Annotated in this window: 107 protein-coding genes, 1 tRNA gene, 2 rRNA genes, 2 other RNA genes and 2 pseudogenes (1 of these 114 only partly in view); 43 read left to right on the forward strand and 71 right to left on the reverse strand. The window is 44.7% G+C overall.

Translation table 11 applies throughout. The features are described from left to right. The 10 genes from P8X24_RS06615 to P8X24_RS06660 all read right to left on the reverse strand — a co-directional run. Positions 1–1,883, reverse strand: partial view of a V-type ATP synthase subunit A gene (locus P8X24_RS06615; RefSeq protein ID WP_372914719.1) — the 5' portion only. 1,171 nt of this gene lie to the left of the window's left edge; 1,883 of the gene's 3,054 nt are visible here — the first part of the coding sequence; its start codon is at positions 1,881–1,883; the stop codon falls past the left edge of the window. Between the two features lie 5 nt (positions 1,884–1,888). Beyond that, complete coding sequence (locus P8X24_RS06620) at positions 1,889–2,200, reverse strand: V-type ATP synthase subunit F (RefSeq protein ID WP_372914721.1); 312 nt, start codon at positions 2,198–2,200, stop codon at positions 1,889–1,891. After that, complete coding sequence (locus P8X24_RS06625) at positions 2,197–3,309, reverse strand: V-type ATP synthase subunit C (RefSeq protein WP_372914723.1); 1,113 nt, start codon at positions 3,307–3,309, stop codon at positions 2,197–2,199. The genes P8X24_RS06620 and P8X24_RS06625 overlap by 4 nt, the downstream gene beginning before the upstream one ends. 5 nt (positions 3,310–3,314) lie before the next feature. Next, positions 3,315–3,911, reverse strand: coding sequence for a V-type ATP synthase subunit E (locus P8X24_RS06630; protein ID WP_372914724.1), 597 nt, complete (start codon positions 3,909–3,911; stop codon positions 3,315–3,317). A gap of 28 nt (positions 3,912–3,939) precedes the next feature. Next, positions 3,940–4,419: an ATP synthase subunit K gene (locus P8X24_RS06635; protein ID WP_068320075.1), complete on the reverse strand. Its 480-nt coding sequence runs from the start codon at positions 4,417–4,419 to the stop codon at positions 3,940–3,942. Position 4,420: 1 nt separating this feature from the next. Next, entirely contained in the window at positions 4,421–6,409 is a 1,989-nt protein-coding gene (locus tag P8X24_RS06640) for a V-type ATP synthase subunit I (RefSeq protein ID WP_372914726.1), read from the reverse strand. Between the two features lie 2 nt (positions 6,410–6,411). Then, positions 6,412–6,723, reverse strand: a complete 312-nt coding sequence (locus tag P8X24_RS06645; RefSeq protein WP_372915315.1) for a V-type ATP synthase subunit H — start codon at positions 6,721–6,723, stop codon at positions 6,412–6,414. A 126-nt stretch (positions 6,724–6,849) separates the two neighbouring features. Continuing rightward, positions 6,850–7,536 carry a potassium channel family protein gene (locus P8X24_RS06650; RefSeq protein WP_372914727.1) on the reverse strand — a complete coding sequence of 229 codons (687 nt, stop codon included), beginning with the start codon at positions 7,534–7,536 and terminating at the stop codon, positions 6,850–6,852. Between the two features lie 4 nt (positions 7,537–7,540). Then, a complete protein-coding gene (locus P8X24_RS06655) occupies positions 7,541–9,064 on the reverse strand; it encodes a preprotein translocase subunit SecD (RefSeq protein ID WP_372914729.1) in 1,524 nt (507 codons plus the stop codon). Continuing rightward, positions 9,061–9,936 carry a protein translocase subunit SecF gene (locus P8X24_RS06660; protein WP_372914731.1) on the reverse strand — a complete coding sequence of 292 codons (876 nt, stop codon included), beginning with the start codon at positions 9,934–9,936 and terminating at the stop codon, positions 9,061–9,063. The genes P8X24_RS06655 and P8X24_RS06660 overlap by 4 nt, the downstream gene beginning before the upstream one ends. 102 nt (positions 9,937–10,038) lie before the next feature. Between P8X24_RS06660 and P8X24_RS06665 the strand changes: the two genes are divergently transcribed. Both P8X24_RS06665 and P8X24_RS06670 read left to right on the forward strand, forming a co-directional pair. Next, positions 10,039–11,013 (forward strand): bifunctional N(6)-L-threonylcarbamoyladenine synthase/serine/threonine protein kinase, encoded by a 975-nt coding sequence (locus tag P8X24_RS06665; protein WP_372915317.1) that lies wholly within the window; start codon positions 10,039–10,041, stop codon positions 11,011–11,013. Then, positions 11,007–11,744 carry a DUF835 domain-containing protein gene (locus P8X24_RS06670; protein ID WP_372914733.1) on the forward strand — a complete coding sequence of 246 codons (738 nt, stop codon included), beginning with the start codon at positions 11,007–11,009 and terminating at the stop codon, positions 11,742–11,744. Before P8X24_RS06665 ends, P8X24_RS06670 begins: the two co-directional genes overlap by 7 nt. On the opposite strand, the gene P8X24_RS06675 is transcribed toward P8X24_RS06670, so the two are convergent. From P8X24_RS06675 to P8X24_RS06685, 3 genes are read right to left on the reverse strand one after another with little or no spacing between them, the layout of a single operon-like run. After that, a complete protein-coding gene (locus P8X24_RS06675) occupies positions 11,697–12,719 on the reverse strand; it encodes a lysylphosphatidylglycerol synthase transmembrane domain-containing protein (RefSeq protein WP_372914735.1) in 1,023 nt (340 codons plus the stop codon). The two genes, P8X24_RS06670 and P8X24_RS06675, sit on opposite strands and share 48 nt — an antisense overlap. Next, positions 12,719–13,876, reverse strand: a complete 1,158-nt coding sequence (locus tag P8X24_RS06680; RefSeq protein WP_372914737.1) for an NOL1/NOP2/sun family putative RNA methylase — start codon at positions 13,874–13,876, stop codon at positions 12,719–12,721. Before P8X24_RS06680 ends, P8X24_RS06675 begins: the two co-directional genes overlap by 1 nt. Beyond that, on the reverse strand, positions 13,873–14,376 hold the full coding sequence (locus tag P8X24_RS06685) for a DUF3201 domain-containing protein (protein WP_372914739.1): 504 nt from the start codon (positions 14,374–14,376) through the stop codon (positions 13,873–13,875). The genes P8X24_RS06680 and P8X24_RS06685 overlap by 4 nt, the downstream gene beginning before the upstream one ends. Positions 14,377–14,445: 69 nt before the next feature. Between P8X24_RS06685 and P8X24_RS06690 the strand changes: the two genes are divergently transcribed. The 3 genes from P8X24_RS06690 to P8X24_RS06700 are packed head-to-tail and all read left to right on the forward strand — an operon-like array spanning position 14,446 to position 16,770. Beyond that, positions 14,446–15,570 carry a site-2 protease family protein gene (locus P8X24_RS06690; RefSeq protein ID WP_372915319.1) on the forward strand — a complete coding sequence of 375 codons (1,125 nt, stop codon included), beginning with the start codon at positions 14,446–14,448 and terminating at the stop codon, positions 15,568–15,570. Continuing rightward, positions 15,567–16,094 (forward strand): TIGR00725 family protein, encoded by a 528-nt coding sequence (locus P8X24_RS06695; protein WP_068320058.1) that lies wholly within the window; start codon positions 15,567–15,569, stop codon positions 16,092–16,094. Before P8X24_RS06690 ends, P8X24_RS06695 begins: the two co-directional genes overlap by 4 nt. Beyond that, positions 16,075–16,770, forward strand: a complete 696-nt coding sequence (locus P8X24_RS06700) for an HAD family hydrolase (RefSeq protein WP_372914741.1) — start codon at positions 16,075–16,077, stop codon at positions 16,768–16,770. Before P8X24_RS06695 ends, P8X24_RS06700 begins: the two co-directional genes overlap by 20 nt. Here the strand turns inward: P8X24_RS06700 and P8X24_RS06705 are convergent. After that, positions 16,756–17,958, reverse strand: a complete 1,203-nt coding sequence (locus P8X24_RS06705) for a cysteine desulfurase (protein WP_372914743.1) — start codon at positions 17,956–17,958, stop codon at positions 16,756–16,758. The two genes, P8X24_RS06700 and P8X24_RS06705, sit on opposite strands and share 15 nt — an antisense overlap. 129 nt (positions 17,959–18,087) lie before the next feature. On the opposite strand from P8X24_RS06705, the gene P8X24_RS06710 reads away from it, so the two are divergent. Beyond that, a complete protein-coding gene (locus P8X24_RS06710) occupies positions 18,088–18,660 on the forward strand; it encodes an ECF transporter S component (protein WP_372914745.1) in 573 nt (190 codons plus the stop codon). Here the strand turns inward: P8X24_RS06710 and P8X24_RS06715 are convergent. From P8X24_RS06715 to P8X24_RS06725, 3 genes are all read right to left on the reverse strand, one after another. After that, entirely contained in the window at positions 18,646–19,260 is a 615-nt protein-coding gene (locus tag P8X24_RS06715; RefSeq protein WP_372914747.1) for a DUF257 family protein, read from the reverse strand. The two genes, P8X24_RS06710 and P8X24_RS06715, sit on opposite strands and share 15 nt — an antisense overlap. 74 nt (positions 19,261–19,334) lie before the next feature. Next, positions 19,335–20,600 carry a TldD/PmbA family protein gene (locus P8X24_RS06720; protein ID WP_372914749.1) on the reverse strand — a complete coding sequence of 422 codons (1,266 nt, stop codon included), beginning with the start codon at positions 20,598–20,600 and terminating at the stop codon, positions 19,335–19,337. Then, positions 20,597–21,964 carry a TldD/PmbA family protein gene (locus tag P8X24_RS06725; RefSeq protein ID WP_372914751.1) on the reverse strand — a complete coding sequence of 456 codons (1,368 nt, stop codon included), beginning with the start codon at positions 21,962–21,964 and terminating at the stop codon, positions 20,597–20,599. Before P8X24_RS06725 ends, P8X24_RS06720 begins: the two co-directional genes overlap by 4 nt. Before the next feature lie 74 nt (positions 21,965–22,038). Between P8X24_RS06725 and psmB the strand changes: the two genes are divergently transcribed. From psmB to P8X24_RS06750, 5 genes and pseudogenes are all read left to right on the forward strand, one after another. Beyond that, positions 22,039–22,629, forward strand: a complete 591-nt coding sequence (gene psmB, locus P8X24_RS06730) for an archaeal proteasome endopeptidase complex subunit beta (protein ID WP_372914753.1) — start codon at positions 22,039–22,041, stop codon at positions 22,627–22,629. 230 nt (positions 22,630–22,859) lie between these two features. Continuing rightward, positions 22,860–23,693: a hypothetical protein gene (locus tag P8X24_RS06735; protein ID WP_372914755.1), complete on the forward strand. Its 834-nt coding sequence runs from the start codon at positions 22,860–22,862 to the stop codon at positions 23,691–23,693. Positions 23,694–23,762: 69 nt separating this feature from the next. Continuing rightward, positions 23,763–25,559: a glutamine--fructose-6-phosphate transaminase (isomerizing) gene (gene glmS / locus P8X24_RS06740; protein WP_372914757.1), complete on the forward strand. Its 1,797-nt coding sequence runs from the start codon at positions 23,763–23,765 to the stop codon at positions 25,557–25,559. A gap of 12 nt (positions 25,560–25,571) precedes the next feature. Continuing rightward, positions 25,572–27,605 (forward strand): annotated as a pseudogene (locus tag P8X24_RS06745) (STT3 domain-containing protein); the annotation flags it as partial. A 132-nt stretch (positions 27,606–27,737) separates the two neighbouring features. Beyond that, positions 27,738–28,415: pseudogene (locus P8X24_RS06750) on the forward strand (peptide transporter); the annotation flags it as partial. 37 nt (positions 28,416–28,452) lie between these two features. On the opposite strand, the gene P8X24_RS06755 reads toward P8X24_RS06750, so the two are convergent. Together P8X24_RS06755 and P8X24_RS06760 are read right to left on the reverse strand one after the other, a co-directional pair. Continuing rightward, positions 28,453–28,510, reverse strand: an RNA gene (locus tag P8X24_RS06755) — C/D box small nucleolar RNA. A gap of 47 nt (positions 28,511–28,557) precedes the next feature. After that, positions 28,558–29,556 carry a hypothetical protein gene (locus P8X24_RS06760; protein WP_372914759.1) on the reverse strand — a complete coding sequence of 333 codons (999 nt, stop codon included), beginning with the start codon at positions 29,554–29,556 and terminating at the stop codon, positions 28,558–28,560. Between the two features lie 316 nt (positions 29,557–29,872). Here P8X24_RS06760 and asnS point away from each other — a divergent pair, with 316 nt between their 5' ends. Continuing rightward, complete coding sequence (gene asnS, locus P8X24_RS06770) at positions 29,873–31,177, forward strand: asparagine--tRNA ligase (RefSeq protein ID WP_372914761.1); 1,305 nt, start codon at positions 29,873–29,875, stop codon at positions 31,175–31,177. Here the strand turns inward: asnS and P8X24_RS06775 are convergent. The 5 genes from P8X24_RS06775 to purF all read right to left on the reverse strand — a co-directional run bounded on the left by P8X24_RS06775 (position 31,161) and on the right by purF (position 33,988). After that, the gene (locus tag P8X24_RS06775; protein ID WP_372914763.1) at positions 31,161–31,526 is read right to left on the reverse strand and encodes a hypothetical protein; all 366 of its coding nucleotides are present in this window, start codon (positions 31,524–31,526) and stop codon (positions 31,161–31,163) included. The genes asnS and P8X24_RS06775 overlap by 17 nt on opposite strands. A 35-nt stretch (positions 31,527–31,561) precedes the next feature. Beyond that, positions 31,562–31,801, reverse strand: coding sequence for a hypothetical protein (locus tag P8X24_RS06780; RefSeq protein WP_372914765.1), 240 nt, complete (start codon positions 31,799–31,801; stop codon positions 31,562–31,564). 176 nt (positions 31,802–31,977) lie between these two features. After that, positions 31,978–32,283, reverse strand: a complete 306-nt coding sequence (locus P8X24_RS06785) for a hypothetical protein (protein ID WP_372914767.1) — start codon at positions 32,281–32,283, stop codon at positions 31,978–31,980. Between the two features lie 64 nt (positions 32,284–32,347). Then, a complete protein-coding gene (locus tag P8X24_RS06790; protein WP_372914769.1) occupies positions 32,348–32,626 on the reverse strand; it encodes a hypothetical protein in 279 nt (92 codons plus the stop codon). 33 nt (positions 32,627–32,659) lie between these two features. Beyond that, positions 32,660–33,988, reverse strand: a complete 1,329-nt coding sequence (gene purF / locus P8X24_RS06795) for an amidophosphoribosyltransferase (RefSeq protein WP_372914771.1) — start codon at positions 33,986–33,988, stop codon at positions 32,660–32,662. A gap of 85 nt (positions 33,989–34,073) precedes the next feature. On the opposite strand from purF, the gene purC reads away from it, so the two are divergent. Together purC and P8X24_RS06805 are read left to right on the forward strand one after the other, a co-directional pair. Continuing rightward, a complete protein-coding gene (gene purC / locus P8X24_RS06800) occupies positions 34,074–34,781 on the forward strand; it encodes a phosphoribosylaminoimidazolesuccinocarboxamide synthase (protein WP_372915322.1) in 708 nt (235 codons plus the stop codon). A 42-nt stretch (positions 34,782–34,823) separates the two neighbouring features. Further along, positions 34,824–35,480, forward strand: a complete 657-nt coding sequence (locus tag P8X24_RS06805) for a TIGR00266 family protein (protein ID WP_372914773.1) — start codon at positions 34,824–34,826, stop codon at positions 35,478–35,480. Here P8X24_RS06805 and P8X24_RS06810 read toward each other — a convergent pair whose 3' ends face one another. Both P8X24_RS06810 and P8X24_RS06815 read right to left on the reverse strand, forming a co-directional pair. Then, positions 35,481–36,281 carry a hypothetical protein gene (locus P8X24_RS06810; protein WP_372914775.1) on the reverse strand — a complete coding sequence of 267 codons (801 nt, stop codon included), beginning with the start codon at positions 36,279–36,281 and terminating at the stop codon, positions 35,481–35,483. Next, a complete protein-coding gene (locus tag P8X24_RS06815; protein WP_372914777.1) occupies positions 36,271–36,882 on the reverse strand; it encodes a hypothetical protein in 612 nt (203 codons plus the stop codon). The genes P8X24_RS06810 and P8X24_RS06815 overlap by 11 nt, the downstream gene beginning before the upstream one ends. Positions 36,883–36,943: 61 nt before the next feature. Between P8X24_RS06815 and P8X24_RS06820 the strand changes: the two genes are divergently transcribed. Genes P8X24_RS06820 through P8X24_RS06830 form a run of 3 tightly spaced genes read left to right on the forward strand, consistent with a single transcriptional unit; the run spans position 36,944 to position 38,979 of the window. Then, entirely contained in the window at positions 36,944–37,735 is a 792-nt protein-coding gene (locus P8X24_RS06820; protein ID WP_372914779.1) for an SDR family oxidoreductase, read from the forward strand. A gap of 52 nt (positions 37,736–37,787) precedes the next feature. Then, positions 37,788–38,414 carry a potassium channel family protein gene (locus tag P8X24_RS06825; RefSeq protein WP_372914781.1) on the forward strand — a complete coding sequence of 209 codons (627 nt, stop codon included), beginning with the start codon at positions 37,788–37,790 and terminating at the stop codon, positions 38,412–38,414. Further along, positions 38,392–38,979 (forward strand): potassium channel family protein, encoded by a 588-nt coding sequence (locus P8X24_RS06830; protein WP_372914783.1) that lies wholly within the window; start codon positions 38,392–38,394, stop codon positions 38,977–38,979. The genes P8X24_RS06825 and P8X24_RS06830 overlap by 23 nt, the downstream gene beginning before the upstream one ends. A gap of 13 nt (positions 38,980–38,992) precedes the next feature. Here the strand turns inward: P8X24_RS06830 and P8X24_RS06835 are convergent, their stop codons facing one another. Genes P8X24_RS06835 through P8X24_RS06850 form a run of 4 tightly spaced genes read right to left on the reverse strand, consistent with a single transcriptional unit; the run spans position 38,993 to position 42,994 of the window. Beyond that, on the reverse strand, positions 38,993–39,943 hold the full coding sequence (locus tag P8X24_RS06835) for a radical SAM protein (RefSeq protein ID WP_372914785.1): 951 nt from the start codon (positions 39,941–39,943) through the stop codon (positions 38,993–38,995). Next, a complete protein-coding gene (locus P8X24_RS06840; protein ID WP_372914787.1) occupies positions 39,933–41,105 on the reverse strand; it encodes an MFS transporter in 1,173 nt (390 codons plus the stop codon). The genes P8X24_RS06835 and P8X24_RS06840 overlap by 11 nt, the downstream gene beginning before the upstream one ends. Before the next feature lie 5 nt (positions 41,106–41,110). Then, a complete protein-coding gene (locus P8X24_RS06845) occupies positions 41,111–42,028 on the reverse strand; it encodes an isoaspartyl peptidase/L-asparaginase family protein (RefSeq protein WP_372914789.1) in 918 nt (305 codons plus the stop codon). A gap of 51 nt (positions 42,029–42,079) precedes the next feature. Further along, positions 42,080–42,994, reverse strand: coding sequence for a PhoU domain-containing protein (locus P8X24_RS06850; protein WP_372914791.1), 915 nt, complete (start codon positions 42,992–42,994; stop codon positions 42,080–42,082). 86 nt (positions 42,995–43,080) lie between these two features. Here P8X24_RS06850 and P8X24_RS06855 point away from each other — a divergent pair, with 86 nt between their 5' ends. Further along, positions 43,081–44,238, forward strand: coding sequence for an MFS transporter (locus P8X24_RS06855; protein WP_372915324.1), 1,158 nt, complete (start codon positions 43,081–43,083; stop codon positions 44,236–44,238). Here the strand turns inward: P8X24_RS06855 and P8X24_RS06860 are convergent. Next, complete coding sequence (locus P8X24_RS06860) at positions 44,219–44,809, reverse strand: indolepyruvate oxidoreductase subunit beta (RefSeq protein WP_372914793.1); 591 nt, start codon at positions 44,807–44,809, stop codon at positions 44,219–44,221. The genes P8X24_RS06855 and P8X24_RS06860 overlap by 20 nt on opposite strands. 148 nt (positions 44,810–44,957) lie before the next feature. Between P8X24_RS06860 and P8X24_RS06865 the strand changes: the two genes are divergently transcribed. Next, positions 44,958–45,641, forward strand: coding sequence for a class I SAM-dependent methyltransferase (locus P8X24_RS06865; RefSeq protein WP_372914795.1), 684 nt, complete (start codon positions 44,958–44,960; stop codon positions 45,639–45,641). Here the strand turns inward: P8X24_RS06865 and P8X24_RS06870 are convergent. Both P8X24_RS06870 and lysS read right to left on the reverse strand, forming a co-directional pair. Next, positions 45,612–46,514, reverse strand: a complete 903-nt coding sequence (locus P8X24_RS06870; protein WP_372914797.1) for a hypothetical protein — start codon at positions 46,512–46,514, stop codon at positions 45,612–45,614. The genes P8X24_RS06865 and P8X24_RS06870 overlap by 30 nt on opposite strands. 31 nt (positions 46,515–46,545) lie before the next feature. Continuing rightward, positions 46,546–48,117, reverse strand: a complete 1,572-nt coding sequence (lysS, locus tag P8X24_RS06875) for a lysine--tRNA ligase (protein ID WP_372914799.1) — start codon at positions 48,115–48,117, stop codon at positions 46,546–46,548. A gap of 60 nt (positions 48,118–48,177) precedes the next feature. Between lysS and P8X24_RS06880 the strand changes: the two genes are divergently transcribed. Beyond that, positions 48,178–48,780 carry a hypothetical protein gene (locus P8X24_RS06880; RefSeq protein ID WP_372914801.1) on the forward strand — a complete coding sequence of 201 codons (603 nt, stop codon included), beginning with the start codon at positions 48,178–48,180 and terminating at the stop codon, positions 48,778–48,780. Between the two features lie 14 nt (positions 48,781–48,794). Here P8X24_RS06880 and P8X24_RS06885 read toward each other — a convergent pair whose 3' ends face one another. From P8X24_RS06885 to P8X24_RS06910, 6 genes are all read right to left on the reverse strand, one after another. Next, positions 48,795–49,358: a DUF366 family protein gene (locus tag P8X24_RS06885; protein WP_372914802.1), complete on the reverse strand. Its 564-nt coding sequence runs from the start codon at positions 49,356–49,358 to the stop codon at positions 48,795–48,797. Positions 49,359–49,362: 4 nt separating this feature from the next. Continuing rightward, positions 49,363–50,835 carry a DUF2139 domain-containing protein gene (locus P8X24_RS06890; RefSeq protein WP_372914804.1) on the reverse strand — a complete coding sequence of 491 codons (1,473 nt, stop codon included), beginning with the start codon at positions 50,833–50,835 and terminating at the stop codon, positions 49,363–49,365. Between the two features lie 91 nt (positions 50,836–50,926). After that, positions 50,927–53,975, reverse strand: a 23S ribosomal RNA gene (locus tag P8X24_RS06895). 123 nt (positions 53,976–54,098) lie between these two features. Further along, a tRNA-Ala gene (locus tag P8X24_RS06900) sits at positions 54,099–54,176 on the reverse strand. Positions 54,177–54,233: 57 nt separating this feature from the next. Further along, positions 54,234–55,730: ribosomal RNA gene (locus P8X24_RS06905) — 16S ribosomal RNA — on the reverse strand. The 16S and 23S rRNA genes sit together here with 1 tRNA gene alongside, the layout of an rRNA operon. A 351-nt stretch (positions 55,731–56,081) precedes the next feature. Then, on the reverse strand, positions 56,082–56,975 hold the full coding sequence (locus P8X24_RS06910; RefSeq protein ID WP_372914806.1) for an LEA type 2 family protein: 894 nt from the start codon (positions 56,973–56,975) through the stop codon (positions 56,082–56,084). Positions 56,976–57,037: 62 nt separating this feature from the next. Here P8X24_RS06910 and P8X24_RS06915 point away from each other — a divergent pair, with 62 nt between their 5' ends. Then, entirely contained in the window at positions 57,038–57,646 is a 609-nt protein-coding gene (locus P8X24_RS06915) for a MarC family protein (RefSeq protein WP_372914808.1), read from the forward strand. Here P8X24_RS06915 and P8X24_RS06920 read toward each other — a convergent pair. Further along, positions 57,633–58,148 (reverse strand): metal-dependent hydrolase, encoded by a 516-nt coding sequence (locus P8X24_RS06920; RefSeq protein ID WP_372914810.1) that lies wholly within the window; start codon positions 58,146–58,148, stop codon positions 57,633–57,635. The genes P8X24_RS06915 and P8X24_RS06920 overlap by 14 nt on opposite strands. After that, positions 58,145–59,332 (reverse strand): AAA family ATPase, encoded by a 1,188-nt coding sequence (locus P8X24_RS06925; protein ID WP_372914812.1) that lies wholly within the window; start codon positions 59,330–59,332, stop codon positions 58,145–58,147. Before P8X24_RS06925 ends, P8X24_RS06920 begins: the two co-directional genes overlap by 4 nt. A gap of 71 nt (positions 59,333–59,403) precedes the next feature. Here P8X24_RS06925 and speE point away from each other — a divergent pair, with 71 nt between their 5' ends. Further along, complete coding sequence (gene speE / locus P8X24_RS06930) at positions 59,404–60,246, forward strand: polyamine aminopropyltransferase (RefSeq protein ID WP_372914814.1); 843 nt, start codon at positions 59,404–59,406, stop codon at positions 60,244–60,246. On the opposite strand, the gene P8X24_RS06935 is transcribed toward speE, so the two are convergent. Then, on the reverse strand, positions 60,234–61,568 hold the full coding sequence (locus tag P8X24_RS06935) for a DEAD/DEAH box helicase (protein WP_372914816.1): 1,335 nt from the start codon (positions 61,566–61,568) through the stop codon (positions 60,234–60,236). The two genes, speE and P8X24_RS06935, sit on opposite strands and share 13 nt — an antisense overlap. A 112-nt stretch (positions 61,569–61,680) precedes the next feature. Here P8X24_RS06935 and P8X24_RS06940 point away from each other — a divergent pair, with 112 nt between their 5' ends. Continuing rightward, complete coding sequence (locus P8X24_RS06940; RefSeq protein WP_372914818.1) at positions 61,681–61,896, forward strand: PRC-barrel domain-containing protein; 216 nt, start codon at positions 61,681–61,683, stop codon at positions 61,894–61,896. Here the strand turns inward: P8X24_RS06940 and trmBL1 are convergent. After that, complete coding sequence (gene trmBL1 / locus P8X24_RS06945) at positions 61,893–62,918, reverse strand: HTH-type sugar sensing transcriptional regulator TrmBL1 (RefSeq protein ID WP_372914820.1); 1,026 nt, start codon at positions 62,916–62,918, stop codon at positions 61,893–61,895. The genes P8X24_RS06940 and trmBL1 overlap by 4 nt on opposite strands. 118 nt (positions 62,919–63,036) lie before the next feature. On the opposite strand from trmBL1, the gene P8X24_RS06950 reads away from it, so the two are divergent. The 10 genes from P8X24_RS06950 (at position 63,037) to engB (ending at position 73,456) form a co-directional block, all read left to right on the forward strand. Then, a complete protein-coding gene (locus P8X24_RS06950) occupies positions 63,037–63,414 on the forward strand; it encodes a hypothetical protein (RefSeq protein ID WP_372914822.1) in 378 nt (125 codons plus the stop codon). A gap of 23 nt (positions 63,415–63,437) precedes the next feature. Beyond that, positions 63,438–63,833, forward strand: a complete 396-nt coding sequence (locus P8X24_RS06955) for a UPF0146 family protein (RefSeq protein ID WP_372914824.1) — start codon at positions 63,438–63,440, stop codon at positions 63,831–63,833. Next, positions 63,830–64,795, forward strand: coding sequence for a ribose 1,5-bisphosphate isomerase (locus P8X24_RS06960; RefSeq protein WP_372914826.1), 966 nt, complete (start codon positions 63,830–63,832; stop codon positions 64,793–64,795). Before P8X24_RS06955 ends, P8X24_RS06960 begins: the two co-directional genes overlap by 4 nt. A gap of 300 nt (positions 64,796–65,095) precedes the next feature. Continuing rightward, positions 65,096–66,337: an aminotransferase-like domain-containing protein gene (locus tag P8X24_RS06965; RefSeq protein WP_372914828.1), complete on the forward strand. Its 1,242-nt coding sequence runs from the start codon at positions 65,096–65,098 to the stop codon at positions 66,335–66,337. Positions 66,338–66,462: 125 nt separating this feature from the next. Beyond that, entirely contained in the window at positions 66,463–68,085 is a 1,623-nt protein-coding gene (locus P8X24_RS06970) for an extracellular solute-binding protein (RefSeq protein ID WP_372914830.1), read from the forward strand. Between the two features lie 4 nt (positions 68,086–68,089). Continuing rightward, the gene (locus P8X24_RS06975) at positions 68,090–69,028 is read left to right on the forward strand and encodes a carbohydrate ABC transporter permease (protein ID WP_372914832.1); all 939 of its coding nucleotides are present in this window, start codon (positions 68,090–68,092) and stop codon (positions 69,026–69,028) included. Continuing rightward, complete coding sequence (locus tag P8X24_RS06980; protein WP_372914833.1) at positions 69,028–69,897, forward strand: carbohydrate ABC transporter permease; 870 nt, start codon at positions 69,028–69,030, stop codon at positions 69,895–69,897. Before P8X24_RS06975 ends, P8X24_RS06980 begins: the two co-directional genes overlap by 1 nt. Positions 69,898–69,950: 53 nt before the next feature. Next, positions 69,951–71,039 carry an ABC transporter ATP-binding protein gene (locus tag P8X24_RS06985; RefSeq protein ID WP_372914835.1) on the forward strand — a complete coding sequence of 363 codons (1,089 nt, stop codon included), beginning with the start codon at positions 69,951–69,953 and terminating at the stop codon, positions 71,037–71,039. Positions 71,040–71,130: 91 nt separating this feature from the next. Beyond that, positions 71,131–72,321, forward strand: a complete 1,191-nt coding sequence (locus P8X24_RS06990) for a proteasome-activating nucleotidase (RefSeq protein ID WP_372914837.1) — start codon at positions 71,131–71,133, stop codon at positions 72,319–72,321. Between the two features lie 559 nt (positions 72,322–72,880). Next, entirely contained in the window at positions 72,881–73,456 is a 576-nt protein-coding gene (engB, locus tag P8X24_RS06995) for a GTP-binding protein EngB (RefSeq protein ID WP_372915326.1), read from the forward strand. On the opposite strand, the gene P8X24_RS07000 is transcribed toward engB, so the two are convergent. Beyond that, a complete protein-coding gene (locus P8X24_RS07000; protein ID WP_372914839.1) occupies positions 73,428–73,895 on the reverse strand; it encodes an Lrp/AsnC family transcriptional regulator in 468 nt (155 codons plus the stop codon). The two genes, engB and P8X24_RS07000, sit on opposite strands and share 29 nt — an antisense overlap. A 63-nt stretch (positions 73,896–73,958) precedes the next feature. Beyond that, positions 73,959–75,017 (reverse strand): Clp1/GlmU family protein, encoded by a 1,059-nt coding sequence (locus P8X24_RS07005; RefSeq protein WP_372914841.1) that lies wholly within the window; start codon positions 75,015–75,017, stop codon positions 73,959–73,961. Positions 75,018–75,063: 46 nt separating this feature from the next. On the opposite strand from P8X24_RS07005, the gene priL reads away from it, so the two are divergent. Then, positions 75,064–76,233 (forward strand): DNA primase large subunit PriL, encoded by a 1,170-nt coding sequence (gene priL / locus P8X24_RS07010; protein WP_372914843.1) that lies wholly within the window; start codon positions 75,064–75,066, stop codon positions 76,231–76,233. After that, positions 76,196–77,248, forward strand: coding sequence for a DNA primase catalytic subunit PriS (priS, locus tag P8X24_RS07015; RefSeq protein ID WP_372914845.1), 1,053 nt, complete (start codon positions 76,196–76,198; stop codon positions 77,246–77,248). Before priL ends, priS begins: the two co-directional genes overlap by 38 nt. Here the strand turns inward: priS and rnpB are convergent. From rnpB to P8X24_RS07060, 9 genes are all read right to left on the reverse strand, one after another. Continuing rightward, an RNA gene (gene rnpB, locus P8X24_RS07020) (RNase P RNA component) lies at positions 77,234–77,557 on the reverse strand. The genes priS and rnpB overlap by 15 nt on opposite strands. A gap of 10 nt (positions 77,558–77,567) precedes the next feature. After that, complete coding sequence (locus P8X24_RS07025) at positions 77,568–78,131, reverse strand: aldolase (protein WP_372914847.1); 564 nt, start codon at positions 78,129–78,131, stop codon at positions 77,568–77,570. Further along, complete coding sequence (locus P8X24_RS07030; protein ID WP_372914849.1) at positions 78,118–78,702, reverse strand: hypothetical protein; 585 nt, start codon at positions 78,700–78,702, stop codon at positions 78,118–78,120. The genes P8X24_RS07025 and P8X24_RS07030 overlap by 14 nt, the downstream gene beginning before the upstream one ends. Positions 78,703–78,734: 32 nt before the next feature. Next, complete coding sequence (locus P8X24_RS07035) at positions 78,735–79,859, reverse strand: tripartite tricarboxylate transporter permease (protein ID WP_372914851.1); 1,125 nt, start codon at positions 79,857–79,859, stop codon at positions 78,735–78,737. Continuing rightward, positions 79,835–80,986, reverse strand: coding sequence for a DNA-binding protein (locus tag P8X24_RS07040; protein WP_372914852.1), 1,152 nt, complete (start codon positions 80,984–80,986; stop codon positions 79,835–79,837). Before P8X24_RS07040 ends, P8X24_RS07035 begins: the two co-directional genes overlap by 25 nt. 33 nt (positions 80,987–81,019) lie before the next feature. Further along, entirely contained in the window at positions 81,020–81,778 is a 759-nt protein-coding gene (locus P8X24_RS07045) for an RAD55 family ATPase (RefSeq protein WP_372914854.1), read from the reverse strand. Positions 81,779–81,791: 13 nt separating this feature from the next. Further along, complete coding sequence (locus P8X24_RS07050; RefSeq protein ID WP_372915328.1) at positions 81,792–82,538, reverse strand: ATPase domain-containing protein; 747 nt, start codon at positions 82,536–82,538, stop codon at positions 81,792–81,794. Between the two features lie 125 nt (positions 82,539–82,663). Then, positions 82,664–83,575: an SPASM domain-containing protein gene (locus P8X24_RS07055; protein WP_372914856.1), complete on the reverse strand. Its 912-nt coding sequence runs from the start codon at positions 83,573–83,575 to the stop codon at positions 82,664–82,666. Between the two features lie 95 nt (positions 83,576–83,670). Continuing rightward, entirely contained in the window at positions 83,671–84,123 is a 453-nt protein-coding gene (locus tag P8X24_RS07060; protein WP_372914858.1) for a molybdenum cofactor biosynthesis protein MoaE, read from the reverse strand. A 52-nt stretch (positions 84,124–84,175) separates the two neighbouring features. Between P8X24_RS07060 and P8X24_RS07065 the strand changes: the two genes are divergently transcribed. Next, a complete protein-coding gene (locus P8X24_RS07065) occupies positions 84,176–85,126 on the forward strand; it encodes a tetratricopeptide repeat protein (RefSeq protein WP_372914860.1) in 951 nt (316 codons plus the stop codon). After that, positions 85,123–85,896, forward strand: a complete 774-nt coding sequence (locus P8X24_RS07070) for an NAD+ synthase (protein ID WP_372914862.1) — start codon at positions 85,123–85,125, stop codon at positions 85,894–85,896. The genes P8X24_RS07065 and P8X24_RS07070 overlap by 4 nt, the downstream gene beginning before the upstream one ends. Here the strand turns inward: P8X24_RS07070 and P8X24_RS07075 are convergent. Genes P8X24_RS07075 through surR form a run of 3 tightly spaced genes read right to left on the reverse strand, consistent with a single transcriptional unit; the run spans position 85,880 to position 87,937 of the window. After that, positions 85,880–87,061, reverse strand: a complete 1,182-nt coding sequence (locus P8X24_RS07075) for a geranylgeranyl reductase family protein (RefSeq protein ID WP_372914864.1) — start codon at positions 87,059–87,061, stop codon at positions 85,880–85,882. The two genes, P8X24_RS07070 and P8X24_RS07075, sit on opposite strands and share 17 nt — an antisense overlap. Next, a complete protein-coding gene (locus P8X24_RS07080) occupies positions 87,058–87,252 on the reverse strand; it encodes a DUF362 domain-containing protein (RefSeq protein WP_372914866.1) in 195 nt (64 codons plus the stop codon). The genes P8X24_RS07075 and P8X24_RS07080 overlap by 4 nt, the downstream gene beginning before the upstream one ends. Further along, complete coding sequence (gene surR, locus P8X24_RS07085; protein WP_372914868.1) at positions 87,221–87,937, reverse strand: sulfur metabolism transcriptional regulator SurR; 717 nt, start codon at positions 87,935–87,937, stop codon at positions 87,221–87,223. Before surR ends, P8X24_RS07080 begins: the two co-directional genes overlap by 32 nt. Before the next feature lie 132 nt (positions 87,938–88,069). On the opposite strand from surR, the gene pdo reads away from it, so the two are divergent. Further along, positions 88,070–88,750: a protein disulfide oxidoreductase gene (gene pdo, locus P8X24_RS07090; RefSeq protein ID WP_372914870.1), complete on the forward strand. Its 681-nt coding sequence runs from the start codon at positions 88,070–88,072 to the stop codon at positions 88,748–88,750. On the opposite strand, the gene P8X24_RS07095 is transcribed toward pdo, so the two are convergent. Beyond that, complete coding sequence (locus P8X24_RS07095; RefSeq protein WP_372914872.1) at positions 88,743–89,198, reverse strand: metal-dependent hydrolase; 456 nt, start codon at positions 89,196–89,198, stop codon at positions 88,743–88,745. The genes pdo and P8X24_RS07095 overlap by 8 nt on opposite strands. Positions 89,199–89,337: 139 nt before the next feature. On the opposite strand from P8X24_RS07095, the gene P8X24_RS07105 reads away from it, so the two are divergent. Both P8X24_RS07105 and P8X24_RS07110 read left to right on the forward strand, forming a co-directional pair. Next, positions 89,338–92,655 carry a replication factor C small subunit gene (locus P8X24_RS07105; protein WP_444851863.1) on the forward strand — a complete coding sequence of 1,106 codons (3,318 nt, stop codon included), beginning with the start codon at positions 89,338–89,340 and terminating at the stop codon, positions 92,653–92,655. Between the two features lie 6 nt (positions 92,656–92,661). Then, positions 92,662–94,104, forward strand: a complete 1,443-nt coding sequence (locus tag P8X24_RS07110; RefSeq protein ID WP_372914873.1) for a replication factor C large subunit — start codon at positions 92,662–92,664, stop codon at positions 94,102–94,104. 93 nt (positions 94,105–94,197) lie between these two features. Here the strand turns inward: P8X24_RS07110 and moaA are convergent, their stop codons facing one another. Genes moaA through P8X24_RS07125 form a run of 3 tightly spaced genes read right to left on the reverse strand, consistent with a single transcriptional unit; the run spans position 94,198 to position 96,942 of the window. Continuing rightward, positions 94,198–95,118, reverse strand: a complete 921-nt coding sequence (gene moaA / locus P8X24_RS07115) for a GTP 3',8-cyclase MoaA (RefSeq protein WP_372915332.1) — start codon at positions 95,116–95,118, stop codon at positions 94,198–94,200. A gap of 47 nt (positions 95,119–95,165) precedes the next feature. Further along, positions 95,166–96,173 carry a tRNA (guanine(37)-N1)/4-demethylwyosine(37)-methyltransferase Taw22 gene (gene taw22, locus P8X24_RS07120; protein ID WP_372914875.1) on the reverse strand — a complete coding sequence of 336 codons (1,008 nt, stop codon included), beginning with the start codon at positions 96,171–96,173 and terminating at the stop codon, positions 95,166–95,168. Continuing rightward, on the reverse strand, positions 96,079–96,942 hold the full coding sequence (locus P8X24_RS07125) for a DUF835 domain-containing protein (protein ID WP_372914877.1): 864 nt from the start codon (positions 96,940–96,942) through the stop codon (positions 96,079–96,081). The genes taw22 and P8X24_RS07125 overlap by 95 nt, the downstream gene beginning before the upstream one ends. Positions 96,943–97,031: 89 nt before the next feature. Here P8X24_RS07125 and P8X24_RS07130 point away from each other — a divergent pair, with 89 nt between their 5' ends. From P8X24_RS07130 to P8X24_RS07140, 3 genes are read left to right on the forward strand one after another with little or no spacing between them, the layout of a single operon-like run. Further along, complete coding sequence (locus P8X24_RS07130; protein ID WP_372914879.1) at positions 97,032–97,718, forward strand: hypothetical protein; 687 nt, start codon at positions 97,032–97,034, stop codon at positions 97,716–97,718. Then, positions 97,684–99,093, forward strand: a complete 1,410-nt coding sequence (locus P8X24_RS07135; RefSeq protein ID WP_372914881.1) for a DUF402 domain-containing protein — start codon at positions 97,684–97,686, stop codon at positions 99,091–99,093. Before P8X24_RS07130 ends, P8X24_RS07135 begins: the two co-directional genes overlap by 35 nt. Positions 99,094–99,148: 55 nt before the next feature. Further along, positions 99,149–100,543, forward strand: coding sequence for an ATP-binding protein (locus P8X24_RS07140; protein ID WP_372914883.1), 1,395 nt, complete (start codon positions 99,149–99,151; stop codon positions 100,541–100,543). Here P8X24_RS07140 and radB read toward each other — a convergent pair. The 10 genes from radB to P8X24_RS07190 form a co-directional block, all read right to left on the reverse strand. After that, positions 100,533–101,189, reverse strand: coding sequence for a DNA repair and recombination protein RadB (gene radB, locus P8X24_RS07145; protein WP_372914885.1), 657 nt, complete (start codon positions 101,187–101,189; stop codon positions 100,533–100,535). The two genes, P8X24_RS07140 and radB, sit on opposite strands and share 11 nt — an antisense overlap. A gap of 10 nt (positions 101,190–101,199) precedes the next feature. Beyond that, on the reverse strand, positions 101,200–101,832 hold the full coding sequence (locus tag P8X24_RS07150) for an MBL fold metallo-hydrolase (protein ID WP_372914887.1): 633 nt from the start codon (positions 101,830–101,832) through the stop codon (positions 101,200–101,202). Positions 101,833–101,883: 51 nt separating this feature from the next. Then, on the reverse strand, positions 101,884–106,191 hold the full coding sequence (locus tag P8X24_RS07155; protein ID WP_372914889.1) for a DNA-directed DNA polymerase II large subunit: 4,308 nt from the start codon (positions 106,189–106,191) through the stop codon (positions 101,884–101,886). After that, positions 106,191–108,182 carry a DNA-directed DNA polymerase II small subunit gene (locus tag P8X24_RS07160; protein WP_372914891.1) on the reverse strand — a complete coding sequence of 664 codons (1,992 nt, stop codon included), beginning with the start codon at positions 108,180–108,182 and terminating at the stop codon, positions 106,191–106,193. Before P8X24_RS07160 ends, P8X24_RS07155 begins: the two co-directional genes overlap by 1 nt. Next, a complete protein-coding gene (locus P8X24_RS07165) occupies positions 108,182–109,441 on the reverse strand; it encodes an ORC1-type DNA replication protein (protein ID WP_372914893.1) in 1,260 nt (419 codons plus the stop codon). Before P8X24_RS07165 ends, P8X24_RS07160 begins: the two co-directional genes overlap by 1 nt. A gap of 810 nt (positions 109,442–110,251) precedes the next feature. Further along, complete coding sequence (locus P8X24_RS07170) at positions 110,252–111,025, reverse strand: S-methyl-5'-thioadenosine phosphorylase (protein ID WP_372915334.1); 774 nt, start codon at positions 111,023–111,025, stop codon at positions 110,252–110,254. A 154-nt stretch (positions 111,026–111,179) separates the two neighbouring features. Continuing rightward, positions 111,180–112,268, reverse strand: a complete 1,089-nt coding sequence (locus tag P8X24_RS07175) for an AAA family ATPase (RefSeq protein ID WP_372914895.1) — start codon at positions 112,266–112,268, stop codon at positions 111,180–111,182. Between the two features lie 161 nt (positions 112,269–112,429). Further along, the gene (locus P8X24_RS07180; protein ID WP_372914897.1) at positions 112,430–112,906 is read right to left on the reverse strand and encodes a putative toxin-antitoxin system toxin component, PIN family; all 477 of its coding nucleotides are present in this window, start codon (positions 112,904–112,906) and stop codon (positions 112,430–112,432) included. Beyond that, positions 112,907–113,257, reverse strand: coding sequence for a hypothetical protein (locus P8X24_RS07185; RefSeq protein WP_372838904.1), 351 nt, complete (start codon positions 113,255–113,257; stop codon positions 112,907–112,909). 767 nt (positions 113,258–114,024) lie between these two features. Further along, positions 114,025–114,882, reverse strand: coding sequence for a hypothetical protein (locus tag P8X24_RS07190; protein ID WP_372914899.1), 858 nt, complete (start codon positions 114,880–114,882; stop codon positions 114,025–114,027). Between the last annotated feature and the right edge of the window lie 461 nt (positions 114,883–115,343).

Raw genomic sequence — 115,343 nt, forward strand, 5'->3', positions numbered from 1 at the left:
AGGTGGTTCTCGGCTATTTCCTCCATGCCAATGAACTTCGCAAACTTTCTGAAGGTCTCATAGCTCATGTTTTCTCCTGAAAGGTAGTTGTGTATCTCTATCCCAGCTTTCTTGAGCCTGGCGTACGGCCTTCCAATGACCTCGTAGAGATCCTCAACGTCCACTGGAACAACGTCAATGCTTGTGTATCCCCTGCCTTCCCTCTCAACTCCAAGCTTCTCAAGGTTTGCTTTACCGCTTATAATTACCCTATAGTACTTCCTGCCACTCACTTCTTTCTCCCTTATTATAGCATATATACCGAGCTTGGCAAGTAGATAGCTTAGGCCGTAAGCGGCTTCCTCTGAGGCAGTTGCTATCTCTATCTCACCCTTCTTCTCGTTGTAGTGGCCGTCACAAGCTATGTAGGCCTTAATGAATGCCTCCACAACGCTTGGCTTGCTCATGAGAAGCTCCTTAGGAACTTTCCAGTTCCTCGCTTTCTTAGCCCCAGGAACTCCCAAAGCCTTGAAGAATTCCACTAAGGCCTTGCTGTGTATCAGGAGTGCCTTTACAGTTCTATCCTGCACTATCTTCCCTTCAACACCAAAGAGCTCCCTAGCGAGATCATTGGCCCTCTTAAGGAGAGCCTCATCGTTGTTGTATATAGCGACTGTCCTAAGCTTAAGGGTTCCGTCGGCAAGTAGATAGCCCAGGAACTCTGCTAGTTTCTCATCGAGAACTTCCGGTATTCTAACTTTCTTCGGAGATCTAACGTTGACCTCGACATTGAGCCTAACGTCTTCTCCGCCATCTATCTTCTTTGCAACCAAAATTCTGTCTCCCTTCTTTAGGTGCATTGCCATTACTTCCTCTATAACTAGCCCATCTTTTGTTACCCTGCCAGTGAATAGCTTGTGTATCGGGGTGACCTTTATCTTTCTACCTGTCCTGGTCTTTATCTCAACCATTCCCTGGGAGTAGCCCTTGTACACGTGCGTTGCCTTTATCTCAACGATCTTTCCATCCTTGTATCCATAGAGCGTTATTGGTTCATCTAGCTCAGTCCACTCCTCTCCTTCCTTGACTGTCTTCTTGCCCTTATCCTCAAGCTTCTCATAGAGCTCCCTGATCTTTATTAGACCGAACTCCTTCGTTAAGACTAGCGTATCGCCATCCACACACTTTCCGCTTCCGAAGGGTCCTGGAATAGCTGCAGTTCCTCCCTTGGCCTGTGGGAAGAACGTATCAATAACTCTCTGCCCTGTAATGAGCGGAATTTCTGGTGGGAGCTTCTCCTTATATGGTCTCTTCACTCTGACTGGCCACCTCTGATACATCTTTAATTCCTTGATCTCTCCGCTTGGAGTCTTAACCTTTGCAATGACATCTTCAATAGTATATTCTCCTTCATCGGCGATCTCAACTATCTCTCCTTCTATCCCTGGGGGCACCATTATCTTGTGAACAATAATGCTGGTCTCGGGCACTTCACCGATAATATCTCCTCCAACGACCTTGTCTCCAACTTTAACCTTTGGAGTGAAGTGCCACTTCTTGTCCCTGGGGAGGGCAGGAGCTGTAATACCTCTAGCTATGAAGTCGCCACTCTTCTCCCTAAGGATTTCAAGAGGCCTTTGAATACCATCGTATATTGAGGTTAAAAGCCCAGGACCGAGTTCAACACTTAACGATGCTCCAGTTCCAACGACGGGCTCGCCAGGTCTAACTCCAGCCGTTTCCTCGTAAACCTGAATCACCGCCTTGTCTCCCTCAAGTCTAATGATTTCTCCTATGAGACCAAGCTCACCGACTCTAACGACCTCATACATCTTTGCTCCTTTCATCCCATCGGCAACTACGAGAGGACCTGTAACCCTAATTATCCTCCCTTTGGCTGGCATTTCCTTCACCTCTTTATCTCAACCCCTATCGCCCTTCTAACTATCTCCTTTAACAGTTCTTCCCCATAAATGGAACCAAACTTATCTGGGATTTGAAGTATGATTGGAAGGTTAACTTCAGGCAATTCACCTATCTTTTCAGCGAGTCTTTCAGTGATGAGTATAACCCCAATATCATCCCTCTCGACGAGTTCCTTCAGCTTATTTCTAGCTCTCTCAATCGATAAGTCCGAGAGGTCAAACTCATAAGCTTCATGAACCCCCGCAAGCTTGAATCCCACTACGGTGTCTTCATCTCCCATTACTACTATCTTCATGCTACCTCACCAACGAGTTCCTTGATCTTTTCGGGCTTTACGCCATCAACAATGAGCTTTGCAATTGCCCTTAGCTTCCTAACTTCCATTTCCCTCTCCAGGAGATACGTTAGAGCAACGCCAACACTCAGCGGATAGAACTGAGATAACTCTCTCATTCTGGTCAGCCTGTACCTCCTCATGGCCCTCTCAATTGCTTCGATATTGCCACTCTCAAGTTCCTCTCTGACATCTCTCATAACCTGGCCATATTTAGTTCCTTCGAGTTCTCCTATGGCCATTATGTGATCCTCAGCGTTTACCATGGCATCGAGGGTTGCCCTTGAGAGGCTCCCACCTTCAATTATCAGCCTCTTTAGGTTCTCTGGATGCATTCCAGCCATTTTTGCCCTGAGTATCGTTGATATGTTCCTTTCATCTATGAGCATCTTAACGAACTCAAGCAGTATCTCCTTCTCTTCACCTTTTCTTGAGTTTGCATATTTAAACAGCTTCGTATAATAGTTCCTATACAGTTCAAGCTCAAACTCTTGAATACTTATCTCCTTAAGAAGAAGCCTCCTAAGAGGTTCTTCATACTCAGTCCCCTCTAGTATTACTAGTATTTCCTCCATAGTTTTTGCCTCGATTATCGCCTTCACCTTTGGAAGCATCTTGCCCGCAGGTATTATATAATCTTGGGCAGGTAAGCCATGGAGCTTCGCCTTTACGACGTTAGAGATGTTCCTAATATCAACTCCCTCTTCAAGTAGCTCAAAGAATCCTCTCACTCTCTTAGGCATTATTTTTACTATTAACTCTAGTAAATCCACAAGCGAAAGTTCTAGTGCCATCTCAACGTTCCTCAAATTCACGTTCTCAAGGCTCGTCAGCCTTGGTCCATAGTCAGAATCTTCAAGGTTAACCACGAAATTCTGCAGGGTCCTACTTTCTGAAAGCTCAAGTATCCTTTGGTCTGAGAGCAGTCTAGCTTCCATTGCTTTTATCCTGGCATTTGGGTACGAGTAGGGAGTATACTTCCAGATAATCTGGCCGGTTTTATAGGCTACCCATGTAAGGACTACCGCTAATGTCGTGTCGAGTATCGCGGTTATCGTTGATACTTCCATTTGATTCACCCGAAGAGGACTTTTGCTATTTTAGATCTGATCTCACTTTCCATTCTCTCCATTCTCGCCTCGAAGGTGTTGTCTATCCTTATGTCTCCTGCTTCATTTTCAACTACAATCCCTCCAATGGTCTCTATTGCCTCCCCTATTTCTATTGAGACATCCCCAAGCCCAGCTTTCAGTTCATCAATCCGCGAAGCTATTAGGGAGAGTGTCGCCTCATTTGAGTACACCCTAATCTTCTTTTCTCCAAGCTCCTGGACTGCCGACTTCAGTAAGACTTTTATCGTTTCAAAGTACTCCTCCTGAGGGAGCTCCCTCAGCCTTTTCTTAACCTCTTCAATGACCTCCTGAATTAATTTCTCCTGCACGGCTAGTTTTTTTCTCCTTACTTCAAGTCTTGCATTTGCTATTATCCTCTGCTTTTCTAATTCGGCCTGAGTTTTTGCTTTCCTAAGTATCCACTCAGCCCTAGCCTCGGCCTTCCTCTTCGCCTCCTCTTTTATCTTCTTAGCCTCCTTCTGTGCCTCTTCTAGGATGTACTTTATCTTCTGCTCTGCTTCCCTATTGATCTCCTGTATTATTAGCTCAGCTCCAGACATTTTTGTGTCCTCCTAAAAGGATAAAGGATCAGAGGCTCATAATCAGTATTATTGCTCCAACGAGACCAAATATTGCCATCGTCTCTGCCATAGCAGCAAAGATAAGGTTCTGGGTAAATGTCTTGGGGTTCTTGCTGACTGCACCAACGCCAGCACTTGCAATGATACCCTGTGGGATTGCTGAAAGCCCCGTAAGACCAACTAAAAGACCTGCACCGAACAAGATTGCGCTCTTAATGAGATTCTGAGTAGTTGGTTCGGCGAACTTGAAGCCCCCTCCACCGATTATCCCCGCCGTCATTCCTATCAGGAACAGGGTAATGAGACCGTAGATACTCTGGGTCATTGGAAGACCCTCAAGAATCAATGCATTCCTGAAGTTCTTCTCATCTTCTGCCACTGCTCCTGCGGCAGCGGCACCAGCTATCCCAACTCCAAACGAAGATGCAGCTCCTGCTATTCCTGCTCCAAGCGCCATACCCAGGGCAACGTAAACTATTGGATCCATATCATTCACCTCCTATTTCTATCTCTAACTTAGATACCTCCCTCTTAGCCGCAAATGGCTCAAACCTTCTACCTTCACCCGAATAAAACGTTCCAAAGAATTCAACATAATGGAGACGGAGAGCGTGAACAAAGGCACCTAAAGCATTTATCGCCGTTGAGAAGATGTGCCCACCTATAAAAACTATAATTCCTATGAGTATACCGAGAGGAACGGGGCCAATTTTAACTCCCCATATCATCTGAACCATGATATTAATTACGAGTGCAATTCCAGAAGTCGCCAGTGCAAGAGCCATTAGTCTAGCGTAGCTGAGCCAATTACCTACAAACCCAAAGAAATCCGAAATTATCAGCAACAGTGCCATGGCCCCATTGCTCATTACCTCACCTATAGCGAAGAGGACCAAGCCAAGACCAAATACTCCCTTAAACGCGATTTCAGGAATTTCAAGCTTTGAGGAAAGAGCGTACAGAGTAATGCCTATTATTATCAGGAGCCAAGGTAACTGTTCAAACACTGCACCTTTCTTGTCACCATTCTTCCACCTAACTATGAAGCCCAGAAGGTATCCGGTGAATAAGTGTGCAAGACCTATAGCGAGGGCTACCATGAGAACGTCCATTGCCTGCTTCATAGAGTCCATAAGCCTAGGAACGTGGATTCCTATCATGTCAAGGGCATTGCCAAAGTAGCTACCGAAGGCTATTCCAAGAATCATTGTGAAAGCGGATGCCCAGAGCATTATCTTGGCGAATTTCCAAGTTCCATCCCTAAGCTTTGAATGGCCTTTTACAAGCAGAGCAGATATCACTCCAAGGAGAAGACCATACATGAAATCCGTGAGCATGAAACCGAAGAAGAATGAGTACGTGAATGCCATGATCGGTGTTGGATCTATCTCATTATACTTAGGAACTCCATACATTTCCGTCAGCATTTCAAACTGACTTATGAAATCAGGATTCCTAAGTTTAACGGGAACGTTTTCAATCTCTTTCTCTGTGGGCTCTCGTACGTTAATGTAAACTTTTCCTTGGGTTATCTTTTTTATTCCTTCAATTATTTCGTCAAGTTTTGATTTTGGAACCCAACCCAAAAGTCCAAATGTCATCTCAGTCTTAACAAGATACTGAAGGTAGTTTGCTTTGTCCCTCTCGTTATCCATTAGCTCTTTATAAAACAATACTTCTTCATAATATTTCTCTGCTATTTCTCTACCCCTAGCTCTAACCCGCTCTAATTCATCCTCTTTTTCTCTTAGTTTGTTCATATACTCAGGGATGAGATCTCTCGGCAATCCTTTACCCTCTGGTATTTCAACTTTCTCAAATCCATACTTTGCAAGTATTGAAGCAATTTTACCGGCATCTTCTTTAAGTGTCACAACTACAAGAAGAGAAATTGCCCCGAGATCTTTCCTAAGAACATGTACTTTACCAGAAGTAGCTTCAACCATTTCTTTTATTGCTTTTTCAACCTTTTCCCTCTCTAGGGTTCCAACCTCAATGTTTAAGAAACTTCCAGGCCTAAGATATTCTACCTCAATATTCAAGGCTGATAGGAGCTCCAAAACCTTAATAGAAGACTTTATATTCGATATCTCATTTGAAATCCTGGTAGCTTCACTTTCGATTTCCCTAATCTTAGGTTCTACCTGAGAGAGGAAAGATTCAACGTCCTTAATTAAAGCCTCTATTCCACGATATCTATAACTTCTTTTCTTCTTTTCTTTGGGGAAGATGAATTCCTTAATCCCGCCAGATTTAGGCGGAAGATATGACCTAAGGGTGTCCACTAACCTTGAAATTGTAATGCTATACGAGGTAGCCTTCCTATAATATTCATTAGGTGTCTCTCTCTGGATATCTTCAATAGGTATCTCCTCAATGTGAACGGTTCCTCTCTCGTGAAGGAAAGTCAGGAGTACGTCACGAAACCTAGTTAGTGTAACGACCTCTAATTTTACCATCTCTTCAGGCTTAAACATGCCTACATCCCTCTTATAAGTTTTAAACACTCAGAAACAGCCTGCTCAAATCGTTCTTGTGCCTTTGCTTTGAGTTCTTCAATTTCTTTTTCCCCCTCGGAAAGAATCTTCTTGGCTTCATCCTCACCCTCTTTTTTCTTTCCTTCAATAATTCTTGTTGCTTCTTTCTGGGCGTTATTTATTATCTCTTCCTCAATTTTCCTGGCATCAATTTTTGCATTTTTCACGATTTCCTTGGCTTGAATCTTAGCCTTTTCAATTCTCTCCTCGGCGAGCCTTTCGGCTTTAACGATCTCTCTGAGGATGTCCTCCATGAGCATCATCCCCTTTTTATAAATGTGAAAACACACGAGCAAAATATGGGGACGAATTTATAAATATTTTCGAAAAATGATTGAAAAAATGCAATGGAAGCATACAATGGATGAAATCTGTTCACTCTATCCTCCTTTCTTTTTTGCCTCCATAATTTTCTTCACATCCTGAAGCGCAGAACTTTTTGCAAAAATGACAACTTGCCCCTTATTTGGCAAGACTGTGTCCCCTGAGGGTATTACGAGATTCCCCTTTTCATCGTAAATTGCTATTATCAGAGAATCTTTTGGAAGGCCCAAATCTTTAACAGATTTACCTGCAACTTCATTCTCCTCCGTTATTTGAAATTGAACTATCTCAGCCCCTTCTCTGGGTAATAGGACTCTGTTAAACCCTGGGGTCACAAGAGTCCTAAAGATGTAATTTGCGGCTATGTCTTCAGGGGATACAACAATATCAAAATATGTCTTTAACTCTTTAACTTCTTCAAAAACTTGCTTCTTAGTTGGATCCGTAATTCTTAAAATTGTCATAATATTTGGGTTTATATGCTTCACCAAGATACATGCCAAAATATTTGCATCATCCCTCCCAGTTAAAGCAGCGAAAGCATCTGCTTTTTTTACATTAGCCTCCTCCAAAACCTTTTGGTCGGTGGCATCCCCTTCAATCACGAGTCCAGTTATGTGTTCCGAAATTTCTTTGGCCCTCTCCTTATTCATCTCGATTATCGCAACATCATGGCCAGCGTTTTCAAGCATCTTAGCGACTAGGGTTCCTATTCTTCCAGCCCCCATGATTATGATGTACATTGAATCACCTCCTCTCTCCGATTAGTACCTTAGCTATCTCTCCATATGCTGGCCTAGTTATGAGGATCCCCACTAGGACTCCTAAGATAGTTGTGAATGCAAATCCTCTCAGACCCCCAACAAAGAACTTGAAGAGAAAACTCATTGCAACTATTGTTGTTGTTGCTGATGCCAGGATTATGAAAAAGGCTCTTCCCATTCTTTTTAGAACTCCACTCCTTTTTATCAACCGTCTCTTCCCCCCACCCACTTCACCAAGGAGCTCATCCGTAATCACTATTTGTTGATCAACACCAGTCCCAATTGCGGCTATTATTCCAGCTATGCTAGGTAGATCAAGATTCCATCTGATCATCGAGGCAATACCAAGGATTATTAGAACCTCACTGAAACTCGTAAACATAACAGGAATAGCTATTTTAAATCTCCTGTAGTGTAGGTATACAATCGCTCCAACGACCAAGAGAGCCGCAATGCCTGCAATTAAAACTTGTTGTTTGAAGTTTTCACCAAGTTTTGGAGATATGTAGTCTATCCTTTCAATTGAAAGTTTTACTGGAAGGGAACCACTTCTAAGGACAACAGCCACAATCTGTGCATCATTCCTTGCTCGGATGTCATTCTGAGATCCTCCAATTGATATCATGACCTCAGTCTGGGGCTGTCCAGTAGCAAGTCCCGAGCCAACCTTATATGGACCATAAAGTCTGAGTACCCTCCTAACGAACTCGTCCATTTCCTCTCCCTTTTCCTTAGTCCAAATCTCAACATTTAACCCCAGAGCCTTAAGTTCTTTTGTAAGATTATTATCCACATCGACTAATATTATCCTCTCTGAGTTTTTTGTAACCTCGGCTATTTCCTCTGGTGTCTGATTATTGTATACTATGATCTTTATATTAAAGGCCTTCTCAATTCTCTCAGCTAACGTCATATCTCCCGACATTATGAATTCAGGAGATATCAATGCATTGTAGAATTCTTTTGAAACTACAAGGGTTGAATTGACGGGAGGATCTAAGAACATGTCAACAGGATATCCGGCCTTTCCTCTTGCCAATTCTGCAAACTTTTCTGCTGCTTCCTTTGAAAGCCTAAAGGGTACGACCCATGCACTTTGCCTTGGATCATAACCAACGCTACCCACATTAAGAATGTCTTTTCCAGTAGCAAATATAACCCCCTCAAATTCTGCATAGAATACACCCTGCCTCTCTATCGTTTTAACTAATTGGTCAGCTTCCTCTTCGCTTACCCTTGCAACTTTAATTATTACAAATTGGTTACCCCAGGGCTCTATTGTAATATCTTTAACACCTAAGGCATTAAGCCTCTGGTCCAGGGCTATTCTTACCTGTTCCATTGTTTGGGGATCAACAGGCTTCTCAAGCTTTACAGTTATGGAAATTCCACCGCTTATATCGAGGCCAAATGTTAGTCCTCTTGTTGCCAGGGAAATTATGGAAATCATCAAAAAGAATATGAGTAGGATAACCCTGCCATTTAACAGTATCTTCTTCCATTTCATTTTTTACCCTCCCTCTTGGTTATATACAATCTTAGAACCCCCGCATTTAATATCCAAGTATTCATGAAATCTGCAAGTAAACCGAATATCAGTACTGAGGCTATATCATCTATAACCTGGGCAGTCGAGAAGAGCCACAAAGATGCCAGTGCTCCTAATGTAGTGGTGCTCATCGTGAATCCAGTCTTAAGAGATGAATAATATGCCTCTTCAACCGTAAACTCCTTCCGTTTTAAAAGTCTCGTTGTTAGGAGGATATTACTGTCTACGGAATAACCTATAAGCATGAGTAAAGCTGCAATAGTTGCCTGACTAAGCTCTATCCCAAAAATGTCCATTAATGCAATGGCGATCACCATATCTGAAAACGCTGAGAACACAACTGTAAGCGATGGAACTGGAACCCTAAAGAATAAGAAGACCACAATGGCCATACCTATAAATGCATAGGTTATGGCCTTTATTCCCTGTTCCTTCACCATTCTACCGAAGGTAGGTCCTATCACAGTTGTCTGTGGTTCAACATTTGGAAACAGCTGTTTTAGTGCCTCCTTAACCTTATCAACATTTTCTCCAGCCGGGATATAAACCCTAATCCCTCCTCCACCTGTTACACTTGTGAACTTCTCTACATTTACACTTATTCCTGTTTCTTCCCTTATTTTCTCGGCAATAGTATCAGGATCTGCAGTCACACCTTGAAGAGTTATTACCGAGCCCCCCTGGAGTTCTATACCCTCTTTAACTATGCTTCCTGTGGTAATATAGTTAGCCAATATTATTATCAACGCAATACCAAAAACTATGAGGGGATACATGATCATTTTCCTGGGTTCCATTTCAACTAAAATCTTCAACTTCTCTTTGATCACGTTATCACCTCTGAACACCGAATTCAACTCCTGAAATAAATCACTTTTGGTTCAAATTAAGGTAAGACTTAAAAGTCAAAGATAAACCAGGATGTGAGGATTATGATAGCACTTGGGATAGAAGGGACAGCTCACACACTTGGCATTGGAATCGTTACAGAAAATGAAGTACTAGCTAACGTTTTTGATACTTTAACAACTGAAAAAGGGGGGATACACCCGAAAGAAGCCGCAGAGCATCATGCTAGGCTTCTAAGGCCCTTATTGAGGAAAGCCCTTAATGAAGCAAAAATAACTCTTGAAGACGTTGACGTCATAGCTTTCTCTCAGGGCCCAGGATTGGGGCCCGCCCTACGAGTTGTAGCTACAGCAGCGCGTGCACTTGCCATAAAGTACAACAAGCCCATCGTCGGAGTAAATCATTGCATTGCCCACGTAGAAATAACAAAGATGTTTGGGGTAAAGGACCCAGTAGGACTTTACGTTAGTGGCGGAAATACTCAAGTTCTTGCCCTGGAAGGGGGAAGATACAGAGTTTTTGGTGAGACTTTAGACATTGGGATAGGAAATGCAATCGATGTATTCGCTAGGGAATTGGGGTTAGGATTCCCAGGGGGGCCAAAGCTTGAGAAGCTAGCCCAGAAAGGTGAAAAATATATAGAGTTACCATATGCCGTTAAAGGCATGGATTTGAGCTTTTCTGGGTTACTAACGGAAGCTATTAGAAAATACAAAAGCGGTAAATACAGAGCGGAAGATCTCGCGTACTCATTTCAGGAGACAGCATTTGCCGCTTTAGTGGAGGTAACTGAGAGAGCCATTGCACACACGGAAAAAGATGAGGTCGTCCTTGTAGGAGGCGTTGCGGCAAACAATAGGCTTAGGGAGATGCTCAGAATTATGGCCGAAGACCGAGGAATAAAATTCTTTGTGCCCCCTTACGAATTATGTCGAGATAATGGAGCAATGATAGCTTACACCGGATTAAGAATGTACAGAGCAGGGATAAAGTTCAAGCTTGAGGAAACTATAGTAAAGCAGAAGTTTAGAACTGACGAGGTTGAGATAACATGGTAGATTTTTTACCCTTTGCATATAGAGTCTCACTATTCCTAATATTCCTGGTTCTTATGGTTTACAGTATCCGCCAATATATAGAAAGCCCCCCAGAATTTAAGTCGCTCTTTAGAAACAGCTCCATCCTGTTTGGAGTTGCCTCACTAGTTAGGTTCATTGATGTCCTATACCTATACATTTCTATCCCATATTATCATGATATCCATGTTCTTGGACATGTTGTGGTATTGGTTAGCATTTCATGGATATACATCAGCTTCACCAGAAGGTTAACGAGCTTTTTCTATCCAAAAGAACCAAAAATTAAAGGTGTTCATGCATACTTAGTGACATCACTTATAGAGGTAGAAAGCTTGCTAAGAGGGTCAAAAGTACTTGCCATAACAAGGAATCCCGAGATTTACAGGAAGTACAATGCAAAAGTAGTCTGGGTGACAACGACAAAGGAAAAACATGGTGTATCTCCAACGGCACTTCATGTTATCCTTGACTTGGCCATTAGGTTTGCCCAGGAAAATAATGGTGGGGTGGTGGTTTTAGATTGTGTAGAGTTCCTAACCTTATATAACGGCTTTAAATCAACGTATAAGTTTCTTACAAATTTGAAAGATCACCTTCTGACAAAGGGGGCAAAGCTTATCATAATAACAAATCCTCAAGCCCTAGACAAGAAAGAATGGAACTTACTTAGGAGAGAGTTTATCCAACCGGAGAACGTCCTTTCTCTTTAATACAAGAACCCCTCCTATAAATGTAGGAGCCCAAAATGAGATTATCCTATCGAGAACCGTGGCAGAAACTGCCACCGTTTTTTCCACACCAACAGCTAGGAATAAGGCAGATTGGATAGTTTCACTAATTCCTATCCCTCCTGGGATAACACTAATCATGGCTAAGGCCATTGACGCCATTTTAACAAGCAAAACCTGAAGCAGGGACACCCTATTCCCCAAGCTTAAGAAAATAAAATACGTTCTTAAAACGTCAGAGAGCCATAACACAAATGACCAGAGTGTACTAAATACAACGTCTCTCTTCCTTTTTGATATACCAATAAGTGTTGATTTAAATTCTCTAATTCCTCCCTTTATCTTACTTTCCATTTTTTCTTCGTAGTTTGAAAGTCTACTCGGGAAAATCCTTCTAAAAATCCTAAATATCCCCATTATCAATGACATTGCATAATTTTCCTTAACAGAGAACACAACCGTAATTATGACAACAAGCATTAAAAGAATCAAGGACAGCAAAAGAACCCATACTATGACTTTTATTCCGTGGACAACTGAATATATAAGAGCTATTAGCATTAGCATGGCAACGGGTATAATGTCGAGGATTCTATCAGCCATGACAGTCGCAAAAACCTTTGGATATGTACCGTTTGAAGATTTTGCAATATATAATGCCTTAACAGCCTCACCGCCCGTCCTGGCACCTGGTGTCAAGTTGTTAAGGAATATACCAACAAACACACCTTCAATTACCTTAATAAATGAGGTTCTAATATTCGCCCCTCTTAGGAACACACCCCATCTAATAGACCACGAGAGAATAGCTATGCAATACATAAGAACAGCCAAAGCTAGATACTTTAGATTAGCTTGAAGCATTAAACCTATGGTATCCCTAATACCCGCCCACCACAACAGGACTATGATTATTCCAATCCCAACGATAATTGTTAAGTACTTCTTGGCATTCATTAATCCCTCACCTTTCTGAGCTTAGCTATAAAGAAGCCCTGAGTTAAGTGTTTGTGAGGATAAAACCTTTGAACCTTTTCAAGTCCGATTCCTGGGGAACCTATAAAGAGCGACTGCTCCTCAAGCTTCATTCCCTTTTTTATCATGAACCTAACGTTTTCCTCATTCTCCTCATAACTCAGCGTGCACGTAGAGTAAACTAAGACACCTCCCCTCCTCAAACTCTTAATTGCAGCCCATATGAAGGCCCTTTGGTACCTTGCAGTGGCTTCAATATGCCTTGGCGTCCTCTCCTCCCATAACTTTGGCCTAACTCCTAGGGCAGTACATGGAGCATCAAGAAGTATCTTGTCCGCTTTTATTCCTAAATCGGGTAAGCTCCTTGCGTCCATCTGAATTAATTTCACGTTCTTAACGCCAAGCCTCTTAAGGTTCTCCTCCATTTTTTTAAGCCTATTTTTTGATTTGTCTATGGCAATTATTTCACCTCTATTTTGGAGGAGTTGAGCTATGTGAGTAGTCTTACCGCCAGGAGCAGCAGCCATATCGATTATTACATCCTCCTCTTGAGGTTCCAGAACCCTAGCAGTGACCATTGAGGGGAGACTTTGAGGATAGAAGTAACCCTTCTCAAAGGCCTTAAGCTCGCTTAAACTCGGAAGCTTAAATTTAGGCAATGTAACTTCAACAGCTAGTCCTCTTGTAGCTTCTATCATTTCCTTGTAATCCATCCTTGCAATCCCAACACCAACAAGGAGTCCCCTAGAATCTCTAATTTGAACCTCATCTCCCTCTCTTATACCTTTATCTGCCTTTAAAACCCCTGGGGCATAAAGCATTGCTCCCTGATAAACACTTTCAGCGGCAAATTTGTTAACGACAACTGTTGGAAGCTTTGGATTATAATCGTCAGGAAAGTTTGGACCCTCCCTGACGAAGTACAAACCTTCCGGGAGATATGGGCTTCGTTTTGGCCTCAGCCCTTCTTTCCTAAGTTCCTCAATTAACTTATCTCGACTTATTTTAAGGGTGTTAACCCTTATATAGTAATGTTCTACGGGCTCCCTAAGCCTTCTCATTATCTCCTCAGCTTCCTTACCGAATAATCTCCTATAATATTCCTGGAGTTCTGGAGGAAATGCCTCTAAGTAACTCATAGGAGATTAAACCTCCTAGCAAGTTCAATAAAATCAAAAAGGTCTTTTTTAAGTTTCTCCTTGTCAAAAGGAAAGTCTACTTCGAAGTTTATCATTTCTTCACTACTCTTAACGATGCTTTCCCAAACCTCCTTAGGATCCCTCGGATGTTCATAATTGTAGAAATCATCAAGAAAGTTTTCCATCCCATAAATGAACGATCTTTGGAATTTACTTATGAATTCCCGCACAAACTCCTCGGTAAGCTCATCCTTTGGAAATGCAAAGACAAAGTAGAAGCCCTGAGGCGTTGCACCAATCTCTCCAGCAGGTTTAACGGTAAATGCCGGATGAGGATATTTCATCTCCTCCCACTTGCCATCTATATAGAGATAGGCGTTAAACACCTCGCTAACGTCCTCAACCTCAAAACCCTCAAGCTCTTCCCTAAGCTCTTCCCTAAGTTCAAAAATTCCTTCCCACATCTTATTTAATAACTCATGGACTTCCCGAATCATCACCCCGGTTTTCAAGTTTACCCCTTAAAACTTTTTAATAGCCCCCATCAATCATAAGCCCGGTGAGTGGTATTGAGTTTAATAACTATCATCTTAGCCATCTTGGCATTCTGGGCTTTGATAATGGTACTGAGCGTAACTAAATTTAAAAATAGCGAAAGCGTTGAGATAGCACCTTTTCAGCTTATATGGAGGACTAAGAAATTTCTAAACTTTATATATAAAATCGGAAGGGAAAAAAAGAATTTTTGGAAAATTTATGGAGATGTGGGGATAGTAGTCGGATTCGCTGGCATGGGTGTTGTCCTATATTACCTTGCTCGTCAAGCATATAAGATACTACACCCCCAGGGCCCAGTAGCCCCTGGAGCCCAACTTGTTATTCCCGGGGTCACGATCCCCCTAACTTATGGATTAATAGCTCTCGCAATTTTGTTAGTTGTTCACGAATTGAGTCATGGATTTGTAGCTGTGGCAGAGGAAATACCCCTAAAATCCGTAGGATTAGTTCTACTATTCATAATCCCCGGGGCGTTCGTGGAACCTGATGAAGATGCCTTTAAGAAAGCTTCATTAAGGAGCAGGTTAAGGGTTCTTGGAGCTGGAAGTTTTGCAAATATAATAGTGGCCTTAATTGCTCTTTTAATAATTAATGGAATAGGACTCGCTTTTGAGCCTGCTGGAGTGGAGATTCAAGGAGTTATAGAAGGAAGCCCAGCAGAAGGAATCCTCCATCCAGGAGATATAATAATTGGAATTAATGGGGAGAATTTCACAACGATCGAAGAGTTCATTAAGATAATGAATGAGACAAGGCCAAACCAAACAATAACCCTAACGGTGCTCAGGGATGGAAAAATTGAAACCCTCAAAATAACTCTAGCAAAACATCCCGAGAAACCAGGAAAAGGATTCATAGGAATTTACCCAACCCAGCATTTAACTTCAAAAATCGGATTTACGAAGGGATTAATGGTCTTATTCTTCACGTTCTACTGGATATATGTTCTTAACATAGGGATCGGACTAATGAACCTACTGCCTCTCTATCCACTGGATGGCGGAAGGATGCTCATGGACACACTCACCGAAAAGTTCCCGAGGCTCGGGAAGCCTATAGGATACTCGATCGTCGCATTGTCCCTTGTACTGCTTATAATAAACATATTGCCATCAATTAGGGGGCTGACAGGATGATTCAAGTGGCAATAGCTGGATCAAGTGACCCAAAGCCACTTGGAACTGCAATTAGAAAGGCGAAGGAATTCGCAAGAGCCCTTCCTCTTAACGTCATCCTTCTTACAGGGGGCAGAGGTGGAATAATGGAAATTGTTACGGAAGAGTTCACTAAGAGAGGTGGAATTGCCGTAGGAATTCTACCCTACAGCGATCAAGGAAATAAATTCAACACCATAAGGATAAAAACGGGTCTAAATCCTGTGGAGAGAAGTGGAATCCTTATAGAGTCGGCCGATGTTCTTGTAGTGCTTGGAGGCGGAGTTGGAACAATGATAGAAGCCCTAATGGCGTACAATCTGGGGGTCCCAGTGATAGTAGTTACGGGGACGGGATACGCAAGTGATAAGCTAGAGGAGTTGGCCAGAGATGGCTACTTTGACCACAAGAAAATAGTTAAAATTATTTTCACAGATGATCCGAGAGAAGCCGCAAAGCTCGCGGTGGAAATTGGAGGGAGAAAAAATGAAGCTGATAACGTTTGATGTCTGGAATACGCTACTTGATCTTAATTTAATGCTTGATGAATTCTCTTTCCAGCTAGCAAAGTTAGCAGGACTATGCGTCGCTGATGTAGTTCAGTCAGTGATTGATGTTAGGGATAACCTGAAAAAGATGAGAGCGAAAGCAAGTGAAGACCCCAGGGAAGTTCTAACGGGCAGTCAGAGGATGCTGGCTGAGAAGCTAGGAATAAGCATTGAACTCGTAAAAAGAGCAGGAGCGAGAGCTGTTCTCTCCATAGATGAAAGGCTTGTGCTTGAAGGAGCTAAGGAGACCCTCAAAGAGGTTAAAGGGAAAGGGATAAACACCGCAGTCCTGGGGAACGTCATGTTCTGGGCAGGCTCATACACGAGACTCCTCCTAGAGAAATTTGGGCTCATGGAATTTATAGACATGAGCTTCTTTGCCGACGAAGTTTTAACGTACAAGCCCAGGAAGGAGATGTTCCAGAAGGCCCTGGAGGCCTTTGGCGTAAGGCCTGAAGAAGCCCTGCACATAGGGGACACCTACGCCGAAGATTACCAAGGAGCGAGGAACGCCGGGATGTGGGCAGTGTGGATAAACCACGAAGGAAGAGAAATAAAAAAGTTAGAAGAGAGAGGATTTGAGGTTCCAAGTATTAAAGGCCTGCTTAAAGTTCTAAATTCATTGGGCTCTTAGTTTTCTCACGAGATCCTCTATAACTCCTAGGAACGTTTCAACTTCCTCAAGGCTGTTGTAGACGTGGAATGACGCCCTAACCGTTCCGTTAATTTTGAGCCTCTTCATAACCGGAAGGGCACAGTGATGCCCACTCCTTACCATTATCTTGTGCTCATCCAGCACTGAAGCGACATCGTGTGGATGTAACGGCGGAACGTTAAAGCTCACAACCCCAGCATGCTTCTTTAAATTTCTAGGACCGTACCATGGAACTTCAAGCTCATCTAGGCCTTCCGTAGTTCTTTTGACTAACTTACGCTCCTGTTTCTCTATCTTGTCAAGACCTATCTTCTCTATGTACCTTATTCCCGCCGCCAGCCCTATTGCCCCACCTATATTGGGGGTTCCAGCCTCAAAGCGTTCAGGAGGCCTGGTTAACTTATACTCATCAAGGGAGACATCCTCTATAGTTCCACCACCTATGAGCGGAGGGTCGAACACCTCAAAGAACTCCTCGTTTATGTAGAGAACGCCAATTCCCGTCGGTCCCATTGGCCCCTTATGCCCAGAGAACGCCAAGAAATCAGCTTTCAGCTTTTTCACGTCAACTTCCATATGTCCAACGCTTTGAGCGGCATCGACAACGAAGATTGCTCCTTCTTCCTTGGCTATCCTACCTAACTCCTCAACCTCATGAATAACCCCCAGGGCGTTAGAAACGTGTTGAACTGCAACGAGCTTTGCATCCTTAATTTTCCTCTCCGCGTCACCCAAATCCAGGTTTCCCTCATCATCGCCCTCTATAAACTCAAGCTTTAGACCAAGCTTTTTAGCCAACCTCTGCCATGGGAGTAAGTTTGAGTGATGCTCATACGGAGTTGTTACTATTTTGTCCCCCTTTTTGAAGATGTGCTCCAGCCCAAGGGCCACTAAGTTTAAGCTTTCGCTCGTATTTTTTGTGAAAACTATCTCCTCAAACTTAGCATTTATGAAGTCCGCAACAACCTTCCTGCTCTCCTCGTACTTGTGAGTTGCAAGTTGGGACAACCTGTGGACTCCCCTGTGAACGTTGGCCCTGTACTTAAGGTAATATTCATTCATGGCCTCTATTACCGGCCTAGGGGTCAGAGAAGTAGCCGTATTGTCGAAATATATCACCTCCCGGGTTAGGGGGATATCCTTCCTAATATCATCTGGAATCTTCATAGTACCACCACCGATGAAAGCTCCTTCAATAATCTTATAGGAATTTCTAGATGTCTCCCCTAATATTCGTTCCAGCTATAGAACAAATATTTAAAATAAATGTTTCATAAATGTTGCATTGGTGGTAAAATGAGGAACGCCGAGATCATCGCTTTCTCAGCATTGATGGCGGCACTAAGCTTAATACTGCAGGTGCTTCCTCTTAAGGTCAGAACTCCCTGGGGTATGAGCATAGATCTCGTTGCAGTTCCAATAATAACACTGTACTTTATCCTAGGGTTCCAAGCGTCGGTTTTTGGCCTTATCGTAATGACAATAGGCTTGTTTATAATCTCAGGCCCCCACACGATGGGGGTAGGGCCAATTATGAAGTTTTTTGCAACGCTTTCAGTTATCTTGGGATTGAAGATTTCCGAATATATAGTGAGAGATAAGAACCCTCTCTACATCCTTACGGCTTTCCTACTTTCGGCTGTAATAAGGGACATCTTGATGATAGCGCTTAACTATTACTTCGCCCTGCCACTGTATCTGAAGATGATTGGGTACAACATAACCTCAAGAACAGAGGTCATCAAAGTTGTAGAGGAGATGACAAAAATCCCATTCTGGCTCGCAATAGCCCTTCCAAACACCATCCAAACTGCTGTAGATATTTTCGTCGCATTACCTATAGCCAGGAAAGCCTCAAGGTTTCAGTAGGGGAATCCTCTCCCCAAGCATATCCTCATTTATTGCTTTTTTCACAATTATTGTTTCTCCTTCCAAAAGAACTACGGAGGTAGATATCTCTTCCATCAGGGCCAAAATTGCAGGGGAGAATTTCTCCGTGGCATCCCTATTGAGGAAGTAGAATGCCACTCTGCTTTCATTGCCCACGTAGTCAGACAGCATCTTTAACAGCTTCATATTTTCAAGCATGCTTCCAAGGAATATTAGCTTATGAATTCCAAGCACGAGATTAGTAAATGGAGGTTTTCCTGCTTTGTCCATAACTTTCGCATATTCCCCTACATTCATTATATATTTCCCAAGCTCAAGCTTCCCAATAACGCTACCTACATTCTTAGATCCACCAGTCTTTATGACTTTTATATTCTCTAACTTCCCAACATTAATTCCAGCTAACTTAAGCCTGACATAATACTCATACAAGCTATCCACTAAATCGTCCACCACGATCGGTAATTTTGAATATGTGACAATGTCATAGAAAAGCAACTCGGGCCTTGAGCACGCCGAATATTCTACTAAGACTGTCTCACCAAGCCTAAAATTCGATAAAAATTCTTCGAAGTCCATGACGATATACCTCCAGAATACATTAGCGTCTAATGCTTTTAAGCTTTAATGCATACTAGGCCCATAACTCCGCTTTAAATTATTTTTGAATAAGTGACAACTTTTGGTGCTATAAAAGCCCCAATCCTTTCAACATCTTTACCAATCTCAGTGATATTTCTTAACATCTCGAATACATTCCCCACTATCATGTTACCCTTAAAGGGTATGGCCTCCCCCCTCTGAACTTTATAACCCAGTTCTATGTTTAAAGAAAACTCGCCTGTTATTGAATTTGCTGTGTGTTCTCCATACACAGCCCTTATGAACACCCCCTCCTCCAGCGCAGAATCACCAGGGAGGATTATTATATTCGATGTTGATATCTCAGGTGTAGAATTGTATGACCTAGAGGCATTTCCACCCTCAATATGAAGCAACCGTCCATATTTTTCATCAGCCAAAAAAGACGTTAAAATGCCATTTTTAACTATTAGCTTTCTTCTTCCTGGGTTCCCTTCACCATCAAAAGGATAACTGTTAGTGCCACCCTCCAAAGTAGGATCATCAATTAGGGTGAAATTTTCTGATGAAACAACCTCACCAACTTTTGAGAATCTACTCTTGCCCAGGTACACGTTTTTTGCTAAAACATTAGGCAAGAATATCGAAAAAATGGAAGCTAAAGCCTTAGGCTCAATTATAATCTCTCCACTGAACCCATGTATCTTCTTAGCATTCCTACTAAGCTCAAATTCCCAAGTTGCATTTTCTTTTATATTTATTATCTCCCTCTCAACGTTCGGGAGCGTTCTGTATATTCCGAAGTGACTTCCAGTTCCCTTCCCTTTTGAGTATAGGTACAAGTGCATAGCAAACTCCGTACTCCGATCTCTGACGTTTATACCATTAGAGTTCACTATCTCCCTTTCTCTAACCTCAGACCCTATGGAAGCCTCTCCACTCTGAGGGATGTCTAGAAGGTCATGGCCCCAGGAAATAAGATTTTCAAGTGCCAGCCTTTCTATATCTTTATCGTACAACCCCTTAACGGTGGGATAAGCCTTAGGAACTGGAAATCCGGGATGATAATTTTTGCTCAACTTAGCAATCTTATAGGCACTTTTCACAAGATTTTCAAGCTTTTCTTCGCTCCAGCTAAAGCCGCTCAGATAAGAAAAACCGATATAACCGTCTACAATCACCCTAACGCCTACGCCTCCCACAATCTTATGCGTTGATCTCTCGATTTCTATCTCTTTAATCTTCCTAAATTTTACCGATGTGACTTGAGATTTTGAGAAATATATTTCCCAATCAACGTTCATTTTTTCAAGTATCCTTATAAGCTTGTCAATCACTCCAGACCCCCCACTATTGCCTCAGTTAAAATATGGGGACCTCCATCATCTACTGGGACCCATTGTCCCTTTCCACAAAAACCTGGGAATCCTACCTTAACATCATTGCCAATTGCCCTTATTGAATTAAGGATTTGAAGGATATCTCCGGAAAGTGCAACATCTCTTATCATCTCTTTAATTTCCCCATTCCTTATTATGTAGCCTTCCTTAGCTCCAAACATAAAACTTCCATTGGTAATATCTACCTGTCCACCCTTATCTCCAACCATATAAACCCCAAACTTAACTTCTTCAAGCATCTCATCAAATTCCCAATCTGAAGGAGCGACATAAGTGTTTGACATCCTAACTAAGGGAACATAACTTGAATTCTGAGCCCTTCCATGCCCATTGGGTTCAAGTCCAAGGACAGCGGAAGTTTCTCTATCAGTTAGATAATTAACTAGCACACCGTTTTTTATTATCTCGACTTTCTTTCCCCTGACCCCTTCGTCATCATATATATAGCTCCCGAACTTTCCAGGCAGTGTGGGGTCATCTATCACGGTTAATTCTTCAACTCCAATTTTCTTTCCAAGCATTCCAGTGAGTATACTCTCCCCGCTTCTCACAGAATCCGCTTCAGCAGCATGACCTAAGGCCTCGTGAATAAAAACTCCCGTAAGTTCGGGATCCATTATAACTGGCAACTTACCGGAAGGAGGAGATTTAGCCTCAAGTAGTTCAATTGCTTTTCTAACCACTATTTTAGACCAATATTGAAAATCTATCTTTTCAGCAAGCTCCCACCCCTGGGTACCTCCAAAATATTTCCAATAATTTTGCATTAACCCATTGGTCTTTGCAACAACTGATATTCCCATTATTATCCGTGGAGTTACTGTCTCAATGAAACTACCTTCAGAATTCAAGTAGATCTTTCTAACTATAGAGTCATGATAAAATGTCCTTCTGGTTTTTATCTTTCCCGTTTTAAGCATCTCATTTATCCCCAGGAAAAACTGAAGCTTATCCTCAAGATCTATATCCCTTAGATGTTTTCTCATCTTAATTTCAACTCTATCGCTTATTGGATCCCCAACATAGACTGAAGTTTTAGATTTAGAGAATTTTGCCATCTTCGTGGCAATCCTTAGAGTTTTCTCAAAATCTTCAACGTTCGTTGTAGATGAAAATCCCCAACCATTTATAAGAACCCTAACACCTATTCCAAAATCTTGATTTGCTTCAAGCTCCTCGACTTTTCCATTCTCTACATTTATGCTCACAAAATCGACTTCTTCAATTCTCACGTCTATGAATTTAGCCCTATACTTTTCCGAATATTCTTGGATAAGCCTTGCCATTTTTTCAAAGTTCATAGGCATCCACATCAACAACTAACCAAATACGTTAAAAATCTAAGGGAGTCACATCAACTTAGGAGGTGCACGAGATGGAAAAGAAAACCGGAACAACCACCGTAGGAATAAGAGTGAAGGAGGGAGTAGTTCTCGCCGCTGACACTCAAGCTTCACTCGATCACATGGTTGAAACACTCAACATTAGGAAGATAATCCCAATTACAGACAGAATAGCCATAACAACCGCTGGAAGCGTTGGAGATGTGCAAATGCTTGCAAGGAGGCTTGAAGCGGAGGCCAGGTACTATTATTTCACATGGGGGAGACCAATGAGTACAAGAGCGATGGCAAATTTACTCAGCAATTTACTCAATGAGAGCAAAGGACTTTACTTAGTCCAAATAATAATTGGAGGCTACGTTAATGAACCAACGATAGCAAGTCTAGATCCACTTGGAGGACTCATATTTGATAACTATACTGCCACCGGTTCAGGAACACCATTTGCCATAGCAATCTTAGAAGAGGAGTACAGGAAGAACCTCAGCATAGAAAAGGCAAAAGATTTGGCAGTTAAAGCTGTAAAAGCTGCAGGTAAGAGAGATGTTTATACGGGAAGCAAGAAGATCCAAGTTGTAACTATAACTAAGGAGGGCATGAAAGAAGAGTTCGTGACTATATAGGGAGCCTGAAAATTATGAGAACCTTATTTTCGATACTTCTTATTTTTATAGTTATATCCCAAGCTTTATCTTCAATATCCCCACCTGACATTGTTTTGAGGAAAATACAGTTTGTCGAGGGGGAAGTTGAAAAAATAAGGGGGCTAAAATTCCAAGAGCAACCTAAGGTGATAATTATAACTCGCCAGGATGCCAAAATTTTATTTTCTCCTCCAAAGCCCACCAAAGAAATGAAACTCAGGGAAATCATTTATAAAGCAACATTTATCCTACCCCCAGAGGCCAGCCTTCTCAAAAAAGAGAAGGAGGATACAGCTAATTGGATAGCAGCAACTATTGGTGAGAGGATATACATAATAAGGGAAAATTTCCTATCCTCAGGAGCCATAGCATTAAGGGCCACGGCACATGAGCTCACTCACATATTGCAGAGGAATTTTAACGCAACTTACAGTGGAAAAACACTTGATGAAACCCTCGCGATAAGAGCCTTAGTTGAAGGAGATGCAGACTTAGTGGCAGACATATTTTGCAAGGAAAACAATATCCCCATAGTTAAGATAACAAACATAAGTAGGAAGCATCTATACTGGAGCCTGAATGTATTCCCTTATGTCTTTGGCGATAGATTTGTGAGATACCTCTATGAAAAAGGAGGATGGGAACTTGTAAATGCCGTGTACAAAAACCCGCCTGCTTCAACTAAGGCAGTTATGTTCCCCAACTTATACCTAGAAGGATGGAAACCAAAGAGAGTCACAGTTAATGCTACGGGGGTCTTAGAGGATACGCTTGGGGCCTACTATGTATTCCTAATAACTTGGGAAGTTTACGATTGGAGTACTGCAATGAAGATAGCAAAGTCCTGGGTGGGAGACAAAATAGTACTAACAGAAGACGGAACCGTAATATGGAGAGTAGAGTTTAATAATGAAACATCGGCGGAGATGTTCGAAAGCGCGCTTAAAACTCTATCCTATCGTCAAAAATTTGGCAAATATATAATAAAAAGGACAAATACAACCGTCGATATGATAGCTCAGGGTAAACCTCCCTCATCATAGATCAGCTCGGATCCAGCTCATCATCACACTTTTAAGCTCATTAAAATATTCTACCTCAAGGTGGAAATCGTGTGTGGTATAATTGGTTATATTGGTCCAAGGAAGGCATCCACTATTATAGTTGACGGCCTTAAAAGGCTTGAGTATAGGGGATATGACTCAGCAGGGATAGCAACTTGTTATGAAGGTAAAATATTTCTCAGGAAAGGAGCAGGGAAAATAGACGAGTTACTCAGAAGGCTAAAATTCACAGAACTTCCAGGAAACATCGGTATAGGACACACAAGATGGGCAACCCATGGAGTTCCGAATGATATAAATGCTCATCCCCATCTTGACTGCACCGGAAAGATAGCCGTTGTTCATAATGGGATTATTGAAAACTTTCAAGAGATAAAAGAGGAGTTAGTAAAAAAAGGCCACGTTTTTAAGAGTGATACTGACACCGAAGTAATCGCTCATTTGATAGAAGAAAATCTTAGAATAGTGAAAAACTTTGAAGATGCTTTTCGGATGACTCTTTTAAGGTTAAGAGGGTCATATGCTTTAGTAGTTCTATTCGCAGATGATCCAGAAAGGCTATATGTGGCCAGAAAGGATAGTCCCCTAATTATCGGAATTGGGAAAGGAGAAAGTTTCATAGCAAGTGATATCCCGGCATTTTTAGCTTATACAAGGAAAGCAGTATTCCTAGATGATGGAGAGTATGGGATAGTGTCAAAGGATGGATTTTCCATAAGAGATATAATCACAGACTCTATCAAAGTCAAACATGTTCATGAAATAAAATGGACCCTTGAAATGGCGGAAAAAGGAGGTTACGAACACTTCATGCTAAAAGAGATCTTCGAGCAACCAAGAGCTATCAAAGATGCCGTTTATGGTAATATTGAAATTATAGATGGCGTGGCAGAACGGATATTAAATGCAGAGGATGTAATAATAGTAGGAATGGGAACGTCTTATCATGCGGCCCTTGTTGGCAAATATCTCATCCAAAGATTTGGAAAAATACCTATCATCGTTGAAGAGGCGAGCGAGTTTAGATACGAATATGAGAACTTGCTCGACAAGAACTCCCTCGTCATCGCGATAACTCAAAGCGGAGAAACTGCAGATACTGTAGCTGCAATGAAGCTTGCTAAAAAGGCTGGAGCAAGGGTAATAGGAATAGTAAACGTAGTAGGCAGTCTAGCAACAAGGATAGCCGAAACAACATTATACACGCACGCCGGCCCAGAAATAGGAGTAGCAGCAACAAAAACGTATACAACCCAATTAACCGTTCTTACGCTACTTGGTATTTCTCTAGGAAAGCTCCAAGGGGTTGATATAGGAGAAGTAGAGAGGACGATTCCCAGGTTACCAGATCTTGTAGATTCCGTATTGAAGTACAATGAAAAAATTAAAGAGTTAGCTAAAAGGCTTGAAGATAAAAGGGACTACTTCTACATCGGTAGGGGAATAAGCTATCCAACGGCCCTTGAAGGGGCACTCAAGATAAAGGAAATTGCTTATGTCCATGCCGAAGGACTCTCAGCAGGAGAGCTAAAGCACGGACCCCTTGCCTTAATAGAAGAAGGAGTTCCTGTTGTTGCAATAGCTCCAACAGGGAAAACTTTCGAAAAAATGCTCTCAAATATTGAGGAGGCAAGAGCAAGAGGAGGACTAATAATATCCCTCGGTGATGATATTAGACTCCAAGATGTCAGCAATGTTTTCTTAAGGATGCCAAGAGTTCCAGAAGAAATATCACCTATAGTCTACATAGTTCCGTTACAGTTATTAGCATATCACTTATCTGTCCTAAAGGGTCATAATCCTGACAGACCCAGAAACTTAGCAAAATCTGTGACCGTCGAATAAGGGGGTGAGAGTGTGGTCAACGTTAAAGGAAAAGAAAACGAAAAGGAAAGAAAGACAACATTTGCAACTAAATATCCCGCAATAAGGACTATAATAACATTTACACTTACATTGATTTTTGCATGGTACGGGTTTCATATAAGACATCTAACGGCCGGAAAATACTTTCCAGATCCAGATACTTTCTATCACTTCGAGATTTATAAGCTTGTACTACAAGAAGGATTGCCAAAATATTATCCAATGGCAGAGGCTCCCTTTGGTAGTTTAATTGGCGAACCTTTAGGGCTCTACATTTTACCCGCAATATTTTATAAGATCATTTCAGCTTTTGGTTACAACGAATTCCAAGCATTTTTACTTTGGCCCCCATTTGTTGGATTTCTAAGCGCTGTTGGAGTATATCTCTTAGGAAGAAAACTCCTAAATGACTGGGCAGGGCTATGGGCTGCGGCAATTTTAGCAATCTCTACAGCTAATTTCTCCAGGACGTTCTCTGGAAACGCAAGAGGTGATGGGCCATTCATGATGATTTTTGTGTTCTCCCTGCTCTCGTTGCTTTATTACCTTCACGAAGACAACGCTAAGAGAAAAGCAATTTGGGGGATAATTTTCGTATCCTTAGCAGGTCTTTCAACAATGGCATGGAATGGATCGCCCTTTGGACTGATGGTGCTCTTAGGTTTTGCATCATTACAAACAATAGCACTCTTTATATTTGGTAAAATTGAGGAAGTAAAGAGGTTTGTAAAAGAGTTCTATCCAGCCTATCTAGCAATTTTAATCTTAGCTTATCTACTTACAATACCGGGAATATCCAAGATACAGGGGTTTATCAAATTTGCATTTGAGGTCTTTTTAGGCCTAATCCTACTAGTAGTGATAATGCTGTACGGAGGGAAGTATCTAAACTATTCTGATAAGAAACATAGATTTGCAGTGGTTATGGTCGTTGTTCTCATAGGCTTTGCAGGGGCATACGCATACGTTGGTCCCAAGTTGTTTAGATTAATGGGAGGGGCCTATCAATCCACCCAGGTCTATCAAACAGTCCAAGAGCTCGCAAAGACAACGATGGCAGATATAAAGGCATATTACGGAGTAGAGAAACCTAATGGTTTAATATTCTTCCTCAGTATCCCAGGGTTCTTAGTTATGATAGCTTCGTACCTTCATGGCCTCCTAAAAAGTGGAAAAAGTCAACATAAAGAAATCTTAGGCATTGTATTTTACTTAATGTCCCTCTACCTACTCTCCCTAGCCGTTAGATTCCTATTCCTAGCGAGTTATGCGATAGCGCTCTTCGCTGGAATATCAGTAGGATATGCAATGGATATCGTCGAAAAAATGAAGGAAGGAATAGGAATAAAAGCAGCGCTGGCAATTGTTATATCAATAATGATCCTTCTAATTCCAATAACTCACGGCCCAATATTAGCGAGAGCGGCAAAAGCTATGAGCAAGACGGAAATTGAGACGAGTGGATGGGAACAGGTACTAAAGTGGTTGAGAGAAAACACTTCAAAATATGCAACTGCCACCTCTTGGTGGGACTATGGATACTGGATAGAGTCAAGCTTACTAGGAAATAGAAGAGCTAGCGCGGATGGGGGTCATGCTAGGGATAGAGATCATATCTTGGCTTTATTCCTAGCAAGAGACGGAAATATTAGCGAGGTAGACTTTGAAAGTTGGGAACTTAATTATTTCATTGTGTATCTTAACGACTGGGCCAAGTTCAATGCAATTAGCTATTTAGGAGGTGCCATAACAAGAAGGGAATATCAGGGAGATGAAGAAGGGAAAGGGCAGGTATCAACAATATTCCTAGTCCCAAGATTTGGAGAGAATTATATTAATCCATACATAGGAGTCTCAATTGAGGTACTAAATAGCTCCCAAGTTAAGGTAAAAATTGGGTCAACTGAATGTAGTCCCATTCTCGGAGTATTTATACCAGGGAATAAGAGAATTCAAGGAACAGGAACATGTGATAATGGAGGAAGATTTCCTTACGTTGTGTACCTCCTTCCAAGCATTGCCGTCGTTACATACTACAAAGTCGCGAGTAGCAATTTCGTAAAGCTAGCTTATGGAATTCCATCGTCAACAGAGCCAGAATTCACGGACAAGTTATTCTCAAACTTTGATCCAGTGTACCAATACGGAAACGTCGTCGTGTACAAGTTTACGCCCTTTGCCATCTATAAGCTCCAAGAATTAATAAACGGAACTTGGAAGACCATCACAACTTTATCCCCTGGGGAGCACACACTGAAACTATACATTTCGGCGTTTGGAAGGGACATTAAAAACGCCACACTCTACGTTGAGGCGATAAATGGAACTGAAGTTAGAAGGATAAAAATAGGAGAAATTAAGTATATGAGCCACATAAACGAGACTCCCCTAATCGTTAATGTAACACTACCCCAAGCCGAGAAGTACAGATTCATTCTAGTTCAAAAAGGCCCTGTTGGTGTCCTAACTGAACCACCAAAAGTCAATGGAAAGATAGTTAGCCCAATAAAGGTACTAAAAGAGGGACAGTCTGGCAAACTTGAACTAAAAGTGGGAGTGGACAAGGATTACAAGGCAGACCTATACTTGCGGGTCACCTTCATATATTTAACAAGGAAAGGAGGCAAAAGCAATGATGATTACGATGCTGCATTTGAACCCCATATGGACGTATTCTTTGCAACGAAAGTTAAATCAGGAATAGAACTGCACAAAGGAGATGACAATGTAGTTGTTGCAGAGGTCAAAATGCCCGAAGGAGTCATCTCTAACTATAAGAAGGAGCTAGAGGAGAAATATGGGGACAGGCTAATAATTAGGGGAATAAGAGTAGAACCAGTGTTCATAGCAGAGAAAGAGTATACATTAATAGAGGTCAGAGCATCGGCTCCTCATCACAGTTCAGAGTGAGGGAAAAATTCATCATCCCTATTTCCCTTTTCCTTGTTCTCTTCCTTAAATAAAAATTTAAAAATATTCAGGCCTCTTTAAGGCCTATATCAAGGAGCTTCATGTAAGCGTACCAAGCTTGACCCTGAACGGCAAATACTCCCTCAAGCTGCAATGGAACCGGAAGGGATGAGGTAAGGACAGCATAACCCTTTGCACTACCCTGGCCAGTAAAGGAGTACGTCCACTCAACTTTTGAAGTCCTGAATTTATGACCGGCAACTACAACAGTACTCTGGGGAGTTATCCTGTAGTTGTAAGATATGCCCATGTAAGAGAACGACTCTTCAGCAGGTGTGTAGAGGTTCTCCTCCTCTAAGGCTGACCAAAATGGAAACTGATATACTGCAAAAAAGCTCCCATACAGGTTCTCAACCTCTTCTGAATTAGTGAACCAGCCGAGATCTCCATTTTCGTAAGGCATGTAATTATAGTTCCCAACACCGGCTGGATTGTACATCTCGTACATTTTGTCACCGCTAATGAGCTTGATAGCAACGAAGTTCTGGCCGGCAAATATCATAGTAGCAGGAACCGGGAATGTAAAGTACATGTCCATAACGTCGGATTCACCGTTCGTCCAAACGTAGACCTCAAGCACATCCCCATTCTTGGGGATAAGTTCCGTGTAGTATTCGTAGACCTCATACTCCCCAATCTTAACTTTCTCGATTTCTCCACTCTCGGAGTTAAAGCTAGAGCCGTAAACTTCTATTTTCGCCTTTTTTCTTTCCTTTATTACCGTGTACTCTTTGACTTCATTAGATCCAGGGTACCTGACCTTGTACTCGTACCTTAGGGAAGCTATATGGTACTTCTTTCCTTTAATTTCAATGGGTTTGGAAACGTCCCAAGGAGAGGCCCAAGTCCCGTACTCTTCCTGGGTTTCTGACTGCGTATTCTCCTGAGGTGTAGTCTCCTGAACTTCTGATTCCATGGGCATTTTAGTGGGAACATTGCCCCCAATACAGCCGCTGATTATTAGAACAGCGACTGCAAGGGCCAACAATACAACGAATTTTCTCAAACTTAACACCTCCAAGGCCCCCAGAAGAGGAGCCTTAAAAATTTCTAAGCATTTGAAGTTTATACAGATTTCGCAAAGTTTTATATTTCCAAAGGTAAAGCTAAGCATGGGCCCGGCTCCCGCCCTCTCCGGGGAATCGTGAACCGGGGGTTCCGGCCGGGCCTACAGGGGATGAAGAGCTTTTGCTTTGCTGAGAAGATGATGACCACGCCCTTCGCTGACCTGCTTTTTGACAAATATTTTGAAAAATTTTGAACAAATAACCGAAGGATTTATATAGAAGGGTCAAGAAGAAGGCCCAGTTAAGGTGATGCTCATGATCGAGAAGACGTACTGTGGAGAGGTAAAACCAGAGCTTGATGGCCAGAGGGTCAAGCTCGCCGGATGGGTTTACAGCAACATGAGAGTTGGGAAGAAGATATTCCTGTGGATTAGAGACTCAACTGGAATAGTTCAGACTGTAATTGCCAAAAACATAGTTGGAGAGGAGGTTTTTGAGAAGGCAAAGAAGCTTGGAAGAGAGTCGAGTGTTATAGTGGAGGGAATAGTTAAAGCTGATGAGAGGGCCCCAGGAGGGGCAGAAGTTCACGTCGAAAAACTTGAAGTAATACAGGCCGTAAGCGAGTTCCCAATTCCAGAGAACCCAGGGCAAGCAAGTCCTGAGTTATTGCTCGACTATAGGCACCTCCACATAAGAACTCCTAAAGTCTCAGCGATAATGAAGGTTAAGGAAACCCTCATTATGGCAGCGAGGGAGTGGCTCCTGAAGAACGGATGGCACGAAGTATTTCCCCCAATACTCGTGACGGGGGCCGTGGAAGGGGGAGCAACCCTATTTAAGCTTAAATACTTTGATAAGTACGCTTACCTGAGCCAATCCGCCCAACTGTATTTGGAGGCCGCAATCTTTGGCCTTGAGAAGGTCTGGTCACTCACTCCAAGCTTTAGAGCAGAGAAAAGCAGGACTAGAAGGCACCTAACGGAGTTCTGGCATCTCGAACTTGAGGGGGCCTGGATGGATCTCTGGGACATAATGAAAGTCGAAGAGGAACTAGTGAGTTACATGGTTCAGAGAACGCTCGAGTTAAGGAAAAAGGAAATAGAGATGTTTAGGGACGATCTAACAACGCTGAAGAACACAGAACCACCATTCCCAAGGATAAGCTACGACGAGGCAATAGAAATACTCCAGAACAAAGGCGTAAAGATCGAGTGGGGAGATGATATGGGGGCCGATGAGGAGAGGGTTCTCACGGAGGAGTTCGACAGGCCATTCTTCGTTTACGGCTATCCAAAGCACATTAAGGCCTTCTATATGAAAGAGGATCCTCAAGACCCCAGGAAGGTTTTAGCAGCAGACATGCTAGCTCCGGAAGGCTACGGAGAGATAATTGGAGGATCGGAGAGAGAAGATAACTACGATAAGCTTGTTCAGAGGATAATAGAGGAGGGAATGAACCCCAAAGACTATGAGTGGTATCTTGACCTGAGAAAGTACGGCTCAGTGCCGCACAGTGGCTTTGGCTTAGGTGTTGAGAGACTTGTTGCGTGGGTTCTGAAGCTTGATCATATAAGGTGGGCCACGCTCTTCCCAAGGACTCCAGCTAGAATTTACCCATGATCACTGCAACCCTAACGGTTTTCTTTTCCCTAACTTTATTCCCAAAGTATACCGCGAGAATCCAGAAGGGAATACCAACTATTATCCCCACAATAATTGAGTGCGTGTAATCACTCACAAACGCGAAAGACAAAGCCCAGAAGAGGATCATCGTAACTTTAAGTATCCTGAACTTTCTGACGTTCCCGCTATAGTTTTCAAAGGCATCCAAAACAGTTCCAAAGTATATCAGCCCAATTGAAGCCAGAGCTAGGAAATAGACCCATCCACCAACTTTTAGATAAGCCAGCGTGAAGAACAAAAACCCTACAATGACCCCAATTATCTGCAAAGTCTTTCCAATTTTCATGAATTAGAATTCACGAACTACCCTTAAAAATATTGTCAACGTCTGAAGGCAACTTCAACTAGAGGATCGGGAATGAAGTACCCGCCGTCCCTCTTTTCGAGATAGCCATAACGAACTAAATTCTTAAGCAAGTCGGAGAATCTTTTGTCATCGATTTTCCCGCTCATTAGTTCAAGCTTTTCCTTTATTTCACTCCACCTATGAGTTCCCTGGGCAACTATCTTCATTATAAGTTCATACTTCTTTGATAACTTCTTCAACTTTGAGAACTCCAAATTTATTAATCTCTTTGCATCTTCCTTCAGCTTTTCAAGCGCCTTCAGGTGAGAATAGCCGAGATACCGGTTATAACCGTAGAGCGTTAACCATCCAACAATACCATCAAGCTCCTCAACGGCCTCCCTTATCTCTTCTTCTGGAACTTCGAGGTTTAACTCCTCGAATCCCCTCCTTAAAAATCATAGCTCTCCGAATAGCTGAACCTGCTAAGCCTGATTTCGGCATAGGGCCTTCCAAAGAGAGGTGATTCTGGGTCGTGAAGCCTGAGAAAATCCTCGAGCAATCCCACCTCGGATCCCGTTAGGATGAAGGTTACGTTTTCAAGCTCATCTATGGCCCAAGAAATCAGCATATCATACCTTGTTCTTGAGAACCTAAGGTACTGAGCTTCATCAATAGCGATGACAAATCTGCCCATGGAGTTCAACCTCTCAAGGATTTCGGAGAGGCTTACCTCATGGGTAACCTCAAATTCCACCCCAAGAACTTTTATACCTTTTATGCTTCCCAAGATCTCTCGAACTTTCTCGAGAGGCGAATATTTAACCAATTCGCGGAGGATCGCCCTGGACTACTTCTTCTTTTGGAACTTCACCGAACTCAGAATATATCTTGGCAGCATCAATCTTAACGCTTGGATATTTAATTTCATTTAATGCGACGTTGACCAATGAGCTCTTTCCAAGTCTTCTGATTCCAAAAATCGCAATAAGTCCAATCTTTTTTTCGATGAACTTCTTTATAGATTCGAGCTCATATTCCCTGTCATAAAGCTCTTCCCTGGTAGTCTTTGGCCTTGGGTTAAATAGCATTAGTCCCACCAGGTAACATTCAAATTCCATGGATATAAACGTTTAGAAGTCAAAAGCCCATTTTGGATACTCCCCAGTTAAACATGCCATGCAGAGCTTGTCAGTACCAACAGCCCTCTTTAAGCCTTCAATGCTTAGATATGCAAGAGAATCAGCCCCTATCTCCCTCCTTATGTCCTCAACGCTCCTCCACGCTGCAATGAGCTCGTGTCTCGTTGGAATGTCAATCCCCATGTAGCAGGGGTACCTTATCGGCGGGGAGGCTATCCTAACGTGCACCTCCTTAGCGCCAGCATCCCTCAGCATTTTCACTATCTTCGTCATGGTCGTTCCCCTAACTATGGAATCGTCAACAAGCACTACCCTCCTTCCATTTACAACCTCCTTAACGGGTGAAAGCTTTAGCTTTACCTTCAGCCCCCTACCGGCGGGCATTATGAAAGTTCTCCCAATGTAACGGTTCTTTATCAACCCCTCCATGTAAGGAATTCCGCTCTCATGGGCGAAGCCTAATGCAGCTGTTCTCCCTGAGTCGGGGACGGCAATAACGACGTCACCCTCAGCAGGGCTCTCCCTGGCGAGCTCAACGCCCATCCTGTAGCGGGCACAGTAGACGCTTATCCCGTCAATAATGCTGTCAGGCCTTGCAAAGTATATGTACTCAAAGACGCAGTGCCTTCTTTCGGCTTTAGCCAGAACTTTGCTGTAAACTTCATTCTCTTCAACTACGAAAACCTCCCCGGGCTCAACGTCCCTTGTTTCAAGCCCGAACATCTTAAGGGCAGAATCCTCGGAGGCGAAATAGTGGCCATCACCAATACCATAGCTTAAAGGCCTAAATCCAACAGGATCCCTCGCAACTATGAGCTTTCCATTAAAGAGCATGACGATAGAATAAGCCCCTCTAACTTCATTGAAAACCTCTCTCATAGCCTCAAACTCATCCTTAAGCTCGCTGTAGTGCCTCAAAAAAGAAACACCAATAAGCTCGGTATCAACAGAAGATTTAAACTTAAATCCTCTCTCTTCGTACCTCCTTCTCACAGGAAGAAAATTAGTTAAGGTGCCGTTGTGGGCTATTGCAAGCCTATAACCACAACACTCAACCTCAAAGGGCTGAACCTCGCTTAACGATCCAGATGTGGAGTACCTCACGTGCCCTATTGCAAGCTTGGACTTAGCCCCATTTAGGGAGTTCTCCTTGAAGACTTCAGAAACGAGGCCGTGACCCTTAACGGTCTTGATTCCATTATCCCAAAAGCTGATCCCCGCACCTTCCTGACCCCTATGCTGAAGAGCTATGAGAGCGAAATATGCCTTTTTAGGGGCTTCCTGGGTTAACGCCCCAAATATCCCGCACTTTTCTCTCATTATTTCACCTCTTCTTGCCTTTGCCAGCTATATGTTTAAAAACTCTTAAAAGGATTATGATTTTTACATGAATATGGTGAAAATTATGGAGGTATACGAGGGAAAGGCGAAGAAAGTGATACCCATTGACGAGGACAAGCTCATAATGGAGTTTAAAGATGATGCTACGGCCTTTGATGGAGTTAAAAAGGCAAAATTCAAGGGAAAGGGGTGGCTGAACGCTCAAATTTCCGCGAGACTATTCAAACTCCTTGAAGAGCATGGAATAAAGACACACTTCATTGGCGTTGCTGGAGATAACAGGCTGATAGTTGAGAAGCTCAAGATGTACCCAATCGAAGTTGTGGTGAGGAACGTGGTCGCGGGAAGCTTAAAGAAAAGGCTTCCCCTTCCGGAAGGCTATGAATTGCCAGAACCCATAGTCGAGCTGTATTATAAGAGTGATGAACTCCACGATCCAATGATAAACCACTACCACGCAAAGATTCTAGGCGTCAGCGAAGAGGAAATTAAGGAAATGGAAAGGATTGCCCTAAAGGTGAATGAGATACTCAAAAAGTACTTCGAGGAGAGGGGGATAACCCTCGTGGACTTCAAACTTGAGTTTGGGAAGAACAAGAAAGGTGAGATAGTGTTGGCTGATGAGATAAGCCCAGACACGTGCAGATTCTGGGACGCCAAAACTAAGAGGAGTCTAGACAAGGACGTGTTCAGGTTCGACAAGGGAGACCTAATAGAGGCATACAGGGAGCTCTACAGGAGGCTCACAGGTGAAGAAGCACCAACTTTCTAAGAAAGTTTATTATCCCCTTTCCCAACTAATTCTGGTGATAACATGAAGTACAAGATAGAGCACAGGCCAAGTTTTTCCCTTTTAGAGATTCAGCTTGGACCTGGAGAAGCGGTTCAGGCTGAAGCTGGAGCGATGGTTTATATGGATCCAACAGTTTCCCTAGAGACCAAAGCAAGGGGAGGGATATTCGGAGCACTTAAAAGATCAATTCTAGGCGGGGAGAGCTTCTTTGTCAACGTTTTCAGAGGACCTGGCAAAGTAGGATTTGCCCCAGGATACCCTGGGGACATAATCGAGCTTGAGGTCGATGGAAAGCTGTACGCACAGAGCGGGGCCTTCATAGCTGCCTCAGAGGACATAGATATAGATGTCAAGTTTGGGGGAGCTACTACCTTTATTGGAAGGGAAGGAGTCTTTCTCTTGGAGATGCGAGGCAGGGGAGTAGTGTTCCTCTCAAGCTATGGAGCGATTCAAAAGATATCACTCAATGGAGAAAGCCTAATCGTAGACACTGGACATATGGTAGCGTTTACCGAAGGAATAGACTTCACGATAAAAAGGATGGGAGGGCTTAAGAGCACCCTCTTCAGCGGCGAAGGCCTAGTATTTGAGTTCAGAGGCACTGGCGATGTCTACATACAGACTAGAAGCCTAGACGGTTTCCTAAACTGGCTATTACCACACCTCCAAAAATCCTGATTAGTAGAACCATATCCTGTTCCCCTTTACTTTTAGATATCCTAGGGTCTGCAACTCCTTGAGCAGATCTTCAATGGCATCTTCCTCAAAATAAATTCTCATGGTCGCCTTTTCCCCTTCAAAGTTGATAGGTTCCATGGACAAGAGAACCTCCAAAAGCTCATCTTTTTTCCTTATTTCCTTTACCAAGGCAAGTATTACCTGAGCCAGCGCACTCTTAGCGATCCCTGAAATAGTCGCTTCAAGAAGGGATTCCTCCTCAGTGTATTCCTCAGCTATCTCTAAGGCCTTTTGAATTGCTTCAAGTTCAACCTCCATGATCTCAACATAATATCGCTTTACGAACTTTACTTCAGTAACCAATTTGCCTCCAGCTTTTTCGAGCTCCTCTACTTTATCCCAGACTTCCTCTATTGGCAGCTCAATCTCGATTTCAAGTTCTTCGAGAGGAATATTTTTTATTAACTTTATCTTTCCATCATCAGTGATCTCTATTGCCTCTGCCTTCTCTAAAGCCTCCAATATCTCAATGACTGAAGGATCGTCAATTAGTTCTTCGAATGATATTTCACGTTCTCTTAGCTTATGAATAAGCGAGCTAAACACGCTTTTAATCTCATCAAGTTTTGTTCTAACTTCTTCAACTTCCACTTCCCTAAATTCAGAAAATTTTTTCTGTATACTCACAACATGTGATACCTCCCACTCAACCTCCTCCTTAGTTTTGTTCATTATTCCAGCCTTGCTTAATAACCTAGAAAGTTCGTTCATATACTCCTTGGATGGAACCTCAATTCTCATTAGATTCACCCTCAAACATTTTTCTTAATGGGCCTTTTAATATGCCTTTAACTTCTTCAACTTCTGAATTATCAACTTTATCTCTGTTTGCATAAAGGTACAGGGAATACGCTATGACCTTGGGATCTCCTACACCAGAGCTTTCTAGTGCTTTAGAGAGCATAGGATCTTCAAGTACTTCATCAGCTATTCTCATAACTCCATCCATATCTCCCTTTTCAATTGCATCTTTTAATTTGTAGTAAAACTTACTGACCTTTTTATACTCCTCAATTTTGCCCTTAATATCCATTACATCCTCTTCCTCCTTCCATTTCCCTAGAAACAGGAACAACAAAAAGAATGCCAAAAATACCAAGAGAACATAGAGGATTTTATTTATATCCACCCCTATAATCTTGAATTTTGATCTAAAAAGCATCAATACCAAGAATTCAAGGAGTAGAACTACTACAAACAAAACAGATAGATAATTTCCCCTTTTCAAACTCTGTTCATATTTTGAGGTCAAGGAAGATGTCCTCCTCTCAAGAACTTCTTCAAGAACCTTTGCTCTCTCTTCAAATTTTCTTGCCTCAACTTCAAGTTCCTTGATCATCATCAAGTTAAATTAGCAGAAGAAGATATTAAACATTGTTGTAGAACTTAAGATGGTGATGCCAATGCTCAAGATTGATCTCAATGGAAAGCTCGCATTTACAACAGCATCAAGCAAGGGGATAGGGTTCGGTGTTGCAAAGGTTTTGGCAATGGCAGGAGCGGATGTTATATTACTATCAAGGAGCAGGGAGAACCTAGAAAGAGCCAAGGAGAAAATTAAAGAGATCGCAGATGTTAACGTTTCGTACATAGTCGCCGATTTAACCAAGAGGGATGATCTCGCTAGGGCAGTTAAGGAAGTTAAGGATATTGGCGATCCAGATATATTCTTCTACTCAACCGGGGGACCAAAGCCGGGCTACTTCATGGAAATGACCATGGAGGACTGGGAGAGCGCAGTAGATCTTCTCCTCTATCCAGCAGTCTACATCACAAGAGAACTAGTCCCAGGGATGGAGAGGAAGAAGTTCGGCAGGATTATCTATCTAACGAGCGTTGCAATTAAAGAACCAATCCCAAACATAGCATTGAGCAATGTCGTGAGGATTTCACTGGCAGGTCTCGTAAGGACGCTAGCAAAGGAACTTGGACCCAAGGGAATAACCGTTAACGGGATAATGCCCGGGATAATAGAGACAGACAGGGTAATACAGCTCGCAAAGGATAAAGCTGAGAGGGAAGGCAAAACTCTCGAGGAAGCTCTGAAAGACTACGCAAGCCCAATTCCCCTCGGAAGGCTCGGAAAGCCTGAGGAAATAGGCTACCTTGTGGCGTTCCTAGCGAGCGATCTTGGAGCTTATATAAACGGTGCGATGATACCCATTGATGGGGGAAGGTTAAACTCGGTGTTCTGAGTTAACTTTTAATTCTTTTTAATTTACATACTTCCGGAGGGGTCAAGGAGAGATGGAGGATATCGAAGAGTTTAAGTACGAACCTAAAAGCGTGAAGGAGATATTTATAGAAATGAAGAACACCGTTGAGCTCATGATTGACCTTGCGTATGCATCAATTCTCTTCGGAGATAAAGAGATAGCAGAGGAAGTTCTTGACCTTGAAGAGAGGATGGATCTCCTCAACTACCAACTAATGACCCATACAGTTCTCGCAGCGAGAAATGTTAAAGAGGCAGAACAGGCAACGACTATACTCCAGATGGCAAATGCAATAGAGGACATATCAAATGCTGCAGGTGACCTAGCAAAGATGGTTCTAGAGGGAGTGGAGTTGCATCCAATAATAAAGGAGACTATCTTGGAGGGGGAAGAGATAATTGGAAGAATATTAGTCTCCCCAGATTCTGTACTCGTCGGAAGGACACTGGGAGAGCTTGAGCTAGCAAGCAACACGGGAGTGTGGATAATAGCCGTTAGGAGAGGGAAGAGATGGATATTTGGACCCGATAAGGAGTTCAGGATAAGAGCTGGGGATATACTCATAGGCAGGGGCACGAGAACTTCAATAGACCAGCTAAAGGAGATTGCCAGGGGTGTAATTAGGGTGATAGGAAATGAAAGAGTTAGAGGAGATTAAAGACTGCCTGATTGAAATGAAGAACCTCTCCTCCTTGATGGTGGACTTAGCCCTCTCCTCAGTCATGTACAACAGCGAGGAAATAGCGGAGGAAGTTTACATTCTCGAGGAAAAGATTGATGAGCTAACGCTAAAGGTGAAAAAACTCGCATTAAGGGCAGCAAAGAACTTGGATGACCCCGAAAGCATGCTAAGCGTTATAGAGATGGCCACGATAAACGAGCAGATAAGTGATTCAGCTTATGAGATCGCTGACATAGTACTGAGGGATGTCGAACCCCACCCAATAATAAGGAAGATAATGCATGATGTTGAGGAGGAGATAGGCAGGGTTAAGGTTCACCCAGGCTCGATACTAATTGGACAAACCCTGAAACAATTAAAGTTGCCTTCAAAGATCGGAGTGAGGCTGATAGCCATCAAGAGGGGGAACAGGTACATATACAACCCCTCAAGCGACGAAACGATAAAGGAGGGAGACGTGCTAATAGCGGTTGGGGCAGGAATAGATAAGCTGAGGGAGCTTTCAAATGAGAAATCGGAAGAGGAAGAAGAGCTAGACTGACCTCCTCCCCGCCCTAAAGGGCGAGGCTTTCAGAAGAAAAAAGTAACTCCCTTTTAATATTTTCAATATCCACCATACCAGCGCTCGGGAAGTTGTAAGGTTCTTTACCAGGCCTTTCGTTATAGTAGGGTCTGTTGCACCAAGGGCACCCCTGGGTTACGAAGGCCATTGGATTAATGCCATCCCTGGGGAATCCTACTAAGTTACCCTCTTCATCGAACTCAAAATCTCCCAAAGTAGCTCTTCCAGTCTTTATGAGATAGTGAGCCCACTGAATCCGACGGTACCTCTTTACGGATGGAGGTTTGTAGTTCTCAAGTGGGGTCCCCTTGATAGGGGTAAACGCAAAGAGTGACACAATACCACCTCTCCTGTAAACCTCGAATATCGTGCTTAGAACTTCACGATCAGTCTCTCCGAGTCCAACTATTATGTGGGCAACCCCCCTACCTCTACCAAACACTTTAACGACGTTGTCAAGGAAGTCCCACATATCCCTCCAAGAATATCTTGAGATCTTAATTTCCTTGTATAATCTCTCACTTGCAACATCCAGACCTATCCCAATGTAGTCAACGTTAAATCTTTTAAATTTCTCAAGAATATCCCTCTTAACTGGAGTTATTGAGATTGAAATTGGGACTTCAAGCTTTTGGAGCGCCTCGAGGACTGTAAAAATATCATCAGTAAGACCAGGATAGTCTATCGTCTGGAGGCATATCCTCTTAAATCCTCCTTGAGGAAATTTCTCCACAATCTGAGAAAGATCAAATACCGGCCAAGTAACTCTTGAAAGCTTATCGGCACTTGCCCTACTCGACCTCGCCTGGGGACAGAACTTGCAGTCGTTCAAGCACTTACCCTCATGGTACGTCATTAAATAAGCCGTGGTTGGCCTCGCGAGGAGTTTGGCCTTTATTAGGCCCATGGCAATTGCAGTCCCGTAAGACACTCTAACTTTCATTTCTATCCCTCCACAAAAGGGGAGCATTTACCAAAATTATTGAGACAACTGGAAGGGAAGCTATAATAGGGAACACTCCACTGTACCCCTTAAGCTGAGCGACGTAGCCTAATACAACTTGACCTGAAAGCGTCCCTAAGTCAAAGAACATCGTGTATATACTTGATCCCATGGTTCTTATCTTTTGAGGCAACCTAGCCAATGCCATGACCTGGAGGGCTGGAAGCGAAAGCCCGAAGCCTAGTCCAGACACAACCGCAGGAACATAGGAATAGGGAGGAAACTTAAACTTGAGCAGGAAGAGATACCCCAGGAAGATCATGAAGATCCCAAACCTCGCAACGGGGATTGGCCCCATTCTATCAGCGCTCTTACCTCCAACTAACCTCGTGAGAAATGAAGAGAAGCCCATCAGCATCATGTAGATACCAAACACGCCCTGGCCTAAACCTGAAACCTTGTATAAAGCCGGTAAGAAAGTGACTACGCCAGAGTAAGCCATTGAGATAAAGAAGAGCGCAAGAGAAGCTGAAATGAAGAAGGGCTTCAAGAGTTCCCTATAACTCGCGTGCTCCTCATACTTCTCTGCCTGAATCTCCTTTATCTCTCTCCACACTGAGAGCACAAAAAGTGCACCAAGCACGGAGAACGCAATAGTCAAAGCGAAGGCAAAGGTAAAGCCAAATTTATCTGAGACGAATCCTCCAATAGCAGGTCCCACGATGTTTCCGAGAGAGAACATCATGCCCCTCCATCCAAGTGCCTCTCCTATCCTCCCCCCAGGTGCCAAGTCCACAGCCGACGACAGGGAGGAGGGGAAGAAAATGCCCATGGCAAAACCATGGATTGCTCTCCCCAAGGCAAAAATCATTATACTCCCAGAAAGACCCGAGAAGATGTACAAAAGCCCAGCTACAATGCCAAGGATATTGCCAAGGAACATCGCATGAAACCTGTAGCCTTTATCCCCAACGTAGCCACCAAACAGCTTTGAGATGAGGGAGACACCGCTCGCAACACCAGCAACCACTCCAACGACGAACGGCTGGGCCCCTAAGGTTATCGCATAGGGAGAGATTAGAGGATTAAGGAGACTTATCCCCAGAAAAAAGAAGAACGTCGATAAGTTAAGAAACCAGAGATGTTTGAAACTTCCACTCACACTCACTAAACACCAGCCTCCGGCTCTTTCATGCCCTCCTTCATGTAGGCATAGCTCATGTGCTTAGTGTTCTTGGCAAACCCCACATTGCCCTGGGAGTCCACCATTATTATCCCCATTGTATCCTTGCCGAAGTACTTGGTTGCAAGACTTATCGCGGCATCACTCGCTGCCTGAGCGTCCATCCCTAAGCGTACAAAGTCGGTGGCCGTCTTGGCTAGAACTAGCCTTATCGCAACCTCCCCAAATCCTGTGCATGAAGCTCCGGCAACTTCATTTGCATAGGTTCCAGCGCCGATTATTGGCGTATCCCCAACCCTTCCGAACATCTTCAGGAATACTCCTCCTGTCGAAGTTCCGGCTACAACTTCCTCACCGTCAAAGGCTACAGCTCCAACTGTGCTCCTCAACACCTCGGGGTACTCCTTTATGAGCTCTCCAAGCTTCTTCCAGTGCCTGACTTCACCTTTTAGGAGCTTTTCTTTAAGCTCAGCCCACTGCTTCTTTCTTTCCTCCGTTACCGGATCGTATTCAGGAAATCCCATCAGCCTCGCAAACTTAACTGCCCCCTCACCAACCAAGAGAACGTGATCGGTCTTCTCCATAACCTTCCTTGCCACGCTTATCGGGTTCTTAATCCCCCATATGCCAGCGACGGCTCCAGCCTCAAGCGTCTTACCCCGCATTATGGCTGCATCCATCTCCACTTTTCCATCTATTGTGAGAGCACTCCCCGTTCCTGCGTTAAACAGAGGATTATCTTCGAGAACCTTCACGGCCTCTTCAACGGCATCCAAGGCAGAGCCCTTCTTTAATTCCCTCCATCCTGCTAAAACAGCCTCCCTAACCCCCTCTATGACCTTGGGAATTCTGTCTTCCTTCCTTATAATACCTGCTCCTCCATGAACGATTATAGCAACCATCTTTATCCCCATATTTAACGAGGTCGAAAGGTTAAAAGAATTATGGAAACGTTAGCTTATCGCCATGTTGATTATCGTTTCACCTATGTTCTCTAGGTACTCAAGGATCCTCCTGTAGCTGTCCATTGCTATAGAAGCCCTGTAATCTATTTTCTTGGCCTCTTCACTAAGCTCGAGCATTAATTTATCAACTTTCTCCAAGTCCCTAGTCTCTACCTGGAAGAGCATTTCAGTAAATTTTTCCATAAGGTAAGGGACGTTGATCTCGCTTGGATTTTCAGCTATCCTTATTATGTGATCCCCTATCCTTTCAATGTTCCTCGCTATCAGGAGAACCCCTATCAAATCGAAGGTCCTCCTTATTATACCACTCTCCTCGCTGACTCCCCTCTTCGATAGCAACCTGTTTACAGCCCTTATTATGAGGAAGTAGAACCTGTCAAGCTCATTCTCTAAGTCATTTATATCTCTAAGCAACTCTCTATTCCCAGGATCATGGATTATGAGCTCGAGATCTCCAAACATCGACTTTACTATCGACTTCATTCTCCCCAACAACTCAGCGAGATTTATCTCCTCCTCATCCAACAAGCTCTTGGCTACTATTTTCTGAGGTTCATCAAGTATTATCTCCACCCCAGGAAGGCTCTGCAGCGTCTTCCTAACCGCGACTTTATATAGAGGCATCTCATCCTCAAGGATTATCTCTATAGTGTCGTACCCTTGAATATATGCTGAGATAACGAGCCTAACGGCCATGTCAGGAGAAAACTTCTTACATATCTTCAAAGTCTTCTTAAGTCCATGATCCCTTGGTTTCCCAGGAAAAATCGTTATACTTCCATCTGGATTTACCGTGAGAGAAACTATATCCCCCTGTTTTAATCCATGCTCTTTAACCCAAGCCTTAGGGAGGGAAACTATATATGAACTCCTACCAGTGAACTGGATCTTTCTAAACTCCATAGATTTCACCATTGATATTTAGACAATATCGTCAATAAATAGCTCACTTCGATAATCTTATAAACGCTATGACATTCGTTACAAACATGGAGAAGGACGTTCCAGTGCTGATCATAGCAACTGCCGTGGGCCAGCTCTTCCTTCAGTTTTCTTGGTTCATAATGCCATTCTACCTTAAGGTTCTAGGCTACGGAATGGACAAAATGGGCGTCCTCTTCTCAATCCAAACTTTAACTGGTGGAGTTTTCTTTCTCCTTGCAGGCCAGATATCACTAAAGATTGGATATAAGAAAACCTTAATAGCAGCAGCCATCCTGGGAGCGCTTGGAAGGATCCTTCAAGTCCTAGCATTCAACTTCTTCACGCTCATTGCGGGGTTCTTTTTAGTGGGCATAAATATGGGTTTGAGGGATCCAAATTATTCGGCCCTTTTAAGTGAAAAGGTTTCAAGTGAAGAAGAGAGACACAAGTTGTTCTCATATTCCTTCGGCCTCGGAACCCTTGCAAATGCCCTTGGAGTTCTCGTTGCAGGATACTTGCCTGGATACCTAATGGGCAACGGTATGCCCAAAGAGATCGCATATAGGATTACACTATCCCTAGCCCTAATTCAGTTTGCAATCGTCCTCCCCGCACTGGCCATAATAAAGGATGTCCCAGTAAAGGAGCAGAGGATCAAGTGGAGGAAGGATCTGGTGGTTAAGATACTAAAGTTCTCCCTACCAAGTGCAATAATAGGTCTCGGGGCCGGGATAACGATACCCTTTATGAGCATATACTTCAACATGCGCTTTGGAAGGGATATTAGGGACATAAGTTGGGTGTTCTTTGGCCAACAGCTCCTCATGGGATTCGGTTCATTTCTCCTCCCCAACCTTGTGAGGAGGATCGGCCCAGTCAAGGTCATCACGTACTTCCAGTGGAGTGCGGCATTGCTCTTCCTTATCTTCCCCTCCTTACCAACGTTCCTTCTAGCAGCGATCGTTTATGTGGTTCGTTCAATATTGATGAACATAGTATGGCCGGTAAACGACTCATTCATGATGGGATTCTTCTCAACGGAAGAAAAAGCAACAGCGGCAGGGATAAGGAGAGCATTTTCAACATTTATGAGAGCCCTGGGTAACTACACCGGTGGTGTCCTGTTTGCCGTGTCCCTAGCTTACCCCTTCTATGCAACTGCAATTCTGTACATCCTCGCAACGGGTATGTTCTACGCGTTCTTCATTCGGCATAACGACTGAGCTCAATCCCCCTCTCTAAAGCCTTGAAGTTTATCTCCCAGAGCTTCTCCCTCAGCGTAAGTTTTATGCCCTCAACCAAGCTTTCCTTCTTTAAAGGTAATAAGCCCTTGCCATGGGCATAACCGAGCATAACTACACCAAGGGTTCTAGGGTTTATCTTGTCCGCTTCGGCCTGAAAGTTCATCATATCAACCTTGCATATCCTAGCGATTGCGCTTTTAATTTCGTCGAGCTCAGGATACTTCTCCTTCCCAACTAGGGTAGTTGCGGTGTGGATTGGGTAGGCATTTATTATAGCATAGCTATCTTTACCCAGGAACCTTGCGTTTCTTAAAGCTTCTACGGGCTCAAGGGCAAGCATTAGGTTAGCCTTCCCTTCCTCTATGAGTGGGGAGTAAACATTATCGCCAAATCTTAGATAGCTGAGAACGCTACCATAACGCTGGCTCATTCCCAGGGTTTCACCAATTCTAACCCTGTAGCCCTCGACCATCGCCGCGTTCCCTATTATCCTCGAGAGCGTCAAACCGCCTTGACCACCAACCCCAGCTATAATCAAGTTGAACTCCATTTCACTCACCAAGGATACTTGGCATACGTAAAAATATAAAGTTAAAGCTCAAGCCTCTCAAAGACCCCGCCCCAACCCATGTTACATCCGGTAATTTTAAAGGTCATGTCGCGAAAGATTAATACAAGTGAAAATTAAACTTTCACCCATGGGATTTGCAGAATACTACCGGGCATTCCCAACGTATACCGATCTAAGCTCTCAAGAATACAAGAAGAGACTAGAGGATCTTGAACCCCTACTTCTTAAATATATGAAAAGGAAAGGGAAAGTTTTAGATTTAGCTTGTGGCGTTGGAGGATTCTCATTTCTCCTTGAAGATCATGGATTTGAGGTAATAGGTATTGACATAAGCGAGGACATGATAGCGAGAGCCAAAAGGTACGCCCAAGAGCGAGAGTCCAAAGTTGAATTCATCCTTGGGGATGCCAAAAACTTGCCCTTCAATGATAGGGAGTTTGACTATGTGATATTTATAGACAGCCTAGTCCACTTTACGCCCTTAGAGCTTAACCAAGTATTTAAGGAGGTAAGAAGGGTTCTCAGGCCCGGAGGAAAATTCATAATTCAGTTCACTGACTTGAGGGAACTCCTCCCAAGATTAAAGGAAAGCCTCGTAGTCGGACAAGAGTACTGGATAAGCAAGATAATCCCAGATCAAGAAGAAAAAACCGTTGTAATAGAATTCCAGAGCGAGAATGACTCCTTTAGGGTGAGGTTTAACGTTTGGGGCAAAACCGCGGTGGAGCTACTCGGCAAGCTGTACTTCAGGAAAGAAGCCCAAGAAAAGATAAATGATTACTCATACCTCATAGTCTATCAGCTCAAGTGATCTCTTGAATACATCAAGATGGTTACCAAAGGCCTCGTACATCTTAACCTTTGACGCCCTCTCAAGGAACTCCTCAAGGTTCTTCATCATGATCTCACTTACAGGCATGTTTAACGGCTGAGGCTCGTAGTAGTCCACTCCCTTTATTAAAGCGGTTGAAAAGTACCAAAGGCTCTTCTTGACCTTTCTTCCTTTGACGGGTGAAAAGCTAGCCCCTTTACAGTTAAAAGCAGAGTGAAGAATAACTATAGCATTAACCCTAACCTTTCCCAGGATTTTACGCCTCCCCTCCAAATCTATCTCCTTGACCCTGTACCCACTCCTCGTGAGGGAATCATAAGACAACCTCACGTTGTATAGATCCTCTATCTTGGGATCATATATCAAAACCGTAGTTCCACCAACTATCCTCAGGCTCTTTGCCTCGACAACAGTATTCTCGGTACTTAACACCGTAAGTCCATGGGAAAGAGAAAGGGCAGAGATCGTGCTCTTCCCCGTGTGCGGATATCCAACGAAAAGAATTCCTCTCCTCCCATCTGAAACTGCCACAGAGTCAGTAATAAATATTCTACCAATCTTGGCTCCAGCTCTTGCCACGGCCTGAAGAAGGAAGAAAACGGGAGCCTCATTCTCGTAGGCCTTTGGAACCCGAGATTCTATGAGGTACTCATCAATCCCATTATAGTCATAGAGATAGTTCAAGACCCTAAATCCCTTCCCCTTAACCCTCTTGACGACTACATGTGGATTACCTTTAGTCGGAAAAATATCGGGAAGATACCTTCTAGCAAAAGAAGTCATGAATCCATCTTCAAAGCCATCATCAAGCTCCCCTTCAAATTTAACATTTACTCCGGCAACCCCTATCATTGTGGTTAAGTTGAGAAAAGGAAATAAAAAGTTAAGCCTCTAACCTGAGCCTCTTAATCACAAACCCTTTCTCAAGGGAAGCCAGAAAGCTGGCGAGCCTCGGGCCCCTCTCCCTTCCAATGAACACCTTGTAGAGGGTCGAGAACCAACTCTTGCTCGGTATCCCCCTCTTCTTCGCAGCATCGTATAGGACGTTGTTCAGCTCATCGACAGTAAACGAGTCATGGCTCTCTAACCATTGGGCAACCTCGAACATTGCTTCCTTTATCTCCTCTGGAACTTCTATTTCGGGAGGCTTGTCAAGTATTACGAACTTCACATCGTCGGGCGCGTACTTTTCTACCCAATTCCTGGCCAGCTTTATCCTGAGCTTGATCCTCTCTAGATCCTCGTGATCTAGAACCTTAGGAACGTGTCCCTGGGAGATCAAAGTTGATATTATCCTTTCCTCCGTCATGTGAGGTAGCTGAACAAGAACAGCTAAGAACCTGAAGGGAGCTTGAGCTATTAGCCTTTCAGGCTTCTTCGGCATTGAAAGCTCGTAAGTCCTCTTAAGCTCCTCAACGTCTCCTTTCCCTTCCTCGACTCCAAAGTATATCCTCTCAACTTTATCAAATTCGTCATAGAGGTTAAGCAGGCCAAGGCCAAGATCAATCTTGATCTCCTTATTTGGCCTGTGCCTCGCGTAGATGAACCTAACGAGTCCTGGCTCAAGAACCTCGTATAAATCACTCAGGAGAATGACGTTACCCTTACTCCCACTCATCTTGCCCTTCTGACCCTTAATACCAACGAACTCGTACATCAGGGTTAGAGGAGCATTCTTTCCATACACTTCCTTTATTATATCCTTACCAGTATCGTAACTTGAACCCGCAGCCAAGTGATCCTTCCCAGCTGGTTCAAAGTCAACTCCAAAGTGGGCCCAGCGCATCGGCCAATCAACCCTCCACCTCAGCTTAACGTTCCCATCCCTTATATCAGTCCAACCCTCGTGACCCTCTGGGCACCTGAACTTAACCTTCCACTCTCCATCCCATTCTAAGATTTCACTCTCCCTCCTGTGCTTTGGGCAGTAAACCATGGCCGGCCACCAGTTCTCTGGCAGGGAAGGTTGCTTAGCTATCTCCCTGTACTTGTTCAGGATGGCCATGATCTTATCCCTGTTCTCAAAGGCCTTCCTAATTTCCTCCGAATACTCACCCCTCTTGTAGAGCTCGCTCGCATAGAGGAAGTCGACCTCCATACCGAGCTTTTCCACTTCATTTTCAAACAAATCCATGAAGTGCTCAGCGTAACTGTCATGACAGCCCCAGGGGTCAGGAACCTCCCTAACGGGCATTCCCAAGTACTCCCTCCATTCTTGGGGAACGTTCTTTGGAACTTTCCTGAATCTATCGTAATCATCCCACATATGGATGTGCCTAACTTCATAGCCCTTATCCCTCAGAGCGTGGCCAACTATGTAAGCAGTAAAGAGCTCCCTGAAGTTCCCTATGTGAACGTAACCGCTCGGCGTTATTCCACTCTCAACAACGTAAAGCTCCTTCTCTCCCCTCTCCCTGATTATCTTTTCAGCCATATGATCGGCCCAGTGAACCATTTACACCACCCTCCGTGAATGGGAGATTAGCTTTTAAGGGTTTGTGGGAAAGTTAAGATCATGTCCTGGGTTCACGTTGGAATAGCCTTGGCATCCATACTAGTTGCAATAGCAATCACAAAAGAGCTTGGAGAGAGGTATGCCTGGGTGAACAGAAAGATAATCCACTTCTCGATAGTCCCCGCAATACTCATGATGTACCTCGGCCTTATAGAGGCAAAGATTTTCTCAGCATTTGCCTTTGCATTTGCAATTAGCCAGCTCTCTTCCCACGTATTAAAGAGAGAACTCGAGTGGTTTCAAATCCCAGGAAATTACGGAGAAGTTTTCTTTGCCCTTTCAGCAGGTGTAATATCCCTGCTCTTCAACCCAAAATATGCCACAGCACTCCTATCGGTCATGGCTGTAAGTGATGGAGTAACCGGAGTAATAAGGTTCTTCTACTTCAGAAAGAAGGGTCTTGATGTTAAGCTTAAAAAGCACTGGACCGGCAGCTTAGGCTTCTTCTTAACTTCCCTGGTAATAGCCCTGGTATTTTTAAATGCCACTACACTAGTTAGAATAGCATGGGCACTAATACTCACACTGGCAGAGTATCAGCCGTGGCTAGATGACAACCTAGCAGTACCACTGGCAGGGGGAATCTTAAGTTTATTCCTGTAGCTAAAAAGAAAAGACTAGGAAACCCACCGCACCTTCATAGAATCCTTCCTCACCTTAAGGAACTCCTCAACTAGAACCCTCCCACTTTCCTCCATGAACTCCTCAGGATCTATGCCCAGCTCTTGAAGGCCAATAGCCTTAACATCCTGGGGAACTCCTCTAGATGTTACATTTATCCCAATGTGGATCTTGATGCTCACAGGAGATATCGTTGCTATCGATATGCTCAGCTTCCTATCACCAACGTATATATCGTCTCCCTTTCTCTCTACCTTAACCCCCTTCTTTGAGAACAGTTCGCAGAGCCTAGCTATGAAGAGCTTCTGTAACGCTGAAGCAAGCAAAACATCGGGATGCCAGAAGACCTCAACTATATAGTGAATCATGTCATCACTCTTTATCTCCTTTCTCTGCCTCAAATCCTCGATGTCAACCATCTCTTCGATCTTAACGTCGCACCTTCCCCTAAATACCACCAAAGAATCTCCAAGAACACCGAAGTTCCTGTAGGCCCAGTGGCTCCTTATTGCCGAGCCGTCATAGTCGATCCTTCTGGCCTTAATTACGAGGAGCTCCATGCGATCACCTCAGCTCTATCTTAGCCAAGCCCTTGAAGTCCTCCTTCTCAAGCTTGAAGGAGACTATCCCAGAGAAGGAGCTCAAGTCTATAACGTTCCTGCCCTTCTTAATATCAAAGTCGTCATAGGTAGCATCATTTAGTGGCAAGGCGAGATCGTACTCATAAATCCTAAGCCTATTATCCCTACTAGCATTTATGATAAGCCTCGGGCTCCTGTAGCCATCGAGGGGAATTCCGCCAAAAGTTCCAGCATTAAGCTTCATTGCCTCAGAGGGGAACCTTAATGGAACGGTGAACCTAACCGGAGGGGATTCCTTTATAACAGCGTGATCAAGGATTATGAAATCCCTATGACCCGTGTCGAAGGGGGTAGCGTCTAATGCCCCAGTGTTTGGCGTGTTGCTCGTGGCAACAATTATCTTATCCCCAACCTTCTCAAGAGAGGTAATTCTCGCTCCAAAGACCCCGACAATCTTAACCATTGGAGGAATTACGTAGACCAGAACGCTTGGCCCGACTATAGTGTTCGTGAAGGTGTAGTACCTTAACTCCTCCTCGCTCCTAGGTTTGTAGTACGCATCGTGATGAGCGTTGAAGCCTATCAATACCCCACCGCCGAAGGGAAGCGCGTTGACCCTGAAGGGAGCGTAGAACGTATAGAAGTCGAACAGTCTTACGAATCTGAACTCTTCCTCGTTGAATGGATTGCCCACAAAAACGCCACCCCTCACGAATGCAAAGGCCCTGTTGTTTATCGAGGCCATTGCACCGAGATGTGGCTCCAAGTAATTTCCACCATCCACACTGCTCCCCAGGGAAAATCTCTCCCACTTCTCAGTGACCATGTCCAGAGCATGAATTTCCTCCAAGCCCTTCGTGTAGTTCTTGCCGATGCCAAAGAATGCAACATCGTGAACCTGGGTTGCCTTTGGACTTGGCCTCTCATTTAGCCTCCTTATTTTTCCATTATGTCTGTCTAAAGAATAAACACCAAGGTTTTCGTGGCCATCTTCTCTGCATAATAAAAGCTCGTCAGTGTAGGGATTGTAGAGGATCTCGCTGACCTCGCCAGCCCACCTTTCCGGATGGTGAAGGCTCTCCTTCCACACTAGCCTGATTCTCCCGTTGGAAGTGTCGTACTCGTGAACGTGGGAGTGCTTATGAGAGAAGTCTATGGTGGCATTTCCCTGGGCCTTCCCCCTGAACTTTGCGGGAGCGTGAACCCAGCCACCGAAGTATATGAATTCATCAACGACTTCCACGGCATTATAAGTATCTCCTCCAGAAGTAGGCCTTGGACCAACAAGCTCGAATTCGTAAACCTTGTGGGAGTCATTGGTTATAAAATGGGCCTCTCCTTCAAAGGCTAGCGTAAAGTACAGGGTGTCGTTGTGGTACCTTAAGCCAAAAATCCCCCCACTTCCCCACTCTGGACCATATCTTGGTGGGTACCTTTCAAGTTTTTCGAGAATCATGTTATCACCAAAAGTGTATCAGAATAGTTGCTTAAGAACTTGAGGGCCGCGCATAGGCGGGTGGCCTATCAAGTGCCTGGCCCCTCCTTCGGGGGGTAGGACCTCGGGCGATTGGGGGCGGCAGACTAAGCGGGTCGGTTGACCCTTCCCGCTTACATCCCCGCCCCATCAACCGGGTCTTCTGCCCGAGCCCTCGTCCCTGGCAACGGGCCGGTCGCCCAGGCCCAAGCGCCAGGGAACGGCCGCCTATTTTCGGGGGCCGCTTCGGCCTTAGATGCTTTCAGGCCTTATCGGCTGCGGCGTAGCTGCCCGGCTATGCCCGGGAGGACAACCGGTAGACCAGAGGCCGCGGCACCCTGTTCCTCTCGTACTAGGGGCACCTTCCCCTCAGGCGGCCAACACCCCCGGTAGATAGCATCCGACCTGTCTCACGACGGTCTAAACCCAGCTCACGTTCCCCTTTAATGGGTGAACACCCCCACCCTTGGCCCCTGCTGCAGGGCCAGGATGGGAAGAGCCGACAGCGAGGTAGCAAGCCTCGGGGTCGATATGGGCTCTCGCCCGAGACGACTCTGTTATCCCCAGGGTAGCTTTTCTGTCATCCCTGGCCCCCACCGGGGAGGCACAGGGGTTCGCTAGGCCACCCTTTCGGGGCTGGACCCGCCTCTGTTACGGGTCCAGTCAGGCCGGCTTTTGCCCTTGCACTCTACGGCGGATTCCTGACCCGCCTGAGCCGACCTTAGGGCGCCTCCGATACCTTTTCGGAGGCGTGCCGCCCCAGCCAAACTGCCCACCTACCGCTGTCCCCCCTTACGGGGGTTAGCCACACGGCGGGAGGTGGGCGGTGTCTCATGGACGGCTCCACCCGGCCCGGAGACCGGGCTTCGACGCCTCCCGCCTACGCTGCGCACCCCCCGCCGTGTGGCAACGGCAGGCTGCAGTAAAGCTCCATGGGGTCTTCGCTTCCCACCGGGGGTCCCTGGCATGCGCGCCAGGCAGAGGTTTCGCCGGGCCCCGGCCGGGGACAGCGGGGACCTCGTTACGCCATTCATGCAGGTCGGCATTTAACCGACAAGGAATTTCGCTACCTTAAGAGGGTTATAGTTACCCCCGCCGTTTACCGGTGCTTCACCCGGTTGTACCCGGGCTTCACATACCGGCACTGGGCAGGCGTCGGCCCCAGTACAAACCCTTTCGGGCTAGCTGGGACCTGTGTTTTTATTAAACAGTCGGGCCCCCCTAGTCACTGCGACCTGCGGGTTACGCACCCGCAGGCACCCCTTCTCCCGAAGTTACGGGGCCAGTTTGCCGAGTTCCCTCGGCCGGGTTTCCCCCGACACGCCTTAGGCTTCTCACCCAGGGGCACCTGTGTCGGTTCTCGGTACGGTCGCGGGGGATCGGAATTCCCGGAGGGCTTTTCACGGGCCCCAGGGATCGGCGGAACCCCCCTAACGGGGGGCCATTCGCGCTTTCACCCGGTTCTCGCCATTACGGCACTCCCCGGGCTTATACGCTTAGCCGGCCTCATCGGCCGGTCCGCCTACCCCGAGGCGTCACCCTCCGGGCTTGCGTTGCCGCACCTACCCCCGCGGTACGGGAATATAAACCCGTTTCCCTTTCCCCCGCGCCGAGTTACGGGCGGGGTTAGGACCGACTAACCCACGGCTGACGACCATTGCCGTGGAACCCTGGCCCCTCCGGCGGTCGGGATTCTCACCCGACTACGCTGCTACTCCCGGCAGGATCCGCGATACCGGCGGCTCCACCGGACCTTACGGCCCGGCTTCTACGCCACCGGCACGCCCGCCTACCCGATCACGGACCAATCGGTCCGTGCGCCGGGGTCTCGGCGGCCGGCTTGAGCCCCGTCCATTTTCGGGGCCCCGGACCTCGACGGGTGAGCTGTTACGCACTCTTTAAAGGATGGCTGCTTCTAAGCCTACCTCCCCGCTGTCTAAGGCCCGGGACACCCTTTGGAGTAACACTTAGCCGGCACTTTGGGGCCTTAACCCCGGTCTGGGTTGTTCCCCTCTCGGTGGACGGCTTACACCGCCACCCTACTCCCCCCATCTACGGCGGCGGTGGGTTCGGAGTTTGACAGGAGGCCGGGGGCTTTCGCCCCCTGCACCTCCAATCAGTGCTCTACCCCACCGCCTACCTCCGGGGAGGCCATCCTACGGGATGATTCGGCGGGAACCAGCTATCTCCGGCCTCGATTGGCCTTTCACCCCTAGCCCGGGGTCACGGGAGCGAACTGCACATCAGCACCCCTAGCGGGCCTCCATCCCTCGGTTGAGGGACTTCACCCTGCCCCGGGCTAGATCGACCGGTTTCGGGTCTCGCGGCCGTGACTCCGGGCGCTTTCGCACCCCGCCCCTCGCCCCCAGAAGGGGGCTGCGGGCCTGTCGGTTTCCCTGCGGCTACGGGGCTTAACCCCCTTAACCTCGCCACGGCCGCGAACTCCCTGCCCCGTGTTTCAAGACGGACGGTGCAACCCCGGTCCCCTCCCCTCGTACTCCCGCGTCGCCGCGGTTTCCTTCGGGGAGGCTCATTCCTTTCGGGCCGCACCCTCCTATCGCCGCCCGGTTTCAGGCTCTTTTCACCCCCCTCCCGGGGTGCTTTTCAGCTTTCCCTCACGGTACTAGTTCGCTATCGGTCTCGGGACGTATTTAGGGTTGGGAGCCGATGCCTCCCAGCTTCCCGCCGGATATCCAACCGACGGTACTCAGGGACCCCCGAGACCCTGCGGGCTTACGCCTACGGGGCTATCACCCTCTCCGGCGCCGCGTTCCAGCGGACTTCGGCTTCACCCGCGAGGGTCTCATACGGGGGCCCTGCAACCCCACATCCCCCGGACCTCGTCGGCCCGGGGTTCAGTTTGCCCTCTGCCGTTTTCGGTCGCCCCTACTCACGGCATCGCTTTTGCTTTCTTTTCCTGCGGGTACTAAGATGTTTCAATTCCCCGCGTTCCCCCTCCGGGGCGTAAACCCCGGAGTGCGGCATAAGCCGCGGGAGGTCCCATTCGGGAATCCCCGGTTCGACGGCTGCCTGCGCCTCGCCGGGGCTTATCGCAGCTTGCCACGCCCTTCGTCGGCGCCCCGAGCCGAGCCATCCACCGGGCGGCTTAGTGTCCTAGCCCCCCTACCGGAGGGGCCAGGCACTTCTTGGGCCACCCGCCTATGCGCGGCCCTCATCGTCGCCCCCTATTAGGGGGCCTTGGGCCCTTCCGCCCCGAGCATTTGCTCGGGACGTGCATCTCTTCGTGGTGGACCGGCCGGGATTTGAACCCGGGGCCTCCGCCTTGCAAGGGCGGCGCTCATACCAGGCTGAGCTACCGGCCCACCAGAAAAAGGCAGGCCCGGCACCCCTTTAGTCCCCCGGACGGGGTTCCCGGCGATAGGAGGTGATCGAGCCGTAGGTTCCCCTACGGCTACCTTGTTACGACTTCTCCCCCCTCACGGAGCCCGGGCTCGACCCGACCTCCCGAAGGAGATCGAGCCTCACCCGGGCCCCGCTCGGGTGGAGTGACGGGCGGTGTGTGCAAGGAGCAGGGACGTATTCGCCGCGCGATGATGACGCGCGGGTACTAGGGATTCCAGCTTCACGCGGGCGAGTTGCAGCCCGCGATCCGAACTGAGGGCGGGTTTAGGGGATTCCCTTCCCCTTTCGGGGTCGGGTCCCATTGTCCCGCCCATTGTAGCGCGCGTGTAGCCCGGGGGTTTCGGGGCATACTGACCTACCGTCGCCCGCCCCTTCCTCCGGCTTATCGCCGGCAGTCCCCCCAGAGTGCCTCCCTCCCGGGCGGGAGGGACTGGCAACTGGGGGCGCGGGTCTCGCTCGTTACCACACTTAAGTGGACGCCTCACGGTACGAGCTGACGGCGGCCATGCACCTCCTCTCGGCGCGTCCGGCAAGACCTTCAGCCTGGCCTTCATCCTGCCGTCGCCCCCGGTGAGGTTCCCGGCGTTGAATCCAATTAAACCGCACGCTCCACCCCTTGTAGTGCTCCCCCGCCAATTCCTTTAAGTTTCAGCCTTGCGGCCGTACTCCCCAGGCGGCGGGCTTAACGGCTTCCCTACGGCACCGGGCGAGCTCGAAGCTCGCCCGACACCTAGCCCGCATCCTTTACAGCCAGGACTACCCGGGTATCTAATCCGGTTCGCTCCCCTGGCCTTCGGCCCTCACCGTCGGACCCGTTCCAGCCGGGCGCCTTCGCCACTGGCGGTCCCCCCGGGATTATAGGATTTCACCCCTACCCCGGGGGTACCCCCGGCCTCTCCCGGTCCCAAGGCCCGCAGTATCCCCAGCGAGCCCCACGGTTGAGCCGTGGGATTTCGCCAGGGACTTACGGGCCCGGCTACGGCCGCTTTAGGCCCAATAATAGTGGCCACCACTCGGGCCGCCGGTATTACCGCGGCGGCTGCCACCGGCCTTGCCCAGCCCTTATTCCCGGAGCTTTTTACACTCCGGAAAAGCCGTGCCAGAGGCACGGCACTGGGGGTCCCCCCGTCGCGGTTTCCCGCATTGCGGAGGTTTCGCGCCTGCTGCGCCCCGTAGGGCCTGGACCCGTGTCTCAGTGTCCATCTCCGGGCTCCCGCTCTCACGGCCCGTACCGATCTTCGGCTTGGTGGGCCGTTACCCCACCAACTACCTAATCGGCCGCCGGCCCATCCTCGGGCGGGACCTTACGGTCCCCTTTCGGCCTGGGGACCTTCCAGTACCCCAGGCCTATGGGGGATTAGCCCCAGTTTCCCGGGGTTATCCCCCTCCCGAGGGTAGGTTACCGACGTGTTACTGAGCCGTCCGCCGGTGGCGTCCCAGAAGGGACGCCCCCTTGACTCGCATGGCTTAGTCGGACCCCCATAGCAGTGGCCTCCGGCAGGATCAACCGGAATTAAGGGAGTACGGCCGGTGGAACTCCCCACGCGGGGGAGTACCAATTCCCCGTCCGGGGGTTTGACCGGGGTGCCGGGCCTGCCTTGCCCCCGAGGGGTCCCCCGTTTCAGGGGTTTTCCTCGGGAGCGCATCTTGCTATACCCAGGGGAGGAGGGCGGGGTTCATGCCGGGGGCTTTGCCCCCAATCCCCCCGACGCCGCCGTCTTGACCCCTGGGTTTTTCACCCCCTTATTCGGGGGCTCCACCCAATAGTCCCGAACCTCCATAATGAAAAATTTTTGCACAATGAAGTTAATTATCAAAGAATATGATAAAAACACCAACCTATAAGGGGCAAAAATAAGCAAAAATTAGCTAAAATTTAAGGATCTCAACAAGTTTGTCTCTACAGTAGTTTCAATGTCCTTAACCGGGATAACAACCTCCTCCCCAGCAATCTTGGCATAGAACTCTATATCCGCCCTAACCTTGCTAACCTCCCCATTCATTATATGCTCCTTAATTGCGTCTTTGAATGGATCAGGGGATAATACTACTCTTGCCTTTACACTTCCGTAACCCTTAGCGGGGATTATGGACCCCTCGATTATCTTCCCCTCACCAACCTTGATATCGTTCATATAAAGCTCAGCCTTCAAGTTCGTTATTGGCAATGGGAAATTGTTTGGGTTATATAATTTTATGTCTCCAACGATCTCTATTCCTTTCCTAGAGACCCCTCCCCATCTCGCATATATCCCCTCAATCCCAGGAGTTTTGAGAGGCACCATACCGGCAATTGTATACGTCTTCGGTTCTTGTTTTAACTCTTGGAGACGGGACAAAACGTTCGTTTTTAACTGCGTTAGGTGAGTGAATTGATAAGGGATCACATTGAGTATCTTTGCAGTTCCACTAATTTCAACAGCACTATCTTCTTTATTCTTGATGTGAGCTATAAAACCATCAACAACCTTATCAAGGTTAATTGTTGATGTTATTGTTACCTTCTGGGTCAGAAATCCAACTTTAACTTTATTTATCGTTGCAACTGAGACATTAGCAAGTTTCAGTGTAACGTTTTCCACAGTTAGAGGAAGAGGAGAAGGATTTCCCAAGTCAATCCTGAATTCAACGTTTACGTTGTCGCCCTCTATGGCACCCCAGCTAGCAGAAACGCTTGGATGAAAGTTCAGTGCAAAGTAACCAGCATATATCAACCAGACCAAAAATACTACCGCTATTATAGCTCCAACTTTTCCCATATTCTCCCACCATTTCTTATTTAACGCTAAGGTATTTATATGTTAATGGGGGCATTCAAACTATGTTTGAAGAAATCTTTAGTTCGACATTACTCATGCTCATAATGATAGATCCAAGCGACAAAATATTGTTAGTCAGCTTGTTAAGGGAAGATTTCCATATAGAGGATGTAAAAAGCCTGATAATAAGAGCAAATTTAATTGGATGGGTACTCCTCTTGATTTTTGCCGTAGCTGGCAAGGTTATACTCCAAGACATATTCCATATAGAGATCGACGCACTGAGGGTAGCAGGAGGATTCGTCCTATTTAAGATTGGACTTGAGGCCCTAGAAGGGGGAGGAATGGTAACGATAAAGAGGGAGAAAAATATACTGGCCCTTGCCGCCGTCCCAGTGGCAACGCCACTCATAGCAGGACCAGCGGCAATTACAGCGGCAATAACACTGACAGCAGAATATGGTATTCACATCTCTATTATCGCAACTACGATTGCAATTGCAATAACGGCAGTCCTAATGATGATAGCCCTTTATGCCATGAGAAACGTGAACAAAACAGTGCTAAGTGTCACAATAAGGATAATAGGATTATTCATTATGGCAATAGGAGCACAAATGATGATTACAGGAGCAGGGAGCATACTTGTGAGAATCCTTAAAGGAGCTTAATGCTCTTGTCAAGTATCAAATGCAGCAAGTATCCAGAGAAAGCTGCAAGACCTATTAGGTAAGCCTCTCCAGGAGCTAAAGAAATTCCATACCTAACCCCTAAGAATGTGAGTAGGCCATAAAGGGTTGCAAATGTGAGGGAGTGCACTATCCCTCGATGACGAGGCATTAGGAGTGTGAAGATGTACCACCCAATAACGGCAAATATTCCTCCAACACCCCAAGCGTATATGAGGGAGTAATCGCTTGGGATGTAAGCCTGAATCCTGTAAGCCACAACACTTCCCAAGATCACGGAAAATATTGGCTTAATCCCTCTATGAATTATTGAATCAGGATGATCTATATCGGGAAGATCACTTCCTAAAACATAGAAAGCATAACCTAAGGCCAAGGAAAGAAAAGTTAACTTCAAATTAAGGACATCCCTTAGGAAATAGGCTAATACAACAAAAAGGGGATAAGTTATCAAGCCTGCCAGAACATGTTCCTCATAATTCATTCCCTTTTCTCCTCCATAAACTTCCTAACGTAGTCGGGAACTTTGTAATTGCCTCTTGGATCCCCAACTAAGAATCCCAAGCTAACTAAATGCTCCAATTTTTCATAAACCTCTGTACCTGGCATTTTGAGCTCCTTAGCAACTTCAATGTAGCTCACCGGCCCACCCTTAAATTTGTTGACTATAACATTCACAAGGGGTTTAAATTCCGTTGGTATCCTTGTTAGATATTCCTCTAAGGATTTTGGCTCCTCAAGTATCGTTGTGACAACGTACTCATTTATCGGGTCGAACTTGTGTTTAACGGCCTCACTTAAAACGTAATTGAGCAACCTAAGTATTTGTCTAGGATTTCCCTTTCCAAGCTCATGAATTAACCTTATTGCATCTTCAGTGAAGGGATAAATTGGATCCGCTGTATCCCTAATTCTAACCTTTGCAAGTCTTTTCTTAACTAACTCAACGACTTCCTCATAACTCATTGGCCTAAGCTTGAACTCATAGTGAAGCCTCATAAAGAATGCGGGAAATAATTTAGAGTACTCTTCATACACTTCGGGAATGCATGCAAAAGCAAAGAGGCTTCCAGGGGGCATGTTACTGATAAAGTGCCTCAGCATTTCGAAGAATAATATTTTCTCCTTTTCATTTGCCCCCTGCATGTTTTCAAGTTCGTCAAGTAGTAATGCAGAGTACTGATACTTAGAAAGTTCCTGAGTAAGCATCTCAGCAATATCCCTACTCTTATACTCATTTATTGAAGATAGCATCCTTTCAAGCCTGTTTATAAATCCAAGCTTCTTCGATAGGTTTTCAAGGAATATGTTTGTCCTATTTTTTGGAGGTTTTAGGGCGCTAAATATGTCTCTTGTAATCTTCAATATGTCCGTAGTGTCTACTTTAACATATATTACCTTACCCCCCTTCTCCTCAACAACTCTTGCGACGCTCTTCAACCTCTGAGTTTTCCCCATCCCCAGGGGGCCAACAATAGAAAATGTTATCGAGCTCTTATTTCCAATGACATCTGATATTAGGGAAGAAATTTTCATATCAACCTCCTGGTAAACATGAATCGATTCTATATCCTCTATTCCCTCGCTCGCTAATTCTATGAATGGATTCTTTGAAAGACCATAAACCTCATAGGAAGGAGAAGCATAAATACGAAGTGTGCCTTCCATTGTTGTCCCTCCAATCAGATATCACGGCATTCTTATAAAACTTTATACCAACTTTGGCCTAGGTGGCACTCATGGAGTTCATCGAATGGTATCCAAGAGGATATGGCGTGGCATTTAAAGTTAAGAGAAAAATCCTTGAGAGGAAGTCTAAGTACCAAAAAATTGAAATTTACGAAACTGAAGGATTCGGAAGACTTCTAGCTCTAGATGGAACTGTTCAGTTAGTAACAGAAGGAGAAAAAAGTTACCACGAGCCCCTTGTTCATCCAGCCCTGCTGGCCCATCCGAACCCAGAAAGGGTACTTGTGATTGGTGGTGGAGATGGGGGGACAATTAGGGAAGTTCTCAGACATAAAGAAATCAAGGAGGCAATAATGGTAGAAATTGATAGAATGGTGGTAGAAATAGCATCTGAGTTTATAGGGATTGATGAGGGCCTGCTAGGGAAAATGTTAAAGAATGAGTGTAAAAGAGCAAAGTTGGTAATAGGGGATGGGGTTAAATTCCTTAAAGAGAATAAGGGGTTTGATGTGATAATTGTAGATTCTACAGATCCCGTAGGGCCTGCGGAGATGCTCTTCAGCGAAGAGTTTTACAAAGATGCTTACGAGGCACTTAAGGATCCAGGAATTTACGTTACCCAAGCAGGGAGTGTGTATTTATTTACAGACGAACTTACTGGAGCGTACAAGAGAATGAAGAAAGTTTTTGATAGGGTTTACTACTATAGCTTTCCGGTAATAGGGTACGCATCCCCTTGGGCATTTTTAGTAGGAGTAAAAGGAGAACTAGACTTCAAGAAAGTAGATGTTAGGAGAGCCAAGCAACTGAAACTTGAATACTATGATCCAGAAAATCATGAAACGCTATTCCAGATGCCAAAATATATTCGGGAGAAACTTCAGAGGTTATAGTATTTTCCGTAGTATTGCTTTAACGCCTTTTGTCTTTCAAGGAAGTGTGTGAATAGTAATGGATCTGTATCTTTAACATCAACTATGACAGCCTCTCCTCCAGCTTTTGGTCTTAATGCTCTTCCAATTGTCTGAATTGTCATGACATCACTCTTTCCACCGCCGGCAAGTATTATTGCAGATATCTCTGGTATATCAACCCCTTCCTTCAAAAGCGTTGAAACTAGAACTGGAATTTTCCCACCTTTAAACTTTTCTAAGATTTTCCACCTATTTGGACTCTGAGAGCTTAGGAACTCGGCATTTATTCCCTTTTCACGAAGCATCTTAACCAGTATTTCCCCATGATCTATTCTTTTTACATCAATTAGCACCCTGTGTCCCTGCTTGGCAAGATCAACTGCTTTTTCCACTATTGCCTTATTCCTCTCCTCATTTTCCATTATTACCTCCTCATATAGCTCCTTATACTTGTCAGCAAGTGCAGGCATGTTTGATTCATACTCTATAACCTCAAACTTTGGCTTCGCGAGGAATCCCTCTTTTATAAGATCTTCAGCCTTTACTTCGTAAATTATTGGACCAACAACGCCCTCTATTTTCATCTCTTCCCCTCTTAGTCTCCTCCAGGGAGTCGCAGAAAGACCAAACCTATAAACTTGAGGAAGACTCATTCCTACTTGATAAAATTTCTCCGCTGCGGACGTTCTATGGCATTCATCAAAAAGAACTACAGCATATTTATTCTGCAACTTCTCTACTCCCCTTGATAGGAGAGTCTGAATCATCGCAACGGTAATAGGTCCTTCCTGCCATTTATTGTCTCCAACTACTCCAGCCTTTATTCCTAAAACTTCCTCAACTTTCTCAGCCCATTGATAAAGTAGCTCCTTTGTGTGGACTATTATTAAGGCAGACTTATTTATTTCATGAATTATCCTAAGGCCAACAATAGTTTTTCCACTTCCAACAGGTAAAGCCAAAACACCCATCTTTTCTTTTATTGCAAGCTTAACAGCTTTCTTTTGATATTTCCTTAACTCATAATTCTTATTCCATTCAGAATTTAGAGGCTCCCCTTCGACTATCCTCTCGTCCTTTATCTTAACCCTGTATCCTTTTGAGTTCAGGAATTTCTTTACCCTAAGAAGTAATCCAACCGGGAAAGTATTCGTATATGGGTCGTATAAGCTCTCTGCCTTATCCCACCTGCCAAAGTCCTTCCTAAACGACAATAAGTTATATATTTGGAAATAAACCTTAGGATCAGCCCTCTCCACTTTAACTTTTGCACTCCCTCTTGGGATCCTAAACACTACCATATCTCACCACTACGAAGGTTGTGTTTGAAAATCTGCTTTTATAAAAATTTGCATTGGACATAACCAACATTTTTAAAGTGCAATGCCCAAAAATTCTCAAGAGGTGACGAAAATGGTCATGAAGTTATCTAAACTCTACAAGAAGAAAATATACAACACGAAGGGTAAATACGTTGGAGAAGTTGATGAGATAATAATTGACATTGGAGAAAGATATGGTAAAGTCCTAATTTTAGCATTACCAGGAGAAAGAGTCGGTGTACCATATGAGAGGGTTACAGCTGTGGGAGATATAATCCTTGTAGAGGCGGCAAATAAAAAAACCTAATAGAGGAGAAAAATTTCTCCCTCGACGTCCTCTAAATAACTCCCAAGACCTCCTATCTTTAGTTTCTCCCCTTTCTCAGTTTCAATCGTTATATTTGCTGTCAGAGGTGTATATTCAAAGCCTATGATCCTTCCTTTTATTTTAACTTGGGTTTTATCTTTGAGGAATCTTCCAATAACCTCTATCTCTCTACCGACGCCGATACTCTTAAGTACGGTTATTACTGTCCTTATATGAGTCAGTACAACGGGTTTACTAAGTTTGTCATACTCAAGTCCCTTAATTTCTTTGCTATTATCAAAGTACATCGTATAAAACCAGTGGACATAGTTCTGAATTAGTTTCGCAGACTTCGCCCAGAAGGAATAAAATCTTTCCTTTCCTTTATTTTCTGGCAAAGTTCCAAAGAAAAGGGCATAGTTTACGTCTCCAATTACCCAAGTACCCATAAGCCAAGGAGCCTCCCCACTTTTTGCCAATATCACATTTCCTTTTTCATTAAGCCACTTAGGGATACTTTCAAAATTACTTACAATTATCATCAGAATGTCATCCCTCTTCTCTATAGCATCTCTCAGCTGTTTAAGGAATTCAAAGGGCGTGTTAATTAATATTTCATGCTTTGCACTCCTTATTATGTATTCAGCTCTCTCAACAGTGTTCTCAAAACCATAAATTGTCCATATCTCCGGCAATTCTTCTCCATGGGTCTCCTTATATAGATATTCAAAAGCCTTCTTTAGGTTTTCAATATCCTCTATAAGCTCCTTTTTAAGCCTCTCCAAGACGAGTTCTGGATTCACCGGGGCATAAAGCCTAGGCGTGCCATGCATGATGTCAACAAAACCCTTCTTTGATAGTGAGCTCAACACGTCGTAAATCCTTGTGTGAGGGATTCCACTCTCCCTTGTCACATCAGTAGCCTTGCTTGGCCCCAATTTGAGAAGTGTTATGTATGCTAAACTCTCATACTTAGTTAGGCCAAATTTTTGAAGCTTTTGAATTATATCTTCCTCTATCATCTCACTACCTCCCAGGTTTCATCCTTAGTGATATATGGGATTATATGCCTATAAAGGTTTTAGCTATGTGAACTACTAAAGGGCAGTATGTTTCTTTGTGTGTCGTTGTGGGTGGCTCGTGGAGAGGTTGCTTACACTGAGGCAGGTGGCTGAAATTCTCAGCGTGAGCTTTATTACAACCAAGAGGTGGATTTACTCTGGCAGGAGAAAGGCAGTAAAGCTTCCAACGGGCAAGTGGAGGAAGATCATGAGGATACCAAACCTTGCAACGGAGATTGGCATCGGGATGTCCTCGCTGTTTGGAATTTGTGTTTTAAGGGATTATGAGAACTCTGCCCCGAGCCCTGGTGGTGTTTTCGTAGGTGGGAGCCCCGTGCCGTTGGGCTCGAGCGCCACCAGTGAAGCCACCTGGATTGAAAAATCCAGATGGCTAAGGTGGAACTCCCTACCGCCGATACACGATGAAGCGGTAGGGAGAAACGGTAATAACCCTTAATAACAAACACGTGCGTGATAATCATGGATAGTGTGGCAGAATTTATAGCCAAGAAATGTAAGGCAGGAAAAGTCATTGAGATAGGGATTGGATTTTATACTAAGATTGCAGAAAAGCTAAGGGAATTAAACGTCAATGTTATTGTCGTTGATGTCAATGAGAGTTCAATAAAAAGAGCAAGGGAGCTAGGATTGGAGGGCTATGTTGATGATATTTTCAACCACTCCCCAGAGATATACAGGGGAGCATGCTGTATTTATTCAATTCGACCCACTCCAGAAATGATGCCCGCTCTACTGAGACTTGCCAAAAAGCTTGGGGTTCCACTTTACATAGTTCCGCTTACCGGGGATTCTCCTCCAAAAGGGATGAAGTTAATTAACTACAGAGGCATACCAATATACAAGTGGGAGCCATGATAGTCAAGGAAGTTTTGGATATCGCGGAGAAAATTAAGAGCATGGAAATAAGGGGAGCTGGAAGGATTGCAAGAGCAGCAGCTCAAGCCTTAATGATACAGGCAGCGAAAAGCAAAGCAAGAGACGAAAAAGAGCTTTGGGAGGAATTAAAAGAAGCAGCGAAAATTTTGTACCACACAAGACCAACAGCGGTTTCTCTGCCAAATGCGTTAAGGTACGTGATGCACAGAGCCAAGCTTGCTTATTCTTCAGGAGCCAACCTTGAGACCCTTAGATTCACAGTGATAAACTCTGCAAAGGAGTTTATCCACAATTCCGAAAAAGCCATTGAAAGGATTGGCGAAATTGGAGCGAAGAGAATTGAAGATGGAGATGTGATAATGACACACTGCCATAGCAAGGCGGCAATTAGCGTCATGAAAACTGCCTGGGAGCAGGGAAAAGAGATCAAGGTTATAGTCACGGAGACGAGACCAAGATGGCAGGGGAAGATCACAGCTAAAGAACTAGCCAGCTATGGAATCCCGGTGATATATGTTGTCGATGCAGCGGCAAGGCATTACATGAAGATGACGGATAAGGTTGTGATGGGAGCAGATTCGATAACGGCAAATGGAGCTGTAATAAATAAAATTGGAACGGCATTAATTGCGTTGACCGCAAAGGAGCATAGGGTGTGGGTAATGATTGCGGCCGAGACCTACAAGTTTCATCCAGAAACTATGCTTGGCCAGTTGGTTGAAATCGAAATGAGGGATCCCACTGAAGTCATTCCGGAGGAGGAACTAAAGACTTGGCCGAAAAATATAGAGGTGTGGAACCCTGCCTTTGACGTGACCCCACCGGAGTACATTGACGTTATAATAACGGAGAGGGGAGTTATTCCACCGTATGCAGCGATAGATATCCTGAGGGAAGAGTTCGGATGGGCCTTTAAGTATAGGGAACCCTGGGAAGATTAATATACTCCCACCTCAAAAATTTCATATAGCCCGGGGAGCACCGCCGAAGGCGGAGTCGATGAACTTGGGCGGGTTAATACCCCCGCTTTTTTGCACACTATTGTCCCATCCCGACTTCCAAAAGACATTTAAGTTCATTGAAGGTTAACTTGATAAGCTAAGGTAAAAGTGGATACATTGGCTTTACGAATGTAAAGAACATTTTCGTCCAATGCCGAAAGCTTTATATTTAATGAGCTAAAAACATCTAACGCATAAAAATGTTCAGGTGATCATATCTGTTCGTTGGAGGTGTGAGGAATGGAAGAAGCTCTTAAGAAAAAATTTGAGAAAGGCTCACTTAACTTTGAAGCTTACTTTTCCGAAAAGGCCTTGAGAATGAAAGCTTCAGAAATAAGAGAACTACTCAAGCTTGTTGAGACTAGTGACGTTATTAGCCTTGCAGGAGGATTGCCAAATCCTAAGACGTTCCCCGTTGACATCATTGACAAAATCTTAGATGAAGTTATTAGGGAGCACGCTGATAAGGCCTTGCAATATGGAACGACTAAAGGATTTACACCTCTAAGGTTAGCAATTGCCGAGTGGCTGAGAAAGAGATATGGTATTCCAACATCAAAGGTAGATATAATGGTAACGAGCGGTTCTCAGCAGGCTCTCGACTTGATAGGTAGAGTTTTCATAAACCCTGGGGACATAGTGGTAGTTGAGGCCCCAACATATCTGGCTGCACTTCAGGCGTTCAGCTTCTATGAGCCGGATTACATTCAGGTACCCCTTGACGATGAGGGCATGAGGACTGATTTGTTAGAGGAGAAACTAAGAAAACTCAAGGCAGAAGGAAAGAGGGTTAAGCTTGTGTACACCGTTCCAACGTTCCAAAATCCTGCGGGAGTTACAATGACTGAGGAAAGAAGGAAGCACTTACTTGAGCTTGCGAGCGAATATGACTTCATAATAGTGGAAGACGATCCCTATGGAGAGCTCAGGTACTCTGGAAAACCAGTTCCAAAGATAAAGGCCCTAGACACGGAGGGCAGAGTACTCTACTTGGGAACCTTCTCAAAGATACTTGCCCCAGGATTCAGGCTTGGGTGGATTGCGGGAGAGCCACACTTCATAAGAAAGCTGGAGATAGCTAAGCAGAGTGTTGATCTCTGCACAAATGCGTTCGGCCAGATAGTTGCTTGGAAGTACCTTGAGGGGGGTTACTTAGAAAAGCACATCCCAAAGATAATCGAATTCTACAAGCCCAGGAGGGATGTCATGCTTGAAGCTCTAGAGGAACACATGCCCGAGGGGGTCAAGTGGACTAAGCCAGATGGAGGAATGTTCGTCTGGGTTACACTACCCGAGAAGATAGATACAAAGTTAATGCTTGAAAAGGCAGTAAAGAGGGGAGTCGCCTACGTTCCAGGCGAAGCATTCTATGCCCATAGGGACGTTAAGAACACTATGAGACTGAACTTCACGTACGTTGACGAAGATAAGATTAGGGAGGGGATTAAAAGGCTCGCAGAAACGATAAAGGAAGAACTGTAAGTTTTAGTCTCCCCTTCTACTAAACATTTATTTAACCGAAACCCTTTTTAACGATACAATTGAATTAAGCCCTAGGATATTTCATTTGCTTCTACCCCTTTGATTGCTTCCAGAGGTGATATACCATGAAGTGGAAGGGTATCCTATCAATGGCGGTTCTCGTTTTTGCCATTGTAGCAAGTGGATGTATAGGAGGCACCCAAGAAACTAAGACAGAGGTATCAAAAGTTACACTTACTGGCGACTTTACCAAGGACATCATAGAGATCGGAAAAATACTCCAAGAAAACGGTATTAATGAGGTGAAATTTGCCGCATGGGGCTCAGGAGACCCAAACAGTGTCATGAGGGTTTACGGTATAGTGGATGCAGCATACAAAATAAATAAAATCTGGGAGCAAAACGGGATTAAAGTAAATATAACGGTTACAACCAAGTACGATCAGAGCTTCAAGGATCAATATCAGGAGTTCTTAAGCAAGCAGCCTCTTGGCCAAGCTGGCGATTTCTTTGTGAATAGCTATGCATTCCTGCCAACATTGGCAGAGGAAGGTTACATTCTCGACATAACTGAGTATGCAAAAGCCTATCAGGACGTAATAAATGACTTCTATCCAAACTTGCTTGAGGCAGCAAAGTACAAGGGTAAGCTTTACGGTCTACCCCAAGATACAGAGGCCAGGCCGCTATATGTAAGAAAGGACGTGGCTAAGTGCGCAGGCTTAGATGTAGACACGCTACCAGAGAAAGTCAAGAATGGAGAATTTACCTGGAGTGACGTATATTACTGGGCCAAGAAAGCCAAGGATAATGATTGTTCTGAGTGGGGTCTAATCCACAGAAAAGGGTCAGCACACCCAGACCTAATACAGTTCATTTTCGCATTCAACGGAAAGCTCTACAATCCAGACACAGGAAAGCTTGTTCTTGATGTTCCAGCAGTATATAAGTGGCTCTATGTTGAGTGGAAGTTTGCCCAAGATGGGCTATTACCAAAAGACATTATGAGCTGGGACTGGGCAAAACAGATCCACCCCACGATAGTTGAGGGGAGAACACTCTTTGATATTGGTGGCACTTGGTACTGGACAGAGTGGCAGACAAAACAGTACTACCACGGAAGAGGTCTTAAGCCGGAAGAAGTAAAGGAATGGTTTGCTTACACCTTATTCCCAGCCGGAGAGAAGGGGGACAAGCCAGTAACACTCAGCCAGCCTTTCATTTGGATGATAAACTCTAAAGCCGGCCAGCTAAATCCAAAGTATGAGGAGCTAAAGGACGTCTACCATGCGTTGGCATTCCTAATGGTAATAAAGGCCAGTGATCCAGAGATAAATGCCATCCACAGCGTTATCTCAGCCCACTTACCAGTTAGAAAGGAGGCAGCTAAGTTAATTAAGGATGAGAGCTGGCTTAACAAGCTCAAGAACCTTGACCTAGACTTAGCTCCAGAAGTCAAAGACAACATAAAGGACATAGTTGAAAAGACCGTTAACCCAATTAACGCCCAGTTCTTAGCAGACGTTAGTTACATGCTAGAATACACCCACCTAGCTCCAGCACATCCAAAGTACCCAGCTCTCGCCGATATATTCAAAGAGGCCGTTGACAAGGTGCTGAGAGGAGATATGACACCAGAAGAGGCCATTAACTTCATAGAGGACAAAATTAAGGCCGACAAAGAGCTCGCAGATAACGTTGAAATCAAGGGAGAGATTCCAAAGGACTGGAAGTTCCCTCAGGGGTGATTAAATGAAGAATGAAAAGCTTAGGGATCTTTCCTTCTTTCTTTTTCCCATGGTATTTATGGTCGTGTTATTCTACCTAATCCCCCTAGTTTTGACTATTTACATAAGCTTTACCGGAATGAGAAATTGGAATGTAGATAAGTACCTTCATCAAGTTGTTGGCTTCTATAATTATGAAAGGCTTATACACATGTTCAGGTATGATCCAACATTCAAAGCTGTGATATTAACGACTATCGTCTTCGTATTAATAACGCTCATAATTAATGTCTTTGGTGGGTTGGGATTGGCACTTGGGACTTTTTTCATGAGTGAGAAGCCAGCCTCAGCGTTTAGACTTCTTTGGCTCCTCCCCAGGATGTCCCCTATTGCAGTTTACAGTTTAGTGTGGTACTATTTCTTCCATGGTAGCCCAATTGGAACACTGAATTCCATCTTGATGAAACTTGGCATAATTAATCAACCTATTCCCTGGGGTCAAATAGTCCCGTGGGGAGCTTGGAGCGTTATAATATTTGTTAACGGATTAGTTGGAGTTAGTTTTGGAATGATAGTTTTTACTTCCGCGTTAAACCAGATCCCAAGAGAGCTTGTTGTAGCGGCGAGAGTTGATGGGGCTTCTGCATGGGAAATTTCAAAGAAAATCCTTCTCCCCCTAATGAAGTGGCATTTCCTCTATGTACTAACTTGGCAGTTCTTGAGCTTGCTAACTACTTATCCACACCTCTTCCTATTAGTTGAGTGGGACTTAGTGGACAGGGATTATGGAACTACATTAGCATTGTACGTTTTTAACACAGCCTTTGGTAGAGGGGAGCAAGACCAAGGATTAGCGGCAGCGGCTGCAGTCATCCTTTCAATTCTGGGAATTATTGGCGGTTTTATAACGTTAAAGGTGCTTCAGTTTGAGAAGATGATCAAAAAGCCAAGAGGTGACCTTTGATGAAGGACGTCGAAACAAGACCAAAGAAGTACGAAGGAGCACTTATCTTAGCAATATTCTTGGCCACATTGCCCCTAATTATAGGATTCTCCCTCCTAATCCTCTCAAGCTTCAGTAGGGATATGATCACTAACTTTGACTTCAAGAGTTTCCACCCAACGATAGAGAACTGGATTAATGTGTTTAAGGGAAAACTAGCAATTACTGGTGGAGTTAAGGTAAACATGGGCAAAATAATCCTAAACACACTAATAGTTGCCCTGGGAGTTTCTGGGTTGGTAACCCTTATCAGTGTTATGTCAGGTTATGCCCTTTCGAGGATGGATTTCAAAGGAAGAAAATGGATGATAGTTTCGCTTATGCTACTCCATGCGTTTCCTGGGGTAGCACTAATTGTCGGAGTTTACTTGTTGTATAGATTATCATTCCCTGAGGGACAGAATTTTGTTAGGCTCTATTCCTTTATCTACGTGATATTTGCAAGAGCCGCCCTAGAGGTTCCTATGTCAGTTTGGCTTATGAAGGGCTTCTTCGATACTATTCCCTGGGAATTTGAGTGGAGCGGTATAATTGACGGAGCCTCAAGAATAACCGTGTGGAGGAAAATCATGCTACCTCTAATAAAGCCCGGGATACTTGCAGTAGCATTATTTTCGTTCCTAGCTGGATGGCAGGATATAATCTACGTGAGAACTTTCCTAATCGACCAAACGTTGGCCACTTTCATTGAGGCAAATATAGAAGCAGAATACACCCACATGCCCCTAATCGCAGCCGCTGGGACTCTCTACCTACTCCCAACGATAATCTTCTTCCTTACGGCCCAACAAATCCTGTTGAGAGGGTATTCAGGAGGAATTAAAGGCTGACCTCCTCCCCGCCCTAAAGGGCAAGACTCCCAGCCCGCAAAAGAGGTGATAACATGGTTAGTGTGAGGTTGGAGAACATAGTTAAGAAGTTTGGGAATTTCACGGCCCTAGATAACGTTAATCTTGAGATAAAAGATAGGGAGTTCATGGCACTCCTGGGACCTTCAGGAAGCGGAAAATCAACGCTCCTGTACACCATCGCAGGAATATACAAGCCAACCTCAGGAAAGGTGTATTTTGACGATAGAGATGTCACCGAGCTACCACCTAAAGACAGAAATGTAGGTCTCGTCTTCCAGAACTGGGCACTCTACCCACACATGACCGTATACAAGAACATAGCATTTCCATTAGAGCTCAGAAAAGCTCCTAGGGAGGAGATTGACAAAAAGGTTAGGGAAGTCGCTAAGATGCTTCATATTGACAGGCTCCTCGAGAGGTACCCGTGGCAACTCAGCGGAGGACAGCAACAGAGAGTTGCGATAGCGAGAGCTCTGGTGAAGGAGCCTGATGTCCTACTCCTAGATGAACCTCTTAGCAACTTAGACGCCCTTCTCAGACTTGAAGTTAGGGCGGAATTGAAGAGGTTGCAGAAGGAGCTAGGAATTACTGCCGTTTACGTTACCCACGACCAAGCCGAAGCACTGGCAATGGCAGACAGAATTGCGGTGATCAAGGAAGGCAAGATACTCCAAGTTGGAACACCAGATGAGGTTTACTACAAGCCCAAGTACAAGTTCGTAGGGGGGTTCCTAGGCAACCCACCGATGAACTTTCTAGAGGCGAAAGTCGAAGATGGAAAATTAGTCATAACTGAGGAAAGTGCAATTCCAATTCCAAGACAGTACAGAGAGATAGTTGAGAAAACTGGCGTAAAGGAGGTTTATCTAGGATTTAGGCCTCACGATGCTGAAGTTGAAAAAGGAATATCCCAAGGAATTGTTGGAGAAGTTTACTCATTTGAACCTCTCGGAAGGGAGCAGATAGTAACAATATCAGTTAATGACTCGATAGTCAAAGTATTCGCGCCGGAAGGAGAACACTTCAACTTCGGAGAGAAGGTAACCATTAAAGTCAAGGAAGACCTTCTCGTTCTTTTTGATAAGAAAACCGAAAAGGCCTTAGAGTTTTTGGCCGGATAAGGCCAAAATTTCTTTCATTTTTGAACAAACCTTTATAAAGGAGTAAGAAGTAGCTTCATTTAGAGTTATACCTAGGTGAGAGGTGGAAATTATGAGTGGAGATGAAGTTCAATTTCAGGGAAATTACGATGATTACATAACTTATCTTAAGAGGAGAATAAGACAGCTTGAACTCCAAGTGAGAATGCTTGAAGCCGACAAGGAGAGACTTGAGAGAGAGCTTTCTAGATTGAGGAGCGAGATGTCAAGGCTGAGGCAACCACCAGCATTTGCGGGCACCGTGATAGAAGTCCTAGATGATGATAGAGCAATAGTGCAGAACTACAATGGACCAAGGTTCGTCGTGAGGATAGCCCCATGGATTGACAGAAGCAAGCTGAGGCCAGGGACAAGGGTTGCCCTGGATCAGAGAACAATGGCAGTAGTTGAGATACTTCCAACCTCAAAGGATCCAACAGTTTTAGGATTTGAAGTTATAGAAAGGCCAAAGGTAACGTACAACGATATTGGAGGCCTAAAGAAACAGTTGCAAGAATTAAGAGAGGCCATAGAGCTACCGCTCAAGCATCCAGAGTTATTCGAAGAAGTAGGTATAGACCCACCGAAGGGCGTCCTCCTATACGGGCCCCCAGGGTGTGGTAAAACTCTAATGGCCAAAGCCCTAGCGCATGAGGTCAACGCAACGTTCATTAGAGTCGTTGGAAGTGAGCTCGTGAGGAAGTACATCGGTGAGGGAGCAAGACTCGTTCACGAACTATTCGAGCTGGCAAAGGAGAAAGCCCCAACGATAATATTCATTGATGAGATTGATGCTATTGGTGCAAAGAGAATGGATGAAACAACCGGCGGTGAGAGGGAAGTCAACAGGACGTTAATGCAACTTCTAGCAGAGATGGACGGATTTGATCCGAGAGGTAATGTAAAGGTTATAGCAGCGACCAACAGGCCAGATATACTCGATCCCGCACTGCTTAGACCGGGAAGATTCGATAGGTTAATTGAAGTACCATTACCGGACTTCGAGGGTAGACTTGAAATTTTGAAAGTTCATACGAGAAGAATGAAGATGAGAGGGGTGGATCTTAGGATAATAGCAGAAATGACCGAGGGAGCGAGTGGTGCAGATCTAAAGGCAATAGCAACGGAAGCAGGAATGTTTGCAATTAGGGACAGGAGAACGTACGTAACTCAGGAAGACTTTCTTAAGGCAATAGACAAGGTTCTAGGAAACGAAAGGAAGCTGATTCAGCAGATATTATCGCATGAGGTCATCTACGGCTGATCCCTCTTCTCATATATTTCCGCAAAGTGCCGTTGATATATCGTTTTCCGTGAAGTAACTGACGTACACAGTGAAATCCCATACCTGGGTTTTCATATTTAAAGATATCAGGATTATCGCGAGGAAGCGGGAATATAAGTGTTGTCCAATAGGGAGAAAGCAATACCCCCAACTCCTGACCTCCTTTTCGCCCTGAAGGGCAGGGCTTTCAAAAGAAAGTGAAGCTAATTGTGTAGCAGTGACTCTATATCCTTTAGATATCCACAAAAGACATTCCAAGGGCATGCCAATCCCAAGCTTAACAAGGCAAGAATAGGGAGGAATAAAGGAAGAAGGATATGAATTGTCCTTATTATCATGAAGAACGACACTGCTAGGAATATGGTCTTTCTATATCCGAACTTCGCTGTAAGAGGATCTGTAAAGGTCTAAGTTACGAATATTATCGAGACGGCTAAATCCCCATAGCTACATCCAAGAGGCTGGAAATAGAGAGCCAAACACACCATGCCGGAGAATATAGTTGAATTTATTAAGAATAGCGGATATGAAAGTTGTGATGGCAACGATAATATTTGTAGGAAGGTCAAACGTCGGTAAGAGCACCCTAATATATCAGCTTACGGGTAAGAGAGTTAGGCGAGGAAAGAGGCCCGGAGTGACAAGGAAGATCATCGAGATAGAGTGGAAGGGGCACAAGGTTATAGATATGCCAGGATTCGGATTCATGGCAGGATTACCCAAGGAAGTTCAGGAAAGGATAAAGGATGAGATTGTGCACTTCATAGAGGACAATGCCGATAAAATAGACTTAGCTATTCTTGTAGTTGATGGTAAGGCCGCTCCCGAGATAATTGAGAGGTGGGAAAAGAGAGGGGAGATACCAATTGATGTCGAATTTTATCACTTCCTTACGGAGCTCAAGATACCAACTATAGTTGCGGTGAACAAGCTGGACAAGATAAAGAACGTTCAAAGAACACTATACTTCCTCGCGGATAAGTTCGGAGTGCCATGGGATAAAATTGACGAAGTTTTTGTCCCCATCTCTGCAAAGTTTGGGGATAATATTGATTTACTAAAAAAGAAGATCCATGAAAAGCTGTCTAAAGAAGGCCGAGAACAACGTGAGTGATAGTTTCCTTAACACCTTCCAAAGCTGCAATCTCTTCTAATATCTCATCAAGCCTACTCTTATCAGCCTCTATTATCAGATCTATGTCCCCAGTTACACGGTAAACCTTCTTTACCCTAAGCTTCTTTATTGCATCGTAAACATGCTTTCTCTTCGTAGGCTCTATTTTAACGAAGATAAAAACATCTCCCCTCTTCTCACCCAGGAGCTCAAGGGCTTTCTCAGTTAGATCTATAAAACCCCTACCAGTCCTAATATACCCCAGCTCTTTTAGAACTTTCAAGTGATTGCTCAATGCCTGTCTTGTTATTCCAAGCTCTTCAGCAAGTTCGTCTTGGGTTTTTTCGACGGTATGAACCTCTATCGTTTTCCCCTCTCTGTACAGTTTCCTTAAAAGTTCAACCTGTCTATTGGTGAGCTCGACCTTTTCCCTTGTCATAGAGCTACACCATCCTTGAACTTTACAAACATAAGTCCTTTACTGGTTTCATAAATCTTTTGGCTAAAGGACATCTCTGTCAAGGAGTCCAAGCTCTTCACCATCCTCCCTAACCCTAATCCTCCCGAACCTAAGTTCAGCCACAGGTTCTTCAACAGGGGTAAGTAATTCAATTTTTCCTTCAGCGAAGTTTATTCCTTTCAGTATTCCTACTCCCAAGCAAAAGCCTTCCTTGTTGATTAATCCAATAAGAAGGTTGCTCAACTTTGTGAAGTCAAGAAACCTCAGGACATTTTTGTCAATATTCCTGGGGCCTTCAACTACGTCAGCCTTAACAACGAAATACTTATCCCCAATTCTCCTACCATGGATGATTATCCATTTAAAAAGCTTCTCTAGTAAGGATTTCTCCCCCTCACTTATTGGCTTACCTTGAAACAGAGAAGTTCCCGTAACAGCAACATTTGAAAGATCAAACACTCTTAACTTTGCGTTCTCAAAGTACTTTTTCCATTTCTCTCTCCTTATTGCCCGCCTTTCCGCTCTGGAGAAGTCCCTTGCATGCTCGCTGACCTGAAGCTTCATCGTTATCTCTTCATAACCCCTTAGAATTAGTTCAAGTTCATCCTCTCGCTCCAATGCCAAGATCAAATCCGGCTTAACGGCCTCAATTTTCATTCTTTTGAGATCAACTCCAGAACCGTAAATCATCCCCGTTGTATCTATAAGGACAACATCAGCAAGCCTCTTGGCAACTTCACTTAACTTGCTTACCCCCACAACCATCTCTCCAAAAAATTGAGTTGGAGTTATACTACCAACGAAGTAGTGAGCATAAGCTCTAAGGCCCTCCATGGATGAGAAGTGGGAATCAACTAGAGCCAAGCTTATAGTTCCAGGGGGAAGGATGCCCTTCTGCCCAACGTCAGCATCAATAATTGCCACCCTTAAACCATTAGAAATTAGCTCATTTGCCAAATAAACAGCTAACGTCGTCTTCCCCGTGTCAACATCCCCAATTATCATAACCTTAGCAGGTTTCCGCAGTGATAATATCTTCATTAGAGCATCCTTCCTGTCCTCGGGAACTTCCCTCGTAAAAGAAGCCTTATTGACTTCCATTCATACCACCCGTTAATATTTTATCGCAATGGTATTATCTATCAGCATGCTTGACCCATTCAGTGAGAGAGCAAAAGACCTACTAAAAGAATTCGGATCCATAAATGAATTTATGAATGCTATACCCACTATAGTTACCATTGAGGAGGTCGTTGAAAGGTTAAAGGTTGTCAAGTATAGGGAGGATGCTAGTAGCTTTATGGACGTTCAAGATATAAGGGATCTCGCCCAGTTCTACGCTTTACTTGGAGCTTTAGCGTTCTCCCCCTATGGTCTGGAGTTGGAGCTCGTAAAGAAGGCTAATTTAATAATATACTCAGAGAGAATTAGAAGAACCGAGAAAATTAGGCCCGAAGAGATAAGCCTTCCAATTCAGCTAGCAGTAGAGTTCCCAATTGATGACGTTAAGGCCCTTGAGAGGGTTTTTAGGGGATTGCCAGAATACACAATTAAAATTTCAGAGTTTCTGGAGCTCTTACCTGGGGAAAAGCTCTCCAACTACTACATCTATAGAGGGCTTGTGTACCTAAAAAAGGAAGACCTCATGAAGATTTGGGAGATGGCATTTGAGAGGAACACCGAAAAGGCAGTTAACCTACTCTACGAAATCAGAGATGACCTCCCAGAATTCTACACCGAACTGTTGGGAGAGATAAGGAGCTTTGCAGAGGAAGAGTTCAAGGCCAGATTCAAAGATGTCAAGTCAGGCATCTTAAAGCCCGAACTATTCCCACCCTGTGTGAAGAACGCCCTAAAAGGAGTGCCACAGGGGCTCAGGAACTACGCTATTACAGTTCTGCTCACGAGCTTCTTGAGCTATGCAAGGATATGCCCTAACCCCCCTAAGAGGAACGTAAGGGTTAGGGACTGCATAGACGATTTAAAGGTAATAAAGGATGAGATACTTCCTATGATAATCGAAGCGGCGAACCGTTGCACGCCACCATTATTTGAGGATCAACCTAATGAAATTAAGAATATATGGTACCACCTGGGCTTCGGATATACAGCGAACCCAACGCTTGAGGACAGTGGAAATTCAACATGGTACTTCCCACCTAACTGCGAGAAAATAAGGACGAATGCACCGCAACTCTGCACCCCGGATAAGCACTGCAAGTACATCAGGAACCCCTTGACTTACTACCTCAGGAGGCTTTACATGGAGGGTAAGAGAAATGCTCCTAAGGGAGGTAACAAAGGAGGAAAGGAGTAAGTTCTATAAGGAAGAGTGGAATGCCAAAGATATTCCCGATTTCATCGTGGATACCCTTGAATATAGGGAGTTTGGATTTGATCACACTGGAGAGGGGCCCAACGATAGAAAAAACCACTATAGTGATTTAAGGGACTTAGAAGACTACATCAGAGCAACATCACCCTACGCCGTCTACTCCAGCGTAGCCCTCTACGAAAAACCAGAGAAAATGGAAGGATGGCTTGGGGCAGAAATAGTGTTCGACATAGACGCTAAAGATCTCCCGTTGAAACGGTGTAACCATGAACCTGGAACTGTCTGTCCTATATGCCTCAACGATGCAAAAGAGCTCGCCAAAGATACCCTAGTCATACTGAAAGAAGAGCTAGGATTTGAAAACGTTCACGTTATATATTCTGGGAGAGGTTATCACATAAGAGTTTTAGATGAATGGGCATTAAACCTCGATTCAAAAGCAAGGGAAAGGATACTAGCCTTTGTTTCTGCCAGTGAGATTGAGGATGTATCCGAGTTTAGGAAGCTTCTAATTGAGAAGAGAGGATGGTTCGTCCTAAACCATTCCTACCCCAGGGTTTTTAGGCTTAGATTCGGATACTTTATCTTAAGAGTAAAGTTTCCGCACCTGAAAAATATGGGAATTAGAAGAGACATTGCTGAGAGGATAATCAATTCAAAAGAAGAAATTTATAGAGGATTCGTGCGAAATGCCATCCTAGCTTCCTTCCCCCAGGGAGTTGGGGTTGAAACTCTGGCAAAGCTCTTCGCGCTGTCAACAAGGTTCTCTAAAGCGTACTTTGACGGAAGGGTTACGGTAGATATAAAGAGGATACTAAGGCTACCCTCAACTCTACATTCCAAAGTGGGATTAGTTGCGAAGTACGTAGGAACCACGGAAAGAGAAGTCATGAAGTTCAATCCTTTTAGGCATGCCGTTCCAAAATTCAGAAAGAAAGAAGTAAGGGAAGCTTACAAGAAGTGGTGGGAGGAGTTAGATGAGGCGAGGGGGCTATAGCCCGCCTTCTGTACCTCCGGGGGCATTCGACTAAGCGGCCTACCACGGGCCTCACACCGGGAACTCATCGGCCCTTTCTCGGCCTTGCACCCCGCGGGACGGCCGTTTCACCGCTCCCCTCGGGATTGTCTGCGGGTTAACTCGGCTCCCGTCGCCGGGAGCCTTCGCCGCTTTCATCCACATCTCCCGAGGGACGTGTCGTTTCTGTGCCGTTGCCCTCCCTCTCGGGAGGTGCCTTACGGCACCGCGGCCCCGGTGCGGTGGGCGGAACTTCCTCGGGTCGAGCCCGACAGCCCCCAGCCCCCTCGCCTGCTCCTCATTACTCTCTAGAGGCTATAAACTTTTGGTACCATAGCCTTGAAACTTCCTCGACGAGCTCCGCCTTGTAAAAGGCTTCCCTCAGGGTTCTGCCCACGGTAACTATCCCGTGCCTTTCGAGAACTACAGCATCGTACTCCCTTATAGCCTCACTTACCTGCCTAGCGAGATCTTCACTACCTGCAGGCTTAAAAGGTAGGACGGGAACCTTTGAAAGGTAAAGCTGAGCCTCCGGGGTCAGCATAGGAACTTCCCTCTCAAACATAGAAAGGGTAATTGAATATGGAGGGTGAAGATGAACGACGGCCCTTACGTCTTCCCTGTTCCTGTAGACACCAAGATGGAGCCTGTACTCGGATGAAGGTCTTATAGCTGAAACAATGGATCCATCAATTTTCATTACCGCAACCTGGGAAGGACTCATCTCCTCCATCACGGAACCGGTTGCTTTGATAAAAATGTAATCCCTAACCCTAACGCTTATATTCCCTCCAAAAGAGCCAGTCAACCCCTTCTTGTGGGCAAGCCTTGAGTAGTAGACTAGCTTAGCCTTAACGTTTTTCATCAATCATCACCTCTATCCCGCAATCGGTGCATATGGCCTTCTTTTCCCTCCACCTGAGTTCTCCGCCGCATACAGGGCAGATGTTAAGCTTTCCACTCTCCCTCCAAAGCCGGTAAGTTTCATTGTCAACCTTTAGGATTATGGTCTTCTTCCCTTGCTTAAACTCTCCAAGCACAGGATAACTCTTAAGCTCGAAAGTTTTTGCATCGATTATAACAGGCTCAACTCCGAGGTTTTCTTCGTACTCAAGCTCATTTGCGGGAATCATCTCGACAACGTAACAGTCTATTTCTCGGTCATAATAGGCTATAAGTTCAAGGGCATCGCTTAAATCCCCCGTGGCGGATATGAAGTCCACAACTATCATGTTCTCCCTCGGGATTAGGAGGGCTATGACAAAGTTGTTTCTGAAAAGTCCCAACCCCTTTCCGAGAAATAACTTCTCTAATCCTATACTCTCTAGCATCTTGCCTACCGTATCAGGGGACGGCAAGCCTTTATTCTCAACTATTGCCCTCCAGAGCTTCTTAGCTATTGGGAAAGCCCCCATTATAGGCTCATAGACGTCCATTTTTCTCCCCTTTATCGAGCTATTCTAAAGGTCTAAATAATACTTTCCACGAGCACGGGGAGCATTAGAACCCCCATATAAGTTACCCTAAAGACCTGCCATCTTGGAGCGAGGAATCCCAGGAACATTGACGAGAGCATTAAAAATACCCCAGGAAGCCCATTGTAGAGGTAACCCAAGACAAACAAGAACAGTATTATCGCCATAATGACCTTCCTATAAAACCTGAATGCCACCTTTCCCATAAGAATTGCAATCCTGGGTGCAAAGGCCATGATTATTAGGGCTGCAGAGATTCCAAGAAGATACAGATAAAGAAGCTCCGAAGTAGAAACTTCACCAATCGCAACCATAACACCATTCCTGGTCTTACCTGTGAGAGCGAGGTTTGCGAGCGAGAAGGCATAAGCAGCGGTATTCGTGGAGTATATTATCGTCAAGTAGTCAAGGTCATCCTTTGTTAGCTTCGATCCCAGGAGTGAGGCCTGACCAGCCGTTAACGTTGGTAAGAGTGAAGCCAAAGCACCAAAAAATGTTCCAAGAGCACTAAACTTTAACACCCTTAGGATCCCAATACTCAATTCTGAATCTTCTACTTTTATTTCCTTTGGAGGATTTAGGTAGGACTCTATTAAGAGGGGAAGAGCGAAGAGCCCAGTAAAGAGCGGATAAAAAGGATCTCTGAGGGGCATATTGAATGCACAATAACCGAGAAATCCTGAAAGGAGGAATATAAAAAGGGCACCAACCTTATTCCTCTGAGAGAAAATTAGGAAGAGCGAAAGGAACATAATGAATGCCAATCCAACCTTAAACTTGTAGAGAGGAGCGACAAAGGAATAAAGGGGATATGTCAAAACCGCGAGTATTAGTGCGATTGTGCTTGCAGTAACGGACAGCCTAACCAACTCTCCAAACCTTCCCTGGAGTACTATCCTGTGAGAAGGGAGGAGAGAAGGAACCGTGTCATCACTATCGGGAACACCAAATAGTGCCGAGGGAATTGAATCCAAGAATGTATGGACTAAACCCATCACGAATAGCGTTGGAACTGGAAGGGATAACCTGCTTAGGGAATTCACATGCAACCCAGGTGTCAGTCCAGTAAGTGTTCCAAATGCGACCCCCTTTATCATCTGCAGGAAGAGTTCAAGCATATATCTTCCTCCTCTTCAACGATCAAGACTGGTTTCTTGTAGTACGTGGAGAACACGCCAAATGCTTCAACTTTATCTCCAACCCCAATTTTAACGTCTGGTTTTACTTTAAGAAGGATTCTACAGTTCCCATGCTTAACCTGAGCGATGATTCTACCTCTAACTTCTTTTACGTTCTCGACGACTCCTGAAACTTTTCCAGCTTTTCCAACCTTAGGACTGCATATCATGTTACCCAAGTTTTCCCTGGGAAAGAGGGTATAGTTCAAGCATAAGTAGTCAGAGAATCTCCTCAGGGCTCTGAATTTTACTTTATCCCCAACTCTCCCCATAACATTGGAGAGTGGTAAATTGAGGCACTCTAACTTAACCCCATCCTCCAGTTTCTGCACTATTCTACATTCATCTTCCACAATTTCCCCCACTCTGGGTTTTTCTGAGATATTAGCACTTCCAACATCCTTAACCACCGAAGCGTAAACAGTTATTCTACCCGCAACCCTTGTTATCCCAAGGACTTCGACGACCCTCCCAGGAATTAAAGTCTGATTATCCCTCAGGTACACTTTTACACTTCGATTTTTCCAGAATATTATCCCAGGATTGCCCCCGTATAGAACAATGCCCTTGAACTTGAAAGGGTAACCATCTTTTGGTGATGTCAAATTCCCAATCACGTGATATTCAACGGGAACGAGCTTGCTTCCAAAGAAAACTCCTTTAACCCTAACAAGCTCCCCCTCATGTACACCAGAAAGCTCAAACTTAAGCTTAATTTTCTTCGGGGTTAGGAGTGACGGATAATAATCAACCCAGTATGCTCCTTCATATTCCTCAAGTTCTATCTTACCATCTTCCACTTTTCTAGGCTTTATACCACTCCCCCGATATATCCCAATGACTCTATACACTTTCCCAACTTTGAGATCTGAAAAGACTGGAACAGAGAACCTTCCATCAGTTAATATGCTAAATCCATCGGAAGAATAGGCACAAACTCCAGTGAACTCAACTAGCCTACCTTCTCCCGCCTCTTCAATACTGGCAGGCTCCACGTCTGAAGCTATATAGGCAAGACCTAAGAACACTAAGCTTAATGATATTAATGCAATGTCAACTGATCTCATATTTTACTCTTTGCATTTTTAGTTTAAATATTTTTACCTTAGAAGCAATTTAATACCTTCAGGGGTTATATTATACTCGATCCAATCAAGTCTATGAGCCGTCCTTCTCATGCCATAAATTCTGAGGTACCTCCTTAGAGTCTTTCCTTCCTCCATTAATCTTAACTCTATTATCCCATCAACTATGGCCCTAACCATCATTTCGACATACGGCTCCTCAATTCCGGAGTTCATTTCAAGAATCCAGACCTGCCTATTCCTGTGGGCAAATTCCCTCAGCTCCTCTAGGAATTTATAAATTTCTTTTCTGGAAGTTTCAAAGAATATGGGAGTCATAGAAGATATGAAGCCTACTATTTTATCTACATGAGTTGTTGAAAGTATCTTTAGTGTTGTGTCCTTAATCGCATCAAGTAGTCTTGTAGTATCACTTAGATCAGTTATTACTGTTTCATCAAAAGAGAATTTTGGAGCTTTTCTCAGCCTCTGGCTATACGCATCAAGGAGTATTATCTTTTCATCAAGAAACGGCATAAATTCCCAACCAAAATCAAGAGCGTTGCTTATAAATTCATATTTTGATATATCGATTAAAACTCCAATTACAGGTACTCCTAACTTAAGCTGATTGAAAGCGAATTGTGTCAGGAAAGTGCTCTTACCAGCCTTAGGATCACCTATTAAAAGAACGACACTTCCCCTAGGTATACCCCCACTTATAAGGTCATCTATTATTCCAGTTGGGATTCTCTCAACTACCTTTTCTATTTTTTCATCACTGTTTTCAAACATTGGACTCCCCCGCTCAGTAGATTTCCCCACTTGGGTAAACAACGACTCCATTAGGACCAATTTCGAAAGGATACTTCTTCATTGAGTGCCTAGTTTCACGCATTTTTCTAATAAGAATATACCTCTTCAGCTCAATGTTTCTCTCCTGAAGGTCAAGAACTATAACACCCCTAGCAATGAACTCCTCTATTCCATACCTGCTTATTTTACCGTGCTGTGGATCTGGAGCTTCGGTTGTGAGTATAGTTGTAACTCCCATTTCCAGCAGAATAGTGTTTAATTTTAGTAGAACCTCTCTTATCTTCCTCTCTTCTTCTAATCTAAGAGCAATCGAAGGAATTGAGTCAATTACGAGCCTCTTGGCATTTATTGCCTTAACAACCCTATAAATATACCTTAAAAAGTTATCTATGTTGAACCTATCTTCAAGAACAAATTTCTCTTCACTGGGTAAACCTGCAGTAGCACTAACACCATCAACTATGGCAATCATTCCCTCCTTCTCATACTTCTCAAAATCCCAGCCAAAAACTGCCATCTCTCTTCTAAGATCCTTGGCTCTCTCTTCTAATGTTACGAAAACCCCTGGTTCACCGTATTCTTCAGCCCCTTTATATATAAATTGTGCCGCAAATGTAGTTTTACCAGTGCCAGTGCCACCAGTCAGAAGGACAGTAGTGCCTTCTGGAAACCCCCCCTCGATGAGTTCATCAAAGCCAGGTATGCCACTTTTAACTCTCCGAATAGGTTGATAACTCATTATCATCACCTCAGGATAATCCTGACTTATTCGATAGTTCTTGAGCGCAAAAATATAAAGGTTTTGCCATAACAAGTTGAAATGATTAAGGTAATCTTGGCAAGATTAAGAAAAGATTAATTAAATTACAAAGGACAAAATTCAATTCCTAGAATATCTCCACTTGCCTGATACTCCAAAGCCCTACAATCATGACAAATGTATCTCAACGAGCACGTCTTACATGGAGATATTGCATCCTTAGTTAACTTCCAAAACTTCTTCAGCCTTTGCTTCCTTAGGATGGTTCTTAAGTTTTCTCGAGTTATATCTCCCACAATGAACTTCCTAAGTAAGGGACATGGGACAACGAAACCCTCAGGGGTTATTGCTATGAGCCCCGCCATACAATTGTTATACACTACCGAGGTAGGATTAATGACCTTTCTAAGCTCTAAGGGGTTAAACTCCATAAGCTTAAGTGATCCTGGATACAATATATCAACCCACACTTCTCCCCGAAACTCTAACTTCTTCTTTAAGAGTTCCTTATATTGAGGGTACGTTGCCAATATTAGTAAAGTATCTACATTAGAATCCCCAACCTCATCCAATTCGCTAAACAACACCTCACCTATAACCTTAAATTTCCTCTCTTTGGGGATCCTATCCCAATCCTCCACAGCAACAGTTACGTAAGTCTCAGCTCCCCTAGAGGCTGCATACTCTGCAAGTTCTATGGCATCTTCAATGTCATCATAATTGGTTATATATACCTCTCCCCCTCTTGCTATACTTCTGAATTCATCGATGACCCTTTTGAATGTTTTTAATGGAACCGGATCCCTATAGAGAATCAGCTTATTATTACCAATGCATCCAAGACTTCTCGGGATAAATGATGATTCTGAGAACATTCCCTTTCCTTCACCTATCATAAGTATCATTCTCTCTAGCGATCCTCTATGAGGAGTAGTTACCCATGGAGGCTTTGAAACTGTTGTAATCCTTGCCTCTCCTATAGGAATTTCATAAGTAAGGGCCTTCGCTTTCTCCATATAATTCACCGAAAAATAAGAATACACAGCATTTATATTAACTTTTTCTATACTGATTTTACATACAACTAATAATAGTATGTGAAAAAGTGATATTACTTGGTATTTTTATCCACGGGAATAAGCTTATTGCCCTCAATCCAGAATTCGCCTTCTTCTGTAACCTCCCTTTTCCATATCGGCACTCTCTTCTTGACCTCATCAACAATCCACATACAGGCATCAAAAGCCTCTTTCCTGTGCTTACCGGCAGTTGCAACCAGCATCGTATTCTCCCCAACCTCAAGCTCCCCAACCCTATGCCATATTATGGCGTCACCTATTGGAAACTTTGAGAGGGCCTCCTCTCTAATTCGGGCCATCTCCTTTAAGGCCATTTCATCGTAGGCCTCGTAAATTAGCTTCACAACTTTCCTCCCATAGTTCTCATTCCTCACCTTGCCGAGGAATATCACTACCCCACCACTTTCCGGCGAAGATATTAGCTCAACGGCCTCCTCCAAGCTAAAATCTTTGGGCTTTTTGAATAGACCAACTTTCTCTCCCATACATATCCCAATGTATTTAAGCTTGGAATTTAAAAATTGTTTGGGGAGAATAATGGAATCTGAAAAAATAGTGAAAGCATTGAAAGAAGGAAGATTATATGAAGCGAAGGGTTTGATAACTAAGGAAATAGACATGCTAAGCGACGAAGAACTAAAAGAAGTGCTAGAAGTAGCGGAAGAGAAAGCCAGGGAGTACGAGGATCTCGAACTGTACAAGATCGTTACGTACTACTATGCAGAGTTCCTCGGGATTGATAAGCTTGTAGAGTTCGAAGAATTTGCAAGGAAAAAGGGATTCGAAGGACTAATGGAACTTGCTGATCTTTACGACCTTTTAGGCTTTCCAGAAAAAGCCCTAGAGACTTACAGGGAAATTCTCAAGAACGAAAGAGATCCAGAAAAACTTGGAGAAGCATACTTTGGAATTGCAACAGTTCATGAAGAACTGCAAGAATACGACAAAGCCTTAGAGATGATCAAAAAAACCATAGAAAACCTTGAGAAATCTACCAATAGGGAAAAGTTGCTTAGGGCTAAAATCTATGAAGGATATCTGATCTTTGAGGCTGGAGAGAAAGTTAAGGCCAAAGAAAAGCTGGCAAGATTATTGCCAGAAGTTCCAAGAGGAGAACTTAAGGCTCAAATTCACTTAGCCTTTGAGGAGATATTTGAGGATGAAGAAAATTACGAAGCGGCAATGCAAGAGTGCCTATATGCCCTCCTCGAAGCTAGGGGAACAAATTTCTTTGAGATCGCCTTTGACAGTCTTGTAGATTTAATCTGGCAACTTATGCTAGAGGATGACTTCGAGGAGATATATAATTCAATGCCAATGTTTAAGGCCGCAATCCCCGAGTTTGAAGGATTCTTTGAAGGTGTTAGGAGAATAGCCCTGTACAAGGATGGAAAGATTGGAAGAGAAGATGTGAGTGAGATAATAACCAAGGTAAAGGATGAGAGACTTGCCTCCATTCTAGAATTCCTGGGGGAGGCCGAGCTATGAGGATGTTAAATTACGATGCCGCGATAGACAGGATAGTCCAGTTCATCAAAGAGAAGGCCAGCCCAGGGGTAGTTATAGGAATAAGTGGAGGAGTCGACAGTGCAACAGCTACATACCTCGCCGTGAAGGCCTTAGGGAAGGATAAGGTTCTCGGCCTAATAATGCCGTACTATGAAAACCAAGACGTTGAGGACGCAAAGCTAATTGCCGAGTCCCTAGGGATAGAATACAGAATTATTAACATTAGGAGTATTGTTGATGCCTTCCAGAACTCTCTAAATCTTAATCTTGGCAAAAAAGCCCTTGGTAACATAATGTCCAGAACAAGGATGATAATACTTTACGCACATGCGAACTCCCTGGGAAGGATAGTCCTTGGAACGAGCAACAGGAGTGAATTTCTAACGGGCTATTTCACGAAGTGGGGAGATGGAGCTAGTGATTATGCACCTCTCATAAACCTATACAAAACTGAGGTTTGGGAGATAGCCAAGAGAATTGGCGTTCCCGAAAGGATAGTCAAGAAAAAGCCTTCAGCTGGACTTTGGGAGGGACAAACAGATGAAGAGGAACTTGGGATAAGTTACAAACTTCTCGATGAAATTCTCTGGAGATTAGTTGACCTAAAAATGTCAAAAGAAGAAATCGCGAATGAACTCGGCATTCCTGTGGAAAGGGTAGAGCACGTGGAAAAACTTGTAAAGGGTAGCGAGCACAAGAGAAGGTTGCCCCAGGGACCAAGCTTCGAAGACCTCATATCAGGGCCTTAAGGATTTCCAGCCTTCTCTTGCTCATTAACACTTTTGGATGCTTCATTAAGGCCTTAACAACCTCAAGGTAGTTCCCGCTAGCTAGCCTCTCTAAATCAGCCCCGCCCAGTAATTGAACGAACACATCTATGTCCTCATCCGTAAGCTTCTCCATTACCCTCCTCAGCTTTAGCAACTTCTCCATCCTTGGCCCCTCCCTTTCCCACCACTCCTTCGTGTAGTTCTTGAGCAACTCCATGTTTTCCTCCTCCAGAGCCTTAACAATCCATCTTGCAGCCATCGTTGCGGCCTTCATGGCCTCGTACATCCCACCACCATGAACTGGATTAACCTGCCTCGCCGCATCTCCAACCACAAGAACATTACCCTTAACTAACTCCTTAACGAAGCCTCCAACTGGAACTAAACCAACGTTGACCTCGAGAATCTTGTTTCTGGGTATGTTATTTTCCTTGAGCCACTTGTCAAGGTAGTACTTTGCCGTTTTCTCATTATCAGAGTTGATTCCAATACCCACGTTGGCCCTATCCTCATCTTTGGGAAAGACCCAAACGTAACCTCGGGGAGCTATCTCATTGCCAAACCACAGGTGAATTAAGTCAGGATCGTAGCCCTCTATCAACATTTCATATTCATAAGCAGAATCAAACTCATGTGGTGGGGCATATGTGTTTATTCCAGCCCTTCTCGCCACAGTACTTTCAACGCCGTCAGCTGCAACTATTACATCAGCTTTAATCTCCAAAGGTTCGCCCTCATGCTTGGCTTTCACGCCAACTATCTTATCACCATCCCTCAGAACGTCAATTACCTCGGTTCTCGCTAGAACTTCAGCCCCAGCCTTGGCAGCGTAATAAGCGAGCATCTTGTCGAACACTTTCCTTTCAAGTATGACACCGCTAACATCCTTATACCTAAGTTCCGCGGTGTAACCGCTTGGAGAGTAAATCCTTGCCCCATAAATCTCCCTATTAATGAACCTCTTGTCATAAGGAATTTCAAACTCTTTGAAAATGTTAATGTTTATTCCCTCGGCGCACTGTTTTGGAGTTCCAATTGCAGGCTTTTTATCGACTAGAAGAACGGAGAAACCAGCTCTAGCCACGTTCCTGGCAACGATAGGGCCAGCTATACCCGAACCAACGACGACAACGTCGTATCTCATTCTGACACCTCCTTATAGCTTAAGGCTCCTACGGGACATGCCTTAATGCATATCATGCACGAAATACACTTGTCTTCAAGAAAATGCCAAGAGGAGGAGACTTCAATTGCAAGGGTCGGGCAAACACCTGCACAACCACCGCAAAGGTAACATTTGTCTTCATTCACCTTCACCAGGATTTTCCTCCCCATTGTTACCACCCTCGATTATCTTTGCCTCATCGAGAAGAACCCTACCATCATTTATCATTTTTACTGGGATGAACCGCGACATCTCCTCGATTTTCTCCCTAACCTCTCTTTCCTTAAGGTTCAATCTATCGCTGAGCTCCTCTATCGTGGCTTCACCATTTAGGAGGAGGTAATGCAAGATCGCCAGCTGAGTCATATCCCCAATTGTCTTTAAGTATTCATCCTTTATCATCCTAATCAGTTTATTCCTGTAAGCTTCAACGACCCTGAAAGCCTCCAAAATTTTTCCTAGCTCCCTGTTCGCCTTTAAGAACTCGGAGAGCATTTCACTTAATCCTTGGGGATTTTCCTTTAAGGAAGATAAGTTCACATGGAAGTCCTTAAGCTCAGCCCCATCCAAGTTAAAGCCCTTGTACCAGAACATGTCAGGGGTTAGGGTTAGAACGTATGACTTTGCTATTGAAATCCGATAGTACTTCTTGGTCGGCCCTATGAACCTCTCCTCCTTCTCGTACGACTGAAGAATGCCTTCCCTCTCCATAATTTTAAGGTGCTTGGCCACTGCGGTGGAGGAAACGGTGACTCTACTGCTGAGAAGGCTGAAGTAACATTCGGTACACGTTAAGTGAGACAGCAAATCCCTCCTAACCTTGTTCCCCAGGATATAAAATACGTCAGGTTCCATATTCACCACCTACCCACATGTGTGGCGCAAAGCTTATATATTGTGCATTCAACCTTCGGTTGACAACCTTGATTAAAGCCAACTTTAGGTTTGCTAATTAGCGTTATAAACGTTTAGATGGAGGTGAGAGGAATGGGACTAATTAGTGACGCTGACAAGAAGATAATTAGGGAGGAATTCTTCTCAAAGATGACCAATCCAGTTAAGCTCATCGTCTTCATAGGAAAGGAACACTGCCAGTACTGTGATCAGTTAAAGCAGCTCGTTCAGGAGCTTTCAGAGCTATCTGATAAGTTAAGCTACGAGATAGTGGACTTCGACACGCCTGAAGGTCAAGAGCTGGCCAAGAAATATAGGATCGACAGGGCACCAGCAACGACCATAACCCAGGATGGAAAGGACTTTGGTGTAAGGTACTTCGGCCTTCCAGCTGGACACGAATTTGCAGCGTTCCTAGAGGATATAGTCGACGTAAGCAATGCACAAACAGACCTAATGCCCGAGAGCAAGGAAGAGCTTGCAAAGATTGGCAAAGACGTTAGGATACTCGTCTTCGTAACCCCAACATGTCCCTACTGTCCACTGGCAGTTAGAATGGCTCACAAGTTCGCAATAGAAAACACGAAGGCAGGAAAAGGCAAGATACTTGGTGACATGGTTGAGGCCATTGAATATCCAGAGTGGGCTGACCAGTACAACGTGATGGCCGTTCCAAAGATAATCATCCAGGTAAACGGAGAAGACAAGGTTCAGTTCGAGGGAGCTTATCCAGAGAAGATGTTCCTAGAGAAGCTCCTCGCCGCCCTCAGCTGAAACTTTTTATTATTAATGCCAAGGTTAACAGGCCCAAGGGGATGCTTCTGTTTAGCTTTAAAGTCCTCTCAATTTTTGGAGTCGGATAACCACTAACTATTCTTGCGCTTATTGAAATTTGGAAGTCCTTCATCCTTACGATGAGCTCAAGGCCATACCCCTTCCTCTTCCACGGATACAGGAAGGGCACCACACCGGAAAAGGCATCCAAAGCCAGATGGAAAGCAACTCCAACTGCAAACATCTTTAGCCATGGGAGAAGGAGAGATAAAAGCGCTAGAGGAATTAGAAAGAGGAGCGAGTGAAGGTAAGAGCGGTGCTCCTTAGCGAAAACATCAAAATCGGGAAACACCGAGCCAAGTATGAGCATTATCAAGTTAAGGGGACCAGGGTTTAAGAAAGAGAGGTAAGCTATAGTTGGAATCGAAGCGTGCTCAATTGGATCCATGTTCTCAAATTTCCCGGTTGACTTATAAGCATTAAGCCTTAGGAAGAGAGCTAGCCTATACACGGCTGATAACAGAAATAAGTGCGAGAGGAAACTGTTTTAAGCTGCAAAATTGTTCTTTACCTTAGGTGCGTGAAAGATGGCCGAAGAGGTCAGGGAAGTAAAAGTTCTTGAAAAGCCTTGGGTTGAAAAGTACAGGCCTCAAAAGCTTAATGACATTGTTGGACAAGAGCATATCGTTAAAAGGCTGAAACACTACGTTAAAACAGGCTCAATGCCTCATCTACTCTTCGCTGGGCCTCCTGGCGTTGGAAAGTGCCTAACGGGAGATGCAAAAGTCATAGCCAACGGAGAACTAACAACAATTGGAGAGCTTGTTGAAAGGCTCAGCGGCGGAAAGTTCGGTCCAACACCAGTAAGGGGTTTGACAGTACTAGGTATCGATGAAGATGGCAGGTTGAGAGAACTTCCAGTGGAATACGTATACAAGGACAAGAGCAAGGAGATCGTTAGGATAAGGACGAGGCTTGGAAGGGAGCTGAAAGTTACCCCCTACCATCCACTACTTGTAAACAGAAAGGATGGAAGGATAGAGTGGGTCAAAGCCGAAGAGTTAAGGCCTGGGGATAGGTTAGCAGTTCCAAGTTACTTACCAGCTAAGCTTGAGGAGAGCGAGGTTGCAGAATGGCTCGGCTACTTCATGGGATGTGGAAAGATTGAAGAGGGGTGGATAGTCTTTAATGGAGATACCAAGTTCTTTGAGCTAACCAAAAAGCTGTTTGAAGATGCCAAGATAGTTGGGAACAGGGTAAAGTCCAAAAAGGCTCTTGAGCTTGTGAAGAACACAAACAGAATTCCAAGAGAAGGCTGGCTGGGCCTAGCTTCATTCTTAAAGGCTTACCTAAGATGCAGAAGGAAAGGCAACGTTATTTACGTCGGTAACAGAGAGCTTGCTGAGGAGATAGCTTACGCATTAACTGCAATCGGTTATCTCGTTGAGGTTAGGAATGAAAATGTCATAATTCACAAGAACGTTGGAGCTACCCCAAGGATAAGTGAGAAGATAATCGAAAAGTTAAAGAAGAGGCTTAACATTTCAGCATCAGATCCCTGGGAGATGCTGAAGCAGATTTACTACCGCGTTGAGAGAAACCCAAAGTTACTCAAGGATGAAGAGATAAGAGAAGGGATAGCATACATAATATTCCTAGCCCAAAACGAGCTCCTGTGGGATGAGATAATTAGCGTGGAAAAGCTTACTGGAGAGTTCATAATATACGACCTCCATGTTCCAACTTACCACAACTTTATAGGAGGTAACCTTCCAACGGTTCTCCACAACACAACAGCCGCTTTGGCCCTTGCGAGGGAGTTATTTGGCGAAAACTGGAGACACAATTTCCTTGAATTAAATGCCTCAGTTTCAAAAGACACCCCCATACTGGTTAGAATCAACGGCAGGATTTTGAGAACAACATTTGCGGAACTTGATAAGATGTACTTTGACGATGACGATGGGGAAGTGTCGTACAAGGACGTTGATAACCTTGAAGTGTTGACAGTCGATGAAAACTATCGCGTCAGATGGGCCAAGGTCAGCAAGATAATCCGCCACCGCGTTCCCGTAATTCTAAGGGTGCACTTGGAGGGAGGAGGAAAGCTCGAGCTAACTGGAAATCACTCAGTTATCGTTCTCACTGAAAACGGCCTCGAAACGATAAAGGCAAGCGAGCTTAAAGAGGGCTCAATACTGCTGAGCTTCACGACCAATCTCGAGGGCTTCTTGGATATCCTCGACCTTACCGAGTACAGCGTGAGGGAAACATCAAGGACAAAGATATTCAATGAGCTATCGGTTGATGAAGAAATCTCCTACATGTTGGGTCTCTACGCGGCTGAAGGTGCCGTCGGATTCAGAGGAGAAACCTCAGGTCAGGTTATCTACACCCTCGGAGCCCACGAAAAAGAACTAATAGATAAGGTAAGGGACTTCGCAGAAAGGCTAGGAATCAGCGTCTACGAGAACTACATCTCCTCAGGGTTCAATAGATCAAGGAAAACTGCCTACCAGGTTAGGCTCCTAAACACGCAACTGGCGAAGTTCTTTGAACAGAGCTTCTACGACGGAGAAGGAAGGAGGGCAGAAAACAAGAGAGTTCCTGGGTTCGTATTTGAGTTCCCAATCCATGAGAGAATAGCATTCCTGAGAGGGCTCGCGGATGGCGATGGAAGTAGAGAGTGGGAGAGTGTAATCAGGATATCTTCAGTTTCAAGGGACATGCTAATAGACGTCGTGTGGCTCGCGAGGATTTCTGGAATAGAAGCAAGCATATTCGAGCGTGAGGCCAGGCTGATATGGAAAGGTGGCATGAAGTGGGCAAAAGCAGAGTTGCTCCCAGCGGAGCCGATAGTTAAGATGCTCAAGAAAATCGAACATGCGATAGAGGGTAACTGGCACTACGAGCTAAGGCACCAGCTCTACGAGGGGAAGAAGAGAGTCAGGAAGGAAACACTAAGAAAAATCATAGACATGATAAACGAGGACAAACTGAACGAGGGCGAGAGGAGAATTCTCGAAACTCTGAAGAAGCTTGCCTACACAGATCTACACGCCCTAATGGTGAAGAAGATTGAACTAGTTGAGTACAACGACTTCGTTTACGATGTTAGCGTCCCAGGAAACGAGATGTTCTTTGCAGGCGAAATACCAGTTCTCCTTCACAACTCAGACGAGAGGGGTATAAACGTCATTAGGGAGAAGGTGAAGGAGTTTGCAAGGACAAAGCCCATAGGAGGAGCGAGTTTCAAGATAATATTCCTTGATGAGGCAGATGCACTAACCCAGGACGCCCAGCAGGCCTTAAGGAGAACAATGGAGATGTTTTCGAGCAATGTAAGATTTATCCTAAGCTGTAATTTTTCCTCACGTATAATCGAGCCCATCCAGTCGAGATGTGCCATATTCAGGTTCAGACCGTTGCGTGATGAAGATATAGCGAAAAGATTGAGGTTTATAGCCGAAAACGAGGGGCTAGAGCTGACTGAGGAAGGCCTGCAGGCGATCCTCTACATCGCTGAAGGCGACATGAGAAGGGCGATAAATATCCTACAGGCTGCCGCAGCTTTGGACAAGAAGATAACAGATGAGAACGTATTCATGGTAGCCAGCAGGGCCAGACCGGAAGACATCAGGGAGATGATGCTCCTAGCGTTAGAGGGCAACTTCCTCAAGGCTAGGGAGAAGCTGAGAGAGATTCTCTTAAAGCAGGGGCTGAGCGGAGAAGACGTTCTGGTTCAGATGCACAAGGAGGTCTTCAACCTGCCGATAAGCGAGCCAAAGAAGGTCCAACTAGCAGACAAGATAGGCGAGTACAACTTCCGTCTGGTTGAGGGAGCAAATGAAATGATTCAGCTCGAGGCCCTGCTTGCCCAGTTCACCCTAATAGGCAAGAAGTGATGGAAGATGCCAGAGCTTCCCTGGGTTGAGAAGTACAGGCCAAGAAGGCTGAGCGAGATAGTTAATCAGGAGGATGCCATTGAGAAAGTAAAGTCGTGGATAGAGAAGTGGCTCCACGGTAATCCGCCAAAGAAAAAGGCCCTACTGCTGGCAGGACCCCCAGGAAGCGGCAAAACCACCACGGTATATGCACTGGCGAATGAATACAACTTCGAGGTAATCGAGCTGAACGCGAGCGATGAGAGGACTTACGAGAAGATAGCGAGGTACGTGCAGGCAGCGTACACCATGGACATCCTGGGGAAGAGGAGGAAGCTGATATTTCTCGATGAGGCGGACAACATAGAGCCCAGTGGGGCAAGGGAGATTGCAAAGCTGATAGACAGGGCGAGGAACCCAATAATAATGGCGGCGAACAAGTACTGGGAGGTTCCAAAGGAGATAAGGGACAAGGCAGAGCTAGTGGAGTACAAGAGGCTCGGCGTTAGGGATGTAATGAACGCCCTTATAAGAATCCTAAAAAGGGAAGGGATTACTGTCCCAAAGGACATCCTGTACGAGATAGCCAAGAGATCCAGCGGTGACCTAAGAGCTGCGATAAACGATCTGCAGACCGTTGTAGTTGGAGGCTACGAGGATGCAAAGCAGGTTCTAGCGTACAGGGATGTAGAGAAGACGGTGTTCCAGGCGTTGGGTCTGGTGTTCGGGAGCGACAACGTGAAGAGGGCGAAGATGGCTACGTGGAATCTTGATATGACGCCGGATGAGTTCCTGCTGTGGGTAGATGAAAATATTCCACATATGTACCTCAAGCCGGAAGAGATGGCAAAAGCCTACGAAGCAATAAGCAAAGCTGACATTTACCTAGGCAGAGCCCAAAGAACGGGGAACTATTCACTGTGGAAGTACGCGATAGACATGATGACCGCTGGAGTTGCAGTGGCAGGAACGAAGAAGAGAGGCTTCGCCAAGTTCTACCCACCAAACACCCTAAAGATGCTAGCGGAAAGTAAGGAGGAAAGGTCGCTCAGGGATTCTATCATAAAGAAGATAATGAGAGAGATGCACATGAGCAAGCTTGAGGCCATAGAGACAATGAAGATCATCAGGACGATATTCGAGAACAATCTAGATTTAGCGGCACACTTCACGGTATTCCTAGGATTGAGCGAGAAGGAGGTTGAGTTCCTAGCGGGTAAGGAGAACGCGGGGACAATATGGGGGAAGGCCTTAGCGTTGAGGAGGAAGCTCAAGCTAACTAAGAGGGAAGAGGAGAAGGTTGAAGAAAAGGTGGAAGAGGAAATTGAAGAGGAAACAGAGGAAGAAACTGAGGAAGAAGAGGTTGAAGAAGAAATAAAGGGGAAGGAAGAGAAGAAAAAAGAAGAAAAGCCCAAGGAAAAGAAAAAAGGGAAGCAGGTTACACTTTTCGACTTCCTGGGGAAGAAATGAGCTCTACTCTACATTTCCTCTTTTCTGCTCTTTTGCATACCTAAAATCCCAAGCTAAGAATGAATGAACAATACCACGATGGTTCTACATTACCTATTTCCAGTAGGGCTCCCTCAGCAGAATTGCCTTCCTGAATATTTCAACTAAATCTTCATCACTGGCACCTTCCCTCATGGGCCCCAGGATATCTATTAAGTCGTCTTTCCTAAGCAGACAAGTCTTAAGGTACCCATCGGCCGTCAACCTTAGTCTCGTGCAGTTCATACAGAAGGTAGTGTTGTGCATCGACCTTACAACTTCAACTTCAACGATTTTCCCATCAACTGGGAGGAAGTACTTCCTCCTCCTGTGCATCCTCCTCTCCCTTATCTCTACGGCCAATTTCTCGAACTCTTCCTCCAAGGGCTTTAAGGGATAGAAGAAGTCCTTGAAGAATTGGGAATCTTCCATCTCCCTGGGGACCTCTATCTCTATCAGTTGAAGGATCGCCCCGACTTCCCCGGCGAACCTTATCATATCCCAGATCTCGTCATCATTAATCCCCTTCATAACCACCATGTTGAGCTTTACGGGATGAAAAAGCCTTGTAGCCTTTCTTATTCCCTTCAAAACTTGATCAAGAACGTCAAAGCCGGTAATCATTTTATACTTCTCTCTGTCAAGCGTGTCGAGGCTTATATTTACTCTATCAAGGCCAGCCTCCTTGAGCTTTTCCGCTAGGGTGTAGAGGGTCGTCCCATTAGTCGTGAGCGAGAGGTCAATGACGTAGGGCCTAATTTTTCTAATTATCTCCATGATATCTGATCTTATAGTAGGCTCCCCACCCGTGAGCTTCACCTTCCTAATTCCCAAGCGGGAGGCTATCCTCACTATTCTCTCTATCTCCTCAGGAGTCATCCTTCGCTCTCCGTCAAGCTGTCCCTCCCTGTGGCAGTAGAAGCAGTTTAGGTTGCACTCCTTTGTTAGTGAAATCCTTAGATTTGTCACGGGCCTTCCGAACCTGTCTATCAGCATTGCAACCTCCAAGATGACATGCAAAATGATAAAAATAAGCGTTTGCGTTAACGGTTTTGTTTAATCTCAACGTCGGCACACACCTTGTAGACGTGCGGCTTATAATCTGTTATCTTCTTTACCTTAACCGAGCACTCTTTTCCCTGCCCTTTGCACTCCTCAATTATTCTATCCCTGAAGGCCTCAATCTCATCTTCGTGAATAAAGTCGTAGTAGTGGAGGTACTTCTTAGCTTTAGATAGGGTCAAGGATAGGGCATCTACACCTTTTGGCGTGGGGCTTATAACCCTATCAAACTCTGGGAGTTCCTGGAGAACCTTGAACACGTCTCCATGTATTACCTCAATTTTACCTTTAAGCCACCTCTTGTTGAGCTCGATGTTTTCATAAGCTAGCTCAACGGCCCGAGGATTGAGCTCTACGGCCGTGATTTTAACCTCCCTCATTCTGGCTATAACTAAAGCATATGGAAGAACCCCTGCAAAAGGCAACAATATCTTCTCCCCATCCCTCACAAGTTGGGCTATTCTGTACCTCTCACCTTTCATCCTGGGATTAAAGAACACGCTAGCGAGATCGATCTTAATCAGAACCCCATTTTCCTTATGAATCGTTTCAAGCCTGTCTTCACCCCAAATGACTTCAAGCTTTCTAACCCTGTACTTTCCTTCGTGAAAACCCCTCCTCGCAATAACTTTCACCTGGGGGTAAAGCTTTCTTAGTGCTCGGGCTATTAGCTCAACCTTGTCCATGAGCTCTTCAGGAATTGTTATCACGGCTATATCCCCAATCACGTCAAGTCTTCCTAGCCTCTCCACAATATCTTTAGGGAGCAGATCCGCAAGATTCTTGTATATCTGCCTCTCCGGCCTCATAGGTAGGCTTATATCAACAACCTCCAACCCCAGGGATTTCGCCAATTCGCCATTTGTCACTGGAAAGAAAACATAGTTACCATCTCTAATCGGTTTTCTCTTGCCATCGAGCAGATCCTTCTCCTTTAGAATCTCGAGAACTTCCTTGGCTCTTCTCTTCTCCACCCTCACCGCCACCAACGTTTTGCACCCCCACAATTCCGAAGAGGCCCTGGGGAAGTAGCCTTGAGAGCACCTTTTCCACCGAAGCTTCAGGGAACTCCTCCCTCAGCACGTTAAACTCCCTTTCCCCTATCACCTCAGGGCTGGTTCCAATTATGAGGAAGCTGCCGCTCATTAGAACATGATCCTTAAGCGTGAACAGGAATTTTGCCACGGCCTTGAACTCGTTGTACAGCAGTAAAAATTCAACACAATCAACGACTACAACCCCCTTACCCTTAACCCCAGAGAGGAACTTTATGATCTCATTGAGCAACCTGTGGAGATCTGTAGGGCTGACGCCATCCCCAACCCTGCTCACCCAGATAACCTGAACTCCCCTTCTTGTGGAGTCGGGCCTCTTCCTAGTTATCAGCAGTACGGGTATTCCAGAGTCTGAAAGTGTGTGGACGAGGAACTCAATGTCCTTATCCCTCCTAATTATATAAGCCCCTCCAGTTCCTCTTCTCTCCTTGCCCGAGAAGGCTATTATGTACTTCACAGCCTCACTTACTAGGAGAAGGTAAGATGTCATTATAAGCACGGCCGCGGGCATCCAGTAATTGCCGTGATACGTTGCCTCAAGGACTATGAAGACCCCTGAAAGGGCCAACAGAAGAAGGGAAACTATAACTATTCTGATGAATCTTTTGATTTCCCCAACTAGGCCCCTCTCGAGCGGAAACACATACATCACTATCGCTAGAGACAGTAGTGTAACTATTATCCCAGACACAACCCCTATCATTGCACTTATTATTTTGGCGGTGGAGGGTAATATCATTTTGGGAAGAAAATTGATATAGTTAACCGCCGAAATATAAACAGGGGGTCATTTTGATCGAAAAGTTAAAAAATCTCAGGACACTTCACAGGGGCTTTGAGGAAAAATTGCCGCTGTTGAGGGACTTTCAGGCGCTGAGCGAATGCTACCAAATTCTAAACAAGGAAATACAGATTTTGTCGGAGATCGGTGACGAGGCCTTTAAGCTGGGAAGGGAGTTTGAAAGGTACGTTCAAGAGTCCTTAAGGCTCATTGTGCAGATGAAAGGGCTAATTGAGGATGCGTTGGCGACCTTCAACGAGGGGGACAGATTGGAGTTTTCAATCAGAAAAATTATCCAGTTTAACAGAAACTACGATTACATACTGACTGAAAACCTCAACTCCATGATTACCTATGCAGAATTCATGGAGATAATGGATAAAGGCGGCATCCCCTCCCACTTTATGGAGAGAATCTCAAGGGCAGAGAAAATCGTTAAGGATTTCACCCTCCTGATAAAGTTCTTAAGGCTTCTCTATGATAGGCCCTCAGACATATTTAAGGTAGAATTCTTGCTGAGAACGCTGAACGCTCAGGGGCTTAAGTGGGTTGAAGTGAGGCATCTAGAGCGAGAGACTGGAATTCCGAGAGATGAAATTCGAGATATACTGGAGGCATTAACGCTCATTGGGATAACGGAGAGGATGGAAAGAGGTGGTGAAAGTGTCTACAGAGTCAGAGATAGCGGTGAGGATTAGGGGGATTTATAGCACGGCCCTAACGAAGCTCTTCCTCGACAGGGGCTTTAAGATAGTCCAGCCGAGCGATGTTATTGCCGAAAGGCTCGGCATCGAAAAGAGCTACGAGGACTTTGACGTGGACATATACGACAAGAACCACGGGATTACAATCGTTGGAACGAAGGTTGAGGAAGTTAAGAAGGTTTTAGAGGAGGAGTTCATTGACGTATTTTTCAGGAAGCTCCCCTACAAGCTCTACGGGATATACAAGGGAATAGTTGTAAAGAGGGACGAGAGGTACGTTTACGTCGACATAGGAAACGCCATTGGAACAGTTTTAATAGAAGAACTCCCAGATGCTACGGAAGGAGATGAAGTCGTGGTTCAGGTTAAGAAGCACAACGTTCTCCCCCACCTCAGCGTTCTTATAACGATCCCTGGGGACTACGCGGTGTTAATTCCAAAGCCCATAGGAGTTCAGAGGCACGTAAAGATCTCAAGGAAGATAAAGGATCCAGAAGAGAGGGAGAGGCTTAGGATACTCGGTCTGAGCGTTGATCTCGGTGAGTGGGGAGTTCTCTGGAGAACGGCGGCAGCCTACAAGGACTGGAACACTTTGAGAGATGAGCTCGTAAGGCTGTCAAAGATAGCAGACAGGCTTAAGGAAGCAGACAAGTACTCAGCGCCAGCCGAGATCATAGAGGGAAGGGAAATCTACGATGTGGAGTTCGGGGGAGGAACGAAGAAGAAGCTCGACGAGATAAGGCACAAGGTAGTTCCAACCATCGAAGGGCACCACCAATTCAAGTCTTACGATCCTGAGTTCACCTTAGCCGTTGAAGTTGCCGAGGGGATACTTGCGAAGATGCCTTCCCAAAGGCAGAAGGTTAGTGAAGGCTTCATAGAGGCCGTTGTCACGAATAAAGGGCCAAAAGTTGGCTGGCTCTTCACGCTGAATCACGTTAAGCCAGATGGCCAGGTGATAAAGATAGGCCCAGGAGAGATAATAGAGGTTTCAACGAACCCGCTTAAGGTGAAGATGAAGAGGTTCCTCAGGCCCGGGAAGTTCTACGATGGACTTGAGATACCGATAGAGCATGGGGACTATGCGATAACTGAGATAGAGGCTGGAAAGTGGTGGTTCGTGCACAGGTACTATGATAAGGAGGGCAATTTAAAGGGAGAATTCTATAACATAAACACTCCAGTTGAGATTTATCCGGACAAAGCAAGGTACATTGATCTTGAAGTTGACATCGTCAGGTGGCCCGATGGAAAGAAGGAGATAATCGACAAAGACAAGCTCAAGGAGCACTACGACGATGGGATAATAAGCGAAAGACTATACAAGGCCGTTCTAAAGATAACCCAGGAAGTCTTCGACAGGATCTGACTTTTCTTATATTTTTGATAAAACCTTAAATATTACTAATTTGGTAATATACTCGATGGGTAATATGTTTCACGATAGGGAGCGCGAGCTCGAAAAGCTCAACGAAATTTATTCTTTCCCGAGCTCAAGCTTTGTGGTAATCTACGGAAGGAGAAGGGTAGGGAAAACTACCCTCGTTAAAGAATTCTTAAAAGACAAGCTCGGTCTCTACTTCTTCGTTAGTGAGAAAGATGAAACCCTGCTTCTCGAGGAATACCTCCAAGAAATTGAGGACAAGCTTTCCCCCCACATCCCACGGTACATAAAACTGAAGTTCACGTCGGTAGAGGAGATGATCGATTTCCTACTTGAATTTTCACAAAAGAAAAAGCTAGTAGTTGTTTTTGATGAGTTTCAAAACTTCAGGACAGTAAAACCTTCTCTATTCTCATCACTTCAAAAACTCTGGGATGAAAAGAAGGAAAGCTCAAATTTGATGTTAATAGCGGTTGGTTCATACGTTGGCATGATTAAGCGCATCTTTATGGACAGAAAAGAGCCACTCTTTGGTAGAGTTGATGAATGGATAAAGCTTAAGCCCTTCGATTTTTGGAATTCTTGGATCTTCGTGCGGTCACGCATCAATATAAGTCCGGAAGACTTCGTTGAATTGTATTCAGCACTGGGTGGAATGCCAAAGTATCTCCTCTACCTTCCGCGCTATCATCGGGGAGATGTATTTAACACGTTGAAAGCCCTATTTTTCGATGAATTTGCCCCACTCAGAGAGGAAGGCCTAAACGTCCTCAAATTAGAGTTTGGGAGATTTTATAGGGCATACTTTTCAATTCTTGAGGCCGTGAGCCTGGGCTACGTCACGCCTAAGGAGATAAGTGACAAGACTGGAATGAAAATTCTGACCGTGGGGAAATATCTAAGCGAGCTAACTAATAACTATGAATACCTGATGAGAGAAGTTCCCGTCACCGAAAATCCGCTGAAGACGAGGAAAGTCGCATACAGGATAAAGGATGAGTTCTTCAACTTCTGGTTTAGGTTCATCTATCACAACTACACGATGTTGGAGGAAAATCCTGAGAAAGTCTTTGAGAAATTTAAAATTGAATTTAAGCCCTTTGTCGGCAAAACTTACGAGAAGATAGCCCAGGAATTCGTGAAAAAACTTGATCTTGGCTTTAAACCCGAACGTGTTGGCAGATGGTGGCACAAGAGAGAGGAAGTGGACATTGTAGCGTACAACAGACATAATGTTGCGTTATTTGAGGTAAAGTGGAGGGATCTAAACCTAAAAGATGCAGGGAGAATTTTAAGAGAGTTAGAGAGAAAAGCAGAGCTACTCCCACTTAAAGGTACCTATATGTTTGGAATAATAGCAAGAAGGATTGAGGATAAGGAAGAGCTAAGGGAGGAAGGAGTCCTAGCTTTTGACCTTAGAGATATCATTCGCTAACATCCTCTATCCCTTTATCGGTAATCTTGAAGTAGACCATCGTTCCCTCGGGCTTAAACCTGTGCCTCTCGAGAACGGCAACCCTTACCCCAACCCTCAGCCTCTCGAACCTCACTATATCCTTTGTTTTGTAGCCCAAGGTGTGCTCGGCTATCGGTCTCAGGGTGTTGGAGTTCGAGTCATAGTACACTTGATTTACGACTATTACAGCAACGTTCTTCCTTCTAGCAAGCCATTGGAGAACCTGAAGTTGCTTAGCTAGATCACCGTGATCTTTACTGCCCTCTGACCTGTAGTGAGCGGTAATTGAATCCACAACAACTAGGGAGAACTTATCATTAACGACAGTCTTGAGTTTGGATATTACCCGCCTTTGCTCCTTAAAATCCAGGGGCTCAAAAAGTATGAACTTCTCCAAAGCCCTCTGCGGATCCAGCCCCCTGCTCTCAGCCATCTGCTTCAATCTCTCGGGAGAGAAACCACCTTCGGTGTCGATGTAAACAACCTTCCCCTCATTCAAAAGGCCAACCTGCATTGCAAAAGTCGTTTTTCCAGTGGCAAAAGCACCGTAGACCTGCAGGATAACTCCCCTAGCTACGCCTCCCCCAAGCAACTCATCTAGAGCCTTAACCCCCGTAGTTAGCATCTCTGAAACCTCATACCTCAAAGCCCTCATAGGGCTTGAGATCCTTTACAAGAACCCAAACGCGCCTCTTAACCAATTCCTGCTTAAAGCCTTCAACGTTTCCCGAGCCGTAAGTTCCGTAGTGCATTGGAACGACGATCCTTGGCCTTATTATGTCGATTATATCCACCGCCTCCCTCTCGCTCGCAGTTGATCTCCCTCCTATTGGAACCAATAATATGTCAACCCTTCCCCTAAGCCCCTTGAATGTGGGACTGTAGTACGTATCCCCAAGGTGTGCAACGCTCTTTTCGCCTTTTATGAGGTAGCCCAAGGGGTACTGGCTCGTTGGGTGTTCGGTGTAGAAGGCTTCAACCTCAACATCCCCAACATCAAATGTCTGGCCCGCCTTAACTTCCCTGACCTTCGTGAGGCCATCGCTTATTGCCATGAGGTAAACAGTTTTCGGCCCTATTACTTCAGCGTCATTAAGCCTCGCTATTAGGGGAGTTTTGCCGTAATGATCTATGTGCTCGTGAGTTATAAGGATGTAATCAACTTTCTCCATCCTGTCCTCATCTACATCAGGATAAGGATCTATCAGAATGCTCACGCCTTTCGTCTTCACGAGAAAGCATGCGTGACCGTACCAGACTATCTTCATTGGCCAAGCCTCCAGGGAATTTATTCTCGAGAGATAACTTAAAAGTTGTGGTTATTTCTTGGAGAAGAAGTCTTCTAAGCTTATCACTTTCTTCTTCTTAGGCTTTTCTTTTGCTTTTTTCTCCTGCTTTTTGGTCTCTTTCCTTTCCTCATTTGATTTGAAGTTCTCCAAGAGCCCACCAGATTTAACGTGACCAGTCCTTGCCTTAACCATTTTCTGGCAAATATCGTTTGGATTCACCAAGAGTGTGAGCTGTGTCTCAGGGAATAGGTACTCAAAGAGAGAATCTATGTCTCTCTCAGTGAGGCATATCCTCTGTCTTGTATAGTCCTTAACGTTATATTCGGTAACGAGCATCTTAGCCGTTCCAAGGTACTTCTCTATTGCACCTTTGCTGACAGTTAGAACTATCTTCCCCCCACATACGGGACACTTGCCACCCATAGGGGGCCTTCTAAACTTCGTGTTGCACTTAACACACCTAAACTCCTGCCTCGTGAAGCTCCTCAAGTTACCTCTCAAATCTGGAATTAAGTGAGAGTTGAGGATCGTTTCAGCTACATAGTGTTCATCTACCGCTCTTATTCTCTTAGCAACCTCCAACTGCCTCCTAACTTTCTCCTCCATGTCTCCCAACTGTTTGTACAGGCTGAGCTTGGGGCCTAAAGCTATGTCATCCGTGTCGTGGGTAAACTTTATCCCGTAGTACATTTCGGGCTTTCCTAGTCTATCTTCAACTCTTTCTATAACACCAACTAGCTCTTTTGGCGATTTAAGCTCGTAAGTTGCCTCATAGAATTCGATGGGATAGTAGCGGACTATATCCATATTGTGTACTTCGCTGTCAACTTCCCTGGGGTCTAGACGAGTAGTAATTACAAGTGGAGCATCCATCTTTCCTCCTCTCTTCTCTGGGAGGTAGTAGCGGGAGAAGTTGAGGAGGGCATCTAGGAGTAGCATAACAGAATCCTCATCTCCGTCACAATTTGCAGTAGTAATATTATTACTAATTACTACAGTATGATATTTTGATGCACTTAGCGAGTACACGAAATCCTCGGGTGGCTCCACATATTGAACCTTAGACACCTTAAGGAGGCTAACATCTCCAACTTGAATGTCCGACAATTCAGCTTCAAAAATAGGTATCAAATCACCCTCCCTAACCTCAAACGCCCTCTTCTTCACGAACTTTCCATCCTCATACACCAAAACGAGGTGATCGGGAGTAGTTTCAAAGCTCCTCCCGAGTTCCAGCTCAAACCTTATCAGGTGATCCGTCGCTGGAGCCTTTATAACGTCCTCAATGTCCGTCAGAACAACTTTTCCAGTTTCGGGATCGAGGGAATAAACCTTGATGTCGGCCTTAGGTTTCCTCTTAACGTACACCATGTTCTCATAACTCTCCCCATCGAAGAGCTCATACAACTCCTTCAAGGTTATCCTCGCTGGCTTTCCGTTTATCTGCACAAGTATTGTTGTGTCCCCAGGGAAGCAGTTTCTCCTCTTTGCGGCGTGGAAGTAGGGATGAGCGTAGCCAACTAAAGCGTCGACGAAGCCTATTATCCTACCCACAATTCCCGCGGAGGTGTGTGGGGCCAGACCTATGACGAGGTGGCCAATTAAGTCCTCCATCTTCTCGGCGTTGTAGAACCTCGGCAGACCATAGAACTTCTCAAGTAGGTCATCAACAAACCTAGCAACCTTCAGCAGGTACTTGCCGGCCTCCTTGGAGAGAATTATATCCTGGGGCTTGAGCTCGACTATCTGCTCTTCGCTAACTAGCGGCTTCCCCTCAAAGTCGTGGGTGTAACCGAGCTCCCTAAGCTTCTCAACACTGACACCTATTTCCCTGGGCCTGAAGTGAGTTATTGGAGCATCTGTAGCATCGAACCTTATCGTTCCATCCTTGAACACGTAGACATCATTCTTAGCTCTCAACAAACCTTTCTCGAGTGGCTCGGCCATCTTCCAGCCTGATGTCATTCCCATGACGCCTTTCAGCTTGTCAATTCCGTAAACTTTCACGTTCTCCATAGCCCTGTTTAACAGCTCAGAAGGCTTGATCTTCCTCTTTGCGAAAGGTCTAAGCTTAATGTTGCACTTTGGACACGTGTAATCATAACCCTGGGCTTGACTCTCCGGATATTCGGCGTTACACTTAGGACAGACCCATATCAGTTCTTTCCTAGTTCCGCAGTTTGGACAGAGGTGCTCGGGGCCAGTATGGCCACACTTTGGACACTTGAAAAATGCTATCTCAACTTCAGCAGTTTTACCTTCCTCGGCGGCCTTCTTTATATCTCTTGAAGAACCCCCAGCGAGGCCAATCGGAAATAGAACTTGAACAGGGGGTTTCATCTTTCTCTCCTTAGCCTTTTCGGGCCTCCCCATTCTTGCCCCAATCCAACTTATTCCCCTGTCCCTAAGCTTAATCTGGTTGTTCTCATTTATTATGTCAATTACCGTGAAGAGAGGCTTAGCCTTGAACTCCCACTCCAAATTACCTAAAGGAGTTAGCAGGGCTGCAGCCCAGGGATAATCTACTATTACCTTGCCTTCCTTAACGATGTGTGGAAGGCCTAAGAGCTCAAGGTACCTCTTTGCATAGCCAAGAACTTCCAGGGATATTTCAACCCTTCTCGCAAACTTTATCCCCCTAAAGCTGTCCCATTCAATTTCAGCATTCCCTTTGAGGATCCTCCAGAGCTCCTCAACTTCATGTGGCTTTAAAGTGTTCCAGTAGAGGGTGTAGTAAGGGTGGAGAGGTATCTCAAGTATCTCAGAGAAGTGAATGGCAAGCTCGACAGGCGGCTTAACCCTTAGGGGGTCGTACAACATCTTTGCAAGGAAGTCTGGATCAACCTCCAAGTATTCTGATGCTTCCTCGACAGCATCCCTTGGATTCTCTTCAAATGGTTTTAGTTCAACCTCATAAACCTCATTAACTGCCTTAACGAACTCCTGAATCCACCACTCTTCAACGTAGTTTGCTGGTAGTAAGGTTTGATTGTTCTCGACGAAGTCTCCAAAGGCTATTATAGCGTCGCCCAAGTAAAGGATCTCCTCAACTTGATCCCTAATCTTAAGGGCCAGCTGATAATCATCAACCCTGAGGACGCTACCGTCCTTCAGCTTCACTATTGGCCCCTCAGCCGTAGTTGCAGGAGTCACAACCGCTCCCTTTCCCGGCCTTTCGGTTTTCATCTGCGTTCCTATCGCAAGGAACTCGTCAACGAGGATCATCGTTGCCGGATTTATGCTCCAAGTGGCAAAACCGCTAACCCTGCTCCTCCCATAACGTAACCTAAAGCCACCATTTGCCGAGGGTTGTGAGAATAAGGGTCTTCCACCGATTATCTCCTTGGCGTACTTATCGCTCGGAGCTATCTCAGCTCTAAACCTCTCGTAGAGCTCGTAGTAGAAGCCCTTCTCAACCTTAACTTTAACTTCCTCAACGGCAGTTTCCTGGGCCTTCTCCTCCTTTTCCTCCTCTTTTGATTCACCTTTCTCCTTAGCCTCAACAAACTCTTTGAGCCAGTCCCACCCTTCAATGCCCATCTTATCTATGTACTTGACGAGCTTCTTGGCCTTCTGGAGAACACCCTCAGCCAGAACGAGAATGGCTCCACCCCTCAGCTGGTTCGTCTCAACCCCAGGAACATCCCTGTGAGAAACCTCAACGTCATCCGTAGCTTCGCCTGTAATCTCTATAGGAATGTTCTTCATTGCCAGCCTAACTTCCTCTGGGGAGGGATGGTACTGCAACCTAGTTACAGCCCTGTGGTAAAGGTCAACTTCCTCAACCATCCTCTCTATGTGCTTTTCACTCGGCTTAAACCTGTCTAAGCCAAGCTTCCTCCTGACATAGTCACCAACGAGGACGCTCAAAGCCTGAGCGGTTCCACCGGAACTCCTTATGGGGCCAGCGTAGTACAAAGCCAGATACTCACTATTATCAGCCCAAGTGTTCCTCTTTATTTTAACATCAGCTATCCCTTCTATAGGAGCTGAAACTATTCCCTCGGTAAGTATCGCTAAAGCAGTCCTCACGGCCTGTTCAGCGTACTTCTCCTTACTCCCGAAGTCCCCAAATTTCCCCTCAATTATCTCGTCAACTATCTTCAATGCCGCAATCTCCTTACCATACTCCTTAACGAGCTCCCTAATTCTCTCAGCAACGCCAGGGGGACCAACTAAGCTCTCAACTCTCCCAGCCATGTCGGTGGCTTGTGGTATCTCCACGTCAGTTGAGGGATCCTTACCCTGGGCCCTCGCCTTCTTCGCTATCTCATAGGCCCTATCGATCTCACGCTGAAGCATCTCGAAGTACTCCTTCATTTCCTGTGGAAGATCCATCAGCACCACCTGCTAAAGTCAAGAACTTTCACAACCTTCGCACTCTCAACATCTACAACGGGAACCTTTCCTGGGGTGGGGACTATGTTCACCATCTTCTGGAACTCGGTCTGTGCCTGCCAAGTCGCGGAGTTAACGAGTTGAATCCCCCTGTAAACCACGGCATCATACACGTGAACGTGGCCCATCTGAACCAAATCCGGAACTTCCTCTATAACGAGCAGATCTTCAGGGTCTGGAGCTATGGGAACCTTTCCGCCGAAGGTTGGAGCAAGATGCCTCATCTTCAGCAATTCAACCATCGGCAGGCCCGGCTTGTGATGGGTTAGCCCAGGGACGAAAGAAACTACATCCTCAATTCCCCTCCCGTGGGCTATTAGGAAGTCCCTGCCGTGTAGCCTTATCACCGCAGGATTGCTTATGATTACAGCGTTCTTTAGTTTGTAGATAGGTTTAGCATACTCCTCGTAAAACTCTGGTTGAGGTATCGCGGGCCTTGCGGCATCGTGGTTTCCTGGGCCGATAAACATTGTTATGTGCTTGGGAACGTTTGCGAGGAGGTTTGCCAAGGCCTCGTACTGGTCGAATATATCAGGGATTATGAGGTCTGAGTACTGGCCAGGGTAAACACCTATGCCATCCACAACGTCACCGGCTATTATGAGGTACTTGACCCTACTAACTATTTCCTCCTCTTCCTTGGTTTCAACGTAACCATTCAGCCACTCCAAGAACTTCATGAAGGCCTTCTCACAGAACTCCTTGCTACCAACGTGGATATCGCTTATGAGTATGGCATAGACCTTCTCTTCCAGTGGAGGTTTCTGCTTCCTGTAGAGCGGGACATCCGGGAGGTAGAATTTATTAGCGAAGAATATGCCCTTCTTTGAATAGAATCCCTTGAATGCAACGACTGCATCTGGGAGAACTTTAAAGGCATCGCGGTAGTCTTCAGAGTCTTTGGGCAGGAACACCTTAACTCTTCCAGTTTGATCCTCAATCTCAAATATCAAACCTTTGTTCGTCTCTCTTTTGTCGTTGACGAGGCCTATTATAGTTACCTCCTCATCCCCCTTAACGTACCTCAACTTAGCTATATCCACCACGGTCTTTATTTCCGGATTTTCCCTGAGTATCCTCCTCAACTTTTTTAGCCTACTCCTGAAGAGGGAGGCGTAGGCCTCCACTATTATCTCGCCCTCTTTTCCGTTAGCATTCTTGGCCTTTGGAGGCTTCAGCTTCACGTGCCTCACGTCGAATTTAACCTCATAGTCGGGCTCTATTTGAGCATATGTAAAGTTGGGATTTGGCTCAATGGTGAAGCCTTCATAAATAGAATACTCCTTCTTCTCGGTTATTTCTTCTGGACCATAGACCATGGGGAGGCCGTATTTTGTGAGCACAACAGTTTCACCGTTATTATTCTCCTCCCCATTTCCATTAGAAAGGAGCTCTTGCTGCTCTTCAATTACACCAAAAACGTCTTCAGGAACTTCAAATTCTTGGGCCTCATTTCCAGTGGAAATAGAACTCTCCCTTTCAGAAATTTCCTCTATGATACCCTCTTCTGAGACAACAGAGGATGATGACGACAGTGTTTCACTAGAGGTTCCAGTGGAAATATAACTCTCCCCGGCTGAAACATTTTCTTCAGCCATTTTAACTTCTTCTACGATTTCAGCCGAGAATTGTTCTTTTTCTTGAGTTCCCTCAGTAATTATTTGTTCCTCATGAGATTCAGGTGTTGTCTGCTCGATTTTTCCAGTGGAAATGTAACCCACCTTTTCTTCCACTGGAGCCTCGAGACCCCTCACCTTCAAGAACTCACTCGCAATTGCATCATCAATTATGAAAGTCCCCCGAGACTTTGCAAACTTTATCAGTTCCGCTAACGAGAACTCTCCCCGCCTAAAATGCTCGACGAGGATGTAATAGGCTGCAGGGGTTAAGAGGTAATTGTTCTTAATTAGGCTCCTAACAAACTCATCCATCAAACCAGCCTCCGCTGCTCGCTTTTAAGAGAAATTGCCAAGAGGGGCTGTATTGTGTAGTCGTACCTAAACACATTCCTTATCTTATATGGAGTAACGTTGAGCCTTATCTCTTTTGTCCTACCGTACCTCCCCTTACTTACGACTTTCGCATTAATTATGCCGAGCATGTCAAGCTCGTTTATGAGATCGCTTATCCTCCTCTGGGTGAGGGGCTCGAGGTCTATGTACTCGCACAGATCCCTGTAAACGGAATAAACTTCACCCGTATTCGCCGGCAAATCCCCATTCTCATCCAGAAGGACTATTGCATACAAGAGAACCTTGGACTGGAGAGGCAGAGTTTTTATTACCTCCTCCATCATGTCCTGCTCTATCTTCTCCTGGGCCTTCCATACGTGGCTCTCGGTTACCTTATCAGCACCTTCCCTTTCAGCGATCTCCCCAGCCACCCTCAACAGGTCAAGGGCCTTTCTAGCGTCCCCATGCTCTCTCGCGGCTAAAGCAGCACATAATGGGATTACACCCTCGTCTAGAACCCCAGGATAAAAGGCCTCTTCAGCCCTCTGCATGAGGATATCCCTAAGCTGATTGGCATCGTACGGCGGGAAGACGACCTCCTCCTCGCTCAAGCTCGAGAGAACCCTTGGGTCAAGGTACTCCTTGAACTTCAGGTCGTTTGATATCCCTATAACGCTAACCTTAGCCCTCTTAAGCTCGGTGTTTATCCTCGTTAGGGAGTAGAGAACTTCATCTCCGCTCTTCTTCACGAGCTTATCTATCTCGTCAAGGACTATTATCACGAACCTCTCCTTCATGTCTATTACCTGCTTGAGCTTCGCGTAGACCTCATCTGTAGGCCATCCAACTAAGGGGACTTCTATCCCCGTTTCGTGCTTGAAGTGGTTAACGATGTTGGCGAGAACTCTGTAATGGGTGTCAGTAATTTCACAGTTGATGTAGATAACATCCACGGGAATGTTGTACTTCTTAGATATCTTCTTCAACTCCTCAGTGACGAACTTTACCGTTACAGTCTTTCCGGTTCCGGTCTTGCCATACACGAAGATATTTGAGGGAGTTTCACCCCTTAGGACAGGAACCAAGATTTGAGCAAGGGTCTCTATCTGCTCGTGCCTGTGGGGTAGATCCTTGGGAGTATAGCTATGCCTAAGCACCTCCTTGTTCTTGAATATTTTCCTTGCCTTGAGCAACTTCTCAAAGAGCTTATCAAGGTGCAACTGCTCACCTCTGTCCATCAATGACCCTCCATTGGAAATTATGCTTTTTTAATGACATGTCCTTTATTTCCAGTGGAAATGAAACTCATTTTGTTAACTGACTTTAAATAAGCGTGACATTAAGGTATGATTTTCAAGTGGAATCATCACACTAGGGACATCATTTCCACAGGAAGCACACGAACCAGTGGAAAGCAACGGTTATCTTTCACTCAGAGTTTTTATGCTTTGCTTATACATGATGATGTCAAAATTAATATTGAAATATTTCTCATATGAAAAGCTTTCACAAGAAATTCCTTAGAACCCCCAAGATGCTCCACGAGACATGGTTTACAAAGACCAATGCACACAAAAATTTCCTGTGGAAATCCAATGAACAAATTTGCACATAAAAATTTAGGCGTTATTAACCATTTTTGTCCAATTTTGTTAAGCATATTCGATTAAAAGTTCAGCTAAAGTTAAACGGAAGTGAAACCCCCCAGAGTTTCATTTCCACTGGAACTCGCGGGCAAACACCTAGAATAATTAAATTTTTATCCAGTACAAACACTCTCCCATATTAGCTCGATTTCCTATTTAAATAATTTTCTCTGAACATTTTATAAGTGAAATCATGCTTTTCATGAAAAAATAAATAGTTTAAATGTTCAAAAATGTGCATTAAATGAACAAACGTTTGTTGACAAACGTAAAGATAACACGGGTCATATATTGTAAGTTTGTAAATATCTGAGCCCTCAAGAAAATTTTTGTTGGGTACTTCCCCAGAGAAGTTCCAGTGGAAATGAAACTCTGGGGGTTTTAAGATAAAAATAGAAACGTTCAGACAAAGGCCGTCTTTAAGACGTCAGCACATCCGCACTTCCTCTCCTCAGGTATCTTTGGAATTGCCTTCCTGAGGAGCCTCTGCACCTTTTCTTCATTCTCTTTCATAACCCTAAGAACTTCCTGAGCATCTACCGGCTTCTCAGCCCAAACGTCGTAGTCGGTGACAGTTGAAATGTTAACGTAGCACATCCCTAACTCTCTCGCGAGGTTTACCTCTGGAACGAGGGTCATCCCTATGACGTCAGCAAACTGCCTGAACATCCTTGATTCTGCCCTCGTTGAGAACCTTGGTCCTTCAATGCATATGTACGTTCCCTTTTCGTGCACTGGTAGGTTTAGCTCCTTTGCCGTCTCTATGAATATCCTCCTGAGTTCTGGGCAGAAGGGATCGGCCATGCTTATATGAGCAACCTTTGGGCCGTTGTAGAAGGTGTACTCCCTCTTCTTCGTGAAGTCTATGAACTGGTCAATTATCACGATGTCCCCAGGCTTGTACTCCTCCTTAAGGGAGCCGACTGCATTAATTCCTATTACCCTCTTAACCCCGAGTTCCTTGAGGGCCCATATGTTTGCGCGGTAGGGAACTTCATGTGGGGGGAACTCGTGGTACTTCCCGTGCCTTGGGATGAATGCAACTTCAACTCCCTCTATCTCCCCTATTTCCACTGGAGCTGAAGGCCTTCCATATGGGGTGTGCACCTTCACGGTTTCCTTGGGCTCGAAGACTCCATAAACACCAGAACCGCCTATTATTCCTACCTTGGGCATGGCAACCACCGTTTAGATTGATCTCATTGTGCATATAAGAGTTGCTTTTCCAGTGGAAATTGGGGAGCCCTTTTAGAATTTCACCTCTGTCAGACTTATAAAGGATTTCTCAGAGGTAAGAGTTTTGCCAATATAGTTAGCTAGGCAAGTAAAGTTAGATATTATAAACATCCCTATCTTGAAGTTCGAGAATTGCTTTTCTCAGTGGTTTTTCGGGGATTTGATAAATTCCTCTCTTTGGTTTTATTAGTAAGCCCCCATCGACGAGGTTCCTCAGCACGCTTTTTGCCCTCCTCTCTGAGATCCCAGTAAGCGAGGTAACCTCTGCAAGTATCTCCTCAGTGGTAACGCCAAAAGAAGGCCCTTTTGCAACCTTTTTTAGTGCAACAACATATGCAGGGGACTTATAAATCCTGATAAAGTTTCTAACATCCAGCTTCCACAACTTCACAGCATATTCTACTGTTGCAAGTAGTGCTTTATCATGGGGCTCTCCATTAACCCTGAGCCTGCCGTAATAGGCCAAAAAGCCGGGAACGTTTGAAAGCTCTGTTGCAGCCTCAACTAGTTCATCCTCGGTGTATCCTATTTTCGCAAGCCCTCTCTTGAGGTACTCTACACTCTCCTCAAGCTTCCACCGTGAAACGTGTATCTTCTCGACATACCTCGCAAAGAAGGGTTTATCTTCGCTTGGGTTCAGTATCCTTTCAAGTAGTCCGGGCATCGAGCCAGAAAGAACTACCGTTACATTCTCGAATCCATCAGAAATTGTTTGGAGCATGCCGAGCATGTTTAAAGGCGCAAATCGGGGAAGCACTTGGGCTTCATCGAATATAATGACGACCTTCTCTCCCCTTTTATTTAGGAACCTGAGTAAATTAAGGAATGCATTTTGAAATTCTACAACTTTCCTGGGCCTTATGTCCATCCTAACTATTCCGAGGCTTAGCGTTGCAGAGTAGTCAAGGTCTTCTTCAGAGATGTTACTCATGACTGGTACGAGCTCCGTGTAGCTTATCGCCTCCTGACCCATTCCAAATGCCAGATCATAATAGAGGTACTTGTATTTTGAACCGTACTTATTAAGGAAGACATTTATTACGCTTGTTTTCCCAACCCTTCTCGGACCAAGAATTGCGGCAAAGTCCCCCTCCTCTACAGCTTTGTTAAGCTTTCTTACCGCTTCCCTATGTCTCCTCCCAAACAGGTCTTTCTCATTTCTTATAGGTCTCGTGCTGAACAAAGTGAACACCCCATCACTAGTGATGGGGCGACATTTTAAAACTTTCTGTAAACAATGAATATATGCTTCATGGGTTTCTTTCCTAGTACCTTGGTCCATATCTTTGAATAGTTCATTAATTCTCTCGCTTACTGTCCTTTGGGTGGCTGTGGTTTACATTGTCATTTCAAGGAAAGCTCCTCTATGAACTCTTTTGCCCTGAGTATTTTGACCTTTCTTCCATTAAAGCTGTACGTTTTAGTTTTCCTGTCCCTTATCTGGATGATATGCTTTGTGTTTTCTGAGATAATGTACTCAGCGTTGGCGGAATACGCAACGTCGAAAAATTTTGCATCATCTGGATCCTTTAGCTTTTCAAGAAATTCGTGATTATTGGAAAACTTGGGCTTTGGACTGATAATAGTGCTTTTCCTCTTTACCAAGGTAAGTATCTGGAGGGCCAGAAGTTCCTTTTCTGTTCCTCCAGCTATCTCCATGAGAACTCGGCTCATCTCTTCGTATATATCCCTGCTGAGGTAATTCTCTACTTTCCCTGTAACGAGGGCCCTTAAAATTCTCCACGCTGGAGAACGTTGAGGATTTCTAGATTTAAGCGCACTAACCAAGATAGATGTATCAAGGACTACTCTTATTGCCATTTAAATCACTCCAACATGCTTTAGCTTGTTCTCGATCCTCTTGAATTTCCTGATATTTCTCCTTGCTTCAATCAAAAGTTCCTCTGTACTCTTGTGAATTTCAGGAGTGCTTTCGGCCTCCTTAACTGCAAGCTCAAAAAGATCCTCTGGTGATAGATCCTCTGTAGATTTTTCAAGCTCTTCAAGTTTCTTATCCCATTCCTTCCTTTTTCTCAACTCTTCAAAGAACCATATTATGTCTTCTGGCCTCTCATGGATCTTCTTTGCTAGTTGGACTATCCACTCACTCACTGCCTCTTGTGTCTCCCGCCTTTGAAAAAGCCTAATAACCTTTTCAACGTCAGATGCCACGAGCTTACCCCTCAATTGCACTATTTAAAAAGAGATATAAAATTGTTTCTTGTTCCAAAGTTCCTGAAATATGCTGGTTTGATATTTTTCTGTCAGTCTAAGCTAATCATTTATATCTTGCTAGCAAGTCAACATAGCATTTCAAAAGCTTGTGAAGATCGAGAGGGCTGGTCCTATGTTGGGATCGATACAGGTTGGGGCAATGCTAAATCCATTAGCTTTTTCATTAAGATTGCGTAAGCTATTTATTCCAAAAAAATACCTTAAAGAGAATTAGGTGAAAAATGCCAACCGAAATTACTATGGAGGATCTTCCAGCGAGATGATAGCTAGAATGAATAAGCGAGAATTAAATAAGCTAATTAGAGAACTTATTCTTGAGTCTGAAGCTTCAGTTTGAAGTTAGCCGTGGTTTTGATGTTTCCTTAGCTCCAAAAGAAAACAAATCCAAGAAATCTGTGAGATAATAGAAGAAAAGTAGAACTTTAGGTCTTGAGTACATTAATTATTATGGGAATATCCGAAGTCATGGTTTCATACCACGTGGGAGGCCATAGTTATTTAAGGTTGGCCCAGCTTTTTATGAGGTTAAGTTTGTCTTTAGAAAAGGCCTTGTTCATTTTTTTGGCGGCTTTTCGGTAGATAGGGAGGGGCATTTCATAGTATGTTATGTTCTTTGTCTTATGTTCTTTAAGAATACCTTGGTCGAGTAGCGTTTGAATGAGATTATCTGTAAGTTTCTCATTAAGTTTTATTGGGCTATTTTTTTATTTTTGAAGCAGTGAACAATAGTGGCTTGCCATTTTTTCTTCACTCATCACTTTGTAAGCTCTTGCTATTTTTCGTGAGAGTGTATCAGAAATTTTTATCTTGATGCCGTCTGCGAGGGTCTTAGCAACGGCAAACATGGCAATATGTTGGAGCTCCTCTTTGGCAATTTCAATCATGTTTATTTCAAGTTTGCTTTTCTCTGAGAATATTTCTCCAACTTTATTAATCTTTTGGCAGTATTTTAATAACGCCCTTGGTATTCCACTAATTTCCATTATGGCACCTTTAACAAGTTCCTTAAATTCATCATCTTTGAGTTTCTGCTTAGAGATAACCCCTTTTTGTGCGAGACACATTAAAAGCAACTCTGTTGACTTTTCGGGAGAAAGTGGAGAGACATTAATAACTTTCACTTCTCCAAGGAAAGCTTGTTTTAGAGCTTTCATTTCAAATAAGTTTGTTGCACTTGCAACTGATCCGCTAATAATAAACCAAGGCATTTCTTTTGGATCTTCAAGGGTTTGGATAACTGTTCTTAAAATCTTTGCAAATTTCGTTATTAGAGGTCCTAAGCATTGTACCTCATCAAAAAAGATCCTTGTCTTAGGTTTTAAAGACAGGAGAACATCCTCCAGTGTTAAACTTTCACACATTTTTCTGACGGTGGTTTTTTGATATCCTTTTATAAGTTTTGAAAAAAGTCCTGGAATTACCTTGAATGCTCCTCCAATTTCCCCCTCAGTTCTTGTGGATTCAATAATTTGAATAACCTTTCCATAAAGAGGAGAGGAATGTTTAATTAAATTATGAGTTAGTGCTTGTGTGCAGATTTTTGTGGCAATTTCTTGAAACACTTTATTCTCGGTTTCGTAATTAATGTTTGTTTTTTCTTCAAGTCCAAATTTTTCAAGGTCTATCTAAATTTGTGTGTTGGGATCAATGCTATTAAGGGCCTTGTATAGATCATTAAATTCTTTATCTCGGCCAATAAGACACTCCTTTTTGTAGCTGAATTTATTGAGAGAATAATCACATGCACTTGCCATAATGTCACCTGGGGTAATGACCCACCTTAGTATTATTTAAAGATTTTAGCCTCTAATGTTAACTAAATATCAAATTTCCAAAAAATTTTTGGGATAACATTCAAAAATTATTAAAAAATTTGATAATTTTACATTGATTTTTACTACTTTGAAACCGGAATTTTTGGGGAATTATCTTAACGTATTTAACGGAATAACTCAAGAGTTTATTAGTTCGGGCCATATTATGTTGTTATAATGGCTTCTCCATAGAAATGGTCGGTAGGACA

Origin of the sequence: Pyrococcus kukulkanii (assembly GCF_041647995.1) — an archaeon.
In the GTDB taxonomy this organism is placed as follows: Archaea; Methanobacteriota_B; Thermococci; order Thermococcales; family Thermococcaceae; genus Pyrococcus.

Bases quoted from the DNA above. Each gene is read 5' to 3' on its own strand.
- P8X24_RS06620 (WP_372914721.1), bottom strand. From the start codon at position 2,200: ATGAAGATAGTAGTAATGGGAGATGAAGACACCGTAGTGGGATTCAAG.
- P8X24_RS06625 (WP_372914723.1), bottom strand. From the start codon at position 3,309: ATGGAAGTATCAACGATAACCGCGATACTCGACACGACATTAGCGGTA.
- P8X24_RS06630 (WP_372914724.1), bottom strand. From the start codon at position 3,911: ATGTCTGGAGCTGAGCTAATAATACAGGAGATCAATAGGGAAGCAGAG.
- P8X24_RS06635 (WP_068320075.1), bottom strand. From the start codon at position 4,419: ATGGATCCAATAGTTTACGTTGCCCTGGGTATGGCGCTTGGAGCAGGA.
- P8X24_RS06640 (WP_372914726.1), bottom strand. From the start codon at position 6,409: ATGTTTAAGCCTGAAGAGATGGTAAAATTAGAGGTCGTTACACTAACT.
- P8X24_RS06645 (WP_372915315.1), bottom strand. From the start codon at position 6,723: ATGGAGGACATCCTCAGAGAGATCGTTAAAGCCGAAAGGCTCGCCGAG.
- P8X24_RS06650 (WP_372914727.1), bottom strand. From the start codon at position 7,536: ATGTACATCATAATCATGGGGGCTGGAAGAATAGGAACCCTAGTCGCT.
- P8X24_RS06655 (WP_372914729.1), bottom strand. From the start codon at position 9,064: ATGAAATGGAAGAAGATACTGTTAAATGGCAGGGTTATCCTACTCATA.
- P8X24_RS06665 (WP_372915317.1), top strand. From the start codon at position 10,039: ATGATAGCACTTGGGATAGAAGGGACAGCTCACACACTTGGCATTGGA.
- P8X24_RS06670 (WP_372914733.1), top strand. From the start codon at position 11,007: ATGGTAGATTTTTTACCCTTTGCATATAGAGTCTCACTATTCCTAATA.
- P8X24_RS06675 (WP_372914735.1), bottom strand. From the start codon at position 12,719: ATGAATGCCAAGAAGTACTTAACAATTATCGTTGGGATTGGAATAATC.
- P8X24_RS06680 (WP_372914737.1), bottom strand. From the start codon at position 13,876: ATGAGTTACTTAGAGGCATTTCCTCCAGAACTCCAGGAATATTATAGG.
- P8X24_RS06695 (WP_068320058.1), top strand. From the start codon at position 15,567: ATGATTCAAGTGGCAATAGCTGGATCAAGTGACCCAAAGCCACTTGGA.
- P8X24_RS06700 (WP_372914741.1), top strand. From the start codon at position 16,075: ATGAAGCTGATAACGTTTGATGTCTGGAATACGCTACTTGATCTTAAT.
- P8X24_RS06705 (WP_372914743.1), bottom strand. From the start codon at position 17,958: ATGAAGATTCCAGATGATATTAGGAAGGATATCCCCCTAACCCGGGAG.
- P8X24_RS06710 (WP_372914745.1), top strand. From the start codon at position 18,088: ATGAGGAACGCCGAGATCATCGCTTTCTCAGCATTGATGGCGGCACTA.
- P8X24_RS06715 (WP_372914747.1), bottom strand. From the start codon at position 19,260: ATGGACTTCGAAGAATTTTTATCGAATTTTAGGCTTGGTGAGACAGTC.
- P8X24_RS06725 (WP_372914751.1), bottom strand. From the start codon at position 21,964: ATGAACTTTGAAAAAATGGCAAGGCTTATCCAAGAATATTCGGAAAAG.
- psmB (WP_372914753.1), top strand. From the start codon at position 22,039: ATGGAAAAGAAAACCGGAACAACCACCGTAGGAATAAGAGTGAAGGAG.
- P8X24_RS06735 (WP_372914755.1), top strand. From the start codon at position 22,860: ATGAAACTCAGGGAAATCATTTATAAAGCAACATTTATCCTACCCCCA.
- asnS (WP_372914761.1), top strand. From the start codon at position 29,873: ATGATCGAGAAGACGTACTGTGGAGAGGTAAAACCAGAGCTTGATGGC.
- P8X24_RS06775 (WP_372914763.1), bottom strand. From the start codon at position 31,526: ATGAAAATTGGAAAGACTTTGCAGATAATTGGGGTCATTGTAGGGTTT.
- purF (WP_372914771.1), bottom strand. From the start codon at position 33,988: ATGAGAGAAAAGTGCGGGATATTTGGGGCGTTAACCCAGGAAGCCCCT.
- purC (WP_372915322.1), top strand. From the start codon at position 34,074: ATGGAGGTATACGAGGGAAAGGCGAAGAAAGTGATACCCATTGACGAG.
- P8X24_RS06805 (WP_372914773.1), top strand. From the start codon at position 34,824: ATGAAGTACAAGATAGAGCACAGGCCAAGTTTTTCCCTTTTAGAGATT.
- P8X24_RS06810 (WP_372914775.1), bottom strand. From the start codon at position 36,281: ATGAGAATTGAGGTTCCATCCAAGGAGTATATGAACGAACTTTCTAGG.
- P8X24_RS06815 (WP_372914777.1), bottom strand. From the start codon at position 36,882: ATGATGATCAAGGAACTTGAAGTTGAGGCAAGAAAATTTGAAGAGAGA.
- P8X24_RS06820 (WP_372914779.1), top strand. From the start codon at position 36,944: ATGCTCAAGATTGATCTCAATGGAAAGCTCGCATTTACAACAGCATCA.
- P8X24_RS06825 (WP_372914781.1), top strand. From the start codon at position 37,788: ATGGAGGATATCGAAGAGTTTAAGTACGAACCTAAAAGCGTGAAGGAG.
- P8X24_RS06830 (WP_372914783.1), top strand. From the start codon at position 38,392: ATGAAAGAGTTAGAGGAGATTAAAGACTGCCTGATTGAAATGAAGAAC.
- P8X24_RS06835 (WP_372914785.1), bottom strand. From the start codon at position 39,943: ATGAAAGTTAGAGTGTCTTACGGGACTGCAATTGCCATGGGCCTAATA.
- P8X24_RS06845 (WP_372914789.1), bottom strand. From the start codon at position 42,028: ATGGTTGCTATAATCGTTCATGGAGGAGCAGGTATTATAAGGAAGGAA.
- P8X24_RS06850 (WP_372914791.1), bottom strand. From the start codon at position 42,994: ATGGAGTTTAGAAAGATCCAGTTCACTGGTAGGAGTTCATATATAGTT.
- P8X24_RS06855 (WP_372915324.1), top strand. From the start codon at position 43,081: ATGGAGAAGGACGTTCCAGTGCTGATCATAGCAACTGCCGTGGGCCAG.
- P8X24_RS06860 (WP_372914793.1), bottom strand. From the start codon at position 44,809: ATGGAGTTCAACTTGATTATAGCTGGGGTTGGTGGTCAAGGCGGTTTG.
- P8X24_RS06865 (WP_372914795.1), top strand. From the start codon at position 44,958: ATGGGATTTGCAGAATACTACCGGGCATTCCCAACGTATACCGATCTA.
- P8X24_RS06870 (WP_372914797.1), bottom strand. From the start codon at position 46,514: ATGATAGGGGTTGCCGGAGTAAATGTTAAATTTGAAGGGGAGCTTGAT.
- lysS (WP_372914799.1), bottom strand. From the start codon at position 48,117: ATGGTTCACTGGGCCGATCATATGGCTGAAAAGATAATCAGGGAGAGG.
- P8X24_RS06880 (WP_372914801.1), top strand. From the start codon at position 48,178: ATGTCCTGGGTTCACGTTGGAATAGCCTTGGCATCCATACTAGTTGCA.
- P8X24_RS06885 (WP_372914802.1), bottom strand. From the start codon at position 49,358: ATGGAGCTCCTCGTAATTAAGGCCAGAAGGATCGACTATGACGGCTCG.
- P8X24_RS06890 (WP_372914804.1), bottom strand. From the start codon at position 50,835: ATGATTCTCGAAAAACTTGAAAGGTACCCACCAAGATATGGTCCAGAG.
- P8X24_RS06910 (WP_372914806.1), bottom strand. From the start codon at position 56,975: ATGGGAAAAGTTGGAGCTATAATAGCGGTAGTATTTTTGGTCTGGTTG.
- P8X24_RS06915 (WP_372914808.1), top strand. From the start codon at position 57,038: ATGTTTGAAGAAATCTTTAGTTCGACATTACTCATGCTCATAATGATA.
- P8X24_RS06920 (WP_372914810.1), bottom strand. From the start codon at position 58,148: ATGAATTATGAGGAACATGTTCTGGCAGGCTTGATAACTTATCCCCTT.
- P8X24_RS06925 (WP_372914812.1), bottom strand. From the start codon at position 59,332: ATGGAAGGCACACTTCGTATTTATGCTTCTCCTTCCTATGAGGTTTAT.
- speE (WP_372914814.1), top strand. From the start codon at position 59,404: ATGGAGTTCATCGAATGGTATCCAAGAGGATATGGCGTGGCATTTAAA.
- P8X24_RS06935 (WP_372914816.1), bottom strand. From the start codon at position 61,568: ATGGTAGTGTTTAGGATCCCAAGAGGGAGTGCAAAAGTTAAAGTGGAG.
- P8X24_RS06940 (WP_372914818.1), top strand. From the start codon at position 61,681: ATGGTCATGAAGTTATCTAAACTCTACAAGAAGAAAATATACAACACG.
- trmBL1 (WP_372914820.1), bottom strand. From the start codon at position 62,918: ATGATAGAGGAAGATATAATTCAAAAGCTTCAAAAATTTGGCCTAACT.
- P8X24_RS06955 (WP_372914824.1), top strand. From the start codon at position 63,438: ATGGATAGTGTGGCAGAATTTATAGCCAAGAAATGTAAGGCAGGAAAA.
- P8X24_RS06960 (WP_372914826.1), top strand. From the start codon at position 63,830: ATGATAGTCAAGGAAGTTTTGGATATCGCGGAGAAAATTAAGAGCATG.
- P8X24_RS06965 (WP_372914828.1), top strand. From the start codon at position 65,096: ATGGAAGAAGCTCTTAAGAAAAAATTTGAGAAAGGCTCACTTAACTTT.
- P8X24_RS06970 (WP_372914830.1), top strand. From the start codon at position 66,463: ATGAAGTGGAAGGGTATCCTATCAATGGCGGTTCTCGTTTTTGCCATT.
- P8X24_RS06975 (WP_372914832.1), top strand. From the start codon at position 68,090: ATGAAGAATGAAAAGCTTAGGGATCTTTCCTTCTTTCTTTTTCCCATG.
- P8X24_RS06980 (WP_372914833.1), top strand. From the start codon at position 69,028: ATGAAGGACGTCGAAACAAGACCAAAGAAGTACGAAGGAGCACTTATC.
- P8X24_RS06985 (WP_372914835.1), top strand. From the start codon at position 69,951: ATGGTTAGTGTGAGGTTGGAGAACATAGTTAAGAAGTTTGGGAATTTC.
- P8X24_RS06990 (WP_372914837.1), top strand. From the start codon at position 71,131: ATGAGTGGAGATGAAGTTCAATTTCAGGGAAATTACGATGATTACATA.
- engB (WP_372915326.1), top strand. From the start codon at position 72,881: ATGGCAACGATAATATTTGTAGGAAGGTCAAACGTCGGTAAGAGCACC.
- P8X24_RS07000 (WP_372914839.1), bottom strand. From the start codon at position 73,895: ATGACAAGGGAAAAGGTCGAGCTCACCAATAGACAGGTTGAACTTTTA.
- P8X24_RS07005 (WP_372914841.1), bottom strand. From the start codon at position 75,017: ATGGAAGTCAATAAGGCTTCTTTTACGAGGGAAGTTCCCGAGGACAGG.
- priL (WP_372914843.1), top strand. From the start codon at position 75,064: ATGCTTGACCCATTCAGTGAGAGAGCAAAAGACCTACTAAAAGAATTC.
- priS (WP_372914845.1), top strand. From the start codon at position 76,196: ATGCTCCTAAGGGAGGTAACAAAGGAGGAAAGGAGTAAGTTCTATAAG.
- P8X24_RS07025 (WP_372914847.1), bottom strand. From the start codon at position 78,131: ATGAAAAACGTTAAGGCTAAGCTAGTCTACTACTCAAGGCTTGCCCAC.
- P8X24_RS07030 (WP_372914849.1), bottom strand. From the start codon at position 78,702: ATGGACGTCTATGAGCCTATAATGGGGGCTTTCCCAATAGCTAAGAAG.
- P8X24_RS07035 (WP_372914851.1), bottom strand. From the start codon at position 79,859: ATGCTTGAACTCTTCCTGCAGATGATAAAGGGGGTCGCATTTGGAACA.
- P8X24_RS07040 (WP_372914852.1), bottom strand. From the start codon at position 80,986: ATGAGATCAGTTGACATTGCATTAATATCATTAAGCTTAGTGTTCTTA.
- P8X24_RS07045 (WP_372914854.1), bottom strand. From the start codon at position 81,778: ATGTTTGAAAACAGTGATGAAAAAATAGAAAAGGTAGTTGAGAGAATC.
- P8X24_RS07050 (WP_372915328.1), bottom strand. From the start codon at position 82,538: ATGAGTTATCAACCTATTCGGAGAGTTAAAAGTGGCATACCTGGCTTT.
- P8X24_RS07055 (WP_372914856.1), bottom strand. From the start codon at position 83,575: ATGGAGAAAGCGAAGGCCCTTACTTATGAAATTCCTATAGGAGAGGCA.
- P8X24_RS07060 (WP_372914858.1), bottom strand. From the start codon at position 84,123: ATGGGAGAGAAAGTTGGTCTATTCAAAAAGCCCAAAGATTTTAGCTTG.
- P8X24_RS07065 (WP_372914860.1), top strand. From the start codon at position 84,176: ATGGAATCTGAAAAAATAGTGAAAGCATTGAAAGAAGGAAGATTATAT.
- P8X24_RS07070 (WP_372914862.1), top strand. From the start codon at position 85,123: ATGAGGATGTTAAATTACGATGCCGCGATAGACAGGATAGTCCAGTTC.
- P8X24_RS07075 (WP_372914864.1), bottom strand. From the start codon at position 87,061: ATGAGATACGACGTTGTCGTCGTTGGTTCGGGTATAGCTGGCCCTATC.
- P8X24_RS07080 (WP_372914866.1), bottom strand. From the start codon at position 87,252: ATGGGGAGGAAAATCCTGGTGAAGGTGAATGAAGACAAATGTTACCTT.
- surR (WP_372914868.1), bottom strand. From the start codon at position 87,937: ATGGAACCTGACGTATTTTATATCCTGGGGAACAAGGTTAGGAGGGAT.
- pdo (WP_372914870.1), top strand. From the start codon at position 88,070: ATGGGACTAATTAGTGACGCTGACAAGAAGATAATTAGGGAGGAATTC.
- P8X24_RS07095 (WP_372914872.1), bottom strand. From the start codon at position 89,198: ATGGATCCAATTGAGCACGCTTCGATTCCAACTATAGCTTACCTCTCT.
- P8X24_RS07105 (WP_444851863.1), top strand. From the start codon at position 89,338: ATGGCCGAAGAGGTCAGGGAAGTAAAAGTTCTTGAAAAGCCTTGGGTT.
- P8X24_RS07110 (WP_372914873.1), top strand. From the start codon at position 92,662: ATGCCAGAGCTTCCCTGGGTTGAGAAGTACAGGCCAAGAAGGCTGAGC.
- moaA (WP_372915332.1), bottom strand. From the start codon at position 95,118: ATGCTGATAGACAGGTTCGGAAGGCCCGTGACAAATCTAAGGATTTCA.
- P8X24_RS07125 (WP_372914877.1), bottom strand. From the start codon at position 96,942: ATGATAGGGGTTGTGTCTGGGATAATAGTTACACTACTGTCTCTAGCG.
- P8X24_RS07140 (WP_372914883.1), top strand. From the start codon at position 99,149: ATGGGTAATATGTTTCACGATAGGGAGCGCGAGCTCGAAAAGCTCAAC.
- radB (WP_372914885.1), bottom strand. From the start codon at position 101,189: ATGCTAACTACGGGGGTTAAGGCTCTAGATGAGTTGCTTGGGGGAGGC.
- P8X24_RS07150 (WP_372914887.1), bottom strand. From the start codon at position 101,832: ATGAAGATAGTCTGGTACGGTCACGCATGCTTTCTCGTGAAGACGAAA.
- P8X24_RS07155 (WP_372914889.1), bottom strand. From the start codon at position 106,191: ATGGATCTTCCACAGGAAATGAAGGAGTACTTCGAGATGCTTCAGCGT.
- P8X24_RS07160 (WP_372914891.1), bottom strand. From the start codon at position 108,182: ATGGATGAGTTTGTTAGGAGCCTAATTAAGAACAATTACCTCTTAACC.
- P8X24_RS07165 (WP_372914893.1), bottom strand. From the start codon at position 109,441: ATGGACAGAGGTGAGCAGTTGCACCTTGATAAGCTCTTTGAGAAGTTG.
- P8X24_RS07170 (WP_372915334.1), bottom strand. From the start codon at position 111,025: ATGCCCAAGGTAGGAATAATAGGCGGTTCTGGTGTTTATGGAGTCTTC.
- P8X24_RS07180 (WP_372914897.1), bottom strand. From the start codon at position 112,906: ATGGCAATAAGAGTAGTCCTTGATACATCTATCTTGGTTAGTGCGCTT.